The organism is Pelomonas parva (genome assembly GCF_043555835.1).
Lineage (GTDB): Bacteria > Pseudomonadota > Gammaproteobacteria > Burkholderiales > Burkholderiaceae_C > Pelomonas > Pelomonas parva.
In genome coordinates this window covers 57,672-173,014 of record NZ_JBIGHV010000002.1, presented here as the reverse complement: position 1 = coordinate 173,014, position 115,343 = coordinate 57,672, and the positions used below count along the sequence as shown (strand labels likewise).

Below are 115,343 nucleotides of genomic sequence, written 5' to 3'. Positions count from 1 at the left end.
TGCCGCTGGAACTCCAGAGGCCGTTGTTCGCGCCATTGGCCGAGTTGTCGCCAGTCAGGTACTCGGTCGGCGCGTTGGTCGCGAGGGCGAGGATGTCTTCCTGCGCGCCCTCGGGCATGACGACGTACTTGTCGCGCCAGCCGGCCACGTCGACGAAGTAGACCTTGTCGGGGTTGTTGCGCCAGGCCGGGCCGTCCCAATGGTTGGTGCCGTCGCCCGGCCGGTAGGTGTGCGGCTGGCCGTTCTTGACCTCGCGCAGCGCCTCGTTGTCGTAGCTGAAGTCGTAGATGGGCTTGTAGCCCAGCGTGTTGAGCACGGCCCAGCGCTGCGCGTCGCTGAGCTGCAGGAACTCGCGGTAGGTGGCGGCGTTGGTGTAGTCGCTGGACGGCTGGCCGCTGAGCGGGATGGAGCGGCCGGGGAACTGCTCGTTGCTGGCATTGGCCCAGTTCACGACCGGGATGGGGCCGGTGTAGCCGGCATAGGGCGCCTGGTTGAGGTAGTCGATGCCCTCGATCAGCGTCTCGCGGAACTGGCGCGTGGCGGCGTTGTAGTAGCCGATCTGCTCCAGCGCCACGTCCATCGTCACGTAGGAGCTGCCGACCGGCACCAGCTCGGTACCGACCTGCTCGGTGATGATGGTCGGCGTGTAGACGATCTCGGGCACGGTGACCGTGCCGGCCGCCACCTTGGTGTAGCCGTCGATCTTGGTGATCGTCTCGGGCACCAGGATGATGTCTTGCCGCGTGATGTCGCGGTCGGTGTTGATGAGGGCGTCGGCGTCCAGCGTGATGTCGCCGCCGGCCATCAGCACGATGTGGCCGGTCGCCTTCAGCAGGCCCTGGCCCTGGACGCTGATGGAACCGCCCAGCAGCTCGGACTTCAGCACTGCGCCTTCCAGGGAGGCGCGACCGCGGCCCAGGTCGACACCGGCATGCACCTCGATGTCGCCGACGTTGGCAACGGCGCCGCCGCTCGTGAACGTGCCGCTCGTGACCGTGCCACCGAAGCTGGCCGAGCGGCCGGCCGAGACGAGGATGCGGCCGGCGTTGTCCAGCGCGACCACGCGGCCGTCGATCTGCACCGTCGGCGCCGAGAAGTGGATCAGCGAGCCGGCCTCCACGATGGCGGCATCGCTGAAGAAGGAGGACGTGCTGGGGCCTGGCGACACGACGATGCTGTTGCGCGCCGCCATGTAGACGGTCGAGCCGGTCGCCGTCGCATGCACACGGCTGCCGGCCTGGGCCAGCAGGTTGCCGCCGGTGATGATGACGCTGTCGCGGACATTGATGTCGCGGCGGATGGTCACGTCGCCCTGCACCGAGGCGATGTCGATCAGCGCGCTGATGCCCTGCCCCAGCGTCTTGACGCCGACGATGCCGTCGACGAAGACATCGTCGATGGCAGTCAGGATGATGCTGCCGCCGGCACCTGTTTCGAGCTGGCCGCCGGACTCGTAGTCGGTGCCATTGAGCACCAGCTCGTCGACGCGGATGGCCACGCCGGAATCGTCCGTGCCGCCGACGAGCTCCAGCCGGTCGGCCGCCTGCACGTCGCCGCTGACCCAGACCTGCGAGCGCGAGACGATGCCGATGTCGGCGCCGCTGTCGGCCGCGATGACATGGCCGCGCAGGCGGATGTCGCCGTCCGAGACCAGCCGCACCAGGCCGTCCACCGGCTTGGCGGCGCCCGTCCACAGGCCGCCACCGCTGGCGTCGACGCGCACCAGGCTGCCGGCACTCATCTCGAAGCCGCTGCCGGCGGCGTTGCTGCCGGCTTGCAGCAGGACGCTGCCGGTCGCCGTCAGCTCGCCGCCGTCGCCCGTGGCCAGGGTGCCCAGCACGACGTTGCGCAGCGCGTTGATCTGCAGCGTGGCGTTCTTGCCGCTGTAGACCCAGTCCGGGCCGCTGCCGTTGGCGCCCAGGTAGTCGCCACCGGCGCGCACGGTGCCGGCCAGCACCAGGCTGGGCGCCTGCAGCGACAGCAGGCTGTTGTCGCCAGTCGTGTAGAGCTGCGCGTCGGCCGCCAGCGTCAGGCTGCCGCCGGCCAGCAGGCCCAGCAGCGCGTTGCCCTCCAGCGCGACGCCGCCGCTGTGGCTGCCGACCGTGCCGAGGTTGAGTGCGCCCTCGGTCTGCAGCAGTAGGCGCTGGCCCGCGGCGGAGGCCGAGATGACGGTGGCGAAGACATGGGTGTCGCGGCCGGCCGTCGTGCGCATGGAGCCGGCCAGCGTGATGGAGCCGTGCAGCAGGATGTCGCGCGTGGCGGTGATGCTGACTTCGTCGTCGTAGGTGGCGTCGGTGGCGCCACTGCTCGTGATGATGCCGGCGAGGTCGACGTCCTTGCCGGTCAGCGTGATCAGCGCACCGCTGGCCAGTTGGCCGCCGCCGGACGACAGCGTCAGCGTGCCGGCCGTGGAGCCGACCTGCAGCAGCGACAGGCCCGGGCTGCCGACGCCGATGGTGCTGTTGATCTGGACGTCGTTCAGGCCGTTGATGAGGATGCGGCTGCCGCTGTCCAGCGTGGTCAGCACGCTGGTGTCGAAGGTGCGCAGGCTCAGCTCGCCGGCGCGTTCGGTCGTGCCGGCGTTGATGATGATGTCGCGCTGCGCCGTGAAGCGGGCGCGCAGCTCCAGCGAGTCGCGGGCGTTGATGACGATGTCTGCGCCGGCGCCACGGGCGACGAACTCCCCGGCCAGCGAGGCCGAGCCGGTCGGCGCGAAGCGCATGCCGCCCTGCAGCGTCTCGATGAGGGCGCTGTCGGTGAAGACGACATTGGCGCTGCCGGACGGCGACGTGGACGCATACAGCTCGATGCCGCTGTGGCCGCGCACCGCGCCGCTGATGAGGATGTCGCCGCCCGGCGCATTGGCGCGGCCCAGCTTGACGACCGAGCCGGTGCCGCTGGCGTCGATGACGTAGGCGCGGCTGGACGAGGCTGCCTGCGTGAAGCCCAGCTTGTCGGAGTTGGCCGCCGTGGCCACCGAGAAGGCCAGGTTGCTGGTCAGCATCAGGTGGCCGTCTTGCAGGCGCACGCGCAGCTGCTCGGCGGTCAGGCCGATGGTGCTGCCGACGGCCGGCGTGCCGGTCGGCGAGATGGTGACGGTCAGCGCGGCGGCGGCCAGGGCGGCCTGCAGGTCGTCGCGCAGGTCGGCGATGCCGCTGTTGTCGGCCGTGTCGGCGGCGCGCAGCGTGACGATGCCGCTGACGGTGTAGTTGAGCGTCTCGACGGTGACCTGCAGCTGCGCGTCGGCCGTCAGGCGGCCGCTGGCGTACTCGGCGAAGTCGGCGGCGACCAGCTGCTGCTTCCAGACCGGCGCCAGCACGCCCAGCTTGCCGCCGGCGGACAGCGAGATGGTGCTGTCTTCCTGCCAGGTGTGCAGCGCCGCGTTGCCGCCCACCAGCATGCCGTAGTCGCCGAACAGGTCGCCGGCCTGCGCCGGGCCGGCCGGCGTGCCGCCGCGGATGTCGATGGTGCGGCCGGCCGCCAGCTCGCGGGTCAGGCGGATCTGGCCGGTCGCGGTGGCGGTCAACGCCGAGTTGCCGCCGTAGTTGGTGATGACGGTGCCCAGCAGGCCACCATCGGCGTCGCGCCGGTCCACCACCTCGCCACCGGCGACAAGCAGGCCGTCCAGCTGCATGTTGCCGCTGGCGTTCAGGTCGATGCGACCCTCGGCCTCGTGCACGACGACGCGCGCGGCACCGGGCAGGCGCAGGCCGATGAAGTCGGTGGACACGCCACCGGTCAGCGCCACCGAGCTGCTGGCGCGGATGCTGGCGCCGACCTCGACGACGTTGCCCGAGACGGCCTCGACCATCGCGCCCAGCGACAGCTGGCCGCCGGCGACGATGGTCAGGCGGGAATGCGTGTCCGCCCACTGCACGAAGCTCTGGCCCGCGCCCTCGCGCAGGATGCCGCCGGACAGCAGCGCGCCGGCCACCGAGATGCCGCCCGCGCTGCGCACGTCGACCAGGCCGCCGCCGGTCACGTCGCCGAACGCCGTGAGACCGCCGCGCGATGTAATTTCGATGCCCCAGCCGCCGTCGTCGGCGCCCGGCGTGCCGGTGGTGGTCAGCACGACGGAGCGGTTCGCGACCAGGCCGGTGTTGAGCAGGATGTGCTCGCCGGCGGTGACGCTGATGGTCGAGCCGGGGTCGCTCATACCCGGCAACGGGTCGAGGAAGCTGACGCCGTCGGACCCGACGACGCCGCCGGCCACCAGCGCGCCGTGGATCTCCACGTCCCTGGCGCCGGTGACGGTGATGCTGGCGCCGGCCAGCCGGGCCTCCAGCGTCGAGCTGGCGTGGACGTAGACGCTGGTGCCGGCGCCGGGCTTGCCGGCGGCGGGCGCGCCGTTGCCGGTCAGCGTGATGTTGCCGTGGATCTCGGCCTGGCCCTGCCAGTAGACCCAGCGGTCGGACTCCAGCACCAGGTCGGAGCCGGCGCCCAACAGGTTGATGTTGCCCTGGACGATGACGTCGTCCTGCGTGCGGACGATGAAGTCGGCATCGGGCTGCAGCGTCGTGACCGTGCCGGTCAGCAGGAAGCCGGCGCCGCGCTGGCCCACCAGCGGGTGCGGCTCCAGCACGCGGATCTCGTCGACGACGCCGTCGCCATCGCCGTCGTAGGCATAGGCGACGTACTGGTGGCCCTGGGCGTCCTGCACCAGCCAGCGGGTCGCGTCGGCGACGGTGGGCGACGGGTCGGTGTAGTCGACGCCCAGCGTGAAGCTGGTGCGCAGCTGCAGGCCGTCGGCGGCGCCGGCCTTGTAGAACACCGGCGCGGAGTCGTCGTAGTGGACAAAGCCGGTCTGCGCCAGCACGCGCGCCTGCTGGTCGGTCGTCAGGCCGGCGAAGGCGGTACCGGCGGCCGGCACGTCGACGGCGGACCAGTCGACATTGGCGGCGGTGTAGTCGGTGCCCGGCTCGAAGCTGAGGCGGTATTGCTGGCCAGCGGCGGCGCCGGCGTTGAAGTAGACAGCGCCGGTCCAGCGGATGTAGCCGAGCTGGGCCAGCACGCGGTCCTGCTGGACGACGGTGAGGTCGTCGAAGGCGGTGCCGGCGATGGGAGCCGGCGTGCTGCCCCAGGCGACGCCGGCGTCCTGGTAGTCGGTGCCGGCCGCGAAGCCGGTGGCGATGCGCGTGCCGGTGGTCGCGTCGATCTGCACGAAGACCTCGCGCTGCACCTGGGCGTAGCCGAGCTTGTCGAGCACCTTCTGCGCCTGCGCCGGCGTCAGCGATTCGAAGGGGGCGTCGGCCGCCGGCTCGGCGACGCCGCCCCAGTCGATGGTGGCGATGTCGAAGTCGCTGCCGCCGGCGCTGAAGCCGGTGACGAAGCGCACGGCCTGCGCCGCGTCGGCCTTGAAGTAGCCGCTGGCGTGGTCGCTGTAGCCCAGCGCGTGGGCGACGACGGCCTTCTGCGCAGCGGTCAGGCTTTCGAAGGGGGTGCCGGCAGCGGGTGCGCCGGCATCGCCCCAGTAGATGTTGTCGTTGCGGTAGTCGGTGATCTCGCCTTGCGAGAAGTCCGACACCAGGCGCTTGGCGGGCGCTGCGTTGTAGTTGAAGAAGCTGACCGGCTTGCCGTAGATCGGCTTGCCATTGACCAGCTTGTCGCTGGGCGCCTCGGCCATGGCGATATAGGCCAGCACGACGGCCTGCTGGCTGGCGCTGAGGTCCTTGAAGGCGCTGTTCTCGTCGGGCTGCACCAGCGAGTCGACGACGGCGCGCTGGTCAGGCGTGAGGTCGGCATAGGCCGTGCCGGGCTCGGGCGCGAAGCGGATCAGGCTGTCGACGACGGCGCGCTGGGCGCCGGTCAGCAGCGAGTACGGCGTGGCGCTGTCGGGCTTGCCGGCAGCGCCCCACTGCGCAACGGTGATCTCGGTGGCGAAGTTGCCGTTGTAGGCCTCGATCCACGTCGCCTGCGGCACGGTGGCGTAGTCGATGGCGACGCTGGTCCAGTTGGCCGCCGGGATCACGCCGTAATCGAAGCGGTAGCCAATCTGGTTGGCCACGACCAGACGCTGCGCGGCGCTGAGCTGGGCGAACGGCGTGTCGGCCGCCGGCGCGGGCACACCGGCGCCGGCCCAGTCGATCAGGGCGTTGTTGTAGTCGGCCGAGACGCCTTGCAGGAAGCCGGTGCGGACTTGCTGGCCGGCCGGCGCATCGGCGTCAAAGTAGACCGGGCCGGCGAAGGCCGTGTAGCCCAGCGACGCGGCGACGGCGGCCTTCTGCGCGGCGCTGAGCTGCTCGAAGGCCGTGCCGTCGGCCGGCGCGCCGGCAGTGCCCCAGTTGACGGCGGCGGGGTCGTAGCCGACCGCATGGCCCTGGCTGAGGACTTCCTTGATCGTGTTGGTCGCCGCGTTCCAGAACGCACCGTCGGCGTAGACCGTGTAGCCCAGGCCCTGCGCGATGGCCGCCTGGGCCTCGGGCGCCAGCTCGGCAAAGGCGGTGAAGCTGCCCAGCGCGACGACGCCGGCGCTGCCGACCAGCGGCAGCTCGCCCATCAGCGTGATCAGCTCGCCCGGCAGGTTGCCGGCGCGCAGGCCGGCCAGGATGGCGGCTATGGCGGCAGAGTCGCCCGAGCTGGCCAGCGTCTTGCCCGGCAGCTTGTCGAAGTACTCGGCGAAGCTGCTGCGCAGGTCGCCGACGTCCAGCGTCGCCGTGTCGGCCGACGTGAAGGAGCCGCCTATCCACAGCTCGCCCGGCGTGTGGATGGCCAGCGTCGCGCCCGCGCCGCTGAGCACAGGCGTCGTGCCGTTGAAGGTGGCGCCCGCCATCACCGCGCTGCCGGACAGCAGGTGCACCTTGTCGGCGGCGTTCATGACGATGCTGGCATCGGCCGCCGAGGCCTGCACGGTGCCGCCCTCGCTGACGATCAGGCCGGTGCCGGCCGTCAGCGTGATGGCGCCGCGCTCGGCCGCGACCTGGATCAGGCCGGCGTTGACGATGGACTTGCTGCCCTGCACGTTGAGGCGGCCGTCGGCGCGCGAGACCTGCAGCGCGGCGCCCTTGTCGATGGTGATGCTGTTGACGCCGTCGCCATAGCCGATCAACGCGTCCGCACCGGTGCTGGCAAGCACCAGCAGGTCCAGCCGGCTCTCGGCACGCAGCCAGCCGGAGACGACGGCCTGCTCGTCGATGTTGAGCGTGATCGTCGGCGCCGTGATGCCGGAATCGGCCGAGCCCAGCGGGTAGTTGATGTTCAGGCGCTGGACTTCCAGGATGCGCGCATTGACGGTGACCGCCTGCGAGGCCTGCACGTCGCCCTGGATGTCGACGCGGTCGGCCTGCAGCGTGACGATGTCGTCGAAGCGGGCGGAGAACGTGAAGACGCCGACCTGAGCGTCCTCGGCGTCGCCGATGCGCAGCAGCGAGCCCGGCGCGCGGTGGCCGATGGTGATGGCCGAGAAGCCGTCGGCCAGCGCGGACAGATCGCGCATGCCCAGATTCATCTCGCCGGAGGCGCGGCCATCGATGGATTGGTCCCAGCCGTAGCGGGTCTGCGCGGCGCCGCCGATGGCGTAGTCCTGCTGCGCATCGTGCGTGCGGATGGTCAGCGAGCCCGGCGCGCGCACGCTGTCGTTGCCGGCGATGAGGTCGATGTCGTCGGCGATCAGCATGATGCTGGTGCCGGCGCTGATGCGGCCGGCCGCGTGCGTCAGCAGCGCCTCGCGGCCGAGGATGTCGATGGACACCGCACCGGTGGCCGCCTGCAGGCCGCCGAGGGCGCGGCCGTCGGTGACGATGCGCAGGTCGTCGGCCTCGCGCAGGATGATGTCGCCCGTCGCGCCGCCGGCCGTGCCGCGGTTGACGACGGAGATCTCGGCCAGCTCGGTGTTCAGCACGCCGCTGATGCCGGCCGCGCTGGCGCTGAACAGGCCTTGCGGCGCGACGATCTTCGCGTCGCGCACGTCCAGCACGCCGGCCGCGTCGACGATGAAGCCGCTGCGGCCCCAGCTGGCGCCGGACGGGTTGCTGAGCACGGTGCCGGCGACGTTCAGGTCGCTCAGCTCCAGGCGCTCCAGGCTGTCGTTGAAGACCAGGTCGCGCGCGCCGGCGGTGGACGTTAGCACCAGCTCGTGGTCCTTCATGACCTGCGGGCCGGAGCTGGTGAAGGGCGCGACGATCAGGCGGTCGCGGCCGGCGCCGGCGTTCAGCGTCAGCTTGCCGCCAGACGCGCTGATGTGGATCAGGTCGTCGCCCTGGCCGGCGTCGACGATGTTCTCGCCCACGCCGACCCAGACCACGTCGTTGCCGCCGTTGCCCCAGATGCGGTTGTTGCCCGCACCCATGTCGATGTTGTCGCCGGCATCGCCGCCGACGAACTTGTCGTCGCCGTCGCCGCCCTGGAACTGGATGCCGCCGGCGCTGCCGCTGGCGAACTCGTCCTTGCCGGCGCCGCCGCGCACGACGCTGCCGGCCGCGCCGCCCAGGATGACGAACGCGTCGTTGCCCAGGCCGCCGTCAATGTCCAGCAGCGCGGCGACGCCGGAGCCGACGTAGAGGCTGTCATTGCCCTTGCCGCTGTAGTAGACGATCTTGCGGACGGCGCCAGCGGCGTAGGTGTCGGTCTCACCCAGCGCACGCACCGTGAGCAGGCCGCCGCTCTGCTCGACGTTGAAGGCCTCGTTGGTGATGTCGTCGTAGGTCGTGCCGTTGCCGTAGCGGCCCGAGGCGTCGCCGGCATGCAGGTAGAGCGTGCCGTCTGCCGCCAGGTGGCTGATGTCGGGTGGGTCACCGAAGCTCCACTTGAAGCTGCCGCCGACGCTGATGCCCATGACGCGCACGCGCGCCGCCACATAGGCCGCGGCGGGCGTGATGTCGATCTGCGCGTCGAAGCCGGCGATGGTGAAGTCGATGCTGCCGAAGATGCCGAGGTCGATCTCGAAGTCCAGCGAGCCATGCGCCTCGGCAAAGAAGCGCGGCCGGCTGGACAGCAGCACACTCATGCCGGCGTTGAAGTGCAGCGGGCCCAGGTGGATGTCGATCTCGGCGCTGCCGCGCACTTCCCACTGGCCGTCGCTGGAGACGAAGCCGCCGACGTTCACCGTCAGCGCATTGAAGAAGTTCAGGCTGCCGTTGAACTCCAGCTTGAAGACATCGTTGACGATGCTGATGCGGCCGCCGAAGTCGATGTCGAAGGCCAGCAGCTTGAGCGCGCCGTTCAAGGACAGGTCGAACATCGTGTCGCCGGCGATGGTGTGGCCGGACAGCGTCGTGTAGTCGTTCTCGCTGGTGTTGATCAGCAGCGTCGCATTGGCCTTGATGTTCAGCACCGAGATGCCGAACTCCAGCCGCGTCTGCACGCGCAGCGCGAAGAAGGGCGAGTTGTTGGCGTCGGTGCCGAAGGCGGCGTCCAGCGCGAAGGCGAGCTCGCCGAAGTCGCCAAGGTCCAGCGTGACGTTGCCGCTGGCCTGCAGACCGCGGCTGTCGATCAGCAGGTCCATGCCGCCGGTCAGCGAGATCGGGCCGACATTGATGGACGCCGCGCCGGACAGGCGCAGCATCTGCGGCGACAGGTTGACGAGGACCGGCTGGCCTTGCGCGTCGAAGACGTTGCCGCTGGCGTCGCGGCCGCGCACCGTCTGCGCCTGCGCCGTGGTGTTGATCTGCAGCAGGAAGCGGCCGGTGACGTCGAAGATGCCGCCGCCGTCGATGATCTTGGACTGCGCGCCGCTGCCGCCCACTTCCAGGCTGCCGTACAGGCCGCCGGCGACGATGCCCAGTGTGCCGGTGACCTGCAGGGGCTCCAGCACCGGCAGGTCCAGCGTGGCCGTGACAGCCATCTCGAAGCCGCTGGTGGAGATGATGATGGCGAAGTCGCCGCGCAGGTCCAGCAGGCCGTCCAGCAGGTCCAGCGTGCCGCGGCCGCTCAGGGCCATGTAGGGCCCGGTCCAGTTGGGCTTGCCGGGCGGCGTGGCAGGGATGGTGTAGACCGGGAAGTCGACCTTGTCGAGGAACTCGTCCGGCACCTCGTAGACGATTTCCTGGCCGAAGCTGTTCATGTTCAGCTCAAGCTCGGCGTTGAGCCGGGCGACGGAGCCGAAGTTCAGGTTGGCTGACAGGTTCAGCCGCATCGCGATGCCGTCGCGGATGACCAGCAGGCCGGTGGCGTGCGTCGTGAACAGCGGCGCGCTCTCCGTGCCCAGGCGGGCCTGCACGTCGACGAAGACCGAGATGCCCTGGCTCGCGCTGGCGCGCACGTCGAACACGCCGGTCATGTTGACCAGGCCGAAGACGTCCAGCTCGGCCTCGCCGAACAGGCGCAGGAACTGCTCGTTGTAGAGCAGCACGATGGGCTGGTCGGGGTTGCCGGTCTCGATGGCGTAGCCGGGGGAGATGACGCCCTGGCTGTTCTTCCAGTTGGCGCGCGAGAAGTCGATGACGGTGAAGGCGCCGGTCAGGCTGACGCCGCCGCCCAGCGTGACGGCACCGGAGGCGCTGTCCTGCGTGAACTGCGACGTGCCGATCTGGATGCGCACGCCGGTGTTCAGCTCCAGCTTCAGGTTCTCGGCGTGGAAGACGACGTCGGGCACGCCGGTCAGGCCGATCTCGGTCACCGAGGCCTGTGCCGCGAGATACACGCCCACCGACGCGCCCTGCGCGGTGATGACCAGCTCCTTGGCGACGATCAGGCCGACGTCGAGGTTCTCGATCTTGAAGCCGACGGCGGAGGTGTCGGGGCTGTCGGCCTCGGTGATGCGGCCGTCGCCGTCGGTGTCGCGCCAGTAGCCGCCGACACCGATGAAGCCGAAGGCGTCGTTGATGCCGATGGCCAGCGTCGTGACCGTCGTCTCCTCGCCGTTGTCCAGCGTGACGCGCTCGGAGCCGCGCTTCGTGAACGCCATCGACGCCGACAGTTGAACAAAGCCGGCCAGGTTGATGGACGCATAGCCGACCTTGGCCTGGATCAGGTCGCCGGTGAAGTCGAGGAAGACGCTGTTGCCGCCGCCCGCCGGCAGCGCGAAGCCGGCGCTGTCGATGAGGCCGTTGCGGTTGCGGTCCTCGCCGGTGTCGAGCTGGCCGTTGCCGTTGCTGTCCTCGGTGTAGTCCTTGAACGAGGGGCTCAGCTGGTAGTTGATGGCCGGCGGGCCGAACAGCTGGATGGCCGCCTGTACCGGTGCCGGGATGCTCGGCACATAGAAGGTGTTGATGTTGACTTCAACGTCTTCGGCGCGCACGTCCAGCAGCGAAGCGTCGATGCCCACCAGGCCGGCATAGCCCACCGCGGCCTTGGCCGTGACGAAGCGCGGCGTGTACTGCTCCAGGCCGGGGATGAACTTGCCGATGGCCGGCGTCATGATGGCCAGGCCGAAGTCGACATCGTCCAGCGCGACGCCGATGGCGCCGTCGTTGATGCTGTCGAGCAGGCCGTCGTTGTTGGCGTCGACACCGTAGCGGTAGGGGCCGCCGACGCCGGCAAAGCCGGTCAGGTTGGCGCCGCCCAGCGTCATCGCCGAGACCTGCAGCGGCAGGCTGTCGCCGTTGACGCCGAGGCTCTCCAGCAGCGGGCGCAGGCCACCCATGTCAACGGCGACGGTGAAGATGTCGCCCTGGCGGAAGGCCAGCGAGCCGCGCAGGAACAGGAAGTCGGCGACGGCGATCTCGGCAAGGCCGATGTCCAGGCCGATGAGGTCGTTGCCGCGCATCGTCAGCCGCACCGGCGTGCCGCCGGTCTTGATCTCGTAGCCGGTGCGTGTGACGCCGCCGCTGTCGACGACACGGATGCTGGAGTAGTCCGCCGTCGAGCGCATGACGCCGCCGAACAGCTTGCCGCCGTTCTGCACCTCGACCGTCACGTCGCGGGCGCGGATGGTCAGGATGTCGCCGAAGCCGTAGGTGCCGATCTCGTCAGCGTGCAGCTGCAGCGACAGGAAGTTCTGTGCGTTGAAGAAGGCCGGCAGGTCGGCCTTGAACAGGCCCAGGCCCAGGTCGACGTTCTGCAGGCCGAAGCCGATCAGGTCGTCCTGGCTGGACAGCGGCTGCGAGAAGTCGGGGTTGCCGACGCCGATGAAGACGTCCACGTCGGCCGCGCCGAAGCTCAGGCCCTTGAAGGTGACGTTGGACAGCCGCGAATAGTCGGCCGACAGGCCGCCGATCGCCTTCAGGCCGTTCAGGATGGTGGTCGCCGTGCCGGCCGGCAGCAACTGCTCGATCAGCGACAGCTCGGCCGGCAGGCCGGTGTACATGTCGGCGGTGAAGGTCTCGCCGAGGTTGAGCCGGAAGTCGCCGTGGATGTGGACGAAGTTGGCGATGTTGATGCTGAGGTCCGGCAGCTCGACGGAGCCGAACAGCGTCAGGCCGAGGCTGGGATCGAAGCCGATCGACAGTTCCAGGTTCTTCAGGAAACCCAGCGCGCCGTCGAGGAAGTCGAAGCCCGGCAGCTTGTCGGGCAGGAAGCTGGTGAGCTTCTTCAGGCTGATGGTCGGGATCAGTGCGCCGGTGGACGGCAGCTCGAAGTCGAAGTCGAAGCTGGTGCTGACCTCGAACAGGTCGAACAGGCCCAGCGTCGCCGTCATGGCGATGCGCAGCGAGTTGCTGTCGTAGTCGAGCCTGAAGGCTTCGGGGTCGCTGCCGATGGGGATGGCGAGGCCACCGCCGGGCAGCGTCGTGAAGTCAACGTAGGCGCTCGGCACCGGGTACTTGCCGAGGAAGGCGCCGTTGAAGCCGAGCTTGACCTCGGTGGCCTCCAGCGTCAGGTAGGGGTCGGTGCCGACCAGACCGGCCAGGCCGGCGGTGGCCGACAGCGCATAGAACTTGCCCGGCAGCGTGATGCCGGCGCCCGGCGTGGGCGTCAGCATGGCCAGCGCGAAGTCCAGGCTGTCGATGGCGAAGCCGATGGCGTCGTCGTTGGTCGTGTCGTTGCCGTCGATGACGCCGTCGCCGTTGCTGTCGCGGCGGTAGGGGCCGTTGATGCCGGCGAAGGCGTTGACGTTCTTGCCGGCGACGACCAGCACGTCGGCGGGAATGGCGATGTCCAGGCCGACGGCGTGGAAGTTGACGTCGTCGACCGTCTGCTTCTGGAAGGTGAAGCCGCCCGACAGGCTGAGGATGCCTGCCACGCTGGCCTTGGCCTGGCCGACCGTGGCGCTGATGAGGCGGTTGCTCGCGGTCAGCGTGATGGGCGTGCCGCCGGTGCCAATGGCATGGCCGCCGCCGGCGCTGGCCGAGAAGTCGACGATGTAGAGCGGGTTGCTGCTGGTGTTGATGTCGACGAGGGCGTCGGTCAGCGAGAACTCGATGAAGTCGTCGAAGCCGACAAAGCCGATCTGCGCCGCCGAGGCCTTCAGCGCCGTGAACTTGGTGCCGGTGACGACGTTGGCGGCCGGGTTCAGGATGTCCGGCACGGCCTTGTACAGGCCCAGTGCGAAGTCGAAGTCGTCGACGCTGAAGCCGATGGCGTTCGGGTTGCTCGCGTCGCCGCCCACGCCGACAAAGGCGTTCACGTCGCTGGCGCCGATCTCGATGGCGCGCATGCGCACGTCGGGGATGCTGACGCCGAGCGGACCCTTGACGGTGAGGGCCGTGTCGTCACCCTTGCGGAAGGCAAAGTTGCCGTCGATGTGGACGAACTGGCTGATCGTCAGCCGCGCATCGGTCAGGCTGGCGCCGATGACGCTGCCGGACATGTCCAGGAGCACCGGGTCGCCGCCGGTGGGCACGTTGAAGCCGGCACTGCCGCCAGCCGTGAAGTCGATGGGCCGGGCGATGCCGCTGGCGGTGTTCAGCTCGATGTCGACGCCCTGGGCGGACAGCTCGAAGTCATTCGGATCGAAGCCGTAGACGCCGATGGAATCCGCGTGGGCCTTCAGCGCGGTGTACTTGATGCCGGCGCTGTCCTTGGCCATCAGCAGGCCGATGTCCACGCCCTCGACGCCCAGGCCGTAGAGCTGGCTGTCCTGGTCCTGGAAGCGGCGCGTGCGGTCCAGGCCGCCATCGGCATAGCCGACGAACACGTCCACGTTGCTCGCGCCGACCGTGAAGCCGCGCAGCGGGTTGGCGGGCGTGCCCACCGGCAGGCCCAGCGTATTGCGCAGGCCGGTGAAGCTGGCCTTCTGGAAGGCGAAGCTGCCCTGCACGAGCACGAAGTCGGAGATCGCCAGCGTCGCCTGCGCGGCGGACAGCATCAGCCGTTCGCCGGAGAAGTTCAGCGTCACCGGGTCGGCGCCCGTGGGCAGGTCCAGCGCGCGGTTGCCAGCGAAGTTCAGCGGCGTGATGAGGCCGCCCAAGCCCGGCGTGGCGGTGTTGAACTCGATGTGCACGTCCTGCGCGTTCAGCGCAAAGTCCGTCTCGTCGACGCCGTAGATGGAAACGTTGCTGGCGTCGGCGCGCAGCGCCTGGTAGGCCTTGCCGCCCTGGTCCTTGACGCTCAGGTAGCCGAAGCTCAGGCCTTGCACGCCGAAACCGTAGAGGCTGCCGGCCTGCTCGGCGAAGGTCTTGTCCGGGTCGATGCCGCCGTCCGCGTAGCCGACGAAGGCGTCGATGCCACTGCCGGCGATGCTGAAGCCCTTGGCGCCCAGCACCGGCACGAGGCCGCTGCCCGAGCGCAGCGTGTTGCCGAAGTCGGCCTTCTGGAAGCCGATAGCGCCGCGGAAGTAGATGAAGTCCGAGACCTTCAGCACCGCCTCGCGGGCGTAGACGCCGATGCGATCGCCACCGCGGAAGTCCAGCGCCACCACGCCCGTCGAGCCCAGCGCGAGGCCGCCGGCGCCGAAGCTGCGCACGAAGTCGATGCTGCGGCCCTGGGCGTCGGCGCGGTTGATCTCCAGCTGCAGGTCGTTGGCGCTCAGCTCGAAGTCGTTCGGGTCAAAGCCGAACAGCGCGACATTGGCCAGGTTGGCCTTGGCCGCCGTGTACGACTGGCCGCCGGCCTTGGCGATGAGCACGCCGAAGTCGGCGCTGCTGACACCGAAGCCGTACAGGTTGGCAGCCTGCTCGGCGGGCGTCTTGCTGGTGTCGAAGCCGCCGTCCGCATAGCCGACGAAGACGCTGACACCCTGGCCCGTGATGGCCAGCATGGAGGTTGCCGTGACCGGCTGCGGCGCGCCGGTAGCCGTGGCCAGCACGATGGGCGCGGTGGGGCTGTACTTCTCGAAGCCGATGCGGCCGGACAGGTAGGCGAAGTCGAACAGCTGCAGCGTGATGTCGCCCTCGACGCGCACCAGCTCGCCGGCGGCGCCGTCGATGTCGATGTCCACCGTCTCGCCCGGGCCGATGAGCACGGTCAGCGGCGCGGCGGAGAAGTCGATGACGCGGTCGTTGGCACGGCTGGCCTGGTTCAGCTCGACGGTCAGGTTGCGCACCGTGGGCAGCAGGTCGCTCAGGCCGACGAAGCCGGCCGAGGTTGCGTTGGCCTGCAGCGCCGTCCACTTGCGGCCTGGTTCGGTCTGCGAGCTGATGAGGGCCAGCGCCAGGTCGATGCCGGCGATCTCCAGGCCGGCGGCATCGGCCGTGCCGCCGTTGACGCCGGCAAAGACGGTCACGTCGTCCATGCCGAAGCTCAGCACGTCGACCGCCAGGCTCTGCGCCGGCAGCGTGTTCGTGGCGGCCAGCGAGACGGTGGCGCTGCGCTTCTCGACCGCGAAGCCGCCGTTGACTTGCACGAAGCCGAAGGCATCCAGCGTCAGCCGGCCGGTGGCCGTCAGCATGGGGCCGTTGTCGCCCGGCATCTCGAACGTGATGCCGCTGGACGGGCCGGTGGCGACAGTCATCGCCGTGGCGCCCGCCGCGTAGTCGACGACGGCCGGCTTGGCGCCGGCCGGCACGACCTGCGACGCGCGGTTGATCTGCACCTTCAGGTCGTTGGCCTGCAGCGTCAGGCCCTCGGGCATGCCGACGAGGGCGACCTGCTGGGCGGTGGCTTCCAGCGAGGTCCACTTGCGCGGTGCGCCGGTGCCGCCCACTTCGCTGATCAAGGCCAGGCCGAAGTCGGCGCCCGTCAGCTCCAGGCCGACCTGGTCCGCCGTGCCGCCGTTGATGCCGGCGAAGGCGCGCACATTGCTGGCGCCGATGGTCAGCAGGCGGGTATTGACAGTCGTCGGCGCGGCGGTTTCCAGGCCTTGCGCGTTCTTGGCGGCGGACAGCGTGACGGCCTGGTCGCGCTGCTCGATGGCGAAGCCGCCGCTGACCTGGAAGAAGCCAAAGGCGTCCAGCGTCAGCACGCCGCTGGCCTTGAGGATCTTGCCCTCGCTGCCGGCCATGTCCAGCGTCAACGTGTTGCCGGGTGCGGTGGCGACGACGAGGTTCTGGGCCGCGTAGTCGACGACCTTGTCGTTCAGCGCCTTGGCCTGGTTGATGCGCAGCGACAGGTCGCTGCCGGTCAGCGTCATGCCGTCGATGCCCACGAGGCCGACGCTGCCGGCGCTGGCCTGCAGGCTGGTCCAGCTGCGCGTCGGCGTGGCCTTGCTGCCCTGCAGGGCCAGCGCGAATTCGAGGTTGGTCAGCTCCAGGCCGACCTTGTCGGGGGAGTTGCCGTTGACGCCGGCAAAGCCGTTGATGCCGGCGCCGCCCACCGTCAGCAGGCGGGTCTGCACTGTGCTGCCATCGGCCAGCACGACCGAGGAGTCCTTGCTCTCGATGGCAAAGCCGCCGCTGGCCTGCACGAAGCCGAAGGCGTCGAGCGCCAGCACGCCGCTGGCCTTCAGCACCTTGCCCTCGCTGCCGGCGAGACTGAGGGTCAGCGTGTCGTTGCTGCCGGTGGCGACGGTGAGGTTCTGGGCCGCGTAGTCGGCGACCGAGTCGTTCAGCTGCTTGGCCTGGTTGACCTGGATGCTGAGGTTGCTGCCGCCCAGCGTGAAGCCATCGATACCGACGAGGGCGACGCTACCGACGCTGGCCTGCAGCGTGGTCCAGCCGCGGGCCGGGGCGGCCTTGCTGGACTGCAGCGCGAGTGCGAACTCCGCGCCCGTCAGCTCCAGGCCGACACGGTCCGCAGAGCCGCCGTTGTTGCCGGCAAAGCCGTTGATGCCGCTGCCGCCCACCGTCAGCAGGCGGGTCGGCACCGTCGAGCCGTCGGCCAGCACGACGGACGAATCCTTGCTCTCGATCGCAAAACTGCCGCTGAGCTGCACGAAGCCAAAGGCATCCAGCGTCAGCGTGCCGCTGGCCTTGAGCATGCGGCCGTCGGCGCCGGCCATGTTCAGCGTCAGCGAGTCGGCGGGGCCAGTCGCGACGACAAGGTTCTGCGCCGCGTAGTCGACGACCGGGTCGGCCAGCTGGCTGGCCTGGTTGAGCGTGATGGCGAGGTTGGTGCCGGCCAGCGTCAACCCGTCGATGCCCACCAGCGCCACGCTGCCGACGCTGGCCTGCAGGCTGGTCCAGCTGCGCGCGGGCGTGGCCTTGCTGGACTGCATCGCGACGCCGAACTCGGCGCCGGTCAGCTCCAGGCCCAGCCGGTCGCTCGATGCGCCGTTGTTGCCGGCAAAGCCGTTGATGCCGCTGCCGCCCACCGTCAGCAGGCGCGTCTGCACGGTGCTGCCGTCGGCAAGGATGACGCTGCTGTCCTTGCTCTCGATGGCGAAGCTACCGCCCAGTTGCACAAAGCCGAAGGCGTCCAGCGCCAGCACGCCGCTGGCCTTGAGCATGCGGCCATCGCTGCCGGCCATGTCCAGCGTCAACGTATTGCTCGGGCCGGTCGCGGCGACGAGGTTCTGCGCCGCGTAGTCGGCCACCGCGTCGTTGAGCTGCTTGGCCTGGTTGAGCTTGATGGCGAGGTTGGAGCCGGCCAGCGTCAGGCCGTTGATGCCCACCAGGGCCACGCTGTCGACGCTAGCCTGCAGGCTGGTCCAGCCACGGGCCGGTGCGGCCTTGCTGGACTGCAGCGCCAGTGCGAACTCGGCGTTGGTCAGTTCCAGGCCCAGGCGGTCGGGCGAGTTGCCGTTGTTGCCGGCAAAGCCGTTGATGCCGCTGCCGCCGACGGTCAGCAGGCGGGTCTGCACGACCTCGCCACCGGCGAGCGTCAGCGTGCTGTCCTTGCTCTCGATGGCAAAGCCGCCGCTGAGCTGCACGAAGCCGAAGGCGTCCAGCTGCAGGTTGCCGTTGGCCTTCAACACCTTGCCGTCGCTGCCGGCCATGTCCAGCGTCAGCGTGTTGCCCCGGCCGGTGGCGACGACGAGGTTCTGCGCGGCGTAGTCGGCCACGCTGTCATTGAGCTGCTTGGCCTGGTTGACCTGGATGCTGAGGTTGGTGCCGGCCAGGGTCAGGCCGTCGATGCCCACCAGCGCGACGCTGCCGACGCTGGCCTGCAGGCTGGTCCAGCCGCGCGCGGGCGTGGCCTTGCTGGACTGCAGGGCCAGCGCGAACTCGGCATTGGTCAGCTCCAGGCCCAGGCGGTCGGCCGAGGCGCCGTTGTTGCCGGCAAAGCCGTTGATGCCGGAGCCGCCGACCGTCAGCAGGCGGGTCTGCACGACCTCGCCGCCGGCCAGCGTCACCGAGGCATCCTTGCTCTCGATGGCGAAACCGCCGCTGAGTTGCACGAAGCCGAAGGCATCCAGCGTCAGCACGCCGCTGGCCTTGAGCATGCGGCCGTCGCTGCCGGCCATGTCCAGGGTCAGCGTGTTGCTAGGGCCGGTCGCCGCGACGAGGTTTTGGGCGGCGTAATCAGCCACCGCGTCGTTGAGCTGCTTGGTCTGGTTGAGCTTGATGGACAGGTTGGTGCCGGCCAGCGTCAGGCCACTGATGCCCACCAGCGCCACGCTGTCGACGCTGGCTTGCAGGCTGGTCCAGCCACGCGCAGGTGCCGCCTTGCTGGACTGCAGCGCCAGCGCGAACTCGGCGTTCGTCAGTTCCAGGCCCAACCGGTCCGGCGAGTTGCCGTTGTTGCCGGCAAAGCCGTTGATGCCGGAGCCGCCGACGGTCAGCAGGCGGGTCTGCACGACCTCGCCGCCGGCCAACGTCAGCGAGGCATCCTTGCTCTCGATGGCGAAACTGCCGCCGAGCTGCACGAAGCCGAAAGCGTCCAGCGCCAGCACGCCACTGGCCTTGAGGATTCGACCTTCGCTGCCGGCCATGTCCAGCGTCAGCGTGTCGCTCGGGCCGGTCGCCACGACGAGGCTCTGCGCGGCGTAGTCGGCCACGGCGTCGTTCAGCTGCTTGGCCTGGTTGAGCTTGATGGACAGGTTGGTGCCCGCCAAGGTCAGGCCGTCGATACCGACCAGCGCAACGCTGTTGACGCTGGCCTGCAGGCTGGTCCAGCTGCGCGCCGGGGTGGCCTTGCTGGACTGCAGGGCCAGTGCGAATTCGGCGCCGGTCAGCTCCAGGCCCAGCCGGTCGGCCGAGGCGCCGTTGTTGCCGGCAAAACCGCTGATGTTGCTGCCGCCGACGGTCAGCAGGCGGGTCGCGACCGTCGTGCCATCGGCCAGCACGACCGATGAATCCTTGCTCTCGATCGCGAAGTTGCCACCGAGCTGCACGAAGCCGAAGGCATCCAGCGCCAGCACGCCGCTGGCCTTCAGGATCTGGCCTTCACTGCCGGCGATGCTGATCGCGCGCGTGATCGTCGTGCCGGTGGCGACGATGAGGTTGCTGGTGGCGTAGTCGGCCACCGAATCATTGAGCTGCCTGGCCTGGTTGAGCTGCAGGGACAGGTTGGTGCCCGACAGCGTCAGGCCGTTGATGCCGACCAGGGCGACGCTGCCGACATTGGCCTGCAGCGTGGTCCAACTGCGTGCCGGCGTGGCTTTGCTGGACTGCAGTGCCAGCGCGAAGTCGGCGCTGGTCAGCTCCAGGCCCAGCCGATCGGCCGAGCCGCCGTTGTTGCCGGCAAAGCCATTGATGCCCGTGCCGCCGACGGTCAGCAGCCGCGTCAGCACTGTGGAGCCGTCGGCCAGCGTCAGCGAAGCATCCTTGCTTTCGATGGCGAAGCTGCCGCCCAGCTGAACGAAGCCAAAGGCGTCCAGCGCCAGCACGCCGCTGGCCTTCAGCACGCGGCCGTCGGCGCCGCTCATGTCCAGCGTCAGCGAGTTGCCCGGTGCCGTGGCGACGACGAGGTTCTGCGCCGCGTAGTCGGCGACCGCGTCGCCCACCTGCTTGGCCTGGTTGACTTTGAGCGCGAGGTTGCTGCCGGACAGCGTCAGCCCGTTGATGCCCACCAGCGCGACGCTGTCGACGCTGGCCTGTAGGCTGGTCCAGCTGCGCGCCGGGGCGACCTTGCTGGACTGCAGCGCCAGTGCGAACTCGGCGTTGGTCAGCGCCAGGCCGACCTGGTCGGCCGAGCCGCCGTTGTTGCCGGCGAAGCCGTTGATGCCGGCGCCGCCGATGGCCAGCAGCCGCGTGTTGACGACCTCGCCGCCGGCGAGCGTCAGCGTCGCGTCCTTACTCTCGATGGTGAAGCCGCCGCTCAGCTGCACGAAGCCGAAGGCGTCCAGCGCCAGCGTGCCGCTGGCCTTGAGGATGGCGCCCTCGCTGCCGGCCAGCGACAGCGTGCGGCTGCTGCTGGTGCCGGTTGCGATGACCAGGTTCTGGGCGGCGTAGTCGGCGACCGCATCGGCCACCTGCTTCGCCTGGTTGAGCTGCAGCGACAGGTTGCTGCCGGTCAGCGTCAGCCCGCTGATGCCCACCAGGCCGACGCTGGCGACATTGGCCTGCAGCGAGGTCCAGCTGCGCGCCGGGGTGGCCTTGCTGGACTGCAACGCCAGCGCGAAATCGGCGCCGGTCAGCTCCAGCCCCAACCGGTCCGCCGAGCCACCGTTGTTGCCCGCAAAGCCGGCTATGCCCGTGCCGCCGATGGCCAGCAGCCGGGTCTGCACGACCTCGCCACCGGCCAGCGTCAGCGTCGAGTCCTTGCTCTCCAGCGCGAAGCTGCCGCCCAGTTGCACGAAGCCGAAGGCGTCCAGGTTCAGCACGCCGCTGGCCTTGAGCACGCGGCCGTCGCTGCCGCTCATGTCCAGCGTCAGCGTGTTGCCGGGCGCCGTGGCGACGATGAGGTTCTGGGCGGCGTAGTCGGCGACGGCGTCGCCCACCTGCTTGGCCTGGTTGAGCTTGAGCGCGAGATTGGTGCCGGACAGCGCCAAGCCATTGATGCCCACCAGCGCGACGCTGTCGACGCTAGCCTGCAGGCTGGTCCAGCTGCGCGCCGGGGCGGCCTTGCTGGACTGCAGCGCCAGCGCGAACTCGGCGCCGGTCAGCGTCAGGCCCACCTGGTCCGCCGAGCCGCCGTTGTTGCCGGCAAAGCCACCGATGCCGGCGCCGCCCACGGCCAGCAGCCGGGTCTGCACGACCTCGCCACCGGCCAGCGTCAGCGACGAGTCCTTGCTCTCCAGCGTGAAGCCGCCGGTCATCTGCACGAAGCCGAAGCCGTCCAGCGTCAGCGTGCCGCGGGCGCGCACCAACTCGCCATCGCTGCCGGACATCAGCAGCGTGCGCGACGTGCCGGTGCCGGTGGCGACGACGAGGTTCTGCGCCGCGTAGTTGGCGACCGCGTCGTTCAGCTGGCTGGCCTGGTTGATGGCGACGGACAGGTTGCTGCCCGCCAGCGTCAAGCCATTGATGCCGACCAGCGCGACGCTGCCGACGTTGGCTTCCAGGCTGGTCCAGCTGCGCGCCGGGCTGGCCTTGCTGCTCTGCAGCGCCAGGCCGAAGTCGACGTTGGTCAGCTCCAGACCGACACGGTCCGCCGAGGCGCCGTTGTTGCCGGCAAAGCCGCTGATGCCGGTGCCGCCGATGGCCAGCAGGCGGGTCTGCACCGTGTTGCCATCGGCCAGCACGAGGCTGTCGTCGCGCTTCTCGATGGACAGGCTGCCGGTGGTGCTGAGGAAATCGAAGACATTCAGCGACAGCGTGCCGCTGGCCTTCAACATCTCGCCGGCAGTGCCGGCCATGTTCAGCGTGATGGGCGTCGCGCCGGTGGCCACCGTCAGCGCGGTGGCGGCGTAGTCGACGACCGGGTCGCTGACGCCGGTGGCCTGGTTCAGGCTGACGGCCAGGTTGCTGCCGGTCAGCGTGACGCCGTCGACGCCCACCAGGCCGACCGTGCCGGCCGTGGCCTGCAGGCTGGTCCAGCTGCGCGCGGCGTTGTTGCTGTCGGAGAACAAAGCCAGCGCGACGTCCAGGCCGGTCAGGTTCAAGCCCATCGCGCTGGCCTGGCCGGCGTTCAGGCCGGCAAAGCCGCTGACGCCGGCCGCGCCGACGGTCAACATGCGCGACTGCACGACCTCGCCGCCGGCCAGCGTGATGGCCTGGTCGCTACGGGTGACGGCCAGGCTGCCGGTCAGCCGCACAAACTCATAGAGGTCGAAGGTCAGCGTGCCGGCGGCCTGCATCAGGCGGCCGCGCGAACCCTCCATGTTCAGCGTGATGGGCGTGGCGCCCGTGGGCACGCTCAGCACGGTGCGGCCGGCACCGTAGTCCACCACCGAGTCGGCCACGTTGCGGGCCTGGTTGACGCTGACGGACAGGTTGCTGCCGGTCAGCGTGACGCCCGCCAAGCCAGTCAAGCCCGCCGACGTGGCGCTGGCCTGCAGGCTGGTCCAACCGCGCGTGGCATCGTTGCGCACGCTCATCAGCGCCAGCGCAAAGTCCACGCTGGCCAGTGCCAGGCCCGGGCCGTTCGGTATGCCGGCCGTGGCCGTCAGGCCGCTGCCGCCCAGCAGCAGGCGGTCGACGGCGACGCCGGCGGTGGACTCGTCGACGCCGGCCGTGGCGGTGTTGTCGGCGGCCAGCAGCACCGTGGCGCTGCTGCGCTCGAAGGCCAGGTTGCCACCGACGTTGAAGAAGTCGCCGACGGTCAGGTTGGCGCCGCTCAGGCTGACCTGCTGCAGGCCGATGCCGAAGCCGCTGCCGAAGGTGTAGCTCGCGTTGCCCACGGCCAGCGCGCGGCCGCTGGCGTCGGCGCCGCTGGCGTTCCAGCGCAGCGCGACGGAGCTGGCGCTGGCCGAGATGTCGCTGCCCAGTTGCAGGAAGGGTGAGCCGCTGGACTCGACCACATCGACGCCGCTACCGTCGGCCTTCATCGCGATGGCGACGGTGGCGCCGGTCACGCCGGCCTTGAAGCTGCCGGCCAGCAGTTGCACGCCGGCGTTGGCCGCAATGATGGCCATGCCGCCGGTGTTGGCATCGCGGCCGAAGGCGTAGTCGCCGCTGAGGCTGAAGGTGTCGGCGATCGTGGCCTGCAGGCCGCGGATGTCGACGGCCGGCGTGCTGCTGGCCGGCATCGCGCCGAAGGTGTGGGTCAGGCTGCCGGCCTCCAGCACGCGGCCGGTCTGGTCGGCGCCGGTCAGGTTCAGCCGCAGCAGCGCCGACGTGGCCGACACGTTGGCGAAGCCGCCGCCCGACAGGTGGAAGCCGCCGCTGGCCTCCAGCGCCAGGCCGCCGCCGGTCGTCATCACGGCGCCGAAGCCGGCGTTGGTGACGCCGGCCGCAAAGCTGCCGGTCGTCAGCCGCGCCTCGATGCCGCTGCCCACCGCCGTCAGTGAGCCGGCCGACACCGCCAGGCCGAAGCTGCCGTTCAGCGTCACCGGGCCGTAGGTGAACTGGCCCGTGCCGCTCATGGACGCGAAGTCGCCCAGCTGGCCGTTGCCGTCGAAGGTGAAGGTCGTGCCGTCCACCAACAGGCTCTGCGCCTGGCCGGACAGGTCGATGCCGGCCTGGTTGGCCACGCCGTTCAGCTGGCCCAGGCCGCGGCTGAACTCCAGCGACAGGTTGTTGGCGGCCAGCGTCAGGCCGCTGACGCCTTGCAGCGCGATGCCGCCCGCCGAGCCCTCGGCCAGCAGCCAGCCGGCGGAATTGGCGCCGCGGCCGTCGAGCACGACGACGGCGGCGTCGATCTGGCTGAAGGTCAGGCCCGGCTTGGCGGCGTCGTTGGCGTCCAGCCCCAGGTAGCCGGCGCCGTTGGCGAGGCCAATCTTCCAGACGTCGTACGTGTGCGGCGTGCCGCTGCCATCGCTGAACGACAGGTTCTCGGTGTAGCTGGCCGCCAGCGAGCCGGAAAGCTTGACGCCCTGGCCCAGGTCCAGCGACGCGTTGCTGATCGTGAAGTCGACGTTGCGAGCGAAATAACTCGCGTTGAACCACTCGCCCGCGTGGTCGGCCAGCGCCTGGGCCTGCGCACCGGCAGCGCCGTACAACAGGTTGACGGCGAAGGCGCTGGGCGCGTCGAGCACGTGGGCGACGAGCTTGAGTTCCTTGGCCGCCGCGTCGTGCTGGATCTCGAAGAACAGGCCGTTGCCGACACTGACCAGACCCTCGCCGTCCGCGAACTTGCCGGTCAGCGTGCCGCCGTAGCTCAGGAAGGTATAGACCTGGCCGTCGGCAGGTGTGGCACCGCCAATGAGGCTGACCTTCAGCGTGCCGTCCAGCACCGCGTCGGCGGCCACGTTCAGGCGATCCGATCCCGTGCCGTCGATCTCGATCTCCAGCACGTCGCTGGCGGTCAGCGTCAGCGAGGGCTCGGGCGTCGTGGTGACCGCCTGCGTGCCGCCCGGGGCGACGACGGCCAGCGCCTGCATCGTCGGTCCGCCGCCGACGTTGAACTCCTCGGCGGGGTCGTTGGCGGCCTGGTCCAGCGGCACGCTGAGCGTGCCGGCCATGAAGCCGTCGGCCATCTGCGCGTGGCTGACATCGAAAGCGCGCGCATCCACCGCGAAGGTCTGGCTGCCGCTTGACGAAGGCTCTTCGGCAGGCGCCCAGGCCTGCCAACCTTCAGGCAGGCTGGCGTGCGGCACCTGGCCCGGGTGCAGGGCCAGCGCATCGGCCGGGTCGTAGGCGCCGTCGACGCTGGTGGCGTAGAGATCGGCCGGCTGCATGACCACCGCATGCGCCGCGCCCAGCACCGGGTCGGCGGACAGCAGCACGCGCGGCTCCAGCGCCTCCAGTTTGTAGGCGTCGCGCATCGCGCGCGCCAGGCGGGCCAGTGAACTCACGACGCCCGGCCCTCGACCCCGGCGCTGGTCACAGCGCTTTCATCGGGGACAAAGGGGGTGACGGGCATGCGGGCGAGCATAGCGAAGAGACGATGGCAATCCCATGAGAGTTTTCAGCAGCCAGCCCTCGAAGAACCCCTCATTTCGGAGGTCTCGAGACAGGCCCATTCTTAAGACGCCATGCCTCGCCGGACAGCGACACGACGACGCCCTAGGACTTTCCTGTGTCCGGCAGCGCAGGCCCATCGCCGATACTGCGGCGCCCTTGCGCAACCCTGTCGCAAGGTCGCGGCGTTAGCCCCCGCGCCGGTCGTTTCCATTCCGTGTCAGAAGGATCTGCGATGTTCGAGAAAGTCGTCCCCGTCAACCGTGAGCGCCACGCCCGCACCCGCATCAAGGAGATCACGGGTTTCGGTTTCGCGAAGGACTTTCACATCGCCTACCTGACGATGCACGAGTTCGCCCGCGCGGCGGCCGTCTACCCCATCGTCTTCGTCGAGGACAAGGAGAAGGACGCCTTCCGCCCGGTCACGCTGCTGGGGCTGGATGCCGGCGAGAACCTGTTCGTCGGCGAGGCCGGCAAATGGGAGGCCAGCTACATCCCCGCCATCATCCGCCGCTACCCCTTCGCGCTGGCCGGCAGCGCCACCGAGGGTCAGTTCACGATCTGTCTGGATGAGGCCAGCAGCCTGGTCAGCGTCGACGGCAAGGACGGCGAGGGCAATGCGCTGTTCGACGACAAGGGCGAGCCCACGCAGGTCATCGAGAACGTCAAGCGCTACCTGGGCGAGCTGCAGCAGATGGACCAGATCACGGGCGAGTTCGCCAAGGCGCTGTCCGAGCTGAACATGCTGACGCCGCTGCAGATGCGCGTGCGCGAAGGCGACCGCGAGAAGAACATCGCCGGCTGCTGGGTCGTCAACGAGGAGCGGCTGAACAACCTGTCCAACGACAAGTTCCTGGAGCTGCGCACCAAGCGTTACCTGCCGGCCATCTATGCGCAGCTGATGTCGCTGGCCCAGATCGAGCGGCTGATGCAGTTGAAGGACAAGCGCCTCGCGCCCAAGGCGGCCTGATGTCGCGACACGCTGCGGCCTGGCGCCAAGCCCTCGGCGCGGCGGTCGCGGCGGCGGCCTGTGCCGGGCCGGTGGTCGCCGGTGTGGACCGCAGCGACGCGGCGCAGACGGGCGAGTTCGGCCCCGCCCCCGTTCGCTATGAGCCCTATGTGCCACCGGCCAAACCGGCGGCGCAGCGCCCCGCGCGGCTGGACGCCAAGACGCTCGCCCAACTGGCGCTCGAACAGAATGCCGAGGTGCTCTACGCGCGGCTGCAGTCGCGCGTGTCCGAGCAGGCGGCCGAGGCCGAGACCGGCCTGTACATGCCCATCGCCTACGCCAACCTGCGCCGCGAGGGGCGCAACCGCCAGCGCACCGTCGAGGAGCGGCTGACGGCCGCATTGGGCGGCATCACGCGGCTGGACGAGCAGGTGCTGGGCGGCGAAGCCGGCGTGCGCGTGAAGGCGCCGACCGGCGGCGAGGTGGCGCTGGCCTGGCGCAGCACGCAGCGGCGCAGCAACGTCATCGGTTCGGCCAGCTTCGCGCAGGGCGACTCCGAAAGCGTCGGCGCGCTGGTGCTGTCGCTGCGCCAGCCGCTGCTGCGCGGCGCCGGCCGCGACGTCGTCGAGACCGACCTGCGCGTGGCCCGCCACGAGCGCGACATCGGCACCTGGCAGTTCCGCCAGCAGGTGCTGCGCATCGGCAGCGAGGCGCTGTCGACCTACTGGCAGCTCTGGCGCGCCCGCTCGACGCAGGCGCTGCGCCGCGAGGCGCTGGACAACGCCCGCGAGACAGTGGAGGACGTGCGCGTGCGCGTCGACGGCGGCCGGCTGGCGCCTGGCGCGCAGGACGAGGCGCAAGCCGTGCTGTCGGCCCGCCGCGCCGAGCTGGCGCGCGGCCAGCAGGCGTTGTTCGAGGCCGAGGCCAAGGTGCGCGTGCTGCTGGACCTGCCGCCGCAGGACGGCGACTGGCCGCTGGCCGAGCCCGACCTGGCCGCGCCACCCATGCCCGGTGACCTGGCCGCGCTGGCCGAGCGCCTGCCCGACGTCGAGGCCGCCTGGCCGCCGCTGCGCATGGCGCTGCTCAAGCGCGAGCAGGCCGACGCCCGCCTGCGCCTGGCCTACAGCAAGAAGCTGCCGGCGCTGGACCTGCAGGCCAGCTACAGCAGCAACAGCCTGGCCTACGGCCCGCTGGACGCGGCGCAGAAGGCCACGCAGGGCCGCAACCCGGACTGGACCATCGGCGTCGCCGTGGAAGTGCCGATCGGCGGCGACCGCCGCGCCCAGGCCGAGTACCGCGCCCAGCAACTGCGCGTGGAGCAGTCGTCGCTGGAAGTGCACTCGGTACGCCAGGCGCTGGCCAGCGACTACTTCAACCGTGCCGCCCAGCTGACCGAGCTGGATCGCGAGCTGGGCCAGCTGCGCGAGGAACTCGCCGCCCGCCAGCAGCTCGAAGCCGCCGTGCGCGAGCAGTTCGCCAGCGGCGTTGCGCCGCGCGCCCGCCTGCTGCGCCTGCAGGCCGATGTGCTGGACGCCCGCATGCGCCTCATCGAGGGCACCAGCCGCCTGGCGCTGGCGCGCGTGGCCCTGCAACTGGTGGACGGCAGCCTGCTGTCTGCTCACGACGTGCGGATCGACGAATGATTTCTCAAAGACAAACGCAACCACAGAGACACAGAGGCACAGAGGCTTCCCGGTTTTCTCTGTGCCTCTGTGCCTCTGTGGTTGCATTCCTCGGTCTTTTCACCCCGGCCCAAGCTGCGGACTTTGTCGGCATCGTCCACGCCCGCCACAAGCTGGCGTTGAGCGTGCCGGTGACCGGCATCGTCGCCAAGGTGTCCGTCGAGCCCGGCCAGAAGGTCGGCGCGGGCCAGGCGCTGGTGCAACTGGACGAGCGCCCGCAGGCGCTGGAGGAACAGCGCCGCCGCACGCAGCTGGAAGACCTCAGCGAGCTGCGCGCCACCGAGGAGCGCCTGAAGGTCGTGCAGCCCCTGGCCGAGGACGCCCGCAAGCTGGCCGCCAGCCGCGGCGCCATCAGCCGCGAGGACGCGGCGCGCAACGAGCTGGACTTCATCGCCACGCGCGGCCGGCTCGCGCAGCTGCAGACGCAGAAGGCGCGCGAGAAGCTGGAGCTGCAGCTCGCCGAGGCTGACCGCCAGCAGCGCCGCCTCGTCGCGCCCGTGGCCGGCGTCGTCACCAAGGTCGGCATCGACGTGGGCGAATGGGCCAAGCCGGGCGACACGCTGGTGGAGCTGGTGGACGCGTCGGTGCTGCATCTGCGCGTCAACATGCCGGCGGCGGCGGCCCGCACGCTGAAGCAGGGTCAGGCCTTGCCCGTCGCCATCGACGGCGGCGAGCCGGCGAAGGGCAGCGTCAGCTTCATCTCGCCGGTGACCGACGCGTCCAGCGGCCTGGTCGAGGTGCGCGTGCGCTTCAACAACCCGGGCCGCGTCGCGCCGGGCAGCAAGGGCATCGTCAAGCTGTGAGCACGCCGGGCCTCGTCACCGCATTGCCGACTTTCAGCGCCCGCGAGCTGGTCCTGGCCCTGCACGCGCTGCGCGGCGCCAGCAGCCAGGCGGACTACGCGGCCCAGGTGGTCGCGGCGCTGGCGCGGCTGATGCGCGCCCAGCAGGGCTGGTGGCTTAGCGAGGCAGAGGGTGGCTGGCGGCTGCTGGCCCAGGCGCATGACGAGGCAGCGGCCGGCGACCCCGCGCCCGACCCGCTGCGCGCCGATTTCACGGCCGACCTGCTCGCGCTGGCGCAGCGCGCCCGCACGCAGGGCTTTGCCAGCCTGCCGCAGCGCTCCGCGCAAGGCTCCACGCAATGGCTGGTGGCCGTGCAGCCCGAGCGGGCAGCAAGCGACCTGTGGCTGCTGTGCCTGCCGGACCGCGAGCGGCCGCATCTGAACGAGCTGGTGCTGCGCGCCCAGTTGGTGGCCGACCTGCCCGCGCCCGGCGAAGCACCCGCCGCCGCGCCGGCCGGCGACTCACCTCAAGTGACCTGGGCGCCGCTGCTGGACGCGGTGCTGTTCGCGCAGCGCCACGACGGCTTCGAGCCGGCGACGCTGGCCCTGGTCAACGCGCTGGCTAGCACGCTGGGCGCGCAGCAGGTGGCGTTGGGCTGGCGCGACGAAGCGAGCGCGGCGGTGCGACTGGTGGCCTTGAGCCACCGCGACAAGCTGGACCGCTTCGCCCACGCCGTCGTGCTGACCGAAAGCGCGCTGGACGAGGCGCTGGACCACGAGGAAGGCGTGCGGCTGGACGCCGTGCAGCGCACGGACGACGCGGTCGACCCCGCCGGCACAGCGCTCGTCCAGATCGAGCGCGCCGCGCCCCAGGCGCTGCCCGCGCATCGGCTGCTGCAGCAGTCGCTGGGCAACGTCAGCCTGGCCTCCCTGCCGCTCACCAGCGGCCACAGCGCGCCGCGTGCAGCGCTACTGATGGTCTTCGACGGCGAGCCCTTGCCGGCCGACCAGCTGGCCCGCCTGCTGCTGGCGCTGCGCGTGGCCCTGCCCTGGCTGGAGAGCCTGCACTGGCGCGAGCGCTCGCTGACGCTGCGCGCGAAAGACGACCTGCGCCGCCGCGCGCGGCTGTGGCTGGGCCCGCAGCGCTTGGGCATGAAGCTCGCCACGGGCGTGGGCGCCATTGCGCTGCTGGTGGCGCTGTTCGTGGACTGGGACTACCGCGTTGGCGCCAGCGCCCAGCTGGCGACGGACAGCACGCGCATCCTGTCGGCGCAGTTCGACGGCCGCGTCGACGAGGCGCTGGTCAGCGCCGGCCAGACCGTCAAGGAAGGCGAGTTGCTGGCCCAGCTCGACGTGCGCGACCTGCAGAACCAGGCGGCCGATGCGCGCGCCGAGGTGCAGCGCTACACAGCCGAGGCCGACAAGGCCCGTGCCCAGGGCGCGCTGGCCGAGGCCGAGATCGGCAACGCCCGCACGGCGCAGGCGCAGGCCCGGCTGGCGCGCACCGTCGAGCTGATCGAGCTGGCCGCCAACCGCGCGCCCTTTGATGGCGTCGTCGTCGAAGGCGAGAAGCGCGAGCTGCAGGGCGCGCCGGTGCGCAAGGGCGACAAGCTCTACCGGCTGGCGCGCGTGGAAAAGCTGTACGCGACGTTGCAAGTGCCAGAGCGGGATGCGGCGCAGCTGAAGCCCGGCGCTTTAGGCGAGCTGACCTTGATGACGCGGCCGGACGAGGAGATTCCGCTGCGCGTGCTGTCGGTCATTCCGGTGGCGCAGATCAAGGGCCAGGAGGGCAACCAGTTCGCGGTCCGCGCGGAGTTGCTGGCGCCGGCGGCGGACTGGTGGCGGCCGGGGATGAGTGGCAATGCGCGGGTGGAGGCGGGGCCACGCCGGATCATCTGGGTGTTGACGCATCGGCTCGTTGACCAGTTGCGGTTGTGGTTGTGGTGGTGATGGGATGTGGGTTGGTCGCTTTTCCCACTGCAGGTTGGCGCCGAGGCCCAGCCGGGATTTCGTCCCGGCGGCCGACCTACTTTTTGCGCCGCCAAAAAGTAGGCAAAAAGCTCTCCCCTGCAAAACCGGCCCTGCGGGCTCCCCTGCGATGCTCGAAGCCCAGGGCCGCGCCGAACTCACTTCGCTACGCTGCGTTCAAACAAGCGTCGCGAGTCAGTTCTTGAAGCGTGCTGCGCACGCGCCCTGGGCTTCTGCGCTTCTCGGCGGTTTTGAAGGGGAGGCCCCGGAACAGCCAACAGCCAAACCCGAAAGCCGTTCGCACCGAAGTATTTCTATTCCCCCCTCTGAGCCCGCCGAGGAACGGAAGGCCTTGAGGCCGCGCGCGCAGCGCGCTTCGTCAACTGACTTCGCACAGCTGTCTGAGTGCAGCGTAGCGAAGCGAGTTCTGTGCGAGGCCTCAAGGCCTGAGTACCGCAGGGAACCCGAAGCGCAGCGCAGGGCGGGCGGATCGGGGGCGGTTTCTTTGGTTACTTTCTTGGGCGCCCAAGAAAGTGACTCGCCTGCGGGGGCGAAATCCCCGCATGGGCCTTGCCACCAAGCTAAAGCAACGACGAGGCGGCCATGACCCAAGGCACCCTCTCCGACAGCTGGTACCAGGTCGCCCAAACCCGCGTCTCCCTGCTCCCAACGGTAGAAGCCCAAGCCCAGCGCTACCGAGGCCAAGCCTGGGTGCTGCTGGAAGACGGCTACTCCCACCGCTTCTTCCGCGTCACCCCCCAGGCCTACGAATTCCTCAGAGCGCTGGACGGCCAACGCACCGTCGACGAGATCTGGCAAGACCTGGCACGCCGCCACCCCGAAGGCACGCCCGGCCAGGAAGAAGTCGTGCGCCTGCTGTCGCAACTGCACCTGTCCAGCCTGCTCTACTTCAAGGAGCAACCCCACGCCGACGCCATCGTCGAGCGGCTGAAGAAGCAGCGCTCGCGCGAGCTGATGGGCAAGCTTTTGTCCTTCATGTTCTGGCGCTTCCCGCTGTTCGGGCTGGACAAGTGGCTGGACCCCATCCTGCCCTTCATCCGCGCCTGCACCGGCCGCGTCGCCGGGCTCGTCTGGCTGGCCGCCGTCTGCTGGGGCGCGGCCACCGCCTTCGAGCATTGGGGCGCCATCAGCAATGGCAGCGAGGGCCTGCTGTCACTGTCCAACCTGCCCTGGCTCTACCTCGCCACCACGCTCGTCAAGGTCGTGCACGAGCTGGCCCATGCCTTCGTCTGCAAGCGCTACGGCGGCCAGGTGCCGACCTTCGGCGTCATGGTGCTGGTGCTGGCACCACTGCCCTATGTGGACGCTTCCGCCAGCTGGGGCCTGCGCAACAAATGGCAGCGCGCCTACGTCGGCGCGGCCGGCATGCTGGCCGAGCTGTTCCTGGCCGCGCTGGCCTGCGTCGTCTGGGCCGCCACGTCCGACGGCACGGTGCACAGCATGGCCTTCAACGTGATGATCGTCGGCTCGCTGTCCAGCCTGATCTTCAACGGCAACCCGCTGCTGCGCTACGACGCGTACTACATCCTGTCCGACCTGGTGGAGATGCCCAACCTCTACCAGAAGGCGCAGGCGCAGTGGCTGCACTACGGTTCCAAATACCTGTTCGGCCTGCGCGAGCATCCCGAGCCAGCGCAGGACCGCGCCGAGCGCGCCTGGTTCACCGGCTACGGCGCGCTGGCCTTCATCTACCGCTGGATCATCACGCTGGGCGTGCTGGCCTATGTGGCCGACCAGTGGTTCGGCGTCGGCGTCGTCATGGCCATCACCACCGTCATCACGATGGTGCTGATGCCGGCCGCCAAGCTGTGGGCCTGGCTGCGCGTCGCGTCCGGCACGCACCGCGCGCGCGCCATCGCGGCGATGGGCGGCATGGCGCTGGGGCTGTGGGCGCTGCTGTTCGTGCTGCCGCTGCCGCACGCGCTGCGCCTGCCCGGCGTGCTGGAGGCGCGCCAGAGCAGCCCGCTCTACCTGCAGACCGCCGCGCGGCTGCGCGAGATGCCGGTGCGCCATGGCCAGCGCGTCAAGAAGGGCGAGCTGCTGGCGCGCTTTGACAGCCCGGAGCTGTCGCTGCAGCTGGACCTCGTGCAAGGCCAGATCGCCGAGACGCGCGCGCAGCTGGGCCTGGCGCTGAGCAGCACGCCGTCCGAGGTCGCGCCGCTGCAAGGCCGGCTGGACGCGCTGAACGCCCGACGCGCCGAGACGCAGAAACTGCTGGCCGCGCTGGAGATTCGCGCGCCGCAGGATGGCGAGTGGGTCGCGCCGTCGCTGCACGAGCGGCTGGACGGCTGGGTGGACCGCGCCCAGCCGGTTGGCGAGGTGGTGGATCGCAGCGCCCTGCGCTTCGCGGCCGTGCTGCCACAGGCCGACGCCGCAGAGCTGAGCGCGCTGCCACCGGCAGCCAATTCCGAGCTGCGCCTGGCCGGCCGGCGCGGCGAGGCGCTGAGCCTCTCCAGCCTGCGCATGGTGCCCTACCAGCGCCAGCGGCTGATGTCGCCGTCGCTGGGCTTCGGCGGCGGTGGCGACGTGGCCATCCGGCCCGACGACAGCAGCGGCACGACGGCGGCCGAGGCCTTCTTCGAGATCCAGGCCGAGTTCGCGCCCGGCGGCCTGCCAACCGACCTGGCCATGCACGGCATGAGCGGCGTGCTGCGCGTGCCGGTCGCCGCGCGGCCGCTGGGCAGCCGCATGTGGGCCGGGCTGCAGCAGCTCCTCCAGCACCGCTACGGTTTATGAGCACCAGCGCCCTCACCCCGCCCTGGTTCCCACCGCTGGACAAGCCGGTGGCAGAACGCGGCCATGCGCCCCGCCCGGCCGAGCGTGCCGCCGCCATCGCCGCCATGCGCGCTGCCGTCGACGCCGCCCTGCCCCATGTCTTCGACCCCGCCGCCAGCCTGCGCGACGCCGGCCAGGCGCTGCGCCGGGCGCTGAACCGCGAGGACCCCGCCGCCGAGCACGCCGCGCTGGCCCAGGCGATCGCCGCAGCGCAGAGCGCATGGCAGTTCGAGGGGCCAGTCGTCGACGCTGCCTGCAGCCTCGTCCAGCAGGGCGCCGTCTCACTGACCCGAGCGGCCGAGCGCCACCGCGCCCTGGCGCTGGCCGCCGCCGCCTGGGCCGCCAGCGGCCGGCCCTGCCTGCTGATGACGGCCGACGACGAGGCCGCCGCCCACGCCAGCCGGTTGCTGATGCCGCTGTTCCAGGCGCTGGGGCTGGACGCCGCGCCGGCCGGCTCCGACGCCAACGGCGCCGCGCTGCGCCGCGCCTATGCGGCGCACGTGGTCATCGTGCCCGCCCGGCGCCTCGCGGCCGACCTGGCGCGCGACCGCCGCGAGCGCGGCAGCGGCGACGCGCAGCGGCTGGAGGCCCGCCTGCACGGCGAGACCGGCGCCGGCCTGCTGGTCACGCGCGGCCTGTTCGCGCTGCTCATCGACGAGCTGGACCGCGTGCTGTTCGACGACGCCGTCAACCCCGTGCTGCTGTCCGTGCCCGACGACAGCACCGCGCTGGGCGAGGCACTGCAGCTGGCCCGCGACGCGACCGACGCGCTGGAGCCCGAGCACCACTACACACTGAGCCTGGACAGCGGCCTGCTGTGGACGGCCGCCGGTGCCGCGCGGGCCACCGAGCTGATCGCCGGCCTGCCGCCGCTGTGGCGCCAGACCGAGCGCGGCGAATGGCTGCTGCGCCAGGCCCTGGTCGTGCGCGACCTGCTGCAGGCCGGGCGCGACTACACACTGGCCGGCCCGCAGGTGCACCTGGACGACGCCATCGCCCGCGCACTACCCGACCGCGCGCTGCTGCCTCATCTCACCCAGGCCATCCAGGCCCGCGCCGGGCTGGCGCTCAGCCCCATCACGCGCGCCACCGAGCGCACCAGCGTGCTGGGCCTGGCCGCCAGCGCCCACCGGCTGGGCGGCGCGGCGGCCGACCTGGCCGGGCTGCGGGCGCCGCTTTGGCGCCACCACGGCCTCATTGCTGATAACTCGTCCATTGCAGGGACCGAGCCGCAGCTCGACACCTGCGCGGACGAGGCCGCCTGGCAGGCCGGCGTGCAGCAGGCCTTCGACGCGCCGGCTGGCGTGCACCGCCTGTTCGTGCTGCGCCAACTCGGCTCGGCCGCGCGCTTTGCCGACCTGCCCGGCGCCAAGACGGCCGCCTGGGTGCTGGCCGGCCTGGGCCCGCAACGCGCGCTGCACCATCAGCGCGAAGCCGCCGAGGCCGAGGGGCTGCCGCCCGCCGCGCGCATCGAGGTGTTGTTCATCGAGCCGCTGGACAGCCGGCGCGCCGAAGCGCAGTTCATCAGCCGTGTGCAGGACGCGGCCGAAGGCGCCGATGTCAGCGCAAGGCTGCTGCTGCATCCGCAGGGCCGCTGGGTCGAGCAGGCGCTGGGGCCCCTGGCCGCACCGCTGCGCGCGCTTTGCCGGCTGTGGCCCGCGCGCACGCCCGCCGCGCTGAAATTCACACTCGCGCTGCTACGCTGGCAGCTGACCCGCCAGCAGGCACGCGCCCTGCATGCCCAGACGCAGCGCGAGCACCAGCTCAAGCTGCAGCTTTCCTTTGCCGGTGGCGCCGCCCTCGCGCCATCCACCCCGCCGCCAGAACCCCTCAGGAGGACGTCATGAAGCCCACTACCCCGCGCCCCCTCGTCGCCCCACCCCAGCCCGGCGGCCGTGCGAACGCCCACAGCACCTGGCTCGTGGGCCTGATGGGCGCCGCCCTGATCGCGGGCTGCGGCGGCGGTGGTGGGGGTGGCACGCCGCCGCCCCCGCCCCCGCCGCCGCCGCCCAAGGGGCCGCTGACGGTCGCCATCGACCCGGTTGTCGCCGGCAGCCCGCTCAGCGTCAGGATCAGCCTCGTCGCGGGCGCCACCGGCCCGGCCGACATCAGCTACTCCACGGCCGCCGTCGGCACCGCCACCGGCGACGCGACGGCCGGCGTCGCCTGCGCCACGGCGGGCGTGGACTTCATCACCCACACCGGCTCCACCGCCACCGTCCCCGCCGGCGCCACCTCGGTGACCGTGCCCATCGTCACCTGCAGCAACACCAGCGTCGAACCCAACGAGCGCCTGGAGGTGACGACCTCCTTCGAGGGCCGCACGACGAGCACCCGCGTGGTCCTCATCAACAACGGCCCCGGCGGCCTGAACGACACCGGCACCACCCAGTGCCTGAACACGACCAACACCCTGGTGGCCTGCTCGGCCACCGACATCGCCGGCCAGGACGGCAGCACCGGCCGCGACACCCACGCGCTGACCAACGACGCCGCCGACGGCCGTGTCGGCTTCGCCCTCGTGGCGGCCGGCGGCGGTGCCTGCGTGCAGGACCAGGTCACCGGCCTGCTGTGGGAAGCCGGCGCGGCCACCGCCGTGACGCTGGCCGCCGGCCTGGCCAACGCCGATGCCGCCAACGCCGCCGCGCGCTGCGGACGCACCGACTGGCGACTGCCCACGCCGGGCGAGCTGATGAGCGTCGTCGATCTGGGCGTCACCAGCGGCGCCCGCATCGACCCCAAGTTCGGCACCACGCCGGCGGCCTCGTTCTGGACCGGCACGGCCTACGCCGGGGACACGCGCGCCAACTGGGTGGTGGACTTCAGCTCCGGAGCCGTCGCCTTCGAGAGCGCCGACAACCCGCTGGCCAAGACCTTCGCCACCCGCCTCGTCGCCGGCACGGCGGCGGCCGACACCGACTGCACCACCGCCACCACGCCGCGCTACACCGACCACGGCAACGGCACCGTCACCGACGCCCGCACCGGCCTGATGTGGATGCAGTGTGTGGAAGGCCTGTCCGGCGCCAGCTGCGGCACCGGCACCGCCACCAGCTACGCCAGCTTCTCCACCGCGCTGGCGCGTGCCACCGCCGTCAACGCCGATGCCGCCGGCGCTGGCAAGAGCTTCGGCGACTGGCGCGTGCCCAACCGCAGCGAACTCGCCTCGCTCGTCAACACCCGCTGCGAACGCCCGGCCATCCAGCGCACACGCTTCCCCGGCACGCCCAACGCCAGCACGTGGACGTCCACGCCGGCCTCGGTGGCGGGCTTCGTCTGGTATGTGGACTTCACGACCGGCGACGTGGGCCTGTCCGGCAGCGCCGGCAACCGCGTGCTGCGGCTGGTGCGGGCGGGGCAGTAAGGCGGCATGCTGGCGTCGCTGCGCCGCATCCTGATCGCGCTGGTCGTCATCTGGCTGCTGTCCCAGGTGGTCGGCTGGTTCCTCATGCACCGCGCGATCGACGCCGACCGGCAGCAGCGTGAGGCCCAGGGACGCGCCGTGGAGGAAGAACACCACCGGCCGCCGCCCGAGGACGAGGCCTTCCGCGAGGGGCGGGACCACGTCCTTCGGCTGAAGAGCACGCACATCCGCGACTGCCCCATCCCGATGGGCGACGGCCGGCGGGGCTGCGACAAGGCGTTCGACCAGTTGCGTGGCGAGCAGGCGGCCGCCGGCCGGGCCTGGGCCAAGGCCAACAAGCCCGCCCATGCCTAGGAATGCCAGGGCACGACCTGGTTCCAGCTCGGCTGCCGCGCTGTCTACGAGCAAGACCTGGCACCCGGCGGCCTGATGTTCCCGGACCTGCCGCTGACGACCAACGGCAGCGACTGCTTCAAGGAACTGGCAGCCCACGAGGCGCTGGACGACGCTTACCACGACGCCATCGGCATGCCGCAGGCCGCCGCGTCGCACCGTGTGCGCCTGGGCCCATGTACCGCAACGACTGCCAGCAGCGCATGCACCGCGAACAGGCCGCGCTGAAGGCCGCCAGCGCGCCCTGACCGTTCCCGAGGATCAGGGGTCCATGCGCATCAGCACGCCGTCCACGAAGTAAAGCCGGCCCACGTCGCTGCGCTGCGAGATGTAGAGCTGCAGGCGCCGCCCGTCCAGGCGCAGCTCGACGATCTGGTCGACGCCGCTGAAGTGGCCGGCCTGCGTGCAGTCGAAGACGCGCTGCAGCGTCATGCCAACGCTGGGCAGCACCGGCAGCGGGCCGCCACAGCGGGCCACGGCGGCGTCGTAGGTCTGCTGCAGCCGCTCGCCGGTGCGCTGGTTCTGCTCGCGCGCGAACTGGTCGTGGTTCGAGCGCGGCGCGGCGGGTGCGGGCGGGCGCCGGCCCTCTTCCAGCAGGCCGACACCCAACGCTGCCGCACGGTCCAGCGCTCGCCGGTCGCCCTCGGACAAGGTGGCCGTCGGCTGCGCGACAGCGCTGGCCGCCAGCGCCAGCAGGCCGATCATGCAGAAGCGCTTCATGGCGTGCAGCCCTCCGTGGCTGGGGTGTCGAGGCGGTCGAAGCGGGTGATGTCGCCGTTGCGCTCGACCAGCTCGAAATGCGCCGGCTCGCGCAACTTGATGGCATTGACGTCCCAGTCGGTGATCGCCTGCGCCGTCCGCCACACCAGCTTGTCGTCCTGACCGAAACGCTGCACCGCCCAGTGGCCACGGTAGGTGTTGCGGTCCTTGGCGCTGGCGGCCATCACGAAGCGGCCGTCGGGCCGCATCTCCATGCGCCGGCTGTCCAGGCCATTCGTCCAGTTCCACACGCCGACGAAGTCGCAAGGGATGCGGCTGGTGCTGCCGCCCGGCGCCGGGTGCAGCAGGCCGGTCTGCGTGTCCAGGCAGGCGGCGATTTCCTCGTCGCACTGCTTGCGCCAGCGCGCGTCGGCCGCGCGCCCCGACGACCACCACCACAGCCCACCCACCACCATCAGCACCAGCGCCGCCTGCAGCGCGCCGCGCCGGCCCGCGCGGAACCAGCCCGCCCCCACCAGCACAAGTGCCAGCGCCGCCGCGCCCACCAGTTGCTTGGCCTTGCCGTTGAAGCGGTCCGGGCCTGCTGCCGAAGCGGCCGGCTGGGCCGCCGCCGCGGGCAGCACGGTGCCGGCGCTGCGCTGCGGCGGCCGGGGCGCCGAGCTGCTGAAGTAGGGCTGCACGGCGTCCAGCACCTGCAGGCCGGCGCAACTGGCCTGGGCCACACGCCAGGTCGCGCCCGGGTCGGCGGCCACGCTGCGCGTGTCGACCGACACCACCAGGCCGTCATCGAACAGCAGCCACGGGTCGGCGGTGGCATTGCCGATGCCGGCATCGACGGGGAAGTTGACGGACGCGGTGCGCGGGTCGAACACGGCCAGCGGCGTGGCCGACAGCGCACAGCCATCGGGCAGCCAACCCATGGGGTCGCCCAGGGCCGAACGCTCCATCACCACGCCCCAGCGCTGCTGGCGCGCGTCCCACAGCCCCACCAGGCCGCCCGTGCCGCGCAGCCGCATCGCCTCGGCGCGGGTCATCAGCGCGTCGATGCGCTGGGCCGGGCCGCCGTCAGGGTCGAGGATCTCGGCGAACGGCCCCTCGGGCACGACCGGTGCGCCGGCCAGCATGCGCGCCTGGCCGCGCCGCACGCGCCAGTCGGCCCAGCGATGCGTGGCCTCGTCGAAGACCACGGCCTGTACGGTGCTGGGCAGGGCCAGCAGCCGCCCGTCCGGCAGCAGCGCCAGCGGCATCGGCGACAGCGCCGATTGCAGCAAGGGCACGCCGCCGCAGGCCGACCAGTCGCGCTCGCCCCGGCGCCAGGTCCAGCAGACGAGTTGGTGGTCCGCCGTGGCGGCCACCAGCAGCACGCGGCCGGATGGCAGTTGCTGCGCGCCGGCGCCGAGCAGGTCGGTCGCCGGCAGGTCGGGCGCCGCCAGCCAGCGGCCGGTCGTGCGCTCCCAGATGCGGGCGATCTGGCCCTTGCCACGCATGCCGGGCGTGCGGCCGACGGCCAGCACCTGCCCGCCCTGCAGCGCAGCCAGCACGGGGGGCTGTTGCCACACCGGCGCCTCGGCCTCGCCCGGCTTCAAGGCGGGTGGGCCGTCGGGCAGGCGCTCCAGCCGCAGCACCTCGCTGTCGAGGAAGGCCAGCGCGCCGCCATCGGCCAGCGGGTGCAGGTGAACGGGCGCGGCGGCGGCGTGGCGCCGGTCACCCGCCACGTGGCCCGCCACCCGCCAGCCCGGCAGGTCCGGCCGCCACAGCCAGGCCCAGGGCACGGGCCGCGTCGCGGTCGTCCACACGCCGCCGGCCAGCAGCACGGCGCCGTCCTTCAGCAGCGTGGCGGCGTGCTGGCGCAGGCCGCTGGGCAGCAGCGGGCCGGCGCTCCAGCGGCCACTGGCGGGGTCGAACAGCTCGGTGCTGCGCAGCGGCTGCCCTTCGGCATCCACGCCACCCGCGACGAGCACACGCCCGTCCGGCAGCCGCGTGGCGCTGTGGCCATGCCGCCCTGTGGCCAGCGGCGCGGCGGCCTCCCAGCGCTGCGCCTGGGGCAGCCAGCGCTCCACCAAGGCCAGCGGGCGCGCGGCGGCGTCGAAACCGCCCACCACCAGCACACTGCCGTCGCCCAGCAGCGTCGCGGTGTGCGCGGCGCGCGCCTGCTGCAGAGGCGGCAGGGCTTGCGTGTTGCCGTCGCGCCAGCGTTCCACCGAGCGCTGCACCGGCCAGCCGCCCATTCGCATCACCGCCGGGTCGACCAGGCCGCCGACAAAGATCACCGCGCCGTCGCTCAGCGCCGTCGCGCTGTGCAGCAGGCGGGCGTCGGTCAGCCGGCCGGCGGGCGACCAGCTGCGCGTCGCGGCGTCGAACAGCGCCAGCTCCGCATGCGTGGCTGCAGGCTGCGCGGGCAGGTCGCACAGCCCACCGCCGACGAGGACGCGCTGGCCGGGCAGCTGCGTCGCGCTGTGCAGGCTGCGCAGGCTAGCCTTGCAGTCGGGCGGCGCCTCGACGGCATCCCAGCGGTGCTGCGCGGCGTCCCAGAGCTGGACGGCCGAGGGGCGGGTGGCCGTGCCGTCCGGCGACGCGCGGTCGCGCAGCCGTGCAAGCCGTTCGGGCAGCGTGTCGGGCGGGCCCGGCTCAACCAGCACGGCCTGCCCCGCCAGCAACACCGAGCCGCCCTCCAGCACCGTGACACTGTGGCCGCTCGGCGCCTTCACGTAGCCGCCTGCTGGGCGCAGGCGGCCGAGCACCACGGGGTCGTCCATCGCATCGGCCAGCGCCGCCTGCACCAGCAGCAGCGCTGCCAGCCCTAACCATCGCCACCCTGCCATCGCATTCTTGATCTGCCCGAGGTGGCGCAGTGTAGGCAGCGCGTGGACGGCCTCTCGGGCTACGCCTCGCCGTAGCTGCGCGGCAGCAGGATGCGGAAGGTCGTGCCGACGCCGATCTCCGACTGCAGCTCGGTCGTCGCGTCCAGCAGGTCGCACAGCCGTTTGACGATGGACAGCCCCAGGCCCTCGCCGGGCTGCTGGCGGGCCGGGCGCGGGTCTTCCGGCGCGGCGATGCTCTCGGCCAGGTCGACGTTGACATGCGTGACGGCGCCCTTGGCGTGGTCGGCCGCGATCTGGCGCGACTGGTCGGTCGCCTCCTCGATGGCGCCCGCCAGTTGCGACCCCGGGCCGGCGTGGAAGCCCGGACCGGTGTCGCGGATCTGCATGAACCAGCGCTCGCGGTCCCCCGACCGGCAGTGGCCGCAGCTGACCGTGACGCCGCCGCTGCGCGTGTACTTGACGGCGTTGAGGATGAGGTTCTGCGCGATGCGCCGGGTCTTGATGGCATCGCCCTCGACCGGCAGCGCGAACACGCCTTCAAAGCGCAGGTAGAGCCCGCGCTGCTGCGCCTGCGGCTGCAAGTCCTCGCATAGCGTGACCAGCAGTTTCGCCGCGTCGATGGGCGCCAGCTGCCGCTGCTCCAGGCCGCCCTGCAGCCGGGCCAGGCTGGTCACGTCGTTCAGCAGGTGGCTCAGCGAGCTGACGTTGCGGTCCAGCAGGCGCAGGAAGCTGGTGCGCATCCCGTCGGACGCCTGCGGCGACGCCAGGCCGGCCGTGGCCGTGGCCACCACGCCCAGGCTGCCACGCAGGTCGTGGGCGGCCTGCTGCCAGAGGCCGGCGCGTTCCTGCTCCAGCTCGCGCAAGGACTGCAAGGCCTGCTCCAGGTCGCGGATGTGTGTGCCGGCCTCGATCTGCTGCAGCTGGAAGTACTGCGACACGCTGGCGCTGACGGCGTCGCCGCAGTGCCGCGCCCAGATGCGGCGCGCCTCGGCCATCACCGGCGCGGCCAGCTCGGGGTGGGCGGCGGCATAGGCCTCCAGCTCCAGCACGACGCATTCATTGAGACGGCCCAGCTCGCGCGTCACCTCGGACAGGTCGAACCCTTGCTGCCAGCGGTGCAGGCCATGGGCCGTGGCGTCGCCCTCGTTGGGTGAGGCTTCGCCGGTGGCGGGCAGCGCCTCGCCGCTCAGCACTTGCTCGAAGTTGGCCAGCAGCGCCGGGATGTGGTCGTGCAGCTGGTCGCGCGGCAGCGAGGCGCCACTGGTCAAGGCCGGGTCTACCGTGACCAGCGCCCGCCACGCGCGCAGGATGGCGTCGCGCCGAAGCTTCAGGTAAGCGCCCAGCGCGGCGTGTTCGAGGAGGTGCATGGATGGCCGCATCGTATTAGCGGCCGGTCCGCTTTCTGATCTGCTCGATGCCGGCCTTGGCCAGGTCCAGCGTGCGCTTCGCGGCGTCCTCGACCTGCTCGGCCGCCGGCAGCTTGTCCTGCGCCCAGGCGGCCGCCTTCTGCACGGTCTGCTGCACATGAGTCGCAGCGGTGCTCGTCGCGGCCTGCAGCTGTTCGGGGGACGGCAGACGCTCGCGCGTCCACTCGGCGGCGTCCTTGGCCGAACTGCCCAACTGCTCGGCACCCGACTTGGCACCGTGCCAGGCCTTGCTCGCCACCGTGCCGGCGGCGGCCTGCAACTCCTCCGGCGACGGCAAGCGCTCGCGCGTCCAGTCGGCCGCTTCCTTGGCCGTGCTGCCCACCTGCTCGGCCGCCTTGCCGGCGCCCGACCTGGCCGTCATCCAGGCCTTGGTGAGCGGGCCATCCGGCTCTTCCAGCAACAGCGCCAGGCTGGTGGCCAGCGCCGCCTCCTCGGCCTCGGTCAGCGGCCCGCCGGCCTCCAGCAGCCGGCGCAGGAACTGGCCCAGGTCGGTGGCGATGGCTTGGTGGTTGCAGTCGGGGTTGGCATGCAGGAAGGCCGACAGCTCGGCGGCCATTTCCTCCACGGCGCCCTGCATGACGCCCGGCTCGATCTGCGCGATGGCCTGAGTCACGAAGCCGTCGTCCAGGCCCCAGTCGTCCACCAGGTGCTGCACCAACGCCTGCCGCTCGGCGGGCTCGATGGCACCATCCACTGCGGCCAGCCGCAGCGCCAGCGGCGCGATGAGGTCGAACAAGGCCAGACCCAACGTGTCCATCGGCGTGTTGAGGAACCGGGGGATCTCGATGACGCGCTCGCCCTTGGTGTTGCCCATCCAGCGGTACAGGCCGTAACAGGCGCCGCCGGAGGCCAGCGCCGCGATGGCGATCCAGCCCACCGGCGTGGCGGCCGCGCCCAGGCCCAGCGCGCCCGCCTTGGCCAGCGCCGCGCCCGCGCCTGCGGCGCCGAGAACGTCCCAGATCTCGCGGGTGCGGTTGATCATGCGCAGCGAGGCGTAGGCGTTCTCGCCGATGGCGAGCTTGGCCTTGAAGCGAAGGGGTTCGGCGACCACGCGGGTCACGCCCTCGAATGCGACGACGGATCGGTTGGATGTCACTGCGGCGCTCCTGATGCTGAGTCGGCGGCGCCCGAGCATAGGGCCATGAACCTTTTCCGCGATTCGCCGACTACCCGGCGTCATCGAGGATGAAAGCATGCAACCACGATTTGCCCTGGCCGCGCTGCTGCTGGGTTCGGCCGCCGCAGCGGCCACCCCGGCCCAGCTGGCCGACCTGCGCGAGGAGACCCTGAAGGCACGCGACGGCAGCGCGCTGCAGCTCACCCGGGCTCGCGTGCGGGTGCCGGAGTCGCGGGCCAGGCCGGATGGCCCCGCGATCGATCTGGCCGTCGTGCGCATCCGGCGCGCAGGCGCACCCGCAGGCCGCCCGCATGTGCTGCTGGCCGGCGGGCCCGGCGACTCGGGCGTGCGGGTCGCACTCGACCTGGCAACACAGGGCGGCGCGGCGCTGGCGGAGGTGTTCGACGGCGATCTGATCGGCATCGACCAGCGCGGCACGGGCGCCTCGGTCCCCAACCTTCGCACGGCCATGCGCTACGCGTTGCCGCTGGACCAGCCGGCATCACCGCAGACCTGGCTGCCGAAGATCGAGCAGGCCAGCCGCGCGGTGGCCGACGAGATGCGGGCGCGCGGCATCAATCTGCCGGCCTACAACACCGAGGAAAGCGCTGACGACATCGACGCCGTGCGACAAGCCCTGGGCGAGGCGCGCTGGACGCTGTGGGGCCGCAGCTATGGCAGCCACCTGGCGCTGGCCACCGCGCGCCGGCACCCGGGCGGCGTCGAGCGCCTGGTGCTCGTCAGCCCCGAGGGGCCGGACCACACCTGGAAGCTGCCGTCACAGACCGACCAGGTGCTGCAGCGCATCGCCGAGCACGCCAATGCGCCCGAGATGGTGGCCCAGCTGCGCGAGGCCACGGCCCGCCTCGCACGTGCGCCGGTGCGCCTGGACGTACCCGACCCGGCCGGCGGGCCCAGCGTGGGCCTGGTGCTGGGCGCGCTGGACCTGCAGTGGGCGATCGCGCAGGTCATAGGCGATCCGCGCGCGCTGGCTACGCTGCCGGCGGCGGCGCGGGAGATGAGCGCCGGCGACTTCCGCCGCATCGCGCCGCTGGCCTTGCAGCTGCGCCGCCAGGCGGGCGTGGGCTCGGCCATGAAAGCCATGATGGACCTCGCTTCTCACGGCAGCGCCGAGCGCCTGGCACGCATCGAACGCGAGGCACCCGGCGCGGTGCTGGGCGATGCGATGAACTTCCCGGCGCGCCACCTGCACGCCGCATGGCGGGCGCAGCCGCTACCTGACGCCTTCCGACAGCCCTTCACCATCGCCGTGCCCACGCTGCTGCTCGTGGGAGATCTGGACGCGCGCACGCCACTGGAGAACGCCCGCGAGATCGCCGCGTCGCTGCCGGACGCACGCTTGGTGGTCGTGGAGAACGCGGCCCACCAGTTCGACCTGTTCGGCCCGCTGCCATTGCGGCAGCTGCTGGCGCGCTTCCTGCGCGGCGAGGGCAGCCTGCCAGCCCGGGTCACACTGCCGCCACTGCGCTTCGAGGGCCTGCCCTCGGCACGACCATGAGCAAAGCCAACCCGCCCACCTCCGAGACGCTGGCCGATGAATGGCTGGTGGTGCGCTGCCAGTTGGGCGAGCGAGACGCCTTCGACGAGCTGGTGGCCCGCTGGCAGCTGCCGCTGTGGCGCTACGCCCGCCAGCTTACCGGCCACGACGCTGCCTCGGACGACGCGACACAGGACGTCTGGCTGCGCGTGCTGCGCGGCATCGCCCGGCTGCGCGAGGGCGCCAAGCTCAGGCCCTGGCTGTTCGGCATCGCGCACCGCGTGCTGATGGACCGGCTGCGAGAGCAGTACCGGATGCCGCTGGTGTCCGATGACGCCGCGGACCTGGAGGCCATCCCCATCGACGAGAGCGCCCTGCAGCTGGAGGCCGACCTGGCCGCGCTAAGCGACGGCCTCGCCCGGCTGCCGGCGCCGGCGTGCGAAGTGCTGACGCTGTTCTACCTGCAGCAGCTGTCGCTGGATGAGGTGTCGCAGGTGCTGGCCGTGCCCGTGGGCACGGTGAAGTCCCGGCTGCACCGGGCGCGCCGGCTGCTCAGGCTTCAGCTGGACATTCAAGGAGAACGATGATGAACACGACCGCTGTTTCTGCGCTGCTGGACAGCGAGCTGTCCGCCCGCTCGCGTTTTGGGCATGTGCTGCTGTTGCTGGCAGCCGCCACGATGGCCACGCTCACGGGCAGCCTGTGGGCCACAGAGCCGGCCCTGCCTGCCCGCACCGCAGCCGCCTTCGCGGTCATGACCGGCATGGGTCTGTGCTGGGTGGCCTACGCCGCCTGGGTGCTGACCACACGCCGCGTGCTGCTGGGCCGGCAGCGGGTGCTGGCCTCCGCCATGGGCGCGCTGTTCAGCGGCGTCGCGCTGGCCGGCGCGCTGGCTGCGGGCCTGCTGGCCGATGTCCCCGCAGCGTGGCCTGCAGCGCTGGTGTTCGCCGCGATGGCGGCGCTGGCCGTCGTGATGCTGGTGCGCGCGCAAAGTGACTATGCGCGGCTACGCCGGCGCCGCGCGGAGCTGGAGCAGCGGCTCAGGTCACCGGCGCCGGATTGAACAGCACCAGGCTGTTGTGCAGCTTCCAGTGCTCGGCCCACGTCTTCTTCCGGCCGCTGGCCACGTCCAGCAGCAGGCGGAACATGGCCCAGCCGGTTTCCTCGATGGTGGCCTCGCCGTCGGCGATGCGGCCGGCGTTGATGTCCATCAGGTCGTGCCAGCGGCGGGCCAGGTCCGTGCGCGTGGCGACCTTGACGACCGGGCATTCGGCCAGGCCGTAGGGCGTGCCGCGGCCGGTGGTGAAGATGTGCAGGTTCATGCCGGCGGCCAGCTGCAGCGTGCCGCAGATGAAGTCGCTGGCCGGTGTGGCGGCGTAGACGAGGCCGCGCTGGTCTTGCCGCAGCTTCTCGCCCGGTGACAGCACGTGCGAGATGGCCGATCTGCCGCTCTTGATGATGGAGCCCATCGCCTTCTCGGCGATGTTGCTCAGGCCGCCGGCCTTGTTGCCGGGCGTGGTGTTGGCCGAGCGGTCGACGCGGCCGCGGTCCAGGTAGCGGTCGTACCAGCCGAGTTCGCGAATGATGGCGTCGGCGACCTCGGGCGTGGCCGCGCGGCTGGTGAGCTGCTCGACGGCGTCGCGCACCTCGGTGTTCTCGCTGAACATGATGGTGGCGCCGGCACGCACCAGCAGGTCGGCGCAGAAACCCACCGCCGGATTGGCCGTCACGCCGGAGAAAGCGTCGCTGCCGCCGCATTGCACGCCGACGACCAGTTCGCTGGCCGGCACGGTCTCGCGCTTGCGGGCGTTGAGGCGTTCCAGGTGCGGGCGGGCGCTGTTAAGGATGTCGTCCAGCATGGACATGAAGCCCACGTGCGCGTCGTCCTGCAGGCAGATGGTCTCGGGGCCGCTGGCCGGGTCGCGCTCGTCGGTGATGGGGAAGCTGCCCGGTGGCAGCAAGCGGGCGGGCTGCAGCTTCTCGCAGCCCAGGCTCACCACCATGACCTCACCGCCGAAGTTGGGGTTCAGCGAGATGTTCTTCAGCGTGCGGATGGGGATGTTGGCGTCCGGCGCGTCGATGGCCACGCCGCAGCCGTAGCTGTGCTCCAGGCCGATGACGTCGTCGACGTTCGGGTACTGCGGCAGCAACTCGGCCTTGATGCGCGCCACCGCCTGGGCGACGACGCCGGCCACGCACTGCACCGTGGTCGTGATGGCCAGGATGTTGCGCGTGCCGACCGAGCCGTCCTTGTTGCGGTAGCCCTCGAAGGTGTAGCCGGCCAGCGGCTCGGCGGCGGGTGGCTTGACGGTGGCGATGGGCAGGCCCTCCAGCGCGCGCGCCGACGGCATCTGCAGCAGGCGCTCGTGCACCCAGCTGCCGGCGGGGATGGGTTTCAGCGCGTAGCCGATGGGCACGCCGTAGCGCAGCACCACCTCACCCTCGGCGAGGTCACGCAGAGCAACCTTGTGGCCTTGCGGCACCTTGTCGCGCAGCACCAGACCGGCGCCGGGGACGCCTTCGGGCAGCACCGCGCCTTGCGGCAGCCCACCGTCGTTGGCGACGATGGCGACGTTGTCCTCGGCGGTCATGCGGATGGTCAACGGTGGACGGGGGGAAACAGCAGTCATGGCAAAACCCGGCGTTGCTAAAGTTGCATCCGTTGTACGTCGTCTAGTTGTCGTACAACCAACGTCACTTTAGACGCCGCGCTCATTTCAAAACTCCGGGTTAACCCTTGAATCAAGTCCCTGGCCGCCGCCGGCCCCGCACGCTGGCCCTCGAACTGGTCGATTCGCTGGGTGACCGCATCCGCGCCGGCCAGCTGCAAACGGGCGACAAACTGCCGACCGAGGCGGCCATCATGGAGGAGTTCGAGGTCAGCCGCACCGTCGTGCGCGAGGCCATCTCCAAGCTGCAGGCGGCGGGCCTGGTCGAGACGCGCCACGGCATCGGCACCTTTGTGCTGGGCGCGGGCGACGGGCCGTCGTTCAAGATCACGCCGGAGCAGTTCAGCACGCTGCAGGACGTGATTGCCGTGCTGGAGCTGCGCATCGGCCTGGAGACCGAGGCCGCTGGGCTGGCCGCGCAGCGGCGCACGCCGGACAATCTGGTCGCGCTGCGCAAGGCGCTGGATGCCGTCATCGCCGCCGTCGAGGCCGGGCAGGATTCGGTCGCGGCCGACTTCCAGTTCCACCTGGAGGTCGCCCGTGCCACGCAGAACGGTCACTTCGCCGAGCTGATGGCCACGCTGGGCAGCCAGATCATTCCGCGGGCGCGGCTGGAGCCGACCGTCGGCATGAGCACCGAGCGCCAGGCCTATATGCGCCGCGTGAACGCCGAGCATGAAAGCATCCTCGACGCGATCACCAGCCAGGACGCCGAATCCGCTCGGGCAGCGATGCGCACCCACCTCAGCAACAGCCGCGAACGCCGACGCCGCGCCCAGGCCGACGTGCGCTGACTTCGGGTTATCCCTAGGATTTATGGATTTGAATGTAGTTGTACGATGACCTACAACTTGTTCATCCCCAACCGACGGAGACCTCGCCCATGTCGCCCCAAGAACTCAAAGCCGTCCTCGAAGCCGGCCTGCTGTCCTTCCCGCTGACCGACTTCGACGCGCAGCTGAACTTCGCGCCCAAGGCCTACGCCGAGCGCCTGGAGTGGCTGCAGCCCTACGGCGCCTCGGCGCTGTTCGCGGCCGGTGGCACGGGTGAGTTCTTCTCGCTGGAGCCGGGCGAGTACAGCGACATCATCAAGGTCGCGCTGGACACCTGCCGCGGCCGCACGCCCATCCTGGCCGGCGCAGGAGGCGGCACCCGCGTGGCCATCCAGTACGCGCAGGAGGCCGAGCGCCTGGGCGCGCAGGGCGTGCTGCTGCTGCCCCACTACCTGACCGAAGCCAGCCAGCAAGGCCTGATCAATCACGTCGAGGCCGTCTGCAAGAGCGTCAAGTTCGGCGTCGTTGTCTACAACCGCGGCGCCTGCAAGCTGACGCCGCAGTCCCTGCAGATCCTGGCCGACCGCTGCCCCAACCTGATCGGCTTCAAGGACGGCCTGGGCGACATCGAGAAGTTCGTCTCCATCCGCCAGACGCTGGGCGAGCGCTTCGCCTACCTGGGCGGCCTGCCCACGGCCGAGCTGTTCGCCGGTGCCTACAAGGCCATGGGCTGCCCGGTTTACTCGTCGGCCGTCTTCAACTTCATTCCGAAGACGGCCATGGATTTCTACAACGCCCACGCAGCCAACGACACCGAGACCTGCAACCGTCTGGTGCGCGACTTCTTCATCCCCTACGTGGCGCTGCGCAACAAGGGCGAGGGCTACGCCGTGTCCATCGTGAAGGCCGGTGCCACGCTCGTGGGCCACAGCGCCGGCCCGGTGCGCCCGCCGCTGTCGGACCTGGCGCCCGCCGAGGTCGAACAGCTCAGCGCGCTGATCGCCAAGCTCGGCCCGCAATAAGCCCGATCCCGACAACCCCGTGGAGACATAACGATGAAGCGACTGCTGACCTCCGTGCTGCTCAGCCTCACGGCGCTTTCGATGGCCGGCCCTGCTGCGGCCCAGGCCTGGCCGGCCAAGCCGGTGACGCTGCTGGTGCCCTTCCCGCCCGGCGGCTCCACCGACGCCATTGCCCGCCTGCTCAGCACCAAGCTGCAGGAGAACCTCGGCGGCAACTTCGTCGTCGACAACCGGGGCGGCGCAGGCGGCACCATCGGCACGGCCATGGTCAAGCGCGCGGCGCCGGACGGCTACACCGTTCTCGTCACGTCGCTGGGCCCGCTGGTCATCGGCCCGCACCTGCTGAAGAACCTGCCCTACGACCCGACCAAGGACCTGGACTACATCACCGTCGCCGTCCAGGCGCCCAACGTGCTGGTCGTGCCGGCCGCGTCGCCGCACAAGAGCATGGCCGAGGTGCTGGCCTTCCTGAAGGCCAACCCCGAGAAGATGAGCTTCGGCACCTCGGGCAATGGCTCCAGCGACCACATCACCGCCGAGCTGTTCTGGCAGCAGACGGGCACCTCCGGCCTGCACATTCCGTACAAGGGCGGCGGCCCGGTGATGACCGACCTGCTGGGCAACCAGGTCGACGCCAGCTTCATGAACATCAACACCGCGCTGCCGCAGATCAAGGCCGGCAAGCTGCGCGCACTGGGCATCACCAGCGCCGCCCGTTCGCCCGTGCTGCCGGACGTGCAGACGATGGACGAGCTGGGGATCAAGGGCTTGCAGGTGTACTCCTGGCAGGCCGTCGCGGCGCCCAAGGGCCTGCCGGCGGACATCAAGGCCAAGCTGCATGCAGGCATCGTCAAGACGCTGAACGCGGCGGACGTGAAGCCGAAGTTGCTGGAGCAGGGCTTCGAGATCGTCGCCAACACGCCCGAGCAGTTCACGGCCTTCCAGGCATCGGAATTCGCTCGGTGGAAGAAGGTCATCACCGACCGCAAGATCACGGCGGACTGATCTGATGAACGCCACGCCAGCCCCGTAGAGCGGGTCATGACCCGCCGTTTGATGGCGCCAGGCCACCCGTGCCGGCGGGTCGCGACCCGCCCTACAGGCTCGGATTTCATGCGCTGCGAGTGCCAAGAATGAGGAATGGACAACTTGATATGAATTCCACGCCAGTCATCACCGAGCTGCGCGTCATCCCCGTCGCCGGGCGCGACGGCATGCTGCTCAACCTCAGCGGCGCGCATGCGCCGTTCTTCACCCGCAACCTGCTGATGCTGACCGACAGCGCCGGCAACACCGGCGTCGGCGAGGTGCCCGGCGGCGAGAAGATCCGCCAGACGCTGGAGGACACACACCCGCTGGTCGTCGGCCAGCCCATCGGTGGCCACCAGAAGGTGCTGCAGCAGGTCAGCCAGCGCTTCGCCGACCGCGACGCCGGCGGCCGCGGCCTGCAGACCTTCGACCTGCGCACCACCATCCACGCGGCCACGGCCATCGAGTCGGCCTTCCTGGACCTGCTGGGCCAGCACCTGGGCGTGCCGGTCGCCGCGCTGCTGGGCGAAGGCCAGCAGCGCGAGTCCGTCGAGATGCTGGGTTATCTGTTCTTCGTCGGTGATCGCACGAAGACCGACCTGCCCTACCACTCGGAGCCCGACGCCGACAACGCCTGGAGCCGCCTGCGCCATGAAGTCGCGATGACGCCCGAGGCGGTCGTCAGGCTAGCCGAAGCCGCCCGCGAACGCTACGGCTTCAACGACTTCAAGCTCAAGGGCGGTGTGCTGCGCGGCGACGAGGAGGTCGTCGCCATCCGCGCGCTGCACGACCGCTTCCCCGACGCCCGCGTGACGCTGGACCCGAACGGCGGCTGGTTGTTGAAGGACGCGATCCGCCTGCTGCGCGACCTGCGCGGCGTGATCGCCTACGCCGAAGACCCCTGCGGCGCCGAAGACGGCTTCTCCGGCCGCGAGGTCATGGCCGAGTTCCGCCGCGCCACCGGCCTGCCCACGGCCACCAACATGGTCGCGACCGACTGGCGCCAGCTGCAGCACGCCCTGTCGCTGCAGAGCGTGGACATCCCGCTGGCGGACCCGCACTTCTGGACCATGGCCGGCTCGGTGCGCGTGGCCCAGACCTGCCGCGACTGGGGCCTGACCTGGGGCTCGCACTCCAACAACCACTTCGACATCTCGCTGGCGATGTTCACGCACGTTGGCGCCGCAGCACCCGGCAAGGTCACGGCCATCGACACGCACTGGATCTGGCAGGACGGCCAGCGCCTGACCAAGGAGCCGCTGCAGATCGTCGGCGGCCACGTGAAAGTCCCCGCCAAACCAGGGCTTGGCGTCGAGCTGGACATGGCCGAAGTCGAGAAGGCGCATGCTCTGTACAAGCAGCACGGCCTGGGTGCCCGCGACGACGCGATCGCGATGCAATACCTGATCCCTGGCTGGACCTTCAACCCGAAACGCCCTGCACTCGACCGCTGAGCGAAAACTCAAAGGCAACCACAGAGGCACGGAGATACAGAGGAATACGCAGAGAAGTTTCTCTGTGCCTCTGTGGTTGCATTTCAATGGATACCACCATGCACAAGAACCTCATCGCCGGTGAATGGCTGGACGGCGCCGCCGTCTCGCGCAACATCAACCCGTCCGACACGCGCGACCTGATCGGCGAATACGCGCAAGCCGACGCCGTCCAGGCCGACCTGGCCATCAGCGCGGCAGCAGCCGCCTTCCCGGCCTGGAGCCTGTCCACCCCGCAGCAGCGCTTCGACATCCTCGACGCCGTCGGCACCGAGATCCTGGCCCGCCGCGCCGAGCTGGGCGACCTGCTGGCCCGCGAGGAAGGCAAGACGCTGCCCGAGGCCATCGGCGAAGTCGTGCGCGCCGGCAACATCTTCAAGTTCTTCGCCGGCGAGGCGCTGCGCCCCGGCGGCGAGAGCCTGCCCTCCGTGCGCCCCGGCGTCGGCGTGGAGGTGACGCGCGAAGCCATCGGCGTCGTCGGCCTCATCACGCCGTGGAACTTCCCCATCGCCATCCCCGCGTGGAAGATCGCGCCGGCCCTGGCCTGGGGCAACTGCGTCGTCTTCAAGCCGGCCGACCTCGTGCCCGGCTCGGCTTGGGCGCTGGCCGAGATCCTGTCGCGCTCGGGCCTGCCGGCGGGGGTGTTCAACCTCGTCATGGGCCGCGGCTCGGTCGTCGGCGAAAAGCTGCTGCACGACCCGCGCGTGGCCGCCATCAGCTTCACCGGCTCGGTCGGCACCGGCCAGAAGGTCGCGGCGGCTGCCGTCGCGCGCATGGCCAAGTTCCAGCTGGAGATGGGCGGCAAGAACCCCATGATCGTGCTGGACGACGCCGACCTGGGCGTGGCCGTAAACGCGGCCGTCAACAGCGGCTTCTTCAGCACGGGCCAGCGCTGTACCGCCTCATCGCGCTTGATCGTGACGGAAGGCATCCACGACCGCTTCATCGCCGCCATGGTCGAGAAGATGAAGACGCTGAAGGTGGACGACGCCCGCAAGGCCGGCACCGACATCGGCCCGGTCGTCGACGCCAGCCAGCTGGGCCAGGACGTGGATTACATCGGCATCGCCAAGGGCGAGGGTGGCAAGCTGGCTCAAGGCGGCCAGCGCATCGAGACCAACGCCGCCGGCGCGCCGGGCTTCTACCTGACGCCCGCGCTCATCACCGACACGACGCCCGACATGCGCATCAACCGCGAGGAGGTGTTCGGCCCCGTCGTGAGCGTGCTGCGCGCCCGCGACTACGAGCACGCGCTGGCGCTGTCCAACGACACGCCGTTCGGCCTGGCCGCCGGCATCGCGACGACCTCGCTGAAGTACGCCACCCACTTCAAGCGCCACTCGCAGGCCGGCATGGTGATGGTGAACCTGCCGACGGCGGGCGTGGACTATCACGTGCCCTTCGGCGGCCGCAAGGGGTCGAGCTACGGCCCGCGCGAGCAGGGTCGCCACGCGGCCGAGTTCTACACGACGGTGAAGACGGCCTACACCCAGGCCTGATCCGGTGCGCGGCCCTCGCCGGCCGCGCTGAACACGACGCGGTGTTTGCCTGCCCGCTTGGCGGCATACATGGCCTGGTCGGCGGCGTCCATCAGCCCGCCGGCCTCCAGGCCGTCGTCCGGCCACAGCGCCACGCCCACGCTGGCGCCGACCGTGGCCCTGCCGCCGCCCGGCAGCTCGACCGGCGCTTCCAGCGCCTCCAGCATGCGCGCCAGCACCGGCTCCACGTCCTCGCGCCGGTTCACGCCGTTCAGCACGACGACGAACTCGTCCCCGCCCAGGCGCGCCGCCAGGTCCTTGACACGAATGCCCTGGCCGATGCGGCGGGCAACCTCGCGCAGCAGCGCGTCGCCCGCCTCGTGGCCCAGCTCGTCGTTGACGGCCTTGAAGCCGTCCAGGTCAATGAAGGCCACGGCCAGCTTGTGGCCGCCCTGGCGCGCCAGGCGGATGGCGTCGGCAATCGCCGGGCCGAGCTGGCTGCGGTTGGGCAGGCCGGTCAGCGCGTCATGGCCGGCGCGGTGCTCGGCGTCGGCCTCGCTGGCCTTCATGCGCGAGATGTCCACCATGACCCACAGCGACTGCCCGTCCGGCAGGCGCACGCCGCTGAGGTCGACCCAGACCAAGCTGCCGTCCGTGCGGCGCATCTGCAGCTCGGTGCGGTACTGCTTGCCCTCGGTCAGCTCGGCGTAGGCCTGGCCGACGCGCCGGTAGTCCGCCTCGTCGGCATAGACCTCGCTCGTCGGCCGGCCCACCATGCCGCCCGGCGCGTAGCCCAGCATGCGGGCCAGTGCGCGGTTGTGCCAGACGGTGTGGCGGTCCGCGGCCTTGGCGATGCCGACCAGCTCGTTGTCCAGCATGGCCTGCTGCTCGGCGGCCAGTTGGGCCGTGGCGGCATGGGCGCGCAGCAGGTCGCGCTGGCGCACCAGCACCAGCGCCGACAGCGTGGCCACCATCAGCCCCAGCAAGCCGCTGAGCAGGCTCAGCTGCACGGCCTCGCGCCGCCAGGGGCGATAGAAGTCCTCGGTGTCCAGGCCCACCAGCACAGTCAGCGGGTAGCCGGCCACGCGCTGGTAGGCGGAGGCCCGCTCGATGCCATCCAACGCGGTCCGCGTGACGTAGAAACCGCTCTCGCTGCGGCGGGCCACCGCGTCGCTCAACTCGGCCGAGACCTTGTTGCTGCCGATGCCGGCCAGGCGGTCGGTCGCGCCGGGTGCGTAGCGGGCGACGAGCCTGAGCGCGTCGGTGCGCAAGGCCACGGCGCCGCGCGTGCCGCGGGCCACGGCCTCGAAGCGTTCGATGAAATGCTCGGCCGACAACACCGCGTAGACGATGCCCAGGAAGCGCCCGTCGCTGCCGCGCCAGGCCCGTGCCAGCACCAGGCTCCAGCGCTGCGTGACGCGGCTCACCAACGGCTCGGACAGCGCCAGCGCGTCGGGCCGCTCGCGGGCCTGCACGAAGTAGGGCCGGTCGCCCACCGACACGGGGGCGGCCGTGTCGCTGGTCAACACCAGGCCTGCAGCGTCGGTGATGCGGATGCCGTCGACCTCGGGCAGCAGGCGGCGCCGGCCGTCGATGATGACGCGCGCCGCAGCGGCGTCCAGCGGGCCGTCGGGGTGCAGGCGCTCCAGCTCCTGGATGACCGAGGCCAGCGTGCTGTCGATCTGGCGGATCTCGGCCGCCACGTTCTGGCTCACCGAGCGGGTCAGGTTCTCGACCGACTGGCGCGCGCTGTTCGTGTAGGCCTCACGGCTGGCGCGCAAGGTCAGCAGCGTGCTGCCGGCCAGCAGCGCCAGCACGATGAGGTTGCCTGCGATCAGCAGGCGCTGGAACTGGCGGTACTTGCGCTGGACGGGCATGAAAACTCAGCAATCGACTGGGTTTTCATCCTAGGGCCTCACGCAGACGCGTTGCTTCAGGGCCTGACCCACTTCGCCGCCCAGGCGTCGTAGGCCGCCAGCGTCTTCAGCGACCAGTTGCCCCACCAGGCATAGCCGCGGCGGCGCTCGGCGCTGACGCCGTGCACGTCGTCGTGCAGGCTGCGGTCGCGGTCGCCGAACACGGGCTTGAGCGTCACCGGGTCGTAGTAGCGCGACCACAGCGGGCCGGCGCCGGGCTGCTCGACCAGCCGCTTGCCCTGCACCGCGTCCACCATGACCCAGGCGCGGTCATGCACGGCCAACTGCTTCAGCATCGCGACGCCAGCGCGCACCGCCTCGATGACGGCCGGTGACGGCTCGGGCAGGCTCATCAGCAGGGCCAGCACCTTGGTGCTCTCGCCGCTGCTCAGCGCCGACGGCTCGTAGTTGCGCGCCGACGAAGGCGCCTGCGTCAGCGGGTCGTACTGCTGGGCCCAGAGCGTGAGCTTGCCGTTGACGCGCACCTGCGTGTCCAGCAGCAGCTGCACCGCCCGCGCCTCGGCGGCGGCGGCCTGGGCACGCTGCGCCGCCGGCAGCACGTCCAGCCCGGCCTCGCCGCGCGCGACGGCACCCATCAGCTCGGCCACGGCCACCAGCGCGTTGTCGTTCAGCGTGATGGCGTCGTGATAGCCGCCCTGCAGCGGCCACACCTGCGGCCAGCCGCCGCGCGGGTACTGCGCCGCCAGCAGCCAGGCCACGCCGCGCTGCGCCGCTTGGCGCCAGGCCTCGCCAGGCGCGCCCGGGTGCGCGGCGGCCACGCGGGCGAGGAAGCGGATCTCGGTGATCGTCGCGTCGTTGTCGATGGTGCCGACGAAATTCCACGGCGCGTCGCTCGCGCCCGCCGGGCTGTTGTCGGCCACGAAGGACTGGCCCGGCGCGCGTGGCGCCACGTTGCGCGGCTGGTTCTTGCCCCAGCCACCGGCGGGCGTCTGGTAGCTGACGATGTTGCGAGCGACCAGCAGCGCGGCGTCGCTGGCATACCAATCCGCCGGCTTGTCCAGCGGCATGGTGGCCGCGCCGTTGCCGCCGGCCGGCGCGGCGGGCCAGGTCGCCAGGCCCTTGCGTTCGGCGGCCAGCGCGGCGCGGTCGGCGGCGCGCTGCGCGTCGGAGCGGGCCAGGTAGTCCGCCCAGGCCGCGCGCTCGGCCGCCGGCAGCGCCGCCACGCGCTCCGCCGTCAGCGCTTGGGCCGGCGGGATGGTGCCGATCTGTGCGGCAAACACCGACGACGAAAGCAGCGCGGCAAGCAAGGCAAGGCGGGGGACAACGGTCATGACGGGCTGCGAAGTTGGGGGTGGCCGGCAATCTACCGTTTGGCAGGCGGCCGGACGGCGCTAATCTGCCGCCGCTCACACAGTTGATCGACACATGATTCATCGCGCGCGTTTCACCGGGCTGGCCATGCTGCTGACGCTGGCCGGCTGCGCCACGCCACCCCCACCCGCCCCGCCGCCGGTTGGCCTGCAACAAGCCTGGGTGCAGGCCGTCGCCGGCCCTGGCTGGGCGGTGCGTGCGCTGACCGACGAGGCCTGCCCCACGCTGCGCTGGGGCGACGCCGTCGTCGCCATGCAGCAGCGCAGCGCCCCCGGCGACGAGCCACCCCCAACCGGCAACACCCAGCCCGAGCGCAAGCCCACCCGCTTCACGCTGCGCGCCTGCGAAGCGCCCTGGCCGGCGGGCGCGGCCAGCGTGCAGGTCGGCCACCTGACGCTGCTCGCGCCCAAGGCGGAGCTGCGCCGCATCGTGGTCATGGGCGATACGGGCTGCCGCCTCAAGGCCTCAGGCCGCGACTTCCAGCCCTGCAACGATGCCTTTGGCTGGCCCTTCCCGCGCGTGCTGGCGCGCGCGATGGCGCTCAAGCCCGACCTCGTCATCCACGTCGGCGACTACCACTACCGCGAAAGCCCCTGCCCCAGCCACCTGGCCGGCTGCGCCGGCAGCCCCTGGGGCTATGGCGACGACACCTGGCAGGCCGACTTCTTCGCGCCCGCCCAGCCGCTGCTGACCGCCGCGCCCTGGGTCTTCGTGCGCGGCAACCACGAGGCCTGCGCGCGCGCCGGCCAGGGCTGGCTGCGCTACCTGGACGCCGAGACCGGCACCGCCCGCGCCTGCGCGTCGGCCGGCAACGGCGTTGACGACGGCGACTTCACCGCGCCCTTCGCCGTGCCGCTGTCCTCGCGCAGCCAGCTCATCGTCTTCGACTCCGCCGCCGTGGGCAGCGCCACGCCGCCGGTCGGCTCCGACGCCTGGCAGCGCTGGCGCGGCCAGCTAGACCGCGTCGCCGAGCTGTCCGCCCAGCGCGCGCACAGCCTCTTCCTCAGCCATCACCCCAGCCTGGCCTTCGCTCCAAGCCTGCTCGGCCGGCCCGCCACCGCCCGCTCGGGCCTGACGCCGCTGCTGCAGGACGCCAGCCCCGGGCGGCTCCTCCCGCCCGGCGTGCAGGCCACGCTGCACGGCCACCTGCACATCCACCAGGTGCTGGGCTTCGCGAGCAACCAACCGGCCAGCCTGGTCACCGGCAACGGCGGCTCGGCCGCCTCGGGCCGCATCGACGCGGCGGCCGCCCTGCGAACCGCGCCGCTGCCCGGCGTACAACTTGAAACCTTCAGCAGCCACACCGACTTCGGCTTCACGCTGCTGACGGCCACGCCGCAGGGCTGGCAGGTGAAGGCCTTCAACACGCTGGGCCAGCCCGTGTCCATCTGCGCGCTGACGGGGCAGAAGCTGCGCTGCTGAGCGCCCTGACTTCCGACATGGGCGGCGCCCGCGCAATACGTCACTGCACCGCCGATCTGGAGGGTTTCAGTTGGGTAAATCGACAGCCCGATTCAGACCCCCCGGCTACACTCGACGCACCTGTCAAGCCGTTTCGGCAGGACGTAGAAAGAGGACTCTGATGAGCTCCAAATTGAAAGTCGCTGGTTGGGTCGCCCTCGGGGCGGTCGCGGGTGCGCTCACGACGATGCAACTGCAGGCCAATGCGCGCAGCAGCCTCTCGCCCCTGCCGCTGGACGAAATGCAGCAGCTCGCTGCCGTCTTCGGCCTCGTCAAGGCCGAGTACGTCGAGCAGGTCGACGAGAAGAAACTCATCAACGACGCCATCGGCGGCATGGTGTCCGGGCTGGACCCGCACTCCCAGTTCTTCGACAAGAAGACCTTCAAGGAATTCCGTGAAGGCACGAGCGGCAAGTTCGTCGGCGTCGGCATCGAGATCGGCATGGAAGACGGCCTGGTCAAGATCGTCTCCCCCATCGAAGGCTCGCCCGCCTTCCGCGCCGGCCTGAAGAGCGGCGACCTGATCAGCCGCATCGACGACACCGCCGTGCGCGGCCTCACCATCGATCAGGCCGTCAAGAAGATGCGTGGCGACCCGGCCACCAAGGTCTCGCTCACCATCTACCGCAAGGCCGAGAACCGCAGCTTCCCCGTGACCATCGTGCGCGAGGAGATCAAGGTCCAGAGCGTGCGCGCCAAGGTCATCGAGCCCGGCTACGCCTGGGTGCGCGTCAGCCAGTTCCAGGAGCCGACCGTCGACGCCTTCGTCAAGAAGGTCGAAGAGATCTACAAGCAGGAGCCCAACCTGAAGGGCCTGGTGCTGGACCTGCGCAACGACCCGGGCGGCCTGCTGGATGGCGCCGTCGCCATCTCGGCCGCCTTCCTGCCCAAGGGCGTGGAGATCGTGTCGACCAACGGCCAGATCCCCGATTCCAAGGCCAGCTACAAGGCGACGCCGGAGGACTACCGCCGCCGCAGCAGCGACGACCCGATCAAGCGCCTGCCCGCCGCGTTGAAGACCGTGCCGCTGGTGGTGCTGGTCAACGAGGGCTCGGCCAGCGCCAGCGAGATCGTGGCCGGCGCGCTGCAGGACCACAAGCGTGCCGTCATCATGGGCGCGCAGACGTTCGGCAAGGGCTCGGTGCAGACCATCCGCCAGTTGGGGCCGGAGACCGCGATCAAGATCACGACCGCGCGCTACTACACGCCGGCCGGCCGGGCCATCCAGGCCAAGGGCATCGTGCCCGACGTGCTGCTGGACGAAACTGCCGAGGGCAATGTCTTCGCTGCGTTGCGCATGCGTGAGGCTGACCTCGAAAAGCATCTGAACAACGGCCCCGAGGACAACGAAGCCCGCCAGAAGGCCCGCGAGGAAGCGCGCGCCAAGCTGGAAGCCGAGTACGCCAAGCGCGCCGAGCCGCCCAAGCCGCTGCCCGAGTTCGGCTCCGCCGAGGACTTCCAGCTCGCGCAGGCGCTGAACAAGCTCAAGGGCCAGCCGGTGATTGCGTCGAAGGCGCCGCTGGAGCAGAAGGCTGAGGCGAAGACGGCGGAGTAAGTCGCTGGCGCGCGAGCGCTTTCTGACAGGTGAAGGGCCTCCTCGGAGGCCCTTTTTCTTGGGCGGCTCGGTGGGGTGGGTTGCCTTTTCGTAGCCGCTGCACGCCGCCTGCATTGCCGGGCGGGACTCCCGGCAATGCACCGAGCAAACACGCTCTACGCAATCGCGACCCGAAACCTCAACGCCGACGCGCCACCACCAAAGCCCCCAGCGCAGCCACCGCCCCCAGAACCGGCACCGCCCGCCACCCCACCGACGCCAACAACGCCGACCCCAGCGCCGCCCCGCCCGCCATACCCACGAACATCACGCTCACCAGCACCGCATTGAGCCGGCTGCGTGCGCCCGCATCCAGCCCGTAGATCACACTCTGGTGGGACACCAGCACCACCTGCACGCCCAGGTCAAAGACGACGGCCACACCCACCAGCAGCCACAGCGACGCCGGCGCCACCGCCTGCACGGCAAAGGCGGCGAACACCAGCAGCGCACCCGCCCGGATGACCGCCTGCGGGCCGCGCCGGTCCGCAAGGCCGCCGGCCAGCGGCGCAATCAGCGCACCCGCTGCACCAGCCAGGCCGAACGCACCCGCCACCGCACTGCCCTGCCCGAACTCCGGCCCGGCGAGCACCAGCGCCAGCGTCGACCAGAACGCACTGAAGGCGACCGACAACAAGCCCTGCGCCAGGGCCGCGCGCCGCAGGGGCGGATGCTTCATCCACAACGTGGCCATCGACGCCAGCAGCGAGCCATAGCCGGCCGAGGTCGCCGGCAGGAAGCGCGGCAGACTGCGCCACAGCAGCGGGATCAGCAGCGCGACGACCACGGCGGCCACCGCGTAGACGGCCCGCCACCCGGCCACCGCCGCCAGGGACCCGGCCGCCACGCGCGACAGCAGGATGCCCAGCAGCAGCCCCGTCATGACCTGGCCCACGCGCTTGCCGCGTTCGGCCTCGGGCGCCAGCGTGGCTGCAGCGGGCACCAGGTCTTGCGCCAGCGTCGCCGTCAGGCCGATGGCCACGCTGGCCACGCACAGCGCCGCAAAGCCAGGCGCCATGGCCGCGCCGGCCAGCGCGGCGACGAGCGCTGCCGCCTTGATGACGATGAGGCGGCGCCGGTCATAGCGGTCGCCCAACGGCGACAGCAGCAGGATGGCGGCGGCGTAGCCGAGCTGGGTCAGCGTGGGCAGCAGGCCGATGGTGGCGCTGCCGACGCCGAACTGACCGGACAGCAGGCCCAGCAGCGGCTGCACGTAGTAGATGGACGCGACGGCAAGGCCGGTGGCCGTGGCGAGCAGCAACGTCAGAGCGGAGCTCAGCGGGGTGGCGGGAGGCGTGGACTGCATCGGCGCCAGTGTCGCGGCGAGGCGCAGACCTTGCCGGGGACGGGCTTAGCATTCCGCCCCATGACCGACGACGACCTGCTGCGCTACGCCCGCCACCTGATGCTCGACGAGATCGGCATCGAAGGCCAGCAGCGCCTGCTCGACGCCAGGGCGCTGGTCATCGGCGCGGGCGGCCTGGGCTCGCCGGTGGCGCTCTACCTCGCTTCGGCAGGCGTCGGCCGCATCACCCTCGTCGACCACGACACCGTGGGCCTGACCAACCTGCAGCGCCAGATCGCCCATGACATGGCCAGCCTGCACCGGCCCAAGGTGATGTCCGCGGCTGAGCGCATGGTGGCGCTGAACCCCGGCGTGACGGTGCGCGCGCTGCCGGAGAAGGCCGATGCCGAGCTGCTGGACGTCGAGGTGCCCGAGGCCGATGTCGTCATCGACTGCACCGACAACTTCGCCACCCGCCACCTCGTCAACGCGGCCTGCGTGCGGCACGGCAAGCCGCTGGTCTCCGGCGCAGCCATCGGCTTTGACGGCCAGATCAGCGTCTATGACAGCCGCTCGCGCGAGCAGCCTTGCTACGCCTGCCTGTTCCCGCCCGAGTCGGGCTTCGAGGACGTGGCCTGCTCGACCATGGGCGTGTTCGCACCGCTGGTGGGCATCGTCGGCAGCATGCAGGCGGCCGAGGCGCTCAAGCTGCTGGCCGGCATCGGCGAGCCGCTGGCCGGGCGGCTCTTGATGCTGGACGGCCGGCGCATGCAGTGGAGCGAGATCGCCATGCAGCGCGACCCCGAGTGCTCGGTTTGCGGTGGATGAAATCCCGAGATCACCCCGCTTTGCGCCACAAAATCCAGCGCTGACCTGCCCACAATCTGCCCGCCCATGAAGCCCACCGAAGTCCCGACGCGCAACTTCCCGACTGCCAAGGAAGAGTGCTGCGACCTGCCCCCGCATCCCGAGTACGACGGCCCGGGCATGGCCTACAACCTCGCGTTCAAGGATGAGAACTTCCTGCTGCGCGAGGACATGCGACATGTGCGCATGCAGCTGGAGCTGATGAAGCCCGAGGTCATGCTCAACGAGCAGGGCGTCAAGTCCACCATCGTCATCTTCGGCAGCGCGCGCATCCTGTCGGCCGATGCGGCGCAGTCGCTGCTCGCCGCCGCCGAGGCCAGCGGCGACGAAACGCAGTTGCGCATCGCGCGCAGCAAACTGGGCATGAGCCGCTATTACGAGGAGGCGCGCCGCTTCGCGCAGATCGTGACGAGCGAATGCGCCAAGCGCGGCCGGCCCGTCGTCGTCGCCACCGGCGGCGGCCCCGGCATCATGGAAGCGGGCAACCGCGGCGCCTACGAGGTGGGAGGCAAGAGCGTGGGCCTGAACATCGTGCTGCCGCACGAGCAATACCCCAACCCCTACATCACGCCGGAGCTGTGCTTCCGCTTCCACTACTTCGGCCTGCGCAAGATGCATTTCCTGATGCGCGCGGTGGCCCTGGTGTGCTTCCCCGGCGGCTTCGGCACGCTGGATGAACTCTTCGAGACGCTGACGCTGATCCAGACCGGCAAGAGCCGCCGCCGGCCCATCCTGCTGGTCGGTCGCGAGTTCTGGAGCAAGCTCATCAACATCGACCTGCTGATCGAAACCGGGATGATCAACCCCGCCGACGAGAAGCTCTTCCAATACGTCGAGACGGCCGAGGAAGCGTGGGCTGTCCTCGAAACCGAACCCGAACTCTCCAGCATCCACACCCCATGACCAAACTTCGCAACGTCTCCCTGATCGGCGCGCCCACGGACGTGGGCGCCGGTGTCCGCGGCGCCAGCATGGGCCCCGAGGCCATCCGCGTGGCCGGCCTGGCGGAGGCGCTGCGCGGCCGGGGTGTCGACGTGATGGACCGCGGCAACCTCGTCGGCCCGACCAACCCCTGGGCACCGCCGGTGGAAGGCTACCGCCACCTCGACGAGGTCGTGGCGTGGAACCGGACGGTGCACGACGCCGTCTACAACGAGCTGAAGACCGGCCGCATGCCCATCCTGCTGGGTGGCGACCACTGCCTGGGCCTGGGCTCCATCGCCGCCGTGGCCCACCACTGCCGCGACGTGGGCAAGAAGCTGCGCGTGCTGTGGCTGGACGCCCATGCCGACTTCAACACCAGCGAGCTGACCCCCAGCGGCAACATCCACGGCATGCCCGTGGCCTGCCTGTGCGGCTTCGGGCCGAAGGAGCTCATCGAGATCGGCGGCCACGTGCCGGCGGTCAGCCCGAAGTGGATACGCCAGATCGGCATCCGCAGCGTCGACGAGGGCGAGCGCGCCTTCGTGCACGAGCAGGACCTGGAAGTCTTCGACATGCGCTTCATCGACGAGGTGGGCATGCGCCACACGATGGAGCTGGCGCTGGCGACGCTGGACGACAACACGCACCTGCACGTGAGCTTCGACGTCGACTTTCTCGACCCTGTGATGGCGCCCGGTGTCGGCACGACGGTGGGTGGCGGCCCAACCTACCGCGAGGCCCACCTGTGCATGGAGATGATCCACGACACGGGCCGGCTCGCGTCGCTGGACATCATGGAGCTGAACCCGGCGCTGGACGAGCGCAACAAGACGGCGCTGGTGGCGGTGGACCTGATCGAGAGCCTGTTCGGCAAGAGCACCCTGATGAGGAAGTGACCCTGGATCTGGCGCCGGGCAGCAAGCGGTCAGCTGCCGGATCTAGGTTCAGTAGTTCGCGGGATAGTCCTTGGGGAACTTGCGGCCGCTGAAGGCCTTCTTCTGTGTCCAGTCCTGCGCGGGCGCGGTCCAGTAGGAGTCACTCGCGGGCAGCCCCAGCGCCAGCAGGCCGGCAGCGGCGATGTACATGCTGCCGTTGTTGGAATACCAGTCACCCAGCTCGGGCTGGGCGCCGCAGAAGCCGATGTTCAGGTAGCCGTCCCTGTTGAAGTTGCTCGGCCCGCCCCAGACCGCGACATGGGCGGCGTGCAGCGCCGCGCGCACCTGGCCCTCGGGCAGCGAGGCCGGCAACTGCTTGCGCCAGGCCAGCAGCGCCAGCGGCTGGAACACGGCCGTGCGATAGGTCAGCGAGCGGCCGATGGGCGGGTAGCTGCCCTCAGGCCCGACGAAGCGCTCCAGGTGTTCGCAATAGCGCTGCGCGCGCTTGGTGGCCTGCGCCAGCAGTTCGACCGGCTTGGCCCCCCAGAACGGCCCACGCCGCGCCACCAGCACCTCGAGGACCTCGATGAGCATGGGGTACATGACGTAGGAGCAGTAGTAGTCGAAGTGGAAGTCCTGGCCGTCCTTGATCCAGCCGTCGCCCACATACCACTCGTTGATCTTGCGGATCGCGGCGTTCATGCGCATCGGGTCGTGCGCCTCGCCGATGGACAGCAGCCAGGCCTCGTTCATCGCCGCGAACAACAGCCAGTTGATGTTGGGCACCTCGATGCTGCGCAGGCCCTTGATCTCGGCCACGATGCGCGCCTTGGTCACGGCGTCCAGCGGCTCCCACAGCACCAGGGGTGCGCGCATCAAGGCGTTCGTGTAGTAGGCCGAGTCGACCAGCGCCTGGCCCTGCCCCTTCCATGTCAGATAGTCGGGGCTGCGCGGGTCGACCGAATGCACATAGCTCTGCAGCGCCTGCTGCTGCAGCCGCTGGCGCAAACGGCCCTCGGCGGTGTCGTCGGCCGGCAAGGCCAGCCAGGGCGCGATGCCCGACATCAGCCGGCCGAAGCATTCGAGATAGGCGACCGAGCGGTCGCGCCCGTCCCAGGTGGGGCTGACTTCCAACTCGAACTTCTGCTTCAGCTGCCCCCTGGACATGGGCTCCAGCACCGGCTCGGCCATCTGCTGCAGCAGCTTCAGCTGGTAGGCCCGCTCCTGGGCCGGCGTGGCGGCTGCGGCGGGGTGGGCGGCCAGCAGGGCGGGGCTCGCAGCCGCTGCCTGCATGAAATGGCGTCTCTCCATCGCGAGTCCTCTACTTGTCGAGCAGGCGGACCATCTCGGCCCCCGCCAGCAGGAAGGCGCCGACGCCGAAGTGCGTCGTCGAGTTGACATCCACCACCTGGCCGGGAATGGCGCGCTCGCCGATGGGCTGCACATAGCCCAGCTTGCCGTCCGGCTGCAAGGCCACCTCGGTCAGGTACTGCCAGCCGCGTCGCGCGGCGGGGAGATAGCGGTCGCGCGGCAACAGGCCCGCGTTGACGCCCCACAGCAGGCCGTAGGTGAAGAAGGCCGTGCCGCTGGTCTCGGGCCCCGGCGCGTGGGCGGGGTCGAGCATGCTGCGCGTCCAGTAGCCGCCGGGCTGCTGCGACGCCAGCAAGGCGCCCGCCATGTCCTGGAAGCGCTGCTGGTACTCGGCGCGGTGCGGGTCGTCGGGCGGCAGCTCGGCCAGCACGCGGGCCAGCGCCGCGAACACCCAGCCGTCGCCGCGCGCCCAGAAGTCCTTCTTGCCGTTGACGCTCTTGTGCTTGGGGTAGACGTACTTGGCGTCCCGGTAGTACAGCTTCTCGGCCGGGTCGTACATGATGCTGTTGGCGTAGCTGTAGTACTCGTGCAGCTTGTCCAGGTACTGGCGGTTGCCGGTGATCTTGTGCAGCTTGGTCATCACCGGCATGACCATGTAGAGGCCGTCCGCCCACCACCAGTAGTCGCTGCGCGCGGTGGCCATCTGGTGCTCCATGACCTCCCGGGCGCGAGCGATCTTGCGCGGGTCCTTGTCCAGCTGGTAGAGGTCGGCATAGACCTGGAAGCAGATCTGCCAGTCGCCGAACAGCACGTAGTCCTCGGTCTCGCCATAACTGTATTTCCAGGCGGACTTGTCGTTGGACTTTGCGCCCGTCCACTGGTTGTGCTCGGCCCAGGCCTGCGTGTAGCGCAGGTAGCGGTCGTTGCCGGTGACGCGCCAAGCCTCCAGGTTGCCGGTGTGATAGGCCGCGACGTTCCAGAACGCCCATTCCTGGGCCGGCGTGCGGGCCATCCAGTAGCTGTTGGCCTTGTCGATCGCGGCGATGACCTCGGCGCGTTCGGCTTCGCGGGAAGGCAGCGTGCTGCAGCCGGACAGGCCCAGGCTCAGCAGCAAGCCACTCAGAAAGGTGGTCAGCTTGCGAGTCATTGCGGTGTGGTCGCCTTGGCGGGTTGGGCCTTGTCGGGCGTCGTGCCCTCGCCGTCGAAGGGCTGTAGGCGGAAGGCCACGCTGATCGGCTCCAGCCGCGTGCGGTACTGCATGAGCGGCTGGCCGACGAAGCTCCAGGTGTTGTCACCGCCAACACCCCACTGCGCGCCGTCGATCAGCAGCGTGCCGTGCTCGCGGGGGACGATGTCGCTGCTCTTCCAGGTGCCGGCCGGGCGGCGGTAGAGGTCGGTGTAGGGGAAGGCCAGCGCGTTCGCCATGAACTGCTGCGCGCCCTGCACGCGCAGGCCGTGGCCGGCGCCCGACAGCTCCAGCCAACGCACGTCGACCTTGTTGCCGGTGTCCTGCGGGCGCATGTAGTCGTGGTTCTGCTCGGCGATGGCGCCACGCCACAGGCCCACGGCGGCGCTGGTCTTGCGGTCCACGTAGCTCTCGTGCGGGCCGCGGCCGTACCAGCCCACGGTCGTCAGCGCCTGCGGCGTGTCGAACCACAGCCCCACGCGCACCGGCGGCGGCAGGTCGCTCTTGAGCGGCGTCAGCTTGGCCACCACATCCACGGCACCGTCGCCGTGCATGGTGTAGGTCGTGACGAAGCTGGCCGCGCCAGCGCCCAGCGCGTGCTCCACCACGGCCTGCGCGCCGCCGCCGGGCAGGCGCTTGGCGGTGATGGCGCGAACCTGGCGCTCCTCGGTCATGTGCTTCCAGCCGGCCTGCTGCCGCACGGTGCCGGTCAGCGTGTCGTTGTCGGTCTCGGCGCGGAAGAAGTTGGGCCGGCCGCCGCTCAGCAGCGGCTTGCCTTGCCGGCCGTAGCCGGTCAGCAGGCCGGTGCGGCGGTCCAGCGCGAGCGTGACGCCGCCGGCCGACAGCGTGGCGGCGTCGGCGCTCTCGGTCAGCTCAACGGCACCCCTGGCCGGCTTGGCCAACACGATGGCGTGCGGTGCAACAGCGAACTGCTCCCAGCCAACGACATGCCCCTCCGGCGTCAGCGGCACGGCGCCCGCCTTCGCCTTGGCGCGCACGGTGACGAGGTATTCCACCCCCGGCCGGCGCTGCATACCCGCCAGCGGCAGCTTGACCGTCTGCGCCTGCCGGGCCGGCGTCGACAAGGCCGGCAGCGAGCCGGACGCGACGACCACGCCGTCGGCCTGCAGCGCCCACTCGAAGGCAAAGCCCGAGAGGTCGCGGAAGTCGTGCCGGTTGCGCACGGTCACCGTCGACGCCTTGGCATCGAAGGCCTCGAACTGGATGGGCGACAACACCTTCTGCACTTCGTACAGGTGCGGGTTGGGCGTGCGGTCGGGCTGGATCAGGCCGTCGCCGAACTCGATATCACCGCCCGGGTTGGGCCCGTACTCGCCGCCGTCACCCCAGTAGCGCTTGCCGTCCTTGGTGTATCGATACATCGACTGGTCCACCCAGTCCCAGATGAAGCCGCCCTGCAGCTTGTTGGGGTACTGGTAGACGGTGTCCCAATACTCCTTGAAGTTGCCGCCGGAGTTGCCCTGCACATGGGCGTACTCGCACTGGATCATGGGCTGCTTGCGCGTCGGGTCCTTGGCCCAGTCCACCATCTTCTCGACGTCGTCGTACATCGGCGCGTAGATGTCGACATAGGGGTTGGGCTCGTGGCTCCAGTCCAGCGTGCCCCAGCCCAGGTAGGAGATCAGCCGCGACGGGTCGCGCTGGCGCGCCTGCGCGGCCGCCTTCTCGAACGCGGGGCCGATGCCGGCCTCGTTGCCCAGCGACCAGAAGATGACCGACGGGTGGTTCTTGTCGCGCTCCACCATGTTCATCACACGGCTGATGTGGGCGGCGTCCCAGGCGGGGTCGAAGCCCAGCTGCATCTGCTCGCGCAGCTTGGGGAACTTGTTGCCGTAGTCCATGTAGGCATGGCTCTCGATGTTGGCCTCGTCCATGACGTACATGCCGTACTCGTCCGCCAGCGCATACCAAAGCTCGGCGTTCGGGTAGTGCGAGGTGCGCACGGCGTTGAAGTTGTTGCGCTTCATCAGCTCCATGTCGCGGCGCATCGACGCCTCCGAGATCACATGGAAGGTCTCGGGGTCGTGCTCGTGGCGGTTGATGCCGCGGATGGTGATGGGCCGGCCGTTGACGGCCACTAGGCCGTCCTTGATCTCCACCGTGCGGAAGCCGATGCGCTGCGGCGTCGCCTGCAGCAGCTGGCCCTGGGCGTCGAACAGCTCCACCAGCAGCGTGTAGAGGTTGGGCGTCTCGGCCGTCCAGTGGCGCACGCCGGGCACCGGGGCGGCCAGCGTCTGCGTGGTCGCCGCTCCGGCCGGCACGGTGGCGTCCTGCGTCAGCACGAGCTTGTCGCCGTCCAGCAGCGTCATGCGCAGCTTGAGCGGCGCGGCGCGGGCGGTCAGCGCCACCTCGGTCGACAGCTGGCCGTCGCGGTAGGCCCTGTCCAGGCCCGCGCGCACGAACAGGTCCGCCATGCGCGCCTTCGGCACCGCCTTCAGGTAGACCGAGCGCTCGATGCCCGAGACGCGCCAGAAGTCCTGGTCTTCCAGGTAGGAGCCGTCGGACCAGCGATGGATCTGCATCGCGATGACGTTCTCCGCCCCTGGCTTCAGCAGCTTCGTGATGTCGAACTCGCTGGGCAGTTTGGAGTCTTCGGAGTAGCCCGCCTCCTTGCCGTTCACCCAGACGCGGTAGGCCGAGCCGGCCGCGCCGATGTGCAAGATCACGTCCTGCGCCGCCCAGGTGGCCGGCAGCGTGACGGTCTTCCGGTATGAGCCCACCGGGTTGGTGGCATGCGGGATCAGCGGCCGGTTGGCCGGGTGCGGGTAGGCGATGTTGTTGTAGCGCGGCTGGTCGTAGCCCTCGGCCTGCCACATGGCGGGCACCTTGATGGGCTTCCAGCCCGAGACGTCGTAGCCCGGCTGCTCGAAGCCCGCCGGCACGGCGTCGGCGGAGGGCGAGAAGTTGAACTGCCAGAGGCCGTCCAGCGTCTGGTAGCGGGCAGAGCGGGCCTTGTCGCCGGCCAGCGCCAGCGCGCGGCTCTCGAACGCGAAGTGCGTCGCCACCGCCGGCAGCTTGCCGCGCGCGAACACGGCCGGGTTCTCCCAGTCGGGCCGCGACGCGTCCACCTGCACCGGGTGCACGCGCGGCGCCTGGGACTGCGCTACGGCCTGGGCCACCGCACACAACAACAACGCCACGCTCAGGTTGGCCACCGGTCTTGTCCGCACGTGCAAATCCTCAGGTGAAGGGAACAACATCAGCCGCTTTTCGGGCGGTCGGCGAGCTTAGGGTGGGTCGCCCGTGCACAGCTATGAAAAAGCCCGGGCGAGCTATGCCAAAGCGCGGGGTGGTGGCTGGGGTCAGGGCCGCCACTGCAACACCTGCACGCGGCTGGGCGGCACGTTGGCGGCGCCCTCGCCGTCCACCTGCTGCACGGCCTGCACGAACAGGTGCAGCTCGCCGCGCCGGCGCCACAGCTCGGTGTCGAAGCTGGGCTCCCAGGCGCCGGTGGAGGTGGTCGTCAGGTCCTGCACCGTCCAGCGCTGCGCGCCGAAGTCACTGATGCGGGCCACCGACACCTTGCTGCCGCGCTCCGCGTCGCGGAACACCAGCAGCGCCGTGGGCTGGCGGCCCTGCAGGCCCACCATGATCTGCGGTCGCGAGACGGGAATCGCCTTCGTGCCCATGCCGCTCAGCGAGAACGGCGTGCGGCGGAAGGCCAGCTCCATGTCCCGCCACGCGCCACCGCTGCGGTAGACCAGCTGGTACTGCGGCACGGTGGTGCCCGCGCGCCGCCAGTAGCTGGCGATGTAGGGGTTGCCGTCCGCGTCGGCGGACATCGAGGTCTGGTTGATCAGCTCGCTGCCCTGCGGGATGCGCGCCGCGTATTCGGCAGTGGTCGCCGTGATGGGCAGCGCGTAGGGCCGGCCGTCCGATGTTTCCCACGTCAGGCCGCCATCCCGCGAGCGGGCGTAGGCCAGGTCGTGGTTGCTGGCCACGTCGGGCGATTCGCGCCACACCCAGGACAGGTGCAGGGTGCCCCGGTGGTCCTGGTGCGCCTGCCAGTAGGCATTGCGCCGGCCCTCGCCGCTGATGAGGTTGTCGTGCAGCCGCGTCCACGCCCGCGTGGCCACGTCGTAGCGGTTGATCACCAGGTTGCCCCGGCCCGAGCCGCCGTCGCGGTAGAAGAACAGCAGGTTGCCGTCCGGCTGGCGATGGAACTCGGGGTAGGACACGGAGCGCTCGCGCTGCCCCGTCATGGGCAGGCGCTCGCCCATCTCCAGCCCGCCAGGGCGCAGGCTACGGGCATAGCGCAGCGCGTTGTTGTGGTGGTCCCAGGCGAGATGCAGCACGCCCGCGCCGTCCACCATCAGGCTGATGCTGTTGTGCGCGTCCAGCGCATTGCCGGTGAAGGCGGTGGTGTGCAGCTCCCAGGCGTCGCTGCCCAGCTGGCGCTTGCCCAGCACGACGCGGGCCTGCGCGTCGTAGTAGGCGATGAACTGCTGCTCGCCATGCGTGACGAGCGAGTTCTTGCGGAACACCACGGCATTGACCGAGTTGCGCGCCCAGCCCTCGCCCACATCCACCAGGCGCGGCGGCGGCGTCACCGCGCAGCCGGCGGCCAGCACCATCGTCAACAGGGCAATCGCGAGCTTCATGGGTCCACCTCGGGCAGGGTCGCGCACCATAACGCCGCCAACAGTGGCCGGGGCCCGGCGGGCGCATTCGCTCAAGCGGACGCGCGTTGCGGCTCGGCGCTGACGATCCAGCCTTCGACGGGGTCCACCGCTTCCGGCCAGCCGTAACGCGGCTGCTGGGCCGCCCAGCCCGCCTGCACCATCGCCAGCACCGCGTCCAGGCTGTCGCCGCTGGCGTCGGCCACCAGCTCGTCGCGCTGGGCATGGCTGAGCTTCAACCGCAGGCCCAGCCGCGTGCGGCCCTGCTCCAGCGCGTCGACGATGTCTTTGCGTGCGATCAGCCGCTCGGGCGTCTGCGCGGCTTTCGTGTCGCTCTTGTACGAGCGCCGTCCGATCAGCTCGCGGGCCAGCAGGCCGGGGTAGGCCTCCAGCGCCACGCGGCTCTCGTCGCCTGCCAGGTGCCCGGCCAGGTGCACGCCCGCAGAGATCAACCGCGGCACGCCGGCATGCAGCATCCAGGCGACCGGCGGGTTGACCCACTTCATGCTCGGGCTGGAGCCCGCCGGCCCGTCGCAGGCCCGGTGGGCGAACTTGGCGCCGGCAGGCCGGGCGTCGCAGAAGGCCGCAAAGCGCGCGCGGATGTCGGCGCGGTCCAGGCCGGCGTAGTGGGCCATCAGCGCCGCGTAATCGGTCGGCCAGCCGAGATGCGCCACCAGTTCGCGCGGCAGGCCGAACGGCAGGTCCAGGCCCGCCACCCACGGCCCCGGGCGGGCCAGCCAGGCGGAGAACGCGTCCAGGCTGTCCAGCGCCTCTAGCCCGTCCAGCCGCATGACGGCACCGTGACGGCGGCCGCCCGCGACGCGGATGGGCTTGGCGCGGCGAGGCGCACTCGTGAAGTCGACCCCGAAAACGCTGTAGTCGTGCATGGCCGGCATTCTGGGGCTGGTCAGAATGGCCTGCTGCCCATGTCAGACCTGCGCGACCTCCCCACCCTGCCCGCCGATGACCCCGACGGCTTCGACGCCGTGGCGTTCGATGCCGCCTTCGCGTCGCAGCGCCAGCTCGCGGCGGCCGGGGCCTACCAGGCGTCCAACGACGTGCTGGAGCTGCTGCTGCAGACCTGCCCACCCACCGAGCTGCGCCGGCGCGGCGAGGCATTGGCGCTGCTGGCCCATCAATACCCGCGCCTGGGCCGGCTGACCGCCAGCGCCCGCTGCGCCAGCGAGGCCCTGGCCCTGGCCGAGCGCCTGGGCGACGACCTGCTGCTGGCCGACGCGCTGACCACGCAGGCCTATGTCTACGGCCAGCTGCTGATGGGCCGCGAGGCGCTGCAGTCCGGCACGCGGGCGCTGGCCGCCGCGCGCCGCGCCGGTGACGCGGTGCGCGAGGCCTGGGCGCTGTGCCGCATCGGCATCGCCTACTCCAGCCTCGACAACCAGGCCCAGGCCTGCGCGTCGGTCGAGCAGGCGCTGGAGATCGCCGAGGCCAGCGGCGCGGCCGAGGGGCGCTTTGCCTGCCTCAACAACCTCGCCTACTTCTGGCTGCGCCGCGTCGAAGAAGCCAGGGCGCCGCACGACGCCGCTGCGCTGGCCCAGGCCGTGGCCCAGGCCCGCCACACGGCCGAGCGCGCCACGGCGCTGGCGCGCACGTCCGGCGGCCCCTACCACGTGGCGGTGTCGGTCTCCAACCTCATCAACGCGCTGCTGGCCGGCGGCCGGCTGGACGAGGCGCTGCCGCTGCTCAATGAGTTCGGCCACCTGGCCCACGACCACGGCTACCGCACGCTGGCCATCGAGGCCGACGCACAGCGCGCCATCTTCCTGCGCCTGAAGGGCGAGCCACAGCAGGCCGCGCTGATGCTGGAGGCGCTGCTGAACGCCGTCAGCGCGCCGCCGCCCAAGCTGCGCCGGCTGCTGGTGCGCGCGCTGTACGAGACGCACAAGAGCTGCGGCCAGTACCGCGAGGCCCTCGCCTGGCTGGAGGAGCTGGGCGGCCTGGAGCGGCAGATCAGCCGCGAGAACCTCGTGCTGCAGACCGAGGTCATCCTCATCCGCGAACAGGTGGAGCAGGCCCAGGCGCGCGCCGACAGCGCCGTGGCCGACGCCCGCCGCGAGCGCGCCCGCGCCGCGCATCTGGAGAGCGAGCAGCAGCGCCTGCGCGAGCACGCCCACGCGCTGGACCGCGCCGCCCACGAGGACGTGCTGACCGGCCTGCACAACCGCCGCCACGCCGAGTTCGCGCTGCCGCTGCTGGTGGACGGCGCGCGCATGGCCGGCCAGGTCATCAGCGTCGCAACGCTGGACATGGACCACTTCAAGCGCATCAACGACACCCACGGCCACGCCGTCGGCGACGCCGTGCTGCAGCAGCTCGCCCAGCTGCTGCGCCACCGCCTGCGCAGCGCCGACCTGTTGGCGCGCATCGGCGGCGAGGAGTTCCTGGCCGTGCTGGTGGGCATCGCGCCGCAGCAGGCCGCCGAGATCTGCGAGCGCCTGCGCCTGGCAGTCGCCGAGCACGACTGGGCCGCCACCGCGCCGGGGTTGCTGGTGCGCATCAGCGTGGGCATTGCCGGTGGCGCGCCGCCGCTGGCGGCCGACAGCCTGCTGCACCGCGCCGACGCGGCGCTCTATGCCGCCAAGCGCGCGGGGCGCAACCGGGTGCATGTGGACTGACAGACACCAAACTTCATCAACCCATTGAGGCCCTTCACGATGCTGCTTCCCCAAGCCCGACGCACCCTGCTGGCCCTGGCCACGACCTGCCTGCTGGCGGGCCCGGCCCTGGCGCTGGACCTCATCACCCCGGCGGAAGCAGCCCGCGACCGCGCCGCAGAAGCCGCGCAGCCCGCCAGCCCGGTGTTCCGGGCCAAGGCCTTCACGCCTGGCGCACCGCTGATCGAAGTGCGCCAGCCCGGCCGGCTGGAGGGCATCAAGGCGCCCTTCCCCATCCAGCTCGGCTTCAAGGGCAGCGACGGCGCCGAGCTGGACCTGAAGAGCTTTCGCGTGCTCTACGGCTTCCTGAAGCTCGACATCACCGCCCGCCTGCTCGAAAAGGCGCGACTGACGGCCGACGGCCTGGTGCTGGACGACGCCGCCATCCCCAGCGGCAGCCACCGGCTGCGCATCCAGCTCAAGGACAGCAAGGGGCGCGAGGGGGAACTGGATGTGGTGTTGAAGGTGCTTTGACGCTGCTGCCCGGCGCGGCGGGTCGGGTCGGTTTTCTGGTTGCCCGTCAAAGGGCAATCCAGTGGTGCTCGAAAACCCGTTTCCAGTCCTCGACCGGAACTTCCTTGGCAGGCTGGCTGTGCGCCTCGAAGACTCGTCGCCAGTTCTCGCGGACGTAGGTCGTGGTCCGGTCGATTCGCTGAAGCACGTCCTGCTCGTCGAGTGCAGCAATCTGCTTTCCGGCAGCCACGAGGTTGGCGCGTGTCGCTGCACGAGAGGGGCGCCTGTTGGTCAGGTCCATGCTGGAAGCCGGCACGCCCTGCCGTTCGGAGAATGGCAGCACGTCGTACAAGGGGGACAGCTCCCACTCGCCCAGGCCCAGCTGGCGCAGGCTGGTGTTCCAGGGGTGGTCGTCGGTGTTGCCCACGGCACCGTTCAGGATGATGCGTTCGAACAGTTCGCGGGTGTCTTCGACACGTTTGAGCTTGGACCGGAGCCTGACGTAACTTCGCTTCGGGTCTTCTACGTCCGCTCCTGGCACCAGGTCGAGCGCGGTCGCGGCGCTGACGCAATGCCAAAGTTGCTCGTCCCGCCCTGCCCTGTCAAACCGCTCAATTGCAAGCGCCGGAACGTCGTTGAACCACATGACTCGATGTTCGGGCACCCGCATGTTGAGGCCTGCCGCAAGCGTCAGCGCAGTGGCTTCGGCGATGACGCTGTCAAAGCGTTCATTCGGCAGCGCGAACTTCAGCAGGGTCGGCATGAACCGGCCGTCATCAAGTTCGAAGCACAGCGCGACCTTGGGCCGCTCGCCACCCATGGCCCCCGACGAAGTTGCCAGCGGCCCTTCGGTCAGCGAGTCCCGGGTCAGGTTTTGCAGCGCGCGCGTGATCGGTCCGACCGTGTCCGGTCGCCCGGAGGACTCGCCCACAAACAACGCACCAAAGCCGTCGTCTGGCGCGTACAGGAGTCGCTCCCACCAGCCCCAGGGTTCTTCACCTCCAGCGGCAAGGCTGGTGTTCTTCTTCAGCAGATCCAGTGTCCATCCGGACAGGGCCACGTCGCAAAAGACGGGAAAGGGCACGGAACCGACGCGCACGAACGGCGACCGCTGCTTGGTCCTGAGACCTGTCGGGTCCAGTTCCCACGCCTGCGGACCAAGCGCGAGGTAGTCGCGGTCGAACATGAATTCCCAGCGGGAGGCCTCTTGCGTCAGCTCGCCGACGCGAACGGCGACACGCTTCTTCGCCGCCTGGTCGATCGTCCATCGGAACACCGGAGCCCGGCGCGTCATGCGAAGTCTTTCCTGCGACTCTTGAAGCGCGGCAGATTTCCGCGCACCGCGTCCTGATAGGCCGGGTCCTGCGCCGCCGTGGCCAAAGCCGTCTGAAGGCTCACGTCATCCATGGCCCAGAGCAAACGGGCCACGTCTGCAAACCTGCTGCCAAGCGAACCCGCCTCGATGGACATGAGGGTGAGCCGGCTGATGTCGGCTCGCTCCGCCAAGTCCTTCTGGGTCATGCCCCGCGCCAGGCGCATGAGGCGAATGCGCAGGCCGACGTCTGCCACGAACTGGGTCACCTCAACAGGCTCGGTGGCGGGGTCTCTGCTACGCACAATGCATGTAAATATAGACTTCATTGATTCATATGTCTACATGAACAGGCTTTACAAGAATTTTGAGCTGGAGAACCACGCCACGCGTCCTGCCGATGCGTCCGTCCCTGCCGGTCTCCTGAAGAATACGAACCTCGACCTTGCACGAGCCCTGCCATGAGCCCCATCCTCATTGAAGTCCTGCGCGGCAACGCCCTCGAGTCCCGGCATGCCGGCGCGCTCGCCATCGTCGACGCGTCGGGCGCCGTGCACACGGCCCTCGGTGATATCGACCGGCCCATCTTCCCGCGCTCGGCCGTCAAGCTGTTGCAGGCGCTGCCGCTGGTGGCCAGTGGCGCCGCCGAGGCCTTCCAGTTGACCGACGAAGAACTGGCGCTGGCCTGCGCCTCGCACAGCGGCGAGCCCCAGCACGTGGCCACGGCAGCCGGCGTGCTTGCCAGGCTGGGGCTCGACGAGACCGCGCTCGAATGCGGCACGCAGTGGCCCGCCCGCGAGCCGGTGCTGCGCGGCATGCTGGCGCGCGGCGAGCTGGCCACGGCCCTGCACAACAACTGCTCGGGCAAGCACAGCGGCTTCGTCTGCGTCGCTTGCCTGATGGCGCGACAGGTGGGCACCGACCCGGCCGCGTTCGCACGGGGCTACGTGGCCGCGAACCACCCGGTCATGCGCGAGGTCTCGGCCGCGCTGTCGGCAGCCACCGGCGTGGACGTCGAGCACGCGCAGCGCGGCATCGACGGCTGCTCCATCCCGACGTTCGCGCTGCCGCTGCGCTCGCTGGCGCTGGCGTTTGCGCGCGCAGGCACCGGCCAGGGCCTGTCCGACGCGAATGCCCGCGCCGCGCGACGACTGCGCGAGGCGGTCGCCCGGGCGCCCTTCATGGTGGGCGGCACGGACCGCTTCGACACGCGCGTCATGCAGACCCTGGGCGAGCGGCTGTTCTGCAAGATCGGCGCCGAGGGCGTCTATTGCGCGGCGCTGCCCGAGCTGGGCCTGGGCGTCGCGCTGAAGGTCGACGACGGCGCCGCCCGCGCCGCCGAGGCCGCAATGGCCGCCGTGGCGCAGGCGCTGCTGAAGACCGAGGACGATGTGCCCGACCTGTTGCAGGGCTACAGCCACCTCGTTCTGTGCAACTGGCGCGGCACCGAGGTGGGCGCGCTGCGGCCCGCCGAGGCGCTGAACCGTGCCCTCTCTCCACGCTGAAGCCCGGCGCCTACCCGGCATCCACAGCCTTGCGGATGCCGAGATAAAACGATACAAAACGCGATCAAGCGCAACCAAGCAAGCGCTTGATTGACTGCTACAGTGCGGCGCCATGTCGACCCGCGCGTCCGCCAATCCCGAAGCACCGTCAGCGCGCGACCGCCTGCTGTGCGAAGCGATGACCCTGTTCGCCGAACGCGGCTTCGGCGCGGTGACGACGCGCGAGATCTGCGGCGCGGCCGGCGTCAACCCCGGCGCCATCCACTACCACTTCGGCGACAAGGACGGCCTGTACCGCGAGGTGCTGCGCCTGCCCGTGCTGGCGCTGCAGCAGCAGCTGGAAGGCTTCGACGACCCGCGCCTGAGCCTGCACGAGTCCATCCGCCGCTTCCTGCAGCCCTTCCTGTTCGACGACGGCGCCTGCAGCGCGCAGCTGTTCTTCCGCGAGATGCAGGCGCCCAGCGCCATCTTCATGGACGCGGTGGCGCGCGACGTGGGCCCCATCTTCGACCGCTTCGCCCGGCTGCTGGCCCGCCACGCCGGCCTGGCCGAGCCCACCGCCGCCATTCACCAGCTCGCCATGGGCCTGCAGGCCATGGCGCACGACTACACCGTGACCCGGCCGATGCTGGACGCCTTCCATCCCGAACTGCTGGCCAACGACCCGCTGCTGGAACAGACCTGCCACCGCCTGGCGGACTGGGGCTGCGCGCTGGTCAAGTACGAGAGCCAACGCCACAAGAACCCATGACACGACGCCGACTCCTCCTCGCCGCGCCCCTGCTGGCGCTGCTGGCCGCCTGTGCCAGCGCCCCGCCCGCCGCGCCACCCTCCGACACGGCCATCCCTGCCGCCTGGCGCTCGCCCCTGCCCCACGGCGGCAGCACCGCCGCGCTCAGCGCCTGGTGGCAGGCCTTCGAGGACCCGCAACTCGCCCGCCTCGTTGAACGAGCCCAGGCCCAGAGCCCGACGCTGGCCCAGGCCGCCGCGCACCGCCGCCAGGCCGAGGCCGGCGCCGCCCAGGCGCGCGCCGCGCTGCTGCCGGAGCTGAGCGTCAACGCCCAGGCCCAGCGCGGCCGCAACCTCGGCGGCGTGCCGGGCATCAGCACGCAAGGCAGCGCGCAGTTCAACGCCAGTTGGGAGATCGACCTGTTCGGCGGCCAGCGCGCCGCCGCGGCGGCCGAGAGCGCCCAGGCGACGGCCGCCACGGCCGACTGGCATGCGGCGCGCGTCAGCCTCGCGGCGGACGTCGCCAGCGCCTATGTGCAACTGCGCCTGGCGCAGGCGCGCGAGGAGTCCGCCGAGCTGGACCTGCGCTTTGCCGAGCAGATCGCCGGCTGGGCCCGCCAGCAGCAGACGGCCGGCCTGCTCAGCGCCACCGACGCCGCCATCCTGAACACCGAGCGCGCCATCGCCTCGGCCAACCGCAGCCAGTGGCGCGCCGAGGCGCAGATCGCGCTGCAGACGCTGGCCCTGCTGTGCGGCGAACGCGCCGAGGCGCTGGCGGCCGATCTCGCGCCGCCGGCCGTCGCGACCGAGGGCCTGGAGCTGCGTCGCAGCCAGCCCAGGGCGCCCGCTTTCGGCGTGGGCGCGCTACCCGCCCAACTGCTGGCACAGCGCCCCGACCTGGCCGCCGCCCACCAGCGCTGGCTGGCCACCGCGCACCAGCAGCGCAGCGTGGAAGCGCAGCGCTGGCCGCAGCTCAGCCTGGCCGCGCTGGCCGGCGAGACTCGGTTGCGTGTGGGAGGCGGCAGCAGCAACGCATCGCTGTGGGCCTTCGGGCCGTCTTTAAGCCTGCCGCTGTTCGACGGCGGCCTGCGCGCCGCGCGCAGCCAGGGCGCCGAGGCCGCCGCCGAGGAAGCCGCCGCCGCACTGCAGGCGCAATGGCAGACGGCCGTCGCCGAGGTGGAAGAGTCGCTGCAGCGCGTGACCGCCGGCGCCGAGCGCGAGCGCGAGGTGGACGCCGTGCGTCGTGAGTGGGAGGGCATCGCCCGCCGCACCGGTGCCCAGGCGCAAGCCGGCCTGCAGAGCGGCACGCAGCGCAACGCCACCTTCCGCAACGCGCTGGCCGCCTACGACGCCGTGCTCAGCGTGCGTGCCGAGCAATCACTCGCCTGGATACGCCTGTACCGCAGCCTCGGAGGTGGATGGAACTCTGACGCTCTGGCCAACACCTCCGCACCCAATACCGCTTCAGCCCGATGAACGCCATGAAGACCCCCACCCTCCGCCTGTCCCTCGTCACCGGCACGCTGACCATCGCGCTGGCTGCGGCCTTCGTCATCGCGCTGTCCGGCCCCGCCGAGGCGCAGCAAGCCGCCAGCGCCGCGCCCAAGCCGGCGTTGACGGTCAAGCGCGTCGTCGCCCAGCAATCCACCTGGCCGCAGACGCTGGCCGGCACCGGCTCCATCGCTGCCTGGCAGGAGGTGGTCATCGGCGCCGAGATCGGCGGCCAGCGGCTGGCCGCGCTGAACGTCGACGTGGGCGACCGCGTCAAGAAGGGCCAGCTGCTGGCCCGCCTGTCCCCCGGCACGCTGGAGGCCGACCTGGCCGCCAGCCGCGCCGCGCTGCTGGAGGCCGAGGCCTCGGCGCGCGAGGCCAACCTGACGGCCAACCGCGTGAAGACGCTGCAGGGCAGCGAGGCGCTGTCGCCCCAGGCCATCGACCAGGCGCTGGCGGCCGACGCCGCCGCGCAGGCCCGCGTCGCCGCCGCCAAGGCCCGCGTGCAGGCCGACCAGCTGCGCCTGTCGTACACGCAGGTCACGGCGCCGGACGATGGCGTCATCAGCGCCCGCATCGCCACGCCCGGCGCGCTGGTGCAGCCGGGGCAGGAGCTGTTCCGCCTGCAGCGCGGCGGCCGGCTGGAGTGGCGCGCCGAGGTGCCGGGCGCCGAGCTGGCGCAGTTGAAGACAGGCCAGCTCGTGCGCGTGCAGCCCAGCGGCGCGCCGCCGGTGGAGGGGCGCGTGCGCCGCGTCGCGCCGCAGGTGGATGCGCAGACGCGCAACGGGCTGGTCTATGTGGACCTGAAGGGCGGCGAGTCCTTGCGCGCCGGCCTGTTCGCGCGCGGCGACTTCGTGCTGGGCGACAGCGCCGCGCTGTCGCTGCCGCAGAGCGCCGTGCTGCTGCGCGACGGCTTCAGCTACGTGTTCCGCATCGACGGCAGCAAGGTGCGCCAGACCAAGGTACAGGTGGGCCGCCGCGAAGGCACGCGCGTCGAAGTGCGCTCGGGGCTGACGGCGGGGGCGGCGGTCGTCGAGTCTGGCGTCGGCTTCCTTGCGGACGGCGACACGGTCCGCGTGGCCCAGTAAGAAAGAAGCGACCATGTTCAACGTTTCCCGCTGGTCCATCGCCAACCCGGTGCCGGCCATCATGTTCTTCATCATGCTGACGGCGGCCGGGCTGTACGGCTTCAAGCAGATGAAGATCCAGCAGTTCCCCGACATCGAGCTGCCCACCATCGTCATCAGCGCCTCGCTGCCGGGCACCGCGCCCGCGCAGATGGAGACCGAGGTGGCGCGCAAGATCGAGAACTCGGTCGCCAGCGCCCAGGGTGTCAAGCACATCTACACCAAGGTGCAGGACGGCATCGCGACCATCACCGTGGAGTACCGGCTGGAGAAGCCGCTGCAGGAGGCGCTGGACGACACGCGCGACGCGGTGGCCCGCATCCGCGCTGACCTGCCGGCCGACCTGCGCGACCCGGTCATCACCAAGATGAACCTGTCGGGCATGCCCATCCTGACCTACACGGTCTCCAGCAGCAGCATGGACGACGAGGCACTGTCCTGGTTCGTCGACAACCAGGTCGGCAAGCGCCTGCTGTCGGTGCGCGGCGTGGGCTCGGTGGCGCGCGTCGGCGGCGTCACCCGCGAGCTGCGCGTGGAACTGGACCCGTCCCGCATGCTGGCCCTGGGCGTGACCGCCGCCGAGGTGTCGCGGCAGCTGAAGCAGGTGCAGCAGGAAGCCCCCGGCGGCCGCGCCCAGCTGGGCGGCGCAGAGCAGTCCCTGCGCACCATCGCCACCGTGCAGAGCGCCCAGGAGCTGGCCGCGATGGATGTGCCTTTGGCCGACGGCCGCCATGTGCGGCTGGACCAGGTCGCCAACGTCAGCGACACGCTGGCCGAGCGCCGCAGCGGCGCCTTCCTGAATGGCAAGCCGGTCGTCGGCTTCGAGATCGTGCGCGCCCGCGGTGCCGGCGAGGTGGACGTGGCCGAGCGCATCCGCGCCGCGCTGGAGGAGCTGAAGGCCGCCCACCCCGACATCACCGTCACGGAGGCCTTCAACTTCGTCGACCCCGTCATCGAGAACTACGACGGCAGCATGAAGCTGCTGCTGGAAGGCGCCTTCCTGGCGGTGGTCGTGGTCTTCCTGTTCCTGCGCGATTGGCGTGCCACCTTCGTCAGCGCCGTGGCGCTGCCGCTGTCGGCCATCCCGACCTTCCTCGTCATGTACTGGATGGGCTTCACGCTCAACGTCATCACGCTGCTGTCGCTGTCCCTCGTCATCGGCGTGCTGGTGGACGACGCCATCGTCGAGATCGAGAACATCATGCGGCACCTGTCCATGGGCAAGACGCCGCTGGAAGCCGCCCGCGAGGCGGCGGACGAGATCGGCCTGGCCGTCATCGCCACGACCTTCACGCTGATTGCCGTCTTCCTGCCCACCGCCTTCATGAGCGGCGTGGTCGGCAAGTTCTTCGTGCAGTTCGGCTGGACGGCGGCCATTGCCGTGTTCTTCTCGCTCGTCGTGGCCCGCATGCTGACACCCATGATGGCGGCCTACATCCTCAAGCCCTCCAAGCGCGAGCACAAGGAGCCGTTCTGGATGGCCCGATACCTGCAGGCCGCGCGCTGGGCCTTCACGCACAAGGGCAAGACACTGGCCATCACGACGGCCTTCGGCCTGGCGGCCTGCGCGCCGCTGTTCATGGGCGCCATCCCCGGCGCCTTCATCCCGCCGGACGACCTCAGCCAGACGCAGATCAGCATCGAGCTGCCGCCCGGCAGCACCTACGAAGAGACGCGGGCCGTCGCCGAGCAGGCGCGCGTCGCAGCCGCAGCCCACCCGCAGGTCAAGCTCATCTACACCGCCGTCGGCGGCGGCAGCGCGGGCGGCGACCCCTTCGCGATGAGCGGCGCGGCCGAGTCGCGCAAGGCGACGTTGACGCTGAACCTGACGCCGCGCGCCGAGCGCAGCGGCATTAGCAAACAGCAGATCGAGCGCGAACTGCGCGAGCGGCTGGACAACATCACCGGCGCGCGCGTCAAGGTCAGCTTCGGCGGCTCCAACGAGAAGTACCAGTTGGTGCTGGCCGGCGAGGACGGCGAGGCCCTGAGCCAGCATGCTGCCAAGGTGGAGCAGGACCTGCGCGGCCTGACCGGCATCGGCCAGGTGACCAGCAGCTCCAGCCTGCAGCGGCCCGAACTGATCGTGCGGCCCGATGCGGCGCGGGCTGCCGACCTGGGCGTGTCCACCAGCGCGATCGCCGACACGCTGCGCATCGCCACGGCAGGCGACTACGACCAGCTGCTGCCCAAGCTCAACCTCAGCCAGCGCCAGATCCCCATCGTCGTGCGCCTGCCCGACGAGGCGCGTGCCGACCTGGCGCTGCTGGGCCAGCTCACCGTGCCGGGCGCGCGCGGCCCCGTGCCGCTGCGCCAGGTGGCCGAGCTGGAGCTGACCAGTGGCCCCGCGCAGATCGACCGTTATGACCGGCTGCGCAACGTCAACTTCGAGATCGAGCTGAACGGCCAGCCGCTCAGCGACGTGCAGGCGGCCGCGAACGCGCTGCCCAGCATCGCCAACCTGCCGCCGGGCATCAGCAAGGCCGAGGTGGGCGACGCCGAAGCCTTCGCCGAACTGGGCCAGGGCTTCCTGCTGGCCATGGGCACAGGGGTGGCGTGCATCTACATCGTGCTGGTGCTGCTGTTCCACGCCTGGGTGCAGCCCATCACCATCCTGGGCGCGCTGGTGCTGTCCGTGCCCGGCGCCATCCTGGCGCTGTTCGTGACCGGCACCGCCCTGAGCATGCCGGCCATGATCGGCCTGATCATGCTGATGGGCATCGCGACGAAGAACTCCATCCTGCTGGTGGAATACGCCATCGTCGCGCAACGCGAGCAAGGCCTGACCCGCCTGGACGCGCTGCTGGACGCCTGCCACAAGCGCGCTCGCCCCATCGTCATGACGACGCTGGCCATGGGCGCCGGCATGATGCCCATCGCCCTGGGCTTCGGCACCGACCCGAGCTTCCGCGCGCCGATGGCCATCGTCGTCATCGGCGGGCTGATCACCAGCACCTTCCTGAGCCTGCTGGTGATCCCGGTGCTGTACGAGTTGGTGGACGACTTCATCCAGCGCTTCAGCCGCCAGCGGGGCACGAGCGGAGAAGCCGCCTCAGCCTGAACGCCGGGCCTGCAGCCAGGGCAGCAGGTCCTGCTCCGGCATCGGCTTGGCGCAGAACCATCCCTGCCCCACGCTGCAGCCCAGCTCGCGCAGCAAGGCCCACTCCTCGGCCGTCTCCGCCCCCTCCCCCACGGTGGACAGGCCGAGGTTGCGGCCCAGGTCGATCGCGGCCTTGAGCAGCGTCAGCGAGGCGCTGGAGGCGGCGGCGCCGCGCACGAAGCTGCGGTCGATCTTGAGCTCCGACACCGGCAGCATGTTGAGATAGGCCAGCGACGACTGGCCGGTGCCGAAGTCGTCGATGGACCATTCGAACCCCATCGCATTGATCTCGCGCATGCGGTCGATGACGGTGGCGGGGTCGCGCATGACGGCGCCCTCGGTCAGCTCCAGCCGGATGTCGCGGGCAAGCGCGCCCGTGGTGGCCAGCAGCTCACGCAGCGTGCGCACGAACTCCCCGTCGCCCACGTCATGCACCGACACGTTGACCGCGATGCCGCACACCAGCCCGGCCTCGCGCAGCCGGTGGGACAGCGCCATCGCCTCACGCAGGACCCAGGCCGTGATGCCCTTGATGCTGCCGGTGCTCTCGGCGAAGGGGATGAACTCCACCGGCGGCACCAGCCCCCGCGTGGGATGGGCCCAGCGGACCAGCGCCTCGAAGCTGACGACCTGCTGGTCAGCCAGGCGCACCTTGGGTTGCAGGACCAGGAAGAACTCGCCCTCGCGCGCCGCCCGCTTTAGCTCCGAAATCAACGACAGCTGCCGAGGATCAGCCCGCACCAGGCTGGGTGCATAGACCGTCCATCCCGCCTGGGTGCGGCGGTCCTCGTTCAGTGCAATCTCGGCGTGGCTCAGCAGCCGCTGCATCGTCGCCCCATGCACCGGGCCCAGCGCGACACCCCATGCCGCACTGACATCCACCCAGTGCCCCGCCACGGCCAGCGGCGTGGAGAACATCTCGGCGGCGATGGCGCACCACGCCTGCAGGCTGTCCTCTCCCCCCGCCACCAGGAGGGCGAACTGGTCGGCGTACATGCGCACGGCCAGCGCTTGCTCGAAGCGGCCGCAAGCCTCGCGCAGCCGCTCGGCGACCGCCTGCAACACCGCATCGCCGGTTTCTCGGCCCAGGGCCTCGTTGATGGCGTTGAAGCGCCGCACGTTCAGCTTGATCACGATGGGCGCCATGCGCTGTGCCAGCCAGCGATCCCCGACGGCGATCACCCGCTCGCGGTTGCCAAGGCCGGTCAGTGGGTCGCGCTGCGCCGCCTCGATGGCACGCGCGCTGGCATCCGTCTGCAACTGCGTCGCGACCCGCCGGACGGCGGCGCCATCGCGCTTGCAGTCCAGTTCGTTGCGGCGTGCGCGCGCCTGCAACTCGCAGGCCTGCTGCCACTGCCCTCGCGCGCTGGCCACCTCGGCCGCCATCCACCAGAAACGCGCGGGCAACACCAGTTCCGCATCAGACGCCTGGAGTGCACCGCCGAGGGCCTGCTCCAGGCCGGCCTGCGCCATGGCGTCGTCGCCAATGGACTGGTGATGAAGGGCCCGGACCACGGCCAGCATGCGGGGCACTTCCAGGCTGCGATGCTCCACAGGCACCGAAGCCAGGAAGTCGAGGTAGGCCTGCGTCCGGGCAGGCTGGCCGAGCCGGGCATGGACCTCGGCCCCCAAGGTATGGAAGTGCGCCACCGCCGACCCGTCCAACTCGTGCAACTGCGCCGGGAACGCCCAGGCCTCAAGCAGGGGCAACGCCCTTTCGATGTCGCCGGATGATGCGTAGACCTCCGTCAGCAAGGCCACGGCGCTGAAGCGCAACCAGCCGCCCAACTCGATGCTTTCCACCACCTGCTCCAGATGATGCCGGGCCTGCAGGTCATCGCCCGCAAGGAAGAAGGCGATCCCGACGTTGCTGTGCGAAGCCAACTGCAGGCCGCCGTGGCCGATCTCTTCGGCCAGCTGAAGCATGCGACAGGCGTGCTGCATGTAGGGCACCGGCCGGGCGGCCGCGTGGTAGAGCAACAGCGAGCAGCCCATGGCGATGTAGCGCTCCAGCGGGTCGTCCAGGTCGCTGATCTCCGTGGCCAGCCGCTCATAGGCCGACAGGGCTGCCGCCAGATCGCCCGCGAAGTTCTCAGCGGTCAGCGCGAAGCTTGTCGCGATGACCGCACCGGGGCGGTCACCCAGGGACTGGTGCCGCTCGGCCAACGCGAGGTAACGCTGCGCCACGCCGGCCGACTGGGGCCCAAAACGCAGTTGGAGCAACCGCATCCTCAAGGCCAACCGCTCGTCGCCCCCTGCCTGGGCCAGGTAGTGCTGAGCCAGGTCGGCCGCGTGGCTCAGCGAGACATAACGGGCGAGCCAAACGGTCCGAAACGCTTCGACATGCGCGGCTGCGTTCAAGAGCGGTTTGAGCTGGGACAACAAGGCGCAGGGTGCAAAAGGTTAGACGAGGATTTTTTCAGAGCTGCAGCGAGTTTCCCGGATACCTCGGCGAGTACAGGCCTGCGATGTGAGATTTTCTTGTCCCACATGCGTCAACGCCTGACTGGGAACGCCAGGGGAGCGCTCAATGCCAGTTCGGCACTGAGCAGTGCCTCCGCGCAGGTTCCAGTCCATTGGGACGCTCGGCGGGGGTGAGGCCGTGGTTCATGAGGCGCCGCCGTGGCGTTCGGGTTGCGATGCACGCAAGTTGGGTGGACGACGTCATCCAGCGCTTCTCGCGCAAGCAGCGCGAGGGGAGCGGGGAGGCGGTTTCGGCATTAAGCGGGGGCGAGGCGGCGGGCGCGAGATGGGCATCGGCACGCTAGACTTTGCGCTCACACCCCCGGAGGCAGCCATGACAGATCAGGTCGCAGCACTGGCCCAGCAGGGCAAGGCACTCCCGGCTGAGGAGAGGTCGCGACTGGTCGATATCCTCTTGGAGTCACTCCACGAAGGCTCTTTGACTGACGTTGAAGCCGCGTGGGATGCAGAGGTTGAACGCCGACTCGCGGCCTACGATCGCGGCGAGCTCGTGGCCCTAGACGGGGAAGACGTGCTGGCAATGGCTCTCCGCTTGGCGCGTGGCTAGCTTTCGGTTCCTTCCACCGGCCGAAGACGAACTCCTTCAACAGGTTTCGTACTACGTACTACTCGGCCATCCGCCCCGAACTGGGCGTCAAGTTTGCAGGCGCCGTGGCGGACGCAGTCAGGGCGGCGGCGTCGCTCCCTGAGCACGGCGCGCCTCGCTCGAAGAGCACCCGCCGTCGCCTCGTGATCGGTTTTCCGTTCGGCGTCATCTACGCCACCGTCGGCGACGAGATCGTGGTGGTCGCAATCGCCGATGGCCGGCGAAAGCCTGACTACTGGGTCAAGCGCCTGGGTGGTGGCTGATCGGTCGGCTGGTCCAGTGCCGCACAGTCCGGTATTTCATGAAGCGGGTCGCCGCCATCGCGGTGTGAATCCGCACCGGCCTGGCGGGAGGATTTGAAACTTACATTTCCTATCGCCGCCCCGTCGCCACCGTCGGGTGCGCAGTTCAGTCCAACAGGTTTATCCGCCGCCGCTATGTCAAGACTTCTTCCAACTTCGCCTGGACGGCCGGCGAACGCTGTTCGTTAAGCATCACATGCGAGACATGGTTGCGTCAGGAAAGGCTCAGATGCAGTGGCGCGAATGGCGGACATCCACAACGCACACGCTTGCAGCGCAGATTTCGCGCTGGCTTGAGATCGTCCAGTCTGGTGGAGAGCAGGCCCGCTACCTTAGTAGCTGCGACATGCACGAAGAATGGGTACGACTTCTACTTCGATCTGGAACGAACGGCGTGCAGGGCCCGTGCATGACGGTGGCAACGGTCCAGATCGAACCAGAGGCCCAAAGAGCAGGTCTGTTCAAGGATCTGCTCGCTCACCTTTGGAAGGTCAATCCGTGGCCAATGCTCGTCGTCGAGGATGTAACGAACCCGTCCCTGCAAGCCTTCCTCGAACGCATCGGTGCTCAGGTCTTGAGCGAGCGTTATGCGACAACTTATGCAGTGCCTAGCGATTCAATTTACCGCTTCTCTGCCAGACACCTACTTCCGTACTCCGCATATCGGCGAACCCTCCAGGGCGGCGCCCAGATCGAACGTTGAGCCCCATGCCCCTGCGCCCCACCATCACCGCCCTGCTATCAATGCTCTGCTCACTCGCCTGCGCTGCTGACCCTTGCGCAGCGCCGAGCAACACAATCGAAGACAACGCCTGCGCCAGGCACCGGTTCGAGGCACAAGACCGGCTGTTGAATTCGACCTACCAGGCCTTGCTGAAGCAGTTACCTGAGAAGAACGACCCGCCCTTCACGGGCGAGGGACCGAGAGCGCTGCTGGTCAAGGCCCAGCGTCGCTGGGTAGCGTTTCGCGATGCCGACTGCGCCGCGAAACACCAGCTCTACATCGGCGGAACGGTCAGGACGGTCGTGTATTTCGGCTGCATGCGGGAGCGAACCGAACAGCGCATCAAGGAACTCAGCGCTGCCGAGTGGCAAGGCGGCTGAACCCGCCGCCACGCTCACGCACTCAGCCTGAACACCGCCACCGACCGCGACAACTCATCGGCCTGCTGCTGCAGGCTGGCGGCCGCAGCGGCGGATTCCTCCACCAGTGCGGCGTTCTGTTGCGTCATCTGATCCAGCCCCGCAATCGCCTGGCCGATCTGGCCGATGCCGGTGCTCTGCTCGCCGGTGGCCAGGCTGATCTCGGAGACGATGTTGCCGACGCGCGCGATCGAGTCGATGACCTCGCGCATGGTCTGGCCCGCCTGGGCCACCAGGGCCGAGCCACCCTCGACGTTCTCGCCGCTCTGCGTGATCAAGGCCTTGATCTCCTTGGCGGCCGCCGCCGAGCGCTGCGCCAGCGCGCGCACCTCGGCCGCAACGACGGCAAAGCCGCGCCCCTGTTCGCCCGCGCGCGCGGCCTCGACGGCGGCGTTCAGGGCCAGGATGTTGGTCTGGAAGGCAATGCCGTCAATGACCGAGATGATGTCGCCGATCTTGGCCGACGAGGCGCTGATGCGGCCCATGGTCTGCACCACCTCGTCCACCACCGCGCCGCCGCGCCGCGCCACCTCGGCGGCGTCGCGCGCGAGCTGGTTGGCCTGGCGCGCGGACTCGGCGTTGTGCGTGACACTGGCCGTCAGCTCCTCCATCGCCGAGGCCGTCTCCTGCAGGTTGGACGCCGCCTGCTCAGTGCGGTTGCTGAGGTCCTGGCTGCCCACCGCCACTTCGCGGGACGCGGTGGCGATGCTGTCGGTGCTCAGCCGCACGCCGGACACGACCTTGACCAGCGAGTCCTGCATGCTCTGCACGCCACGCATCAGGGCGGCGGTCTCGTCGCGGCCCTCGGCCAGCACGGGCTGGCTGAGGTCTTGCCCGGCGATGCGTTCGGCCGCCTTCACCGCGTAGGCCAGCGGCGCCAGGATGGAGCGGATGTTGACCGCCGTGTAGCCGGCCAGCAGCAGCACGCCGACGATGATGACGATGACGAGGTTGCGGCGGATGAGGCTTTCAGCCTGCGCGAGCTGGGCGACGCGCGCGGCGGAGTGCTTGTCCACGGTGGTGGTCATCTCGGCCAGCGTCTTGTCCACCGCGCGCACGGGTGCCTTGACGGGCTCCATCGCCTGGTTGGCCGAGGCGGTGTCGGCGAACTCGCCCTTGGCGACACGCTCGGCGATGCCGGTGAAGCCGCTGCGGTAGGCCTGCAGCGCCGCCAGCAGTTCCTCGGGCATGCGCTTGAGGTCGGCCGGCAGGTCCAGCCTGCCCATGCGGCCCAGGCTGTCGGCCGTCTTGTCGTAGGTGTCGCCCCAGTCCTTGCGGTAGCGCTCGACGGCCTTGGCATCGGCCAGGTTGATGAGCAAGTCCTTCTCGTAGCGGCGCAGGTTGCCGACGCCGGCCCGCACGCCGGCCAGCTGGGTCAGGGCTTCGACGTCGTTGTCGACGTAGTGAGTGAAGTCCGCCTGCGCCTGGGACAGGCTGCGCAACCCCTGCACGCCGACCACCAGCATGGTCAGCACCGCCAGGGCGGCCAGGGCCAGCAGCCGGGCCTTGATCGTGTAGTCGCTCAGCTTCATCGCCACTCCTCGTCACGCGCAAGCCGCAACGGGCGGCACCGTCGTCCCTCGCTGCCGCGCCTGTCGATCAGGACTGATCGCGGCGACGTGATTTGTTGGAGGTCTCGGCGCCGAGACTAGCCCTTTGTCCGCCGCCCGCCAAGCATCAGGCTTGCGGCCCGCCGTCAGGGCACCACAGCTCGTGCATCGCCGCCTCGAAGGCATCGCCCACTCGCTGCGGCGCCCGCCAGGGCCGCGCCCGGCCGGCCACCCAGACCGACTGCCAGGGCGAGCCGTTGCTGCCGAAGACGACCGCGTCCAGCAGCGCCTCGTCCGGCAGGCCGCGCAGGCCGTCGGCCTCGCGGTTGAGCACCAGCGCGTCTGCACGGGCGCCGGGCGTCAGGCCCCAGGCCGCGAAGCCAGCGGCGCGGGCGCCGCCATGCACGGCGGCGTCGAACAGGCGCGCGGCGCTGGACGGCTGGCAGCCGGGCTCGGCGGCGATGTTGCGCTGGCGCAGCGCCAGGCGCTGGCCGTACTCCAGCCAGCGCAGCTCCTCTACCCAGCCGCGGGTGACCTGGCTGTCCGAGCCGACGGTCAACGACACGCCGTTGCCCAGCCAGGCGGACAAGTCCGGCAGGCCGTCACCCAGGTTGGCCTCGGTGCCCGGGCACAGCACGATGCCGGCGCCGCTGAGCGCCACGGCCTCGATCTCGGCGGGTTCGGCATGCGTGGCATGCACGAGCTGCCAGCGCGGGTCGAGATGACCCGCCTCGGCCAGCCACTGCAGCGGGCGCCGACCGGTGGCGGCCAGGCAGTCGGCCACCTCGGCCGTCTGCTCGGCAACGTGGATGTGGATGGGCAGGTCGGCGCCACCGACGCGGTCGCGCAGGCGGGCGATGTCGGCGGCCGAGGTGCCGCGCAGCGAGTGCAGCGCCACGCCGGCACTGACGCGCGCCAGGCCGGCGGCATTGATGCGCTGGCAGGCGCGCCAGGCCCAGTCGGCATCGGCGGTGAAACGATGCTGGTCGAGCCGCAGGCCGCTGGCGTTGAAGCCGCTGCGCGTGTAGACGACGGGCAGCAGGGTCAGGCCGATGCCGGTGTCCTCGGCGGCGGCGGCCAGCGCCCAGGCCATGTCCAGCTCGTCGTCGAAGGCCTGGCCGTCTGCGGCGTGGTGCAGGTAGTGGAACTCGCAGACCTGCGTGTAGCCGCCGCGCAGCAGTTCGGCATAGAGCTGGCTGGCCACGGCGCGCAGCTGCTGCGGCGAGATGCGCAGCGCCAGCGCATACATGCGGTCGCGCCAGCTCCAGAAGTCGTCCTGGCCTGCCTCACGCCGTTCGGCCAGGCCGACGAAGGCGCGCTGGAAGGCGTGGCTGTGTGCGTTGACGAGGCTGGGAATGACGGGGCCGCCCAGCAGCTCGGCATGGGGCGGCGCCGGCAGGTTGACGGTGATGTCGGCCCAGCGGCCGCTCGAATCGACCGTGAGCAGCACGTCGCGCTGCCAGCGGCCGTCCAGCCAGGCCATCGGCGCATGCAGTGTCTTCAAGGCTCCCATGCCAGCATCTCCCGCAGCAATTGTTCGATCAAGGGCGCGACGCTGGCGGCGCCGTGCTCGTCGTAGGCACCGCTCGGTTCGGCGGTTTCGTCCATGTAGCAGCGCTGGCACATCTCCAACTGCACGGCGTGCTGGCCAGCGTCGGGCCGGCCGTAGTGGCGCGTGATGTAGCCGCCCTTGAAGCGGCCGTTGACGACGTGGCTGAACCGCGCCTGGCCGGCCAGCAGCGCGGCCAGTCGCTCGGTGATGCCGGGCGCGCAGGCGGCGCCGTCGGCCGTGCCGAGGTTGAGCGCCGGCAGCTGGCCGTCGAACAGCCAGGGCAGCTCGGAGCGGATGCTGTGGCCGTCGAACAGCAGCGCATGGCCGTGCGCCGCGCGCAGCCGCGCCAGCTCGGCCGCCAACGCGTCGTGGTAGGGCTGCCAATAGGCCTCGCGCCGCGCCGCCACCTCGGCAGCATCGGGCACCGCACCATCGCGGTACAGCGGCTCGTCGGTGAAGAAACGGGTGGGCACCAGGCCGGTGCCACCGGCCGCGCCGGGGTAGAGCGCGCGGTCGTCGGGCGGGCGGTTCAGGTCGATGACGTAGCGGCTGTAGCGGGGCACGATGAGGCTGGCGCCGAGTGCCTCGGCCAGCGGGCGGTACAGGCGCTCCAGGTGCCAGTCGCTGTCCTCGCTGGCCAGCGCGCGCGGCACCAGCCGCCCGGCCAGTTCGGCCGGTATCTCCGTGCCGACGTGCGGCAGGCTGATCAGCAGCGGCACGCGGCCCTGCTGAAGCTGAAAAACGCTCATTCCCCTCCCCGTACCCGCTTGATCAGCGGGTTATGCCCGAAGCATGCTGCCAGCTCTCGGGGGTGGGCGCCATCCCAGAGACAGAAGTCGGCACGCTGGCCGGGGACGAGCTGGCCCCGGTCAGCCAGGCCCAGCGCGCGCGCGCCGTTGACGGTCAGGCCGCGCAGCGCTTCTTCCGGCGTCAGGCCGAACAGCACGCAGGCCATGTTGAGCATCAGCAGCGGCGACAGCGTTGGTGAGCTACCGGGGTTGTGATCGGTGGCGATGGCGATGGCCACGCCGGCCTCGCGCAGCGCGGCCACGGGCGGCAGCTTCGTTTCCTTCAGCGCGTAGAAGGCGCCGGGCAGCAGCACGGCCACGGTGCCGGCCTGCGCCATGGCCTGCACGCCGGCGGGGCTGAGGTATTCGAGGTGGTCGCAGCTGAGCGCGCGGTAGCTGGCGGCGAGCGCGGCGCCGCCCTGGTCGCTCAACTGCTCGGCGTGCAGCTTGAAGGGCAGGTTCAGTTGCTGGGCCGCATCGAACACGCGGGCGACCTGGGCGGGGCTGAAGGCGATGTGCTCGCAGAACGCGTCCACGGCATCGACGAGGCCTTGCGCGTGCAGCGCGGGCAGCCAGTCGCAGACGGCGGCGATGTAGGCGTCGGCATCGCTGAACTCGGGCGGCAGCGCGTGGGCAGCCAGGTAGGTGGTGCGCACGTCCAGGCCGGTGAGCTGGCGAGCGACGCGCAGCATGCGCGCCTCGGTGGCGGCGTCCAGGCCGTAGCCGGACTTGACCTCCACGGTCGTCACACCCTCGCGGATCAGCGCCTGGGCGCGTTTCGTCGCGTCGGCCAGCAGTTCGGCTTCGCTCGCTGCGCGGGTCGCGGCCACCGTCGAGCGGATGCCGCCGCCGGCCCTGGCGATGTCGGCGTAGCTCGCCCCGTGCAGGCGCTGCTCGAACTCATTGGCGCGGTTGCCACCGTAGACGAGGTGGGTGTGGCAGTCCACCAGGCCGGGCGTGACGAGGGCGCCGTGCAGGTTGACGACCTCTTCGGCTGCTGGCGCGTCGGCAGTGGGCCCGACCCAGCGCAGCAGCCCGCCCTCGACGAGCATTGCGCCATCTTCGATCAGGCCCCAACCGCTGTCGCCGGCCAGCGTCGCCAGCCGGCCACCGCGCCAGAGCTTCATTCAGGGCTCCAGGTCAGCCACCAGGCATGGCTGCTGGAGGCGTCCGGCCCGGTGAACACGCAGCTCTGCGCGGCGGGGTCCTCGCACCAGGCCAGCGTCAGCGGCGCCATCGGCATGGCGCGGTGGCCGTGCTCCAGCAGGCCGCCCTCGACGGTGAAGAGCCCCACCCAGGGCGTGCGCGGCAGCAGCACATGGCTGGCCGGCTCGACCTCCAGGTTGCCGCGCCGCTCCATGACGTTGAAGACGTCGGTGGCGCCCTTGATCAGCGCGGCCTCCGGCGCCAGCCCGCCGTCGAAGCGCAGCGGCTCGTCGCCCATGCTCTGCGGCCAGTCGAACAGGCGCAGGCCCGCGCCGCCAACGACGGCCAGCCAGCGGTGCACCCCGGGAAAGGCGGAGAACGGGCCGTCCTGCTCGACCCGGCCCACGCTGATGCGCAAGGCCCAGTCATGCGCATGCGGCCAGGCTAGCAGCTCGCGCGTCAGCCCGCCCTTGTTCTTCCAGGCCTGCGGCTGCACGTCGGCCGCGCTGACCTTGCTCCAGCTCATGTTCTACCCTCGCACTGCACTGAGTTACGCCGCCTCTGAACAGCTGCGCATTCTCCGCAGCTCCGGGGGCTGAAACTCAAGCGGAGAAGCTCCCTTGCAATTGGTAACGTGCACCCGGATGGGTCAGCTTGACGCTCGTGACCGCCACGCCACGGCTATACGTGATGCGCTTGACGACCAGGCAGGGGTCGCGGCGGCTGATGCCCAGCAGCTTGGCCTCCACCTCGCCGGGCAGCGCCGCCTCGATCATGTAGCGGGCCTCGGCCAGCGGCGCCACCTCCAGCAAGTAGTGCGTGGGCGTGATGCGGGTGAAGTCCTGCGCCAGGTAGTCGGGCGCGCAGGCCGGGTTGACGGCGCGCTCCTCGCACTGGATGGGGTGGCCGTTCTCCAGGTGGACGATGAGGCTCAGGTAGACCTGCGCACCCCGCTTCAAGCCCAGCTCTGCCGCCTGCTGGGGCGTGGCCTTGCCCTTGGTGAGCGCATGCACACGTGCCTCGTGCGTGCCGCCGCGCGCCAGGATTTCCTCGTGCACGTCGCGTACGTTCAGCGTCGACGAGATGCGGTGCAGTTGGGCGACGAAGCTGCCCACGCCCTGCACCCGCTCGATCAGCCCCTCCTGCACCAGCTCGCGCAGCGCGCGGTTGACGGTCATGCGGCTGACCTCGAACAGCGCCACCAGCGCGCCCTCGCTGGGCAGCAGGTCGCCGGCCACCCAGTGGCTGCTGGCGATGCCCTCGCGCAGATGGTTCTTGACCTTGAGGTATTGGGGCTCGGGGCTGGCTGAGGATCGCGGCATGGCGCCATCCTAGTTGACTCTACTTGTATAGACAACTAGAGTTCGACCGCTTCGAGGAGCACCCATGACCGCCCTGCCCCGCCCCGTGAAGGCCCCCACCGGCACCCAGCTCAGCTGCAAGAGCTGGCTGACCGAGGCCGCCTACCGCATGCTGCAGAACAACCTGGACCCCGCCGTGGCCGAGAACCCGGACGAGCTGGTGGTCTACGGCGGCATCGGCAAGGCGGCGCGCAACTGGGAGGCCTTCGACGCGATCCTCAAGGCGCTGCGTGAACTGAACGATGACGAGACGCTGCTGATCCAGTCGGGCAAGCCGGTGGGTGTGTTCCGCACACATGCCGATGCGCCGCGGGTTCTGCTCGCGAACTCGAATCTGGTCCCTGCCTGGGCGACATGGGAGCACTTCCACGAGCTGGATCGCAAGGGCTTGATGATGTACGGCCAGATGACGGCTGGCAGCTGGATCTACATCGGCAGCCAGGGCATCGTGCAGGGTACGTACGAGACCTTTGTCGAAGCGGCGCGCCAGCACTACGGCGGCGTGGCCAAGGGGCGCTGGGTGCTGACTGCGGGACTGGGCGGCATGGGCGGCGCGCAGCCGCTGGCAGCCACGTTCGCGGGCTTCTGCTCGCTGAACATCGAGTGCCAGCAAAGCCGCATCGACTTCCGGATGCAGACGCGCTACGTGGACGAGCAAGCCGCCGACCTGGACGACGCGCTGGCGCGCATCGAGGCCCACACCGCCGCCGGCCGCGCGGTGTCGGTCGCGCTGCTGGGCAATGCGGCCGAGGTGCTGCCGGAGCTGGTGAAGCGCGGCGTCAAACCCGACCTCGTGACCGACCAGACCAGCGCCCACGACCTCATCAACGGCTACTGCCCCCCGGGCTGGACCGTGGAGCAGTGGAAGGCTGCCGCCGCCGACCCGGCGCGCCACGCCGAGCTGACAGCCGCCGCCGCCGCCGGCTGCGCGACGCACGTCAAAGCGATGCTGGCCTTCAAGGCTGAAGGCATCCCGACGGTGGACTACGGCAACAACATCCGCCAGGTCGCGCTGGACCAGGGCGTGGCCAACGCCTTCGACTTCCCCGGCTTTGTGCCGGCCTATGTGCGGCCGCTGTTCTGCGAGGGCAAGGGGCCGTTCCGCTGGGTGGCGTTGTCGGGCGACCCCGAGGACATCCGCAAGACCGACGCCAAGCTGAAGGAACTCTTCCCCAAGCATGAAGCGCTGCACCGCTGGCTGGACATGGCCGCCAAGCGCATCGCCTTCCAGGGCCTGCCGGCGCGCATCTGCTGGCTGGGCCTGGGCGAACGCCACCTCGCCGGCGTGGCCTTCAACGACATGGTCAAGAACGGTGAGCTGAAGGCGCCCATCGTCATCGGCCGCGACCATCTGGACAGTGGCTCGGTCGCCAGCCCTAACCGCGAAACCGAGGGCATGAAGGATGGTTCGGATGCCGTCTCCGACTGGCCGCTGCTGAACGCGCTGCTGAACACCGCCGGCGGTGCCACCTGGGTGAGCCTGCACCACGGCGGTGGCGTGGGCATGGGCTACTCGCAGCACTCGGGCGTGGTCATCGTCGCCGACGGCACCGATGCCGCCGCGCAGCGCCTGTCCCGCGTGCTTTGGAACGACCCGGCCACCGGCGTCATGCGCCATGCCGATGCCGGCTACGAGTCGGCGACAGCCTGCGCCCACAAGAACGAACTGAACCTGCCCTCGCTATGAAACTCATCCCCGGACAACTCACGCTGGCGCAGCTCGCCGACATCGCCGCCGGCTGCGCCGCGCTGCAGCTCGACGACTGGGCGCCGGTCGACAAGAGCGCCGCGCTGGTGGCCGCCGCCGCGGCAGGTGACGCGCCGGTCTACGGCGTCAACACCGGCTTCGGCAAGCTGGCCAGCACGCGCATCGCCAAGGACCAGCTCGCGCAGCTCCAGCTCAACCTGATCCGCAGCCACGCGGTGGGCGTCGGCGCGCCGATGTCGCCCGAGGTGGTGCGGCTGATGCTGGCCACCAAGGCAGGCAGCCTGGCGCGCGGCTTCAGCGGCGTGCGCCGCGTCGTCATCACCGCGCTGCTGGATGCCTTCAACGCCGGTTTCATTCCCTATGTGCCCTGCCAGGGCTCGGTCGGCGCGAGTGGCGACCTGGCACCGCTGGCCCACTTGACGCTGGCGCTGATGGGTGAAGGCGAAGCGCTGGTAGACGGCCAGCGCGTGCCGGCCCGCGAACAGCTGGCGCGGCTGGAGCTGCAGCCATTGACGCTGGCCGCCAAGGAAGGACTGGCGCTCATCAACGGCACGCAGGCGAGTACCGCGCTGGCGCTGCATGCGCTGCTGCGCTTCGAAGGCCTGTTCGCCACGGCGCTGGCCAGCGGCGCGATGACGCTGGACGCCGCACGCGGCAGCGACGGCCCGTTCGACGCGCGCATCCACGAGGTGCGTGGCCAGCCGGGCCAGATCGAGGTGGCGGCCGTCTACCGCGAGCTGCTGGCCGGCAGCGCCATCCGCGCCTCACATCGCGAAGGCGACGAGCGCGTGCAGGACCCGTATTGCCTGCGCTGCCAGCCCCAGGTCATGGGCGCCTGCCTGGATCAGGCACGTCACACGGCCAAGGTGCTGGTGTGCGAGGCGAATGCGGTGACCGACAACCCGCTGGTCTTCGACGACGTGATGATCTCGGGTGGCAACTTCCACGCCGAGCCGGTCGCGTTTGCGGCCGACAACCTGGCGCTGGCCATCGCCGAGGTCGGCGCCATCGCCGAGCGCCGCATCGCCATGCTGATCGACCCCGGCATCTCGCGCCTGCCGCCTTTCCTGACGGCCGACGCCGGCCTGCACAGCGGCTTCATGATTGCCCATGTGACGGCTGCGGCGCTCGCCAGCGAGAACAAGAGCCTGGCCCACCCGGCCAGCGTCGACAGCCTGCCCACCAGCGCCAACCAGGAGGACCACGTCTCAATGGCCACCTTTGCCGCGCGCCGCCTGCACACGATGCTGGACAACACCGCCCACATCGTCGCCATCGAGATGCTGGCGGCGGCGCAAGGCATCGATTTCCTGCGGCCGCTGACAAGTTCGGCGCCGGTGGAGGCTCTGCACGCAAGGCTGCGCGCCGACTGCGCCAGCAGCCCGGCCGACCACTACCTCGCGCCGGACATCGAGCGCGCGGCGGCGCTGGTTCAAGCTGGCGTGCTCAAGCCAACGCACGCCCCGTCGTTCTAGTAGCGCCCCGCCGCCCCGGCCACGCGCAGGAAGACGTAGGCGAACCAGACAACCACGGCCCGGTGCAGCCATGCGCGCAGGCCCTTGCCGGCGGTCTCGCCGACACGGTCGGAGACGGCCAGCGCGGCCTCGATCTCGGCGGCCAGCTGGGTCGCAAAGCCCCGGTCCAGCACGACGACGTTGGCCTCCAGGTTGACCAGCAGCGACAGCGGGTCGATGTTGGAGCTGCCCACGGTGGCCCATTCGTCGTCGACGACGGCGACCTTGGCGTGCAGGAAGGCCGGCATGTACTCGTAGATCTCGATGCCGTGGCGCAGCAGGTCGGCATACAGCGCCTCGGCGGCCCAGCCGGCGATGCGGTAATCCAGCTTGCCCTGCAGCAGCAGGCGCACGCGCACGCCGCGGTCGGCCGCGCCGCGCAGCGCGTGGCGGATGCGCTGGCCGGGGTAGAAGTAGGGGCAGACGATGTCGACGCGGTGGCTGGCGTTGCGGATGGCGTCGGCGTAGGCATGCTCGATGGTGCGGCGGCGGCGCAGGTTGTCGCGCAGCACGAAGGCGGCGCAGACTGCGGCCAAGCGCTCCGACGGTTCGGGCAGGCGCTGCGGACCGCGCCAGAGCTGGGTCAGCCACAGCGTGAAACGGCGGCGCAGGGGCACGTAGTCCAGCAGCGCGTCGTCGAAGTCACGCCCGAGCCAGGCGCGCGACCACATGGAGCGCACGCTGTGGCCCACCAGGTCGACGAGGCCGCCGCCGATCTGCACGGCGAAGTCCAGCCGCGGCTCCTCGCTCAAGCCGTGGCGCATGTCCAGGCGGTCGTCGATGACGTTGATGCCGCCGACGAAGGCCAGGTCGTTGTCGACGACGCAGAGCTTCTGGTGCAGGCGGCGCAGCTGGCCGCGCTTGAACCAGTGCCACCAGCGGTCCATGGGCCGGAACACCGCCAGCGCCACGCCACTGCCGGCAAAGCGCTCGCGCAGCGCCGCCAGACTGGCGTGGCTGCCGAAGCCATCCACCACCACCCGCACGCGCACGCCGCGCCGGTCGGCAGCCAGCAGCGTGTCGGCCAGCGCCAGCGAGGTGTCGTCGTGATGAAAGATGTAGGTCGCCAGCCAGACCTCATGGCGGGCGCGGTGGATGGCCGCCTGCATGGCCGGGAAGAGCTGGTCGCCGCCGCGCAGCAGCTGGATGTCGTTGCCGCCAACGAAGCCGGTGTCGGAGGCCGCGTTCCGCCTTGGCCGCTTCGCCCCGGGCCTTTTCATTCCAGGGCCAGTTCCACCAACAGCGGCAGGTGGTCCGACATGCGCGCCCAGCTGGGCCCGCGCGGCACCTGCACGCCGGTGCAGCGCAGGCCGCGGGTGTAGACGCGGTCCAGCGCAAACACCGGCAGCCGCGACGGGAAGGTGGGCGCGCGCGCGCGGCCGTGCGGCGGCGACGCGCGGCGCAGGTCGTGCATGTGCATGGCCGCGTCCAGCCGCTCGCCCCAGTCGTTGAAGTCGCCGGCGACGAGCAGCGGCGTGCCCTCGGGCACATGGTCGCGCACGAAGGCCGCCAGCCGGTCGACCTGGCGCACGCGGCTGGAATGGATCAGCCCGAAATGCGCAACGACGACATGCACCACCGTGCCCTGCCAGTGCACGGGCACATGCAGCAGGCCGCGCTGCTCGAAGGCGTGGTCGGACACATCGTGGTGGCCAATGTCGCCAATGGGCCAGCGCGACAGCAGCGCATTGCCGTGCTCGCCGCCCTTGGTGACGGCGTTGGTGCGGTAGGCCACCTCGTAGCCCTCGGGCGCCAGGAACTCGGCCTGGCCTTTCTCGGGCCAGCCGAACCAGGTGCGGTCGAACTGCGCCGCCTCGCGGTGGTGGAACAGGCGCACCTCCTGCAGGCAGACGAGGTCGGCATCCAGCGCCGCCACGCCCATCTGCAGGTTGTGGATTTCCAGCCGCTTGGCGGGCCCGACGCCGCGCACGCCCTTGTGGATGTTGTAGGTCGCCACGCGCAGCACGGCGCCGGGCGGGTGGGGCGATGGGCGCAGGGGGCTCATGGCGTCAGCGGGTGCAGGTCATTGGGTCGCGGGGCTGAAGCGGGGCAACTGCAGCACCGCCTCGGCATTGGACGGCGAAAAGCAGCGGTCGGCCGCTTCGTGCCAGGGCAACCAGAGCCAGGCCAGGTGCTCGCGAGGCGCCAGTGTCGGCGCCAGCGCGGCGGGCAGTTGTAGGCCGAAGACGTGTTCCGTGTTGCGCGTGACGCCCGGCGCGTAGCGGTGGCGCCAGTGCGGGTAAATGTCGTAAACGTTGGCCAGCTGCCAGTCGCGCAACTCGCCGCCAACGGCCGCGATGTCGAAGCCGGTTTCCTCCAGCACCTCGCGCCGCGCGGTCTCTGCCGGCGGCTCATCGGCGCTGTCCTTGGAGCCGGTCACGCTCTGCCAGAAACCGGGGTGGTCGGCACGCTCGATCAGCAGCACCTGCAGGTCGGGCGTGTGGATGACGACGAGGACCGATTCGGGGATCTTGAAGGGCTTGGCCGGCTGCATGCCGCCAGCATAGCCCTGGCCCCCGGCTGTTTCAGCCGCCCTTGCGAGTTGCCACTGCGGGTGGCAGCTCTTTCGCCTGCAGCTCACGCACCTGCACGACAAGCTGGTTGTGCGCATCCATGAAGGCCGCCGCGATGACCTTGCCCTCGTTGGAGTTGCTCCAGCCGGCGCCCGCCGCGCCACCCAGCTTGCCGACGAGGGCACCGCCCACTCCCAGGTCCGCCACCTCCACCGAGCCCGTGGAAGCGGCGACCTGCTCGGTGGTCTCGTTGTCGGTCAGCAGCAGCGCGGCCTGCGCCTGCTTGAGCTTGACCTGCTCGGCCGCGCCGACCAGCTTGTTCAGGTAGGGAATGGCCTGCAGGATGCCGCCGATCTGGCGGCCGGCATCCTGTTCGCTGAAGGTCAGGCTGGGCGTCAGGCTGTACTGCGCCTCGTAGCCCTTGCCCCCGCTCACCGTGTTGCCCTGCCGGCGCAGAACGCCGGACTCCTTCAGCTCCTGCTCGCGCACCGTCGCCTTCAGCCCGGCTGCACGGTCGACGACACGAAAACAGCCGCTCTGCTGGGCCAGCAACCGCACCAGCGGCACCGGGCTTGAAGGCAGCTGGTAGCTGCTGGAATAGCTGTAGCCGTTGGGGTTCTCGATCAGCGCCAGCGTCGCCACCGGCGCGCTGCATTTGACGAGCTCGCGGCTGGCGTTGCTGGCGCCGGCCGGGCCGGCCGAGCCGCTGACAACAGAGCCGCCCTCGCCCAATGTGGTGGACGATTTGCCACAGCCGCCCAGCAGCAGGATCAGCGTGGCGGCCGGCAGGGCCAGGATGGGACGGAATTTCATGCGCGAGCACCTCGACGACGGACGCGCGAGTCTGCCCCGGCCGAGAAGCCGCCATGCCCTATGAATTTGGGACACACCCCCCGAGCAGAGGGCGTCTCACTTCGCGTAGAGAACCATCTGCGTGCAGCGGAACAGCGCCATCGTCTTGCCCGTGTCCTTGTGCGTGACGACGGCATCCCAGACCTGCGTGGTGCGGCCCAGGTGCACGGCCTTGGCCACGCAGGCGACCATGCCCTCGCGGGCGGTGCCGAGGTGGTTGGATTTCAGCTCGACGGTCGTGAAGCCCACCGCGCCCTCCGGCAGGTTGGCCACGCAGCCATAGCCGGCGCAGGTGTCGGCCAGCGTGACGATGCTGCCAGCATGCAGGAAGCCGTTGGGCGCCATCAGCTCGGTGCGCACGGCCAGCTCGGCATGGACCTCGTTGCCTTCCACCTGGGTGATGTTGATGCCGAGATAGCCTGGCAGCTTGCCGGCTCCGATTTGGTTGAACTGGGCGCTGTCGGGCATGGTCTCCTCCTCTTGAGACGGCCATCGTAGTGACGACAAAAAAGGCCGGCATCACTGCCGGCCTTTTTGCTCGAAGCGAGCCCGATCAGCTGCGCGTCAGCGTCGCCTTCAGCATGCTGTCCAGCATGTCCTGCGTCTCGACGAGATGGGCGCGCGTCTCGACGGACAGGCCCGGCTTGGCTGCGGCCACGCGCAACTCCTTGGCGAGCTGGCTGGCGTGGTAGCGCGCCATCGAGAACGCATCGGCGTAGACCGCCGCGCCATTGGTGGCGCGGTTCAGCTGGGCCTGCAGGCGGCGCAGGTATTCGCGCTGCAGGCTGCGACGCATGCGGTCGATCTCGGCTCCCGTCTTCAGCTCGCTGAAGATGGCCGTCTGCAGCGTGCCGTAGACCTCGCTCAGCGACACCGCGCCCTTGCGCTGCGCCTCGGGCAGGAAGCTACTCTGCTCGATGAGGCGGCGCGCGGTGGCGGGCGACATCAGGCGGTCGAGCACGCGACCCTGCACACCGGCGACGGCGTCGGGGATGGACAGCGGCTGGCCGCGGTCCGCCCACTCGTTGTAGTCCAGCGTCTGCGCGGCGACGAACTCGGGGTTGAACTTGAACGAGTTGCTGGACAGCAGACCGCTGGCGATGAAGCGCAAGGCCTCGCGCTGCTGGGCGTTGTCCACCGGCTTGAAGGCCTGGCCCGGCGTGACGCCCGGCACGATGCGCTCGGCCTGGATGCCGCCCACGTACTTGCTGACGTTGTTGGCCGTCATGCCCAGCTGGCGGAAGGCGTCGGCCACCGAGCGGCGGGCGCGGAACGGGTCCTCGCCGGCCTGGGGCTTGCGGGCCTGCACGCGCTCCCACAGTTCCTGGCTGAGCTTGAGGCGCTTCTTCGCGTAGGCCAGCGGGTCGTCGCCGAGGTCGCGCTGGTTGCTGCGCGGGTCGAAGCCGTCGAAGGGGCCGCCCACGCCCTGGTCAAAGTCGTCGCCGTAGGCCAGTTGCGGCTCGGTCGAGCGGGCCGCGATGCGGGCCAGCTCGGCAGCTTCCTGCTCGGCCGGGATCTGCTTGTAGGCGTACTCGACGGCCCAGTAGTCATAGGCGCCCAGCGTGGTGTTGGTCAGGCTGGCCTTGGGCTCGCCCATCAGCGGCAGGTTGTAGGCGTTGTAGTCCATCACCGAGTTGGAGATGCCGTTGGCCTCGGTGAAGGCCTTGTCCTTGAGCTGGGCCTGGGTGACGGTCGTCGACGAGCGGAAGTTGTGCTTGAAGCCGAGCGTGTGGCCCACCTCATGCATGATCACGTCCTTCATGACGGCCTGGGCCAGCGCCTCGGCCTCGGGGCCGTTCAGGTCCATGCCGTCGCGAAGCGCCAGCAGGTCCAGCGCGAAGCCGAACTCGTTGGCCTGGTCGGCCAGGTAGGTGCAATGCTGCTCGGTCAGCGCCAGGCTGCTGCGGGCACCCGTCCAGCCGTTGTGCTCGTGGTGGTCATGGCCGTGGCCGCCGGGGCGCACGTCGTCGGTGGCGAAGCGGCGGGTGCCGCGGCCGAAGACGTCGCTCATGCCGATGTCGGCGTCCAGGATCTCGCCGGTGCGCGGGTCGCGCTGGCTGGGGCCGATGGCGAAGCCGACGTCGGAGCCGGTGAACCAGCGAACGGACGCGTGCGTCGAGTCCATGTTGTCCCAGTCGGCATCGTCCGGCTGCTGCTTGGCAACGATCGCGTCCTTGAAGCCGATCTTCTCGAAGGCCTTGTTCCACTCCAGGATGCCGGCCTTGACGGACTCGCGGTACTTGGCCGGGATGTTCTTGTCCATCCAGTAGACGATGGGCTGAACCGGCTCCGACAGCGCGGCGCTCGGGTCCTTCTTCTCCAGGCGCCAGCGGGCCACGAGATGCACGCGCGGGTTGATCCTGAGGTCGTCGCCGAGGTTGCTGTAGCTCTCCATGAAATGACCCAGGCGCGGGTCCGCATGGCGGATGGCGGCCGGCTGGGCGGGCAGCGCGCGGAAGCTGTAGACGAAGCTGAAGAACATCGAGCGCGGGTCCGGCGTGGCCTGGGGCGGCGTCGGCAGCGGCACGGGCGCGGCGACCAGCGGCGGCGCGGGGATGCGCGGCGTGGCGAAGTGCACGCGGGCGGTCAGCGTCGTGACCTGGGCGTCGGCGCGCGTGGCCTCGATGAAGGAATTGGCGCGGTCCGGCGCATAGGGCAGGCGGAAGGCGGCCTCAAGGCGCGTGGAGTAGCCGGGGATGTCGTGCAGCAGGAAGCCGCTGGCGTCGACCAGCACGGACTTGCGGTCCGGGTGCTCGGCGCTGGCCACCGGGCCGCCGGAGATCAAGCTGGGCGAGAAGGCCTGGGCGACGGCCAGCTTGTTGGAGGCGGTGTCGCTGCGGAACTTGCTGTTCAGCGCGATCAGCTGCACCTGGTTGCCGACGCGGCGCCATTCGGCCATCTCGTCGCCGATCATCTGGCTGGCGTAGAAGCCACGCTCGCCGATGGAGTTGGCGACGTTGACGCTGAACAGGAAGGGCTTGTTGAGCTGGTCCTTCGGGATCTCGATCCAGGTCTTCTCGTCCTTACGCCAGATGGGGAACAGGCCTGGCTGCTCCTTGGCGCCGCGGATGATCTCGGCGAAGGGCTTGGGCGCGGTCGGGTCGGCCGGCGGGCGGGCGGGCGAGGCGGCTGTGGGGCCGGAGGCGGCGGTAGCCGGGGCGGCGGGCGGGGTCTGAGCCTGAGCCAATGCCGCCAGCGCGAGTAGCGCGGCGGAGGCCAGAACGGAACGCGACATCGGGGTCATGATCTGTGTCCGAAGGAAACGAAAGGCGGCAACTTTAAGCCCGGCGACACTCGCGTCAATTGGCGCCCGCCACCGTCGCAGGGCGGCCGAACTTCACGCAAAAACTTCCGTCATGGCGCTCACGCATCTGATCTATCTGCACGGCTTTCGCTCCTCGCCGGGTTCAGCCAAGGCCTTGCGCATGGCTGAATGGGCGGCCGAGCAGCCCGGCCTGACCTTCGCCTGCCCCCAACTGCCGCCCTCCCCGCTGGATGCGATGGCTCTCGTCGCCGGCATCGTGGCTGACTGGCCCGAGACCGGCGCCGCCGTCATCGGCAGCTCGCTGGGCGGCTTCTACGCCACGGCGCTGGCCGAGCAGCGCGCCCACCGCGGCTGGCGCGCCGTGGTGCTGAACCCGGCCGTGAACCCGGCGCGCGACCTGGCCCAGCACATCGGCGAGCTGACTGCCTGGCATGAGCCGACGCTGAAGTTCGACTTCACGGCCCAGCACGTCGCCGAACTCGCGGCGCTGGCACCGCCGCCTGCGCTGACCCGCCCGCTGCGCTACTTCGCGCTGATCGCCAAGGGCGACGAGTTGCTGGACTGGCGCGAGATGCTGGCCCGCTACGCCGGCTGTGACGGCGAGGTGCTGGAAGGCAGCGACCACGGCCTCACGGACTTCGAAGCCCATTTGCCCGGCTTGGTCCGGCATCTCCAAGCCTGAGGCGACAATCCCGCCCCTATGTTTGCGCTGTTTGATGATGCCGGGAAATTTCACGCCGGCCGGGTGATGTCGGAGGCCGATGCCTCGCTGCAGGTCGAGCTGGACTCGGGCAAGCGAGTCAAGGTCAAGTCCGCCAATGTGTTGCTGAAGTTCGAAAAGCCGGTCCCCGCCGTGCTGCTGAGCGAAGCGCGCGCGCTGGCCGATACCATCGACCTCGACCTGGCCTGGGAGTTCGCGCCCGAAGGCGAGTTCGGCTTTGCCGACCTGGCGCGGGACTACTTCGACGCCAAGGCCGGCACCGTGCAGCAGGCTGCCGCGCTGCTGGGCCTGTACGACGCGCCGCACTACTTCCGCCGCGCCGGCAAGGGCCAGTTCAAGAAGGCGCCCGAGGAGACCGTCAAGGCCGCACTGCTGGGTATTGAGCGCAAGCGACAGCAGGCGCTGCAGATCGAGACCTGGGCCCGGGAGCTGGCGGCGGGCACCTGCCCGGCACCCATCCAGGAGCAGATCTACAAGATCCTCTTCAAGCCCGACAAGAACGGCCCGGAGTACAAGGCCGTCGTCGAGGCCAGCAAGCTGGCGCACAAGGCGCCGCTGGACCTGCTGCAGGCCGCAGGCGCCATCACCAGCGCCTACCAGTTCCACTGGAAGCGCTTCCTGTTCGAGAACTTCCCGAAAGGCGCCGGCTTCCCCGCGCTGACGGCGCCCGAGATCAAGGACGAGCTGGCGCTGTCGACGGCGCAGGCCTTCTCCATCGACGACTCGCAGACGACGGAAATCGACGATGCGCTGTCGGTGCAGGGACTGGGCACGGGCACGGTCACCTTCGGCGTGCACATCGCCGCGCCGGGTCTCGCCATCACGCCGGACTCGGCCGTGGACAAGGTCGCCCGCGAGCGCCTGTCCACCGTCTACATGCCGGGCTGGAAGCTGACCATGCTGCCCGACGACGTCGTGCAGGCCTACACGCTGATCGAAGGGCGCGACTGCCCGGCGGTGTCCATCTACTTCACGATGGACGAGGCAACTTTTGAAGTGAAGGCGCGCGAGACGAAGCTGGAGCGCGTGCACATCGCCGCCAACCTGCGTCATGACAAGCTGGACGGCATCGTCACCGATGCCACGCTGTCGGGCGAAGCGCCGGCCGCCTACGCCTTCGCGCCCGAACTCGCCTTCACCTGGCGCCTGGCAAAACATCTCAAGGCGCAGCGCGAAGTGGTGCGCGGCAAGCCGGAGAACTTCAACCGGCCGGACTACAACTTCCGCCTGGTGGGCGAGCGCATGGAAGCGCCCAACGGCACGGAGTCCGTCGAGATAGCCGTGCGTGCGCGCGGCAGTTCGCTGGACCTGATCGTGGCCGAGGCCATGATCCTGGCCAACTCCGCCTGGGGCGGCTGGCTGGCCGAACTGGGCCTGCCCGGCATCTACCGCAGCCAGGCCAGCCTGGCGCCCGGCATCAAGGTGCGCATGGGTACCCGGGCGCTGCCGCACGCCGGCATGGGCGTGGCGCAGTACACCTGGGCCACCTCACCACTGCGCCGTTATGTCGACCTGGTCAACCAGTGGCAGATCATTGCCTGCGCGCGCCACGGCAAGACGGCCGCGCTCGTCGCGCCATTCAAGCCGAAAGACGCGGCGCTGTTCTCCATCATCTCGGGCTTCGAGTCCGCCTACGCGGCCTACAACGGTTTCCAGAACGGCATCGAGCGCTTCTGGACGCTACGTCATCTGCAGCAGAACGGCACGACCGAGCTGACCGCCACGGTCATGAAGGAAGGCCTGGTGCGTGCGGACGACCTGCCGCTGGTGTTCAAGGCGCTGGGCTGCGAGAACCTGCCGCGCGGCAGCCATGTGAAGGTGCGCATCACGGGCATGGACGAGATGACGCTGGACCTGCATGCGACGCTGATCGAGCGGCTGGATGAAGCACCGGCCGCTGAGGAGCCGGAAGGCGACGAGGACGAACTCGAAGCCGCCGCGACGCCAATCGCCCTGGCCATCGATTTGAACGACGGCAGCAGCGAAGCCGAGGCGACGCCTGCAGCCTGACGATGCGCCGCCTGAGCACCCTGCAGATCGCGCTGGCGTTTTCGCTGGGTGCGCATGCGGCCTTGCTCAGCCTGCGCATCGCCGCGCCCGACGCCTTCAACCGCATCTTCCAGGACACGCCGCTGGAGGTCGTGCTCGTCAACACACGCTCCAACGAGGCGCCCACCAAGGCGGCGGCACTGGCGCAGGCCAACCTGGCCGGCGGCGGCAACACGGAAGTCGGCCGCGCCACGTCGCCGCTGCCGCCCGCGCGCCGCAGCGAGGTGGGCGACGCCGCCGAGGCGCAGAGTTCGCAGATTTCGCAGCTGCAGCAACAGCAGCAGCAACTGCTGACCCAGTTGCGCCGCGACATCGCGCTGCTGCCGCCGCCCGACCCACGCCGCGAGAAAACCGACTCCGCCGAGCGCGCGCAGGCCGAGAAGCGCCGCCAGCTGGTGGACCTGCTGGCCGAGATCGAGAAGCGCGTCAACGAGGAAAGCGCCCGGCCGCGCAAGCGCTACATCAGCCCGGCCACGCGCGAGGTCGTCTACGCGCAGTACTACGACGGCCTGCGCCGCCGCATCGAGGAGCGCGGCACGCGCGACTTCCCCGAATCCCGCGGCAAGAAGCTCTACGGCGAGCTGACGATGAACATCCACATCGACCACAAGGGCCGCGTCATCGAGACCGACGTGTTGGCCTCCAGCGGCAACGCCACGCTGGACCGCCGCGCCATCGCCATCGTGCAGGCGGCCTCGCCCTTCGGCAACTTCAGCCGGGAGATGCTGCGCGGCGCCGAGGTGCTGGTCATCACGTCGCGCTTCAGGTTCACGCGCGACGACGGGCTGGAAACGACTTTGCAGGGACAAGCGCAATGACAGATCGATATGCCGTCGTCGGCAATCCGGTGGCGCACAGCCGCTCGCCGGACATCCACGCGATGTTTGCGGAGCAGACGGGGCAGGACCTAACCTATGAGCGCCTGCTGGCGCCGCTGGACGGTTTCGAGGCCACGCTGCGCGCCTTTGCCGCCGCTGGCGGGCGCGGCTGCAACATCACCGTTCCTTTCAAGTTCGACGCGTTCGCGCTGGCCACCACCCGCACCGAGCGCGCACAGCTGGGCGGCGCTGTCAACACGCTGCGCTTCGATCAGGGCGGCTGGACGGGCGACAACACCGACGGCGCGGGCCTCGTCAACGACATCCAGCGCAACGCCGGCCGACCGCTGGCCGGCCTGCAGGTGCTGCTGGTCGGCGCCGGTGGCGCGGCGGCGGGCGTGCTGGGCAGCCTGATCGCCGCCGGGCCGGCAGGCATTGCGGTCGTGAACCGCACGTTCGACAAGGCCCAGGCGCTGGTCGCCAGCCATGCCCACCTGGGCGTGCCTTTGGCTGCCGGCACCTTGGTTGATGCACCCGCCGCGCAGGACATCATCGTCAACGCCACCAGCACCAGCCTGGCCGGTGCGGCCTCGCCGGTCGACGCCCGCGTGCTGAAGCCAGGCAGCCTGGCGCTGGACATGATGTACGGCCCCAAGGCACAGGGCTTCCTCGACTGGGCCACCGCCCACGGCGCCGAGCCGCGCGACGGCCTGGGCATGCTGATCGAGCAGGCGGCCGAGGCCTTCTTTTTCTGGCGCGGCGTGCGGCCGGACACGGCGCCGGTGCTGAAAGCGCTGAGGGCATCGCTGTGATGCGCCATGCCGGCCGTCTGCTCGCCGTGCTGGCCTTGGCGGTGCTGTGCCTGCAGCTCTGGTTCGCCGGCCGCATCGCGCTGATGAATGTGCTGGCGCCGCAGTCCACCAGCTTCCAGCGCAGCGAGGCCCTCCGGCTGCTGGGCGAGAAGCAGCAAGTCGCCTGGGCCCAGTCTTGGGTGGACGACGCGCAACTGCCCAAGACGCTGAAGCGCGCCGTCATCGCCAGCGAGGACGACGGCTTCGCCGAGCATGGCGGCGTGGATTGGGACGCGCTGAAAGGCGCGTGGCAGAAGAACGAGAAGGCGCAGGCCCGCGCCGAGGCGCGCAAGGCCAAGAAGCCGCCCAAGGTCATCGGCGGCTCGACGATCACGCAGCAGTTGGCCAAGAACCTGTTCCTGTCCGGCGAGCGCACGCTGCTGCGCAAGGGCCAGGAACTGATCCTCACGCTGATGCTGGAAGGCCTGCTGAGCAAGCAGCGCATCCTGGAGATCTACCTGAACAGCGTCGAGTGGGGCGAAGGCCTGTTCGGCGCCCAGGCGGCGGCGCGGCACTACTTCCGCATGGACGTGTCCCGGCTCGGCAACTTCGAGGCCGCGCGGCTGGCGGTGATGCTGCCGGCGCCCAAGCGCTTTGAGCGCCAGCCGGGGTCGGCCTACGTGATGGGCCGGGCCGCCGTCATCACCGGGCGCATGAACGATGCGCAATTGCCATGAGTGAGATCACCGAAGAGATCGCGGCCGTGGCCGCCCGCCTCATCGTCGACGAGGGCATGGACTGGGGCCCCGCCAAGCAACGGGCCGCCCGCGATCTGGGCGCACCGCGCGCCGCGCTGCCGGGCAATGACGAGGTGGAGGCGGCCGTGCGCGAGCACATCGCCATCTTCCACGCCGACACCCAGCCGGCCGAGTTGCGCGCGCTGCGCGAGCTGGCCGCGCAGTGGATGGCGCGGCTGGCCGAATTCCGCCCCCACCTGACCGGCGCCGTCTGGCGCGGCACGGCCACCAGGCTGTCCAACGTGCACCTGCAGCTCTACTGCGACGACAGCAAGGCGGCCGAGATCGCGCTGCTGGATCGAGGCGTGGACTTCGACGTGGCCGAGACGACCGGCGGCAAGGGCCGGCCGGTGGACATGCTCATCCTCGACGCGCCCTGCCCGGCCTTGGGCGAGCGCGTCACGCTGTGCCTGACCATCCTTGACTTTGACGATCTGCGCGGCGCGCTGAAGCCGGACGCGCGCGGCCTGACCGAGCGCGGCGACCTGACCGCCCTGCTTACCCTGCTGGAGACCGAATGAGCCCTGTGACCCGCCGCCTCATCCTGGCCGGCGCCGGCGTGGGCGCCGCTGCGCTGGGCGCCTCCTTCGCCTGGCGCAAGCTGAACCCACCCGTCGCCTCGCCCGTCGCCCAGGCCTTCTGGACCCGGCGCTTCGCCGGCATGGACGGCGCCGAGCTGGACGTCGCCCGCTGGCGTGGCCAGCCGTTGCTAGTCAATTTCTGGGCCACCTGGTGCCCGCCCTGCGTGAAGGAGCTGCCGGAGATCAACCAGTTCTACGGCGAAGCCAAGGCCAAGGGCTGGCAGGTGCTGGGCCTGGCGGTGGACCAGGCCGATCCGGTGAAGGCATTCCTGAAAAAGACGCCGCTGGACTTCGCCATCGCGCTGGCCGGCGCCGAGGGCCTGGGGCTGGTGCGGGAACTGGGCAACCCGGCCGGCGGCCTGCCCTTTTCCGTCGTCTTTGACGAGACCGGCGAGATCAGTTGGCGCCGGCTGGGCGTCACGCACCTGGCGGAGCTGAGGGCGCTGCTAACTTCTTGAGAATTACCCTATCCCAGCCGGAAACCGGCGGCAAAAAGCGTAAAGTTCGCCCTTCCTCAATTTAGTGGCGCTTCTCTAGACCCTAACGGTCCAGCCCCCGCCACGTGTTTGATGCAAATTCTTGTCCTGCACGGCCCCAACCTCAACCTGCTCGGCACCCGCGAGCCCGAGGTCTATGGCGCGCAGACCCTGCCCGAGATCGACGCTGAACTGAGCGTGATCGCCGCCGATGCCGGCGCCAAGCTGGTGAGCTTCCAAAGCAACCACGAAGGCGCTCTGGTCGACCGCATCCAGGCCTCGCGCGGCGATGGCACGCGCTTCATCGTCATCAACCCGGCCGCCTACACGCACACCAGTGTCGCCATCCGCGACGCGCTGGCCGCCGTCAGCGTTCCCTTCATCGAAGTCCACCTGTCCAACATCCACCGCCGCGAGCCCTTCCGCCATCACAGCTATCTGAGTGATCTGGCAGTGGGCGTCATCTGCGGCCTGGGCGCCAACGGCTACCGCCTGGCCGTGCGCCACGCCCTCGAATCGTTGGGAGCTGCTGGCGCCTGAGAGCGGCCAGCGGCTTCTCCTTTTTCCCTCACAACAACAACATAGCCTGGAGCCATGATGGACCTGCGCAAGCTCAAGACCCTGATCGACCTGGTCTCGGAATCCAATATCTCCGAACTGGAAATCACCGAAGCCGACGGCAAGGTCCGCATCGTCAAGGCCGACCCGGCAGCCACCGTGGTCGCGCAACCGGTCTACGCCACCGCCCCGGCCGCGCCCGTCGCCGCTGCGGCACCGGCCGCACCCGTGGTCGCCGCTCCGGTCGCCGCGCCCGTCGAAACCGGCCACGTCGTCAAGTCGCCCATGGTCGGCACCTTCTATCGCGCCTCCGGCCCGAACGCCAAGCCCTTCGGCGACGTCGGGCAGCAGATCAAGGAAGGCGAGCCCATCTGCATCATCGAAGCGATGAAGATCATGAACGAGATCGAAGCCGACAAGACCGGCACGATCACGAAGATCCTGTGCGAGAACGGGCAGGCGGTCGAGTTCGGACAGCCGCTGTTCGTGATCGAGTGAGGCCACTCGATGTTTAAGAAGGTTCTTATTGCGAATCGCGGAGTTCGCGCACAGCGCGGACGTGCCGCAGGCACGGCAAATTGCACGGTTCGCGCAGCGAACCAGAGCGATGGAGCCGAGTGACTATGTTTAAAAAAGTTCTGATCGCCAATCGAGGCGAAATCGCCCTCCGCATTCAACGAGCGTGTCGTGAACTCGGCATCAAGTCCGTCGTCGTCTACTCCGAGGCCGACCGCGACGCCAAATATGTGCGCCTGGCCGACGAGGCCGTCTGCATCGGCCCCGCACCGTCGGCCCAGAGCTACCTCAGCATGCCGGCCATCATCGCGACGGCCGAGGTGACCGACGCCGAGGCCATCCACCCGGGCTACGGCTTCCTCAGCGAGAACGCCGACTTCGCCGAACGCGTCGAACGCAGCGGCTTCACCTTCATCGGCCCGACGCCCGAGTCCATCCGCCTGATGGGCGACAAGGTTTCGGCCAAGCAGGCCATGATCCGCGCCGGCGTGCCCTGCGTGCCCGGCTCCGAAGGCGCCCTGCCCGAGGACCCGAAGGAGATCATCAAGATCGCCCGTTCCGTGGGCTACCCGGTCATCATCAAGGCGGCCGGTGGCGGTGGCGGGCGTGGCATGCGTGTCGTGCACACCGAGGCTGCCCTGGTGCACGCGGTGCAGACGACGCGCGCCGAAGCGGGTGCGGCCTTCGGCAACCCCGAGGTCTACATGGAGAAGTTCCTGGAGAACCCACGCCATGTGGAGATCCAGATCCTTGCCGACACGTTCAAGAACGCCGTCTGGCTGGGCGAGCGCGACTGCTCCATGCAGCGCCGCCACCAGAAGATCATCGAGGAAGCGCCGGCGCCCGGCATCCCCCGTCGCGCCATCGAGCGCGTCGGTGACCGCTGTGCAGCCGCCTGCAAGAAGATGGGCTATCGCGGCGCCGGCACCTTCGAGTTTCTGTACGAAAACGGCGAGTTCTACTTCATCGAGATGAACACGCGCGTGCAGGTCGAGCACCCGGTCACCGAGATGGTCACTGGCATCGACATCGTGCAGCAGCAAATCAGAATAGCTGCGGGCGAGAAGTTGCCGTTCACGCAGCGCCAGATCGAGATTCGCGGACATTCGATCGAGTGCCGCATCAACGCGGAAGACCCGGTCAAGTTCGTGCCCTCGCCCGGTCGCATCACGATGTGGCACGCACCCGGCGGCCCCGGCGTGCGCGTGGACTCGCACGCCTACACGAACTACTTCGTGCCGCCCAACTACGACTCCATGATCGGCAAGATCATCGTCCACGGCGACACGCGCGAGCAGGCCCTGGCTCGCATGCGCATCGCGCTGAGCGAGACGGTGGTGGAAGGCATCCAGACCAACATCCCGCTGCACCGCGAGCTGATGGCGGACGCAAAGTTCATCGAAGGTGGCACTTCGATTCACTACCTTGAAAGCTGGATGGCTGCCCACAAGCGATGAGCAATCTCTTCGAGCTGGCCCTGGTCTGCCGCGAGGCCGACGTCGAGATCGTCAGCGATGCGCTGATGGAGATCGACGCCCTCGCGGTGTCCGTTGAAGACGCCGATGCCGACACCGAGGCCGAGCAAGCCCTGTTTGGCGAGCCCGGCATGCCGGCACCCAAGGCCGGTTGGGAGCGCTCGGTCGTCAAGGCGCTGTTCCCGTCGGAGCCTGAGGCCACCGAGGCTGCGACGCTGATCCTGGCGCAGGACTGGGCAGCGGACATCCACGTGCAGGCCATCCAGGCCGTGCCGGAGCAGGACTGGGTGCGCCTGACGCAAAGCCAGTTCGCGCCGGTCGAAGTCACACCCGACTTCTGGATCGTGCCGAGCTGGCACGAGGCGCCGCCCCAGGCCCAACGCGTCATGCGCCTGGACCCGGGGCTGGCCTTTGGCACCGGCACGCATCCGACGACGCGCATGTGTCTGCGGTGGATTGCGACCCAGGGCAAAGCTTGGTCGCGCGTGCTGGACTACGGCTGCGGTTCCGGCATCCTGGCCATCGGTGCCGCGCTGCATGGCGCAACCAACATTGACGCGGTCGACATCGACCCAGCTGCCGTGACTTCGTCGCGCGACAACGCGACGGCCAACGGCGTGACGCTGAACCCTGGCCTGCCCGACCGGGCCAACGGCGAGTACCCGCTGGTCATCGCCAACATCCTGGCCATACCGCTGAAGCTGCTGGCGCCGCTGCTCTGCGCCCATGTGGCGCCAGGCGGTCATCTGATCCTCGCCGGCATCCTGTCCCGCCAGGCGGACGAGTTGAAGGCGGCCTATGCGCCCTGGCTGGCGCTGTCCGTCAGCGACGAAGAGGACGGCTGGATACTCATGACGGCGCAACGGGCCGCATGAGCTTCGCGACGCGCTGCACCGCCTGCGGCACGATCTTCCGGATCGTCGAGGACCAGTTGCGCGTCTCCGACGGCTGGGTCCGCTGCGGTCGCTGCGCCGAAATCTTCGATGCGCGCGAACTGCTGTTCGACATCGAGCAGGAGGCACCCCCGCCCTGGCCTCCCGCGTTCACGCCGGCTCCTGCGCCGACCATAGAGTCGCCACCGCCTCCACCGCCACCCGAACCGGCCTGGATGCCGCCACCCGAGCCCGAACCACGCACGGAGGCGTTGCCGACAGGTTGGCCCAGCGAGGTCGCACGGCAGGAGCCTCACTGGGTCGAGACCGAGAAAGCCGCCGAACCACTGCCGCCGCCCGAGCGGGCTCTGGACCCATCACCGCCAATGACGACTGCAACACCGGTCGCCGTGCCGGAGTTCATGCGCAGAGCGGAAAGCACGGCGCGCTGGCATCGACCTGGCGTACGCCTGGCCCTGGTACTGATATCCGTCCTGTTGGCTTTGCTGCTGGCCCTTCAGCTCACACTGCACTTCCGCGACGCGCTCGCCGCCCTACACCCACCGTTGAGCGGAGGGCTGCAGGTGCTGTGCGGCACTGTCGGCTGCGAGGTGAAGCCCTGGCGGCGCATCGAGGCGCTCAGCATCGAGTCGACGTCATTGAACCCGGTGGGCAACAGCAGCGGCTACAGGCTCAACCTCTCGTTGCGCAACAAGAGTGGCGTCGACGTTGCGGCACCCTGGGTGGAGTTGAGCCTGACGGACGCCAGCGGCGCGCCTTTCGCCCGCCGCATCGTCGGACCCGAGATGTTGACCCCGCAACTCGCCCGGGTCAGCGCCGATTCTGAGCAGGCCTTGTCCTTCAACTTCAGCACCGGCGGCCAGCGGGTCAGCGGCTACAGCGTCAACGTCTTCTACCCCTGAAGCGCGATGAACCGTTCGGCGCCAGCCGACGCAGATATCTGTCAATCCCCACCCAAAAAGAAACCCGGCACCGCTAGGCGGGCCGGGCTTTGCCAATGCTGCAACGGATGATCTAAACCATCCGCGCAGACAGGAGCTTAGGGCTTGTTGCCGGTCGGGAAAGGCCAGGCAGCTTGCGGGCTCAGCGCAGTCTTGGCCGCCGGGGCAGGCGCAGCAGCAGCTGGCTTGGCCGCAGGGGCAGGCTTGGCGGCGGCCGCCTTCTTCGGAGCTGCGGCCTTCTTGGCGGCAGGCTTTGCCGCCGGCTTGGCAGCAGCAGCCTTCTTGGGCGCCGCGACCTTCTTGGCGGCAGGCTTGGCAGCGGCCTTCTTCGCCGGAGCAGCAGCCTTCTTCGCCGGAGCGGCCTTCTTCGCCGGAGCAGCAGCCTTCTTCGCCGGAGCGGCCTTCTTCGCCGGAGCAGCAGCCTTCTTCGCCGGAGCAGCAGCCTTCTTCGCCGGTGCAGCAGCCTTCTTCGCCGGTGCAGCAGCCTTCTTCGCCGGAGCAGCGGCCTTCTTCGCCGGAGCAGCAGCCTTCTTCGCCGGAGCAGCAGCCTTCTTCGCCGGAGCAGCAGCCTTCTTCGCCGGAGCAGCAGCCTTCTTCGCCGGAGCAGCAGCCTTCTTCGCCGGAGCAGCAGCCTTTTTCGCCGGGGTTGCAGCGGCCTTCTTGGCCGGAGCTTTCTTTGCAGTTGCCATGGTTTTCTCCTTGATCAAGTGGAAAAGTCGCCGCCCCGCACGGACCGGTCCGTGCGGATACGGCTATTCACCGCCCGAGAGTCGCCCAGGAGGAGCGCCTCGATACGGTGAATGGGATCGCCATGCAGTCCCGCCACCTTGAAGGTGTTGACGCGGGTTTCGCTCGGTGACTGCATTGGCCAGGTCTTGATCTTGTGATGGCTGGGAGGTCAGTCCCAGCTCAGCGCCCCGCCCGATTGATACTCGATGACGCGGGTCTCGAAGAAGTTGCGTTCCTTCTTCAAGTCGATCATCTCGCTCATCCAGGGGAAGGGATTTTCTTCATTGGGGAACAGGGCTTCGAGGCCGATCTGCACCGCACGGCGGTTGGCGATGAAGCGCAGATAGCCCTTGAACATCGATGCGTTCAGACCCAGCACGCCACGCGGCATGGTGTCCTCGGCGTAGCGATATTCCAGCTCGACGGCCTTCAGGAACAGGGCCTTGATCTCGGCCTTGAACTCGGCCGTCCATAGGTGCGGGTTCTCCAGCTTGATCTGGTTGATCAGGTCGATGCCGAAGTT

General features: G+C 70.1%; 77 protein-coding genes (2 of these 77 cut by a window edge). 46 read left to right on the top strand and 31 right to left on the bottom strand.

The window, feature by feature from the left end:
- On the bottom strand, positions 1-24,847 hold the 5' portion of the coding sequence (locus ACG00Y_RS04515) for an LEPR-XLL domain-containing protein (protein WP_394476394.1). 16,580 nt of this gene lie to the left of the window's left edge; the window shows 24,847 of its 41,427 coding nt (coding positions 1-24,847); its start codon is at positions 24,845-24,847; the stop codon falls past the left edge of the window.
- Between the two features lie 341 nt (positions 24,848-25,188).
- Between ACG00Y_RS04515 and ACG00Y_RS04510 the strand changes: the two genes are divergently transcribed.
- From ACG00Y_RS04510 to ACG00Y_RS04470, 9 genes are all read left to right on the top strand, one after another.
- A complete protein-coding gene (locus ACG00Y_RS04510) occupies positions 25,189-25,923 on the top strand; it encodes a SapC family protein (RefSeq protein WP_394476392.1) in 735 nt (244 codons plus the stop codon).
- Positions 25,923-27,545, top strand: a complete 1,623-nt coding sequence (locus ACG00Y_RS04505; protein ID WP_394476390.1) for a TolC family protein — start codon at positions 25,923-25,925, stop codon at positions 27,543-27,545. Before ACG00Y_RS04510 ends, ACG00Y_RS04505 begins: the two co-directional genes overlap by 1 nt.
- Before the next feature lie 77 nt (positions 27,546-27,622).
- Positions 27,623-28,387 carry an efflux RND transporter periplasmic adaptor subunit gene (locus tag ACG00Y_RS04500; protein WP_394476388.1) on the top strand — a complete coding sequence of 255 codons (765 nt, stop codon included), beginning with the start codon at positions 27,623-27,625 and terminating at the stop codon, positions 28,385-28,387.
- Positions 28,384-30,315, top strand: a complete 1,932-nt coding sequence (locus ACG00Y_RS04495) for an efflux RND transporter periplasmic adaptor subunit (RefSeq protein ID WP_394476386.1) — start codon at positions 28,384-28,386, stop codon at positions 30,313-30,315. The genes ACG00Y_RS04500 and ACG00Y_RS04495 overlap by 4 nt, the downstream gene beginning before the upstream one ends.
- Before the next feature lie 621 nt (positions 30,316-30,936).
- Positions 30,937-33,090, top strand: a complete 2,154-nt coding sequence (locus ACG00Y_RS04490) for a PqqD family peptide modification chaperone (protein ID WP_394476384.1) — start codon at positions 30,937-30,939, stop codon at positions 33,088-33,090.
- The gene (locus ACG00Y_RS04485) at positions 33,087-34,976 is read left to right on the top strand and encodes a hypothetical protein (RefSeq protein ID WP_394476382.1); all 1,890 of its coding nucleotides are present in this window, start codon (positions 33,087-33,089) and stop codon (positions 34,974-34,976) included. The genes ACG00Y_RS04490 and ACG00Y_RS04485 overlap by 4 nt, the downstream gene beginning before the upstream one ends.
- The gene (locus ACG00Y_RS04480) at positions 34,973-36,493 is read left to right on the top strand and encodes an Lcl C-terminal domain-containing protein (RefSeq protein WP_394476380.1); all 1,521 of its coding nucleotides are present in this window, start codon (positions 34,973-34,975) and stop codon (positions 36,491-36,493) included. The genes ACG00Y_RS04485 and ACG00Y_RS04480 overlap by 4 nt, the downstream gene beginning before the upstream one ends.
- 6 nt (positions 36,494-36,499) lie before the next feature.
- Positions 36,500-36,847 carry a hypothetical protein gene (locus tag ACG00Y_RS04475; RefSeq protein ID WP_394476379.1) on the top strand — a complete coding sequence of 116 codons (348 nt, stop codon included), beginning with the start codon at positions 36,500-36,502 and terminating at the stop codon, positions 36,845-36,847.
- A gap of 75 nt (positions 36,848-36,922) precedes the next feature.
- The gene (locus tag ACG00Y_RS04470; protein ID WP_394476378.1) at positions 36,923-37,114 is read left to right on the top strand and encodes a hypothetical protein; all 192 of its coding nucleotides are present in this window, start codon (positions 36,923-36,925) and stop codon (positions 37,112-37,114) included.
- A gap of 33 nt (positions 37,115-37,147) precedes the next feature.
- On the opposite strand, the gene ACG00Y_RS04465 is transcribed toward ACG00Y_RS04470, so the two are convergent.
- Genes ACG00Y_RS04465 through ACG00Y_RS04450 form a run of 4 tightly spaced genes read right to left on the bottom strand, consistent with a single transcriptional unit; the run spans position 37,148 to position 42,951 of the window.
- A complete protein-coding gene (locus tag ACG00Y_RS04465; RefSeq protein ID WP_394476377.1) occupies positions 37,148-37,606 on the bottom strand; it encodes a hypothetical protein in 459 nt (152 codons plus the stop codon).
- Positions 37,603-40,428 (bottom strand): Kelch repeat-containing protein, encoded by a 2,826-nt coding sequence (locus ACG00Y_RS04460; protein WP_394476375.1) that lies wholly within the window; start codon positions 40,426-40,428, stop codon positions 37,603-37,605. The genes ACG00Y_RS04465 and ACG00Y_RS04460 overlap by 4 nt, the downstream gene beginning before the upstream one ends.
- Positions 40,429-40,487: 59 nt before the next feature.
- Positions 40,488-41,795 carry a sensor histidine kinase gene (locus ACG00Y_RS04455; protein WP_394476373.1) on the bottom strand — a complete coding sequence of 436 codons (1,308 nt, stop codon included), beginning with the start codon at positions 41,793-41,795 and terminating at the stop codon, positions 40,488-40,490.
- Positions 41,796-41,811: 16 nt separating this feature from the next.
- Positions 41,812-42,951: a tellurite resistance TerB family protein gene (locus ACG00Y_RS04450; protein ID WP_394476371.1), complete on the bottom strand. Its 1,140-nt coding sequence runs from the start codon at positions 42,949-42,951 to the stop codon at positions 41,812-41,814.
- Between the two features lie 97 nt (positions 42,952-43,048).
- Here ACG00Y_RS04450 and ACG00Y_RS04445 point away from each other — a divergent pair, with 97 nt between their 5' ends.
- From ACG00Y_RS04445 to ACG00Y_RS04435, 3 genes are read left to right on the top strand one after another with little or no spacing between them, the layout of a single operon-like run.
- Positions 43,049-44,491: an alpha/beta fold hydrolase gene (locus tag ACG00Y_RS04445; protein ID WP_394476370.1), complete on the top strand. Its 1,443-nt coding sequence runs from the start codon at positions 43,049-43,051 to the stop codon at positions 44,489-44,491.
- Positions 44,488-45,057: an RNA polymerase sigma factor gene (locus tag ACG00Y_RS04440; RefSeq protein WP_394476368.1), complete on the top strand. Its 570-nt coding sequence runs from the start codon at positions 44,488-44,490 to the stop codon at positions 45,055-45,057. The genes ACG00Y_RS04445 and ACG00Y_RS04440 overlap by 4 nt, the downstream gene beginning before the upstream one ends.
- A complete protein-coding gene (locus ACG00Y_RS04435) occupies positions 45,057-45,533 on the top strand; it encodes a hypothetical protein (RefSeq protein WP_394476366.1) in 477 nt (158 codons plus the stop codon). The genes ACG00Y_RS04440 and ACG00Y_RS04435 overlap by 1 nt, the downstream gene beginning before the upstream one ends.
- On the opposite strand, the gene garD is transcribed toward ACG00Y_RS04435, so the two are convergent.
- The gene (garD, locus tag ACG00Y_RS04430) at positions 45,511-47,100 is read right to left on the bottom strand and encodes a galactarate dehydratase (protein WP_394476363.1); all 1,590 of its coding nucleotides are present in this window, start codon (positions 47,098-47,100) and stop codon (positions 45,511-45,513) included. The two genes, ACG00Y_RS04435 and garD, sit on opposite strands and share 23 nt — an antisense overlap.
- A 107-nt stretch (positions 47,101-47,207) precedes the next feature.
- On the opposite strand from garD, the gene ACG00Y_RS04425 reads away from it, so the two are divergent.
- From ACG00Y_RS04425 to ACG00Y_RS04405, 5 genes are all read left to right on the top strand, one after another.
- Positions 47,208-47,933 carry a FadR/GntR family transcriptional regulator gene (locus ACG00Y_RS04425; protein WP_394476361.1) on the top strand — a complete coding sequence of 242 codons (726 nt, stop codon included), beginning with the start codon at positions 47,208-47,210 and terminating at the stop codon, positions 47,931-47,933.
- An 89-nt stretch (positions 47,934-48,022) separates the two neighbouring features.
- Positions 48,023-48,934 carry a 5-dehydro-4-deoxyglucarate dehydratase gene (gene kdgD / locus ACG00Y_RS04420; RefSeq protein WP_394476359.1) on the top strand — a complete coding sequence of 304 codons (912 nt, stop codon included), beginning with the start codon at positions 48,023-48,025 and terminating at the stop codon, positions 48,932-48,934.
- A 33-nt stretch (positions 48,935-48,967) separates the two neighbouring features.
- Positions 48,968-49,939, top strand: a complete 972-nt coding sequence (locus tag ACG00Y_RS04415; RefSeq protein WP_394476357.1) for a Bug family tripartite tricarboxylate transporter substrate binding protein — start codon at positions 48,968-48,970, stop codon at positions 49,937-49,939.
- A gap of 149 nt (positions 49,940-50,088) precedes the next feature.
- On the top strand, positions 50,089-51,417 hold the full coding sequence (gene gudD, locus ACG00Y_RS04410; RefSeq protein WP_394476355.1) for a glucarate dehydratase: 1,329 nt from the start codon (positions 50,089-50,091) through the stop codon (positions 51,415-51,417).
- A 98-nt stretch (positions 51,418-51,515) separates the two neighbouring features.
- Positions 51,516-52,955 (top strand): aldehyde dehydrogenase family protein, encoded by a 1,440-nt coding sequence (locus ACG00Y_RS04405; RefSeq protein ID WP_394476354.1) that lies wholly within the window; start codon positions 51,516-51,518, stop codon positions 52,953-52,955.
- On the opposite strand, the gene ACG00Y_RS04400 is transcribed toward ACG00Y_RS04405, so the two are convergent.
- A complete protein-coding gene (locus ACG00Y_RS04400; RefSeq protein WP_394476352.1) occupies positions 52,940-54,811 on the bottom strand; it encodes a sensor domain-containing diguanylate cyclase in 1,872 nt (623 codons plus the stop codon). The genes ACG00Y_RS04405 and ACG00Y_RS04400 overlap by 16 nt on opposite strands.
- 56 nt (positions 54,812-54,867) lie before the next feature.
- Positions 54,868-56,142 carry a pectate lyase gene (gene pelA / locus ACG00Y_RS04395; RefSeq protein WP_394476350.1) on the bottom strand — a complete coding sequence of 425 codons (1,275 nt, stop codon included), beginning with the start codon at positions 56,140-56,142 and terminating at the stop codon, positions 54,868-54,870.
- 94 nt (positions 56,143-56,236) lie between these two features.
- Between pelA and ACG00Y_RS04390 the strand changes: the two genes are divergently transcribed.
- A complete protein-coding gene (locus ACG00Y_RS04390) occupies positions 56,237-57,604 on the top strand; it encodes a metallophosphoesterase family protein (RefSeq protein ID WP_394476348.1) in 1,368 nt (455 codons plus the stop codon).
- 160 nt (positions 57,605-57,764) lie between these two features.
- A complete protein-coding gene (locus tag ACG00Y_RS04385) occupies positions 57,765-59,198 on the top strand; it encodes a S41 family peptidase (protein ID WP_394476346.1) in 1,434 nt (477 codons plus the stop codon).
- Positions 59,199-59,376: 178 nt separating this feature from the next.
- Here ACG00Y_RS04385 and ACG00Y_RS04380 read toward each other — a convergent pair whose 3' ends face one another.
- Positions 59,377-60,543 carry an MFS transporter gene (locus ACG00Y_RS04380; RefSeq protein WP_394476345.1) on the bottom strand — a complete coding sequence of 389 codons (1,167 nt, stop codon included), beginning with the start codon at positions 60,541-60,543 and terminating at the stop codon, positions 59,377-59,379.
- A gap of 60 nt (positions 60,544-60,603) precedes the next feature.
- Here ACG00Y_RS04380 and ACG00Y_RS04375 point away from each other — a divergent pair, with 60 nt between their 5' ends.
- The 3 genes from ACG00Y_RS04375 to rocF all read left to right on the top strand — a co-directional run bounded on the left by ACG00Y_RS04375 (position 60,604) and on the right by rocF (position 63,209).
- Positions 60,604-61,350 carry a HesA/MoeB/ThiF family protein gene (locus ACG00Y_RS04375; RefSeq protein ID WP_394476343.1) on the top strand — a complete coding sequence of 249 codons (747 nt, stop codon included), beginning with the start codon at positions 60,604-60,606 and terminating at the stop codon, positions 61,348-61,350.
- 66 nt (positions 61,351-61,416) lie between these two features.
- A complete protein-coding gene (locus ACG00Y_RS04370; RefSeq protein ID WP_394476341.1) occupies positions 61,417-62,292 on the top strand; it encodes an LOG family protein in 876 nt (291 codons plus the stop codon).
- Positions 62,289-63,209 (top strand): arginase, encoded by a 921-nt coding sequence (gene rocF / locus ACG00Y_RS04365; protein WP_394476340.1) that lies wholly within the window; start codon positions 62,289-62,291, stop codon positions 63,207-63,209. Before ACG00Y_RS04370 ends, rocF begins: the two co-directional genes overlap by 4 nt.
- Before the next feature lie 48 nt (positions 63,210-63,257).
- On the opposite strand, the gene ACG00Y_RS04360 is transcribed toward rocF, so the two are convergent.
- The 5 genes from ACG00Y_RS04360 to ACG00Y_RS04340 all read right to left on the bottom strand — a co-directional run bounded on the left by ACG00Y_RS04360 (position 63,258) and on the right by ACG00Y_RS04340 (position 71,212).
- On the bottom strand, positions 63,258-64,499 hold the full coding sequence (locus tag ACG00Y_RS04360; protein ID WP_394476338.1) for a DUF2264 domain-containing protein: 1,242 nt from the start codon (positions 64,497-64,499) through the stop codon (positions 63,258-63,260).
- Positions 64,500-64,509: 10 nt separating this feature from the next.
- Positions 64,510-65,646 carry a glycoside hydrolase family 88/105 protein gene (locus ACG00Y_RS04355; RefSeq protein WP_394476336.1) on the bottom strand — a complete coding sequence of 379 codons (1,137 nt, stop codon included), beginning with the start codon at positions 65,644-65,646 and terminating at the stop codon, positions 64,510-64,512.
- On the bottom strand, positions 65,643-68,876 hold the full coding sequence (locus ACG00Y_RS04350) for a glycoside hydrolase family 2 TIM barrel-domain containing protein (RefSeq protein WP_394476334.1): 3,234 nt from the start codon (positions 68,874-68,876) through the stop codon (positions 65,643-65,645). The genes ACG00Y_RS04355 and ACG00Y_RS04350 overlap by 4 nt, the downstream gene beginning before the upstream one ends.
- 132 nt (positions 68,877-69,008) lie before the next feature.
- Positions 69,009-70,307 (bottom strand): BNR repeat-containing protein, encoded by a 1,299-nt coding sequence (locus ACG00Y_RS04345; protein WP_394476332.1) that lies wholly within the window; start codon positions 70,305-70,307, stop codon positions 69,009-69,011.
- A 71-nt stretch (positions 70,308-70,378) separates the two neighbouring features.
- Complete coding sequence (locus ACG00Y_RS04340; RefSeq protein ID WP_394476331.1) at positions 70,379-71,212, bottom strand: DUF429 domain-containing protein; 834 nt, start codon at positions 71,210-71,212, stop codon at positions 70,379-70,381.
- 39 nt (positions 71,213-71,251) lie between these two features.
- Here ACG00Y_RS04340 and ACG00Y_RS04335 point away from each other — a divergent pair, with 39 nt between their 5' ends.
- On the top strand, positions 71,252-72,958 hold the full coding sequence (locus ACG00Y_RS04335; protein ID WP_394476329.1) for a GGDEF domain-containing protein: 1,707 nt from the start codon (positions 71,252-71,254) through the stop codon (positions 72,956-72,958).
- A gap of 39 nt (positions 72,959-72,997) precedes the next feature.
- A complete protein-coding gene (locus ACG00Y_RS04330; RefSeq protein ID WP_394476327.1) occupies positions 72,998-73,471 on the top strand; it encodes a hypothetical protein in 474 nt (157 codons plus the stop codon).
- 46 nt (positions 73,472-73,517) lie between these two features.
- Here ACG00Y_RS04330 and ACG00Y_RS04325 read toward each other — a convergent pair whose 3' ends face one another.
- Both ACG00Y_RS04325 and ACG00Y_RS04320 read right to left on the bottom strand, forming a co-directional pair.
- Positions 73,518-74,744 (bottom strand): type II toxin-antitoxin system HipA family toxin, encoded by a 1,227-nt coding sequence (locus tag ACG00Y_RS04325; protein ID WP_394476325.1) that lies wholly within the window; start codon positions 74,742-74,744, stop codon positions 73,518-73,520.
- Positions 74,741-75,031 carry a helix-turn-helix domain-containing protein gene (locus ACG00Y_RS04320; RefSeq protein ID WP_394476323.1) on the bottom strand — a complete coding sequence of 97 codons (291 nt, stop codon included), beginning with the start codon at positions 75,029-75,031 and terminating at the stop codon, positions 74,741-74,743. Before ACG00Y_RS04320 ends, ACG00Y_RS04325 begins: the two co-directional genes overlap by 4 nt.
- Positions 75,032-75,223: 192 nt before the next feature.
- Between ACG00Y_RS04320 and ACG00Y_RS04315 the strand changes: the two genes are divergently transcribed.
- The 5 genes from ACG00Y_RS04315 to ACG00Y_RS04295 all read left to right on the top strand — a co-directional run bounded on the left by ACG00Y_RS04315 (position 75,224) and on the right by ACG00Y_RS04295 (position 82,672).
- Complete coding sequence (locus ACG00Y_RS04315; RefSeq protein ID WP_394476321.1) at positions 75,224-76,267, top strand: asparaginase; 1,044 nt, start codon at positions 75,224-75,226, stop codon at positions 76,265-76,267.
- Positions 76,268-76,379: 112 nt separating this feature from the next.
- Entirely contained in the window at positions 76,380-77,018 is a 639-nt protein-coding gene (locus ACG00Y_RS04310) for a TetR/AcrR family transcriptional regulator (protein WP_394476319.1), read from the top strand.
- Complete coding sequence (locus tag ACG00Y_RS04305; RefSeq protein ID WP_394476317.1) at positions 77,015-78,472, top strand: efflux transporter outer membrane subunit; 1,458 nt, start codon at positions 77,015-77,017, stop codon at positions 78,470-78,472. The genes ACG00Y_RS04310 and ACG00Y_RS04305 overlap by 4 nt, the downstream gene beginning before the upstream one ends.
- 5 nt (positions 78,473-78,477) lie before the next feature.
- A complete protein-coding gene (locus ACG00Y_RS04300) occupies positions 78,478-79,575 on the top strand; it encodes an efflux RND transporter periplasmic adaptor subunit (RefSeq protein WP_394476315.1) in 1,098 nt (365 codons plus the stop codon).
- 13 nt (positions 79,576-79,588) lie between these two features.
- Positions 79,589-82,672, top strand: coding sequence for an efflux RND transporter permease subunit (locus ACG00Y_RS04295; protein WP_394476313.1), 3,084 nt, complete (start codon positions 79,589-79,591; stop codon positions 82,670-82,672).
- Here ACG00Y_RS04295 and ACG00Y_RS04290 read toward each other — a convergent pair.
- Entirely contained in the window at positions 82,664-84,940 is a 2,277-nt protein-coding gene (locus ACG00Y_RS04290; RefSeq protein WP_394476312.1) for a putative bifunctional diguanylate cyclase/phosphodiesterase, read from the bottom strand. The two genes, ACG00Y_RS04295 and ACG00Y_RS04290, sit on opposite strands and share 9 nt — an antisense overlap.
- Positions 84,941-85,508: 568 nt before the next feature.
- Here ACG00Y_RS04290 and ACG00Y_RS04285 point away from each other — a divergent pair.
- The 3 genes from ACG00Y_RS04285 to ACG00Y_RS04275 all read left to right on the top strand — a co-directional run bounded on the left by ACG00Y_RS04285 (position 85,509) and on the right by ACG00Y_RS04275 (position 87,187).
- Positions 85,509-85,742 carry an addiction module protein gene (locus tag ACG00Y_RS04285; protein WP_394476310.1) on the top strand — a complete coding sequence of 78 codons (234 nt, stop codon included), beginning with the start codon at positions 85,509-85,511 and terminating at the stop codon, positions 85,740-85,742.
- 570 nt (positions 85,743-86,312) lie between these two features.
- A complete protein-coding gene (locus ACG00Y_RS04280) occupies positions 86,313-86,786 on the top strand; it encodes a hypothetical protein (RefSeq protein ID WP_394476308.1) in 474 nt (157 codons plus the stop codon).
- 5 nt (positions 86,787-86,791) lie between these two features.
- The gene (locus ACG00Y_RS04275) at positions 86,792-87,187 is read left to right on the top strand and encodes a lysozyme inhibitor LprI family protein (RefSeq protein WP_394476306.1); all 396 of its coding nucleotides are present in this window, start codon (positions 86,792-86,794) and stop codon (positions 87,185-87,187) included.
- A 14-nt stretch (positions 87,188-87,201) separates the two neighbouring features.
- Here ACG00Y_RS04275 and ACG00Y_RS04270 read toward each other — a convergent pair whose 3' ends face one another.
- The 6 genes from ACG00Y_RS04270 to hutC all read right to left on the bottom strand — a co-directional run bounded on the left by ACG00Y_RS04270 (position 87,202) and on the right by hutC (position 93,584).
- Complete coding sequence (locus tag ACG00Y_RS04270; protein WP_394476305.1) at positions 87,202-88,758, bottom strand: methyl-accepting chemotaxis protein; 1,557 nt, start codon at positions 88,756-88,758, stop codon at positions 87,202-87,204.
- A 145-nt stretch (positions 88,759-88,903) separates the two neighbouring features.
- On the bottom strand, positions 88,904-90,289 hold the full coding sequence (gene hutF / locus ACG00Y_RS04265) for a formimidoylglutamate deiminase (protein ID WP_394476303.1): 1,386 nt from the start codon (positions 90,287-90,289) through the stop codon (positions 88,904-88,906).
- The gene (hutG, locus tag ACG00Y_RS04260) at positions 90,277-91,077 is read right to left on the bottom strand and encodes an N-formylglutamate deformylase (RefSeq protein WP_394476301.1); all 801 of its coding nucleotides are present in this window, start codon (positions 91,075-91,077) and stop codon (positions 90,277-90,279) included. Before hutG ends, hutF begins: the two co-directional genes overlap by 13 nt.
- Positions 91,074-92,243, bottom strand: a complete 1,170-nt coding sequence (gene hutI / locus ACG00Y_RS04255; RefSeq protein WP_394476300.1) for an imidazolonepropionase — start codon at positions 92,241-92,243, stop codon at positions 91,074-91,076. Before hutI ends, hutG begins: the two co-directional genes overlap by 4 nt.
- The gene (locus ACG00Y_RS04250) at positions 92,240-92,788 is read right to left on the bottom strand and encodes a HutD/Ves family protein (protein WP_394476298.1); all 549 of its coding nucleotides are present in this window, start codon (positions 92,786-92,788) and stop codon (positions 92,240-92,242) included. The genes hutI and ACG00Y_RS04250 overlap by 4 nt, the downstream gene beginning before the upstream one ends.
- 76 nt (positions 92,789-92,864) lie before the next feature.
- Positions 92,865-93,584, bottom strand: a complete 720-nt coding sequence (gene hutC / locus ACG00Y_RS04245; RefSeq protein ID WP_394476296.1) for a histidine utilization repressor — start codon at positions 93,582-93,584, stop codon at positions 92,865-92,867.
- Positions 93,585-93,648: 64 nt separating this feature from the next.
- Between hutC and hutU the strand changes: the two genes are divergently transcribed.
- A complete protein-coding gene (hutU, locus tag ACG00Y_RS04240) occupies positions 93,649-95,310 on the top strand; it encodes a urocanate hydratase (protein WP_394476294.1) in 1,662 nt (553 codons plus the stop codon).
- The gene (gene hutH, locus ACG00Y_RS04235; protein WP_394476292.1) at positions 95,307-96,806 is read left to right on the top strand and encodes a histidine ammonia-lyase; all 1,500 of its coding nucleotides are present in this window, start codon (positions 95,307-95,309) and stop codon (positions 96,804-96,806) included. The genes hutU and hutH overlap by 4 nt, the downstream gene beginning before the upstream one ends.
- On the opposite strand, the gene clsB is transcribed toward hutH, so the two are convergent.
- From clsB to ACG00Y_RS04205, 6 genes are all read right to left on the bottom strand, one after another.
- The gene (clsB, locus tag ACG00Y_RS04230) at positions 96,803-98,065 is read right to left on the bottom strand and encodes a cardiolipin synthase ClsB (RefSeq protein ID WP_394476290.1); all 1,263 of its coding nucleotides are present in this window, start codon (positions 98,063-98,065) and stop codon (positions 96,803-96,805) included. The genes hutH and clsB overlap by 4 nt on opposite strands.
- Positions 98,062-98,850, bottom strand: coding sequence for an endonuclease/exonuclease/phosphatase family protein (locus ACG00Y_RS04225; RefSeq protein ID WP_394476289.1), 789 nt, complete (start codon positions 98,848-98,850; stop codon positions 98,062-98,064). Before ACG00Y_RS04225 ends, clsB begins: the two co-directional genes overlap by 4 nt.
- Before the next feature lie 18 nt (positions 98,851-98,868).
- Positions 98,869-99,339: a dihydroneopterin triphosphate diphosphatase gene (gene nudB / locus ACG00Y_RS04220; RefSeq protein WP_394476287.1), complete on the bottom strand. Its 471-nt coding sequence runs from the start codon at positions 99,337-99,339 to the stop codon at positions 98,869-98,871.
- A 31-nt stretch (positions 99,340-99,370) separates the two neighbouring features.
- Complete coding sequence (locus ACG00Y_RS04215; protein WP_394476286.1) at positions 99,371-100,171, bottom strand: CsgG/HfaB family protein; 801 nt, start codon at positions 100,169-100,171, stop codon at positions 99,371-99,373.
- A gap of 96 nt (positions 100,172-100,267) precedes the next feature.
- A complete protein-coding gene (locus ACG00Y_RS04210; protein ID WP_394476284.1) occupies positions 100,268-100,678 on the bottom strand; it encodes a PaaI family thioesterase in 411 nt (136 codons plus the stop codon).
- An 85-nt stretch (positions 100,679-100,763) separates the two neighbouring features.
- Entirely contained in the window at positions 100,764-103,445 is a 2,682-nt protein-coding gene (locus ACG00Y_RS04205) for a zinc-dependent metalloprotease (protein ID WP_394476283.1), read from the bottom strand.
- A 121-nt stretch (positions 103,446-103,566) separates the two neighbouring features.
- Here ACG00Y_RS04205 and ACG00Y_RS04200 point away from each other — a divergent pair, with 121 nt between their 5' ends.
- The 12 genes from ACG00Y_RS04200 to ACG00Y_RS04145 all read left to right on the top strand — a co-directional run bounded on the left by ACG00Y_RS04200 (position 103,567) and on the right by ACG00Y_RS04145 (position 114,052).
- Positions 103,567-104,157: a YqiA/YcfP family alpha/beta fold hydrolase gene (locus tag ACG00Y_RS04200; protein WP_394476282.1), complete on the top strand. Its 591-nt coding sequence runs from the start codon at positions 103,567-103,569 to the stop codon at positions 104,155-104,157.
- A gap of 18 nt (positions 104,158-104,175) precedes the next feature.
- Positions 104,176-106,206: a ribonuclease catalytic domain-containing protein gene (locus tag ACG00Y_RS04195; protein WP_394476280.1), complete on the top strand. Its 2,031-nt coding sequence runs from the start codon at positions 104,176-104,178 to the stop codon at positions 106,204-106,206.
- Positions 106,207-106,208: 2 nt separating this feature from the next.
- The gene (locus tag ACG00Y_RS04190) at positions 106,209-107,063 is read left to right on the top strand and encodes an energy transducer TonB (RefSeq protein WP_394476278.1); all 855 of its coding nucleotides are present in this window, start codon (positions 106,209-106,211) and stop codon (positions 107,061-107,063) included.
- Positions 107,060-107,875: a shikimate dehydrogenase gene (gene aroE, locus ACG00Y_RS04185; protein ID WP_394476277.1), complete on the top strand. Its 816-nt coding sequence runs from the start codon at positions 107,060-107,062 to the stop codon at positions 107,873-107,875. Before ACG00Y_RS04190 ends, aroE begins: the two co-directional genes overlap by 4 nt.
- Positions 107,875-108,591, top strand: a complete 717-nt coding sequence (gene mtgA / locus ACG00Y_RS04180; RefSeq protein ID WP_394476274.1) for a monofunctional biosynthetic peptidoglycan transglycosylase — start codon at positions 107,875-107,877, stop codon at positions 108,589-108,591. Before aroE ends, mtgA begins: the two co-directional genes overlap by 1 nt.
- The gene (locus ACG00Y_RS04175; protein ID WP_394476272.1) at positions 108,588-109,172 is read left to right on the top strand and encodes a hypothetical protein; all 585 of its coding nucleotides are present in this window, start codon (positions 108,588-108,590) and stop codon (positions 109,170-109,172) included. Before mtgA ends, ACG00Y_RS04175 begins: the two co-directional genes overlap by 4 nt.
- Positions 109,169-109,690, top strand: a complete 522-nt coding sequence (locus ACG00Y_RS04170; RefSeq protein WP_394476270.1) for a TlpA family protein disulfide reductase — start codon at positions 109,169-109,171, stop codon at positions 109,688-109,690. Before ACG00Y_RS04175 ends, ACG00Y_RS04170 begins: the two co-directional genes overlap by 4 nt.
- Before the next feature lie 108 nt (positions 109,691-109,798).
- Complete coding sequence (aroQ, locus tag ACG00Y_RS04165; protein ID WP_394476269.1) at positions 109,799-110,248, top strand: type II 3-dehydroquinate dehydratase; 450 nt, start codon at positions 109,799-109,801, stop codon at positions 110,246-110,248.
- Between the two features lie 57 nt (positions 110,249-110,305).
- Positions 110,306-110,764 (top strand): acetyl-CoA carboxylase biotin carboxyl carrier protein, encoded by a 459-nt coding sequence (gene accB / locus ACG00Y_RS04160; RefSeq protein ID WP_394476267.1) that lies wholly within the window; start codon positions 110,306-110,308, stop codon positions 110,762-110,764.
- A 125-nt stretch (positions 110,765-110,889) separates the two neighbouring features.
- Entirely contained in the window at positions 110,890-112,239 is a 1,350-nt protein-coding gene (accC, locus tag ACG00Y_RS04155) for an acetyl-CoA carboxylase biotin carboxylase subunit (RefSeq protein WP_394476265.1), read from the top strand.
- A complete protein-coding gene (prmA, locus tag ACG00Y_RS04150; RefSeq protein ID WP_394476263.1) occupies positions 112,236-113,132 on the top strand; it encodes a 50S ribosomal protein L11 methyltransferase in 897 nt (298 codons plus the stop codon). Before accC ends, prmA begins: the two co-directional genes overlap by 4 nt.
- Complete coding sequence (locus tag ACG00Y_RS04145; protein ID WP_394476262.1) at positions 113,129-114,052, top strand: zinc-ribbon and DUF3426 domain-containing protein; 924 nt, start codon at positions 113,129-113,131, stop codon at positions 114,050-114,052. Before prmA ends, ACG00Y_RS04145 begins: the two co-directional genes overlap by 4 nt.
- 137 nt (positions 114,053-114,189) lie before the next feature.
- Here ACG00Y_RS04145 and ACG00Y_RS04140 read toward each other — a convergent pair whose 3' ends face one another.
- Together ACG00Y_RS04140 and ACG00Y_RS04135 are read right to left on the bottom strand one after the other, a co-directional pair.
- Entirely contained in the window at positions 114,190-114,780 is a 591-nt protein-coding gene (locus ACG00Y_RS04140; RefSeq protein ID WP_394477481.1) for a histone, read from the bottom strand.
- Positions 114,781-114,989: 209 nt separating this feature from the next.
- Positions 114,990-115,343, bottom strand: the 3' portion of a protein-coding gene (locus ACG00Y_RS04135; RefSeq protein WP_394476260.1) for a ribonucleotide-diphosphate reductase subunit beta. The gene runs 819 nt beyond the window's last position; only the last 354 of its 1,173 coding nucleotides appear in the window; the start codon falls outside the window, past its right edge; the stop codon is at positions 114,990-114,992.

What these genes read in the sequence shown, in the direction of transcription:
- ACG00Y_RS04405 (WP_394476354.1), top strand. Translation starts at nt 51,516, where the DNA reads ATGCACAAGAACCTCATCGCCGGTGAATGGCTGGACGGCGCCGCCGTC.
- ACG00Y_RS04505 (WP_394476390.1), top strand. Translation starts at nt 25,923, where the DNA reads ATGTCGCGACACGCTGCGGCCTGGCGCCAAGCCCTCGGCGCGGCGGTC.
- ACG00Y_RS04435 (WP_394476366.1), top strand. Translation starts at nt 45,057, where the DNA reads ATGAACACGACCGCTGTTTCTGCGCTGCTGGACAGCGAGCTGTCCGCC.
- ACG00Y_RS04480 (WP_394476380.1), top strand. Translation starts at nt 34,973, where the DNA reads ATGAAGCCCACTACCCCGCGCCCCCTCGTCGCCCCACCCCAGCCCGGC.
- ACG00Y_RS04375 (WP_394476343.1), top strand. Translation starts at nt 60,604, where the DNA reads ATGACCGACGACGACCTGCTGCGCTACGCCCGCCACCTGATGCTCGAC.
- ACG00Y_RS04300 (WP_394476315.1), top strand. Translation starts at nt 78,478, where the DNA reads ATGAAGACCCCCACCCTCCGCCTGTCCCTCGTCACCGGCACGCTGACC.
- ACG00Y_RS04485 (WP_394476382.1), top strand. Translation starts at nt 33,087, where the DNA reads ATGAGCACCAGCGCCCTCACCCCGCCCTGGTTCCCACCGCTGGACAAG.
- ACG00Y_RS04215 (WP_394476286.1), bottom strand. Translation starts at nt 100,171, where the DNA reads ATGAAATTCCGTCCCATCCTGGCCCTGCCGGCCGCCACGCTGATCCTG.
- ACG00Y_RS04370 (WP_394476341.1), top strand. Translation starts at nt 61,417, where the DNA reads ATGAAGCCCACCGAAGTCCCGACGCGCAACTTCCCGACTGCCAAGGAA.
- ACG00Y_RS04145 (WP_394476262.1), top strand. Translation starts at nt 113,129, where the DNA reads ATGAGCTTCGCGACGCGCTGCACCGCCTGCGGCACGATCTTCCGGATC.
- ACG00Y_RS04455 (WP_394476373.1), bottom strand. Translation starts at nt 41,795, where the DNA reads ATGCACCTCCTCGAACACGCCGCGCTGGGCGCTTACCTGAAGCTTCGG.
- ACG00Y_RS04275 (WP_394476306.1), top strand. Translation starts at nt 86,792, where the DNA reads ATGCCCCTGCGCCCCACCATCACCGCCCTGCTATCAATGCTCTGCTCA.
- ACG00Y_RS04465 (WP_394476377.1), bottom strand. Translation starts at nt 37,606, where the DNA reads ATGAAGCGCTTCTGCATGATCGGCCTGCTGGCGCTGGCGGCCAGCGCT.
- ACG00Y_RS04385 (WP_394476346.1), top strand. Translation starts at nt 57,765, where the DNA reads ATGAGCTCCAAATTGAAAGTCGCTGGTTGGGTCGCCCTCGGGGCGGTC.
- clsB (WP_394476290.1), bottom strand. Translation starts at nt 98,065, where the DNA reads ATGAAAAGGCCCGGGGCGAAGCGGCCAAGGCGGAACGCGGCCTCCGAC.
- hutG (WP_394476301.1), bottom strand. Translation starts at nt 91,077, where the DNA reads ATGAGCGTTTTTCAGCTTCAGCAGGGCCGCGTGCCGCTGCTGATCAGC.
- aroE (WP_394476277.1), top strand. Translation starts at nt 107,060, where the DNA reads ATGACAGATCGATATGCCGTCGTCGGCAATCCGGTGGCGCACAGCCGC.
- ACG00Y_RS04440 (WP_394476368.1), top strand. Translation starts at nt 44,488, where the DNA reads ATGAGCAAAGCCAACCCGCCCACCTCCGAGACGCTGGCCGATGAATGG.
- ACG00Y_RS04200 (WP_394476282.1), top strand. Translation starts at nt 103,567, where the DNA reads ATGGCGCTCACGCATCTGATCTATCTGCACGGCTTTCGCTCCTCGCCG.
- hutF (WP_394476303.1), bottom strand. Translation starts at nt 90,289, where the DNA reads ATGGGAGCCTTGAAGACACTGCATGCGCCGATGGCCTGGCTGGACGGC.
- ACG00Y_RS04305 (WP_394476317.1), top strand. Translation starts at nt 77,015, where the DNA reads ATGACACGACGCCGACTCCTCCTCGCCGCGCCCCTGCTGGCGCTGCTG.
- ACG00Y_RS04310 (WP_394476319.1), top strand. Translation starts at nt 76,380, where the DNA reads ATGTCGACCCGCGCGTCCGCCAATCCCGAAGCACCGTCAGCGCGCGAC.
- accC (WP_394476265.1), top strand. Translation starts at nt 110,890, where the DNA reads ATGTTTAAAAAAGTTCTGATCGCCAATCGAGGCGAAATCGCCCTCCGC.
- kdgD (WP_394476359.1), top strand. Translation starts at nt 48,023, where the DNA reads ATGTCGCCCCAAGAACTCAAAGCCGTCCTCGAAGCCGGCCTGCTGTCC.
- mtgA (WP_394476274.1), top strand. Translation starts at nt 107,875, where the DNA reads ATGCGCCATGCCGGCCGTCTGCTCGCCGTGCTGGCCTTGGCGGTGCTG.
- ACG00Y_RS04475 (WP_394476379.1), top strand. Translation starts at nt 36,500, where the DNA reads ATGCTGGCGTCGCTGCGCCGCATCCTGATCGCGCTGGTCGTCATCTGG.
- ACG00Y_RS04460 (WP_394476375.1), bottom strand. Translation starts at nt 40,428, where the DNA reads ATGGCAGGGTGGCGATGGTTAGGGCTGGCAGCGCTGCTGCTGGTGCAG.
- ACG00Y_RS04355 (WP_394476336.1), bottom strand. Translation starts at nt 65,646, where the DNA reads ATGACTCGCAAGCTGACCACCTTTCTGAGTGGCTTGCTGCTGAGCCTG.
- ACG00Y_RS04360 (WP_394476338.1), bottom strand. Translation starts at nt 64,499, where the DNA reads ATGGAGAGACGCCATTTCATGCAGGCAGCGGCTGCGAGCCCCGCCCTG.
- hutC (WP_394476296.1), bottom strand. Translation starts at nt 93,584, where the DNA reads ATGCCGCGATCCTCAGCCAGCCCCGAGCCCCAATACCTCAAGGTCAAG.
- garD (WP_394476363.1), bottom strand. Translation starts at nt 47,100, where the DNA reads ATGACTGCTGTTTCCCCCCGTCCACCGTTGACCATCCGCATGACCGCC.
- ACG00Y_RS04380 (WP_394476345.1), bottom strand. Translation starts at nt 60,543, where the DNA reads ATGCAGTCCACGCCTCCCGCCACCCCGCTGAGCTCCGCTCTGACGTTG.
- prmA (WP_394476263.1), top strand. Translation starts at nt 112,236, where the DNA reads ATGAGCAATCTCTTCGAGCTGGCCCTGGTCTGCCGCGAGGCCGACGTC.
- ACG00Y_RS04225 (WP_394476289.1), bottom strand. Translation starts at nt 98,850, where the DNA reads ATGAGCCCCCTGCGCCCATCGCCCCACCCGCCCGGCGCCGTGCTGCGC.
- gudD (WP_394476355.1), top strand. Translation starts at nt 50,089, where the DNA reads ATGAATTCCACGCCAGTCATCACCGAGCTGCGCGTCATCCCCGTCGCC.
- ACG00Y_RS04510 (WP_394476392.1), top strand. Translation starts at nt 25,189, where the DNA reads ATGTTCGAGAAAGTCGTCCCCGTCAACCGTGAGCGCCACGCCCGCACC.
- ACG00Y_RS04250 (WP_394476298.1), bottom strand. Translation starts at nt 92,788, where the DNA reads ATGAGCTGGAGCAAGGTCAGCGCGGCCGACGTGCAGCCGCAGGCCTGG.
- ACG00Y_RS04445 (WP_394476370.1), top strand. Translation starts at nt 43,049, where the DNA reads ATGCAACCACGATTTGCCCTGGCCGCGCTGCTGCTGGGTTCGGCCGCC.
- ACG00Y_RS04270 (WP_394476305.1), bottom strand. Translation starts at nt 88,758, where the DNA reads ATGAAGCTGAGCGACTACACGATCAAGGCCCGGCTGCTGGCCCTGGCC.
- ACG00Y_RS04175 (WP_394476272.1), top strand. Translation starts at nt 108,588, where the DNA reads ATGAGTGAGATCACCGAAGAGATCGCGGCCGTGGCCGCCCGCCTCATC.
- rocF (WP_394476340.1), top strand. Translation starts at nt 62,289, where the DNA reads ATGACCAAACTTCGCAACGTCTCCCTGATCGGCGCGCCCACGGACGTG.
- ACG00Y_RS04290 (WP_394476312.1), bottom strand. Translation starts at nt 84,940, where the DNA reads ATGCGGTTGCTCCAACTGCGTTTTGGGCCCCAGTCGGCCGGCGTGGCG.
- ACG00Y_RS04190 (WP_394476278.1), top strand. Translation starts at nt 106,209, where the DNA reads ATGCGCCGCCTGAGCACCCTGCAGATCGCGCTGGCGTTTTCGCTGGGT.
- pelA (WP_394476350.1), bottom strand. Translation starts at nt 56,142, where the DNA reads ATGACCGTTGTCCCCCGCCTTGCCTTGCTTGCCGCGCTGCTTTCGTCG.
- ACG00Y_RS04315 (WP_394476321.1), top strand. Translation starts at nt 75,224, where the DNA reads ATGAGCCCCATCCTCATTGAAGTCCTGCGCGGCAACGCCCTCGAGTCC.
- ACG00Y_RS04400 (WP_394476352.1), bottom strand. Translation starts at nt 54,811, where the DNA reads ATGCCCGTCCAGCGCAAGTACCGCCAGTTCCAGCGCCTGCTGATCGCA.
- ACG00Y_RS04330 (WP_394476327.1), top strand. Translation starts at nt 72,998, where the DNA reads ATGCTGCTTCCCCAAGCCCGACGCACCCTGCTGGCCCTGGCCACGACC.
- ACG00Y_RS04295 (WP_394476313.1), top strand. Translation starts at nt 79,589, where the DNA reads ATGTTCAACGTTTCCCGCTGGTCCATCGCCAACCCGGTGCCGGCCATC.
- ACG00Y_RS04285 (WP_394476310.1), top strand. Translation starts at nt 85,509, where the DNA reads ATGACAGATCAGGTCGCAGCACTGGCCCAGCAGGGCAAGGCACTCCCG.
- ACG00Y_RS04415 (WP_394476357.1), top strand. Translation starts at nt 48,968, where the DNA reads ATGAAGCGACTGCTGACCTCCGTGCTGCTCAGCCTCACGGCGCTTTCG.
- ACG00Y_RS04140 (WP_394477481.1), bottom strand. Translation starts at nt 114,780, where the DNA reads ATGGCAACTGCAAAGAAAGCTCCGGCCAAGAAGGCCGCTGCAACCCCG.
- ACG00Y_RS04325 (WP_394476325.1), bottom strand. Translation starts at nt 74,744, where the DNA reads ATGACGCGCCGGGCTCCGGTGTTCCGATGGACGATCGACCAGGCGGCG.
- ACG00Y_RS04345 (WP_394476332.1), bottom strand. Translation starts at nt 70,307, where the DNA reads ATGAAGCTCGCGATTGCCCTGTTGACGATGGTGCTGGCCGCCGGCTGC.
- ACG00Y_RS04205 (WP_394476283.1), bottom strand. Translation starts at nt 103,445, where the DNA reads ATGTCGCGTTCCGTTCTGGCCTCCGCCGCGCTACTCGCGCTGGCGGCA.
- ACG00Y_RS04280 (WP_394476308.1), top strand. Translation starts at nt 86,313, where the DNA reads ATGCAGTGGCGCGAATGGCGGACATCCACAACGCACACGCTTGCAGCG.
- ACG00Y_RS04335 (WP_394476329.1), top strand. Translation starts at nt 71,252, where the DNA reads ATGTCAGACCTGCGCGACCTCCCCACCCTGCCCGCCGATGACCCCGAC.
- accB (WP_394476267.1), top strand. Translation starts at nt 110,306, where the DNA reads ATGGACCTGCGCAAGCTCAAGACCCTGATCGACCTGGTCTCGGAATCC.
- ACG00Y_RS04195 (WP_394476280.1), top strand. Translation starts at nt 104,176, where the DNA reads ATGTTTGCGCTGTTTGATGATGCCGGGAAATTTCACGCCGGCCGGGTG.
- ACG00Y_RS04170 (WP_394476270.1), top strand. Translation starts at nt 109,169, where the DNA reads ATGAGCCCTGTGACCCGCCGCCTCATCCTGGCCGGCGCCGGCGTGGGC.
- ACG00Y_RS04390 (WP_394476348.1), top strand. Translation starts at nt 56,237, where the DNA reads ATGATTCATCGCGCGCGTTTCACCGGGCTGGCCATGCTGCTGACGCTG.
- hutI (WP_394476300.1), bottom strand. Translation starts at nt 92,243, where the DNA reads ATGAAGCTCTGGCGCGGTGGCCGGCTGGCGACGCTGGCCGGCGACAGC.
- ACG00Y_RS04340 (WP_394476331.1), bottom strand. Translation starts at nt 71,212, where the DNA reads ATGCACGACTACAGCGTTTTCGGGGTCGACTTCACGAGTGCGCCTCGC.
- hutU (WP_394476294.1), top strand. Translation starts at nt 93,649, where the DNA reads ATGACCGCCCTGCCCCGCCCCGTGAAGGCCCCCACCGGCACCCAGCTC.
- ACG00Y_RS04210 (WP_394476284.1), bottom strand. Translation starts at nt 100,678, where the DNA reads ATGCCCGACAGCGCCCAGTTCAACCAAATCGGAGCCGGCAAGCTGCCA.
- hutH (WP_394476292.1), top strand. Translation starts at nt 95,307, where the DNA reads ATGAAACTCATCCCCGGACAACTCACGCTGGCGCAGCTCGCCGACATC.
- nudB (WP_394476287.1), bottom strand. Translation starts at nt 99,339, where the DNA reads ATGCAGCCGGCCAAGCCCTTCAAGATCCCCGAATCGGTCCTCGTCGTC.
- ACG00Y_RS04470 (WP_394476378.1), top strand. Translation starts at nt 36,923, where the DNA reads ATGTTCCCGGACCTGCCGCTGACGACCAACGGCAGCGACTGCTTCAAG.
- ACG00Y_RS04490 (WP_394476384.1), top strand. Translation starts at nt 30,937, where the DNA reads ATGACCCAAGGCACCCTCTCCGACAGCTGGTACCAGGTCGCCCAAACC.